We start from the raw sequence: 115,343 nt of genomic DNA on the forward strand, positions 1-115,343 counted from the left end.
GACCCTCTACAGCAGCCTGGAGCCGTGCTCGAAACGCGCCAGCCGCCCGGACGCCACCTGCACGAGCCTGATCCTCGCGGCCCGCATCCCCCGCGTCGTGATCGCCTGGCGCGAACCCGACCTGTTCGTCACCTGCGAGGGCGTCGCCCTGCTGACCGCCTCCGGCGTCGAAGTCGTCGAGCTGCCCGCCTTCGCCGACCAGGCCCGAGCAGCCAACGCCCACCTGGGCTGAGCGGCTTTGATTCTGGAACAGCGCTGCCCGGGTCCGCGTGGACCCGGGCAGCGATCGGAGCGGACTACTGGAAGAGCTTCGCCGCGGTGATCACGGTCTGGATGATGCCGTAGCCCAACAGGACGGCCACCAGCAGCCAGGAGAGGACTAGACGGGCGCTCATGCCGCGGCCTCCTTCTCGAGCGGCTTGGCCGGCTCGTGGTAGCGCTCCGGCACCGGCCGGATCAGCAGGTTGGCGATGAAGCCGATCACCAGGACGCCGACCATCGTGAACAGCGCCGGCTGGTAGGCCGAGCTGGTCAGCGTGCCGGGCTTGCCCTCGGCGTCCAGGAAGCCGTTGATGATCAGCGGGCCGGCCACGCCCGCGGCCGACCAGGCGGTCAGCAGGCGGCCGTGGATGGCGCCGACCTGGTACGTGCCGAACAGGTCGCGCAGGTAGGCCGGGACCGTGGCGAAGCCGCCGCCGTAGAACGACAGGATGACGCCCGCCAGGATCACGAACAGCCAGGTCGCGGCGTCGCCGACGGTGGCCAGCAGCAGGTACAGGATCACGCCGACGCCCAGGTAGACCATGTAGATGGGCTTGCGGCCGATCAGGTCGGACGTGGTCGACCAGGCGAACCGGCCGCCCATGTTGAACAGCGACAGCACACCGACGAAGCCACCCGCGGCGGCCACGCTGACCGACGAGACGCCATCCGTGCGGAAGAAGTCCTGGATCATCGGGCTGGCCTGCTCGAGGATGCCGATGCCGGCGGTCACGTTGCAGAACAGCACGACCCACAGCAGCCAGAACGAGCGGGTGCGGATGGCGTTGGCGGCCGACACGCTCGCCGTCGTGACCAGCGGCTTCTCTTTGACCGAGGCCGGGTCCCAGCCGTCGGGCTTCCAGTCGTCGGCCGGTACGCGCATGTTGGCCACGCCGAACATCATGATCACGAAGTAGGCGATGCCGAGCGTGAGGAACAGCGCCACCAGCGACCCGCCCGAGGCGACCGAGGTGGCCACGTTCGGGTCGTACTGGTCGTCGTAGAACGAGAGCAGCTGGCGCGAGAGCGGGCTGGCGATCAGCGCGCCGCCGCCGAAGCCCATGATGGCCAGGCCGGTGGCCAGCCCGGGCCGGTCGGGGAACCACTTGATCAGGGTCGACACCGGCGAGATGTAGCCGATGCCGAGGCCGATGCCGCCGACCACGCCGTAGCCGAGGTAGACCAGCCACAGCTGCTTGGTGCTGATGCCGAGTGCGCTGATCAGGAAGCCGGCCGCCCAGAAGCTGGCCGAGACGAACATGGCCTTGCGCGGGCCGTTGCGTTCGACCCAGGTGCCGCCGACCGCCGCCGACAGGCCCAGCATCACGATCGCGATGCTGAAGATGATGCCGATGGAGGTCTGGCTGGCCTCGAAGTGCGAGACGAAAGAGTTCTTGTAGACGCTGGTCGCGTAGACCTGGCCGATGCACAGGTGCACCGACAGGGCGGCGGGCGGGATCAGCCAGCGACTGAAGCCGGGCGGCGCCACGGAGCGATCGCGGTCGAGCCTGGTGAGCAGGGACAAGGTGCGCCTCCCAACCCCGGTGGAGGGTTATCGATCTTCATGATCGACCCTCCGGCCCGGGGCGGCAACCGGAGGCTACCGGCGGATATTCGCCACGATCGCATCGATGATCGGGGTCCACAGCGGCTCCGGCAGGTCATGCCCCATACCCGGGAAAGTGAGAAGTGAAGCCCCCGGGATCGCGTTCGCCGTGGCCCGGCCGCCGCTCACGTTGATCAGCGGGTCGTCCTCGCCGTGGATGACGACCGTGGGCACGGCCACCGAGGCGAGCCCGGCCGTGCGGTCGGGCGAGGCGACGATCGCCGCGTACTGCCGCTGGCCGCCGGCCGGGCGGTAGCTGCGCTCGTACTTGGCCGTGGCCCGGCGGCGGATCTCGGCTTCCTCGGTGGGGTAGCCGGGCGAGCCGATGACCCGCGACGAGGCGATGGCGCCGGCGATGATCTCGTCCGGGGTGGCGGCGGGCGGGCGCATGAGCGCGGCCGCGGCCTCGGTGGTCGGGTGCCCGACGGTTCGGTCGCCGGTCATCGACATGATCGAGCAGAGGCTGGCCACCAGGTCGGGGTGGTCGATGGTGAGCTGCTGGGCGATCATGCCGCCCATCGAGGCGCCGACCACGTGCACCGGCTCGATCCCGAGCTCTTTGATCAGCCCGGCCGTGTCGGCCGCCATGTCGCTGAGCTGGTACGGCGCGGTGGTCAGGTCGCCGCCGAAGATGGCGCCGAGGTCGGGCGGGGGCAGCTCGTCGAAGGCGGTCGACAGCCCGGCATCGCGGTTGTCGAACCGTACGACATGGAAACCGCGACCGGCCAGCTGCTCGACGAACCGGGCCGGCCAGTCGATCAGCTGCGCCCCCAGCCCCATGATGAGCAGCAGGTCCGGATCGTCAGGGTTCCCTGTCGTCTCGTACCTCAGATCGATACCGTTGGCCCGCACGTCCGGCACGTCATTCCCCTTCCCCGGCGCTTCCTCGATCAGCATGCCGCATGCGCCTGTGCCCGCCATCGGCGGAACCACCTATTTCAGCACTGGCTTATATAAGAGCCAACTGATAATGTACGGCTGTGCACGCGTTCGATGTTCTCGGTGATCCCGTCCGTCGGCGGATCCTGGAGCTGCTCGCCGAGGGTGAGCAGAGCTCCGGGGCCGTCACCGACGTGATCCGCGCCGAGTTCGGCATCTCGCAACCGGCCGTGTCGCAACACCTGCGGGTGCTGCGCGACAACGGCTTCGCGACCGTGCGCCCGCAGGGGGCCCGCCGCCTGTACGCGGTCGACGACACCGCGCTGCGCGAGGCCGACGCCTGGCTGGCCAAGTTTCGCCGGTTCTGGGCTCCTCGCCTGGCCGCCATGGAGACCGAGGTGGCCCGGGGCAAGCGGCAGCGACGTATCCAAGCAGATGAGGGGAAACGCCATGATTGACGTCGATCGCCAGATCAGCCAGGTGCGCCGGCAGCAGGGCCGCCGCACGCTCGAGGCCGGCGAGGCCCGCGTACAGACCATCAGCCAGGTCTACGACACCGACATCGAAGACCTGTGGGACGTGGTGACCAACCCCGAGCGGATCAGCCGCTGGTTCCTTCCGGTCGAGGGCGAGCTCAAAGAGGGCGGCAAATACCAGCTCACCGGCAACGCGGGCGGCACGGTCACCCGGTGCGACCGGCCCAGCGGTTACTCGGCCACGTGGGAGTTCGCCGGTCAGGTGAGCTGGATCGAGGTGCGGCTGACCCCCGAGGGCGACAGCACCCGGTTCGAGCTCGAGCACGTCGCCCACGTGGCCGACGAGTGGTGGGACCAGTTCGGCCCCGGCGCCACCGGCGTGGGCTGGGACGGCGGCCTGTACGGCCTGGCCAACTACCTGGCCGACCCGGCGGCCGCTCCCGACCCGGCCAAGATGCAGACCTGGCACGAGACCCCGGAGGGTCAGTCGTTCTATCGGCAGTCGAGCGACGCCTGGGTCGAGGCCTCGATCGCCGACGGCGCCGACCCGGCGGCCGCGAAGGCCGCCGGGGAGCGCACGTACGCGTTCTACACCGGCCAGGAAGTCTAGTTATTGAGCGACCTTGAACAGGTCGTTCAACTGATCGTTCAGGGTGCTCAGCGACGACACCGGGGCGTCGCCGATGTAGACCGCGTCCATGCGAGGCTGCATGAGCGCGAGAATGTCGGCGGCGTTGCTGGTGACCGGGAAGAGGAACGTCGTCTTGTCCTTGACCTGATCGGTGAACGGGGTGACATCGAGCTTGCGCTCGTCGCGGTTGAACGCGATCGCCTTCTCGGTGCCGGCCGGCCGGGCCGGGAAGACCACGCCGGACTCGCCGATGATGTTCTGGCACTCCTCGCCGCTCATGAACTTGACCCACTTGGCGGCGTTCTCGGGTTGCTTCGACAACGACGTGACCGAGTCGGCCAGGCCGTTGAACATCGAGGCTCGCTTGCCGGTGGGCCCGATCGGCGTCGGCGCGATGCCGATCTCGAGCTTGTTGCCCGCGGTGTCGGTCAGGCCGGTGAAGGTCGAGATCTTCCACGAGCCGTCGAAGGCCATGGCGGCCAGCCCGGACTGGATCTGCTTGTCCGGCCCGACCGGGTTGTTGCCGCCGATCTCGGCGAAGCTGGGCATGTAGCCCTTGCGGGCCAGCCCGAAGTACCAGGTGAGGGTGTCCTGGAAGGCCGGCTGATCGAGGTTGAAGCGGGTGCCCCACGGGTTGCGGTCGGTGACCTGCCACCCGGCGCTGCCGGTGAAGTTCGACCACTGGGTCTGCCCCCAGCCGCCTCCCCCGGCCCCGTCGGAGCCTATGCCGTACTGGCGTACGTTGTTCTTGTCGAAGCCCTGCTCGTCGCCCCGGATGCCGTTGGCGTCGACCGTCAGGTGGGCGACGGCCTTCTCGAAGGTGCCGCCGTCCTGCGGGTTCCACGTCAGGTCCTTCAGCGTGGCCGGATCGATGCCCGCGTCCTCGAGCGCCGCCGGGTCGTAGAACATGGCGATGGTGTCCCAGTCCTTCGGCGCCCCGTACCGCTTGCCGTCCTGGCCCTTCCACAGCTCGGCCAGGCCCTCCTGATAGTCGCCGTCGTTGATGTCGGCCGTGGGTGGCAGATCATCGAGCGGGCGCAACACGTTGAGGTCGACGAACTGCGCGAACTTGGCCAGGTGGTCGGTGAAGACGTCGGGCGCGGTGTCGGCGATGAAACCGGCCGTCAGCTTCGACCAGTACGTGTCCCAGCCGTACTGGGAGATGTGCACCCGCAGGCCCGGATTCTCTTTCGCGAAGGCGTCGGCGCATTTCTGGTAGCCCGGCTGCTGGCCCGAGTCCCACAGCCAGTATTCGATGGTTCCGCCGCCCGCCTCGGTGGGGGCGTCGGCGCCGCTCCAGCCGCATCCGGCGACGAGAACGGCGGACAGCAGTGCCGCGAGTCGGGTTCTCATTTGATCCCACTGAATCCGATCGAGTTGACGATCCGCTTGGCGAAGAACAGGAACAGGATGAGCATCGGCAGGGCCGCCACCAGCGTCGCCGCCATCAGGCCGGACCAGTCCGGCCCGGTCTGCGGGGTCTGCGACTTGAAGACGCCCAGCGCTACCGTCAGCACTCGGGAACGGTCGGTGTAGCTGACCATGAGCGGCCAGAAATAGTCGTTCCACGAGGTGATGTACGTGAGGATGGCCAGGGTGGCCAGCGGGGCCGACGACATCGGCAGGATCAGGCGGAAGAACACCCGCACCTTGGACGCGCCGTCCACATGGGCCGCCTCCTCGACCTCACGCGAGATGCCCAGGAAGAACTGCCGCAGGAAGAACACCGCGAACGGCGTCATCAGCATGGTCGGCAGCGAGATGCCGAGCAGGGTGTCGACCAGGCCGAGCTGCTTGATGAGCACGAAATTGGGCAGCAGCGTGAAGATGGCGGGAATCATCAGCCCGGCCAGGAAGAAGCCGAACACTTTCTCGCGGTGCCGCCATTGCAGACGGGCGAACGCGTACGCCGCCATCGCGCTGAAGAAGACCTGGCCGGCCGTGATCAGGGTGGAGACGAGCACCGAGTTGGCCAGGTAGTGCCAGAAGTTGATCGGCTGCCCGGCCCCGCCGGCGTCGATCGCCTCCTGCCCCGTCTGCAGCCCGAACACCCGCTGGAAGCCGCCCCACGACGCGTCGACCGGCAGCAGGCTGTCCGATCCCGCGTACAGGGCGTTGTTGCTACTCAGGGCCGTGCGCAGCATCCAGTAGAAGGGGAACAGCGACCCCAGGATGACCAGGATCATGAAGACCCAGGCCAGCGCCCGGCCGAAGTTGAAGCCGGGTTTGGGGGCCGGTTGATCCGCGGTGACGGTGGCCGGCACGGCGACCGGCGTGGTGGCAGTGGCCATCGTGCCCTCCTAGGCCAGGTCGGATTGCTCGGCGCGGGTCAGCCGGTACTGCAGGAACGTGATCACGATGAGGACCACCAGGAGCGCGACCGACATGGCCGAGGCGTAGCCGAACTGGAAGCGGCCGAACGCCATGTCGTAGATGTAGTACTGCAGCACGCGGGACGAGTCGACCGGCCCGCCGCGGGTGGTGACGGCGACCGTGTCGAACACCTGGAACGAGCCGACCACGGTGATGATGAGCACCAGGGCCAGGATGGGGCGCAGCAACGGCAGCGTGATCCGCCGGAACATGGTGATCTCCGAGGCGCCGTCGGTGCGACCGGCCTCGTACAGCGTCTCGGGAATGGTCTGCAGCCCGGCGAAGATCAGCAGGGCCGTGTAGCCGACGTGCCGCCACACGTTGATCAGCGCGATCGTCGGGATGACCCAGTTGCTGTCGGCCAGGAAGGCGATCCGGTCCATCCCGATCATCTCGAGCACCTTGTTCCCGATGCCCAGCTGGTAGTCGAGGATCCACAGGAAGACCAGGGCGGCGACCACGTTCGAGACCAGGTACGGGGTGAGGACGATGCCGCGCAGCCAGGTGCGCTTGGTCAGCCGCTGCATCATCACCGCGATGCCCAGGGCCAGCGCCGTCTGCAGGGCGATGTTGATGACCACGTAGTAGACGGTGACCTTGAGCGAGTTCCAGAAGACCGGGTCCTGCACCATGCGCACGTAGTTGTCGAACCCGTTGAACTCGGGCGGCGTGAGCAGGTTGAACTTGGTGAAGCTGAGGTAGATGCCGCGCAGCGTCGGCCAGATCATGAAGACCAGGAAGCCGACGAGCGCGGGCGCGATGAACAGGATCGCCAGTCTGGTGTCGTCCTTGGGTTTCCTTCTCAACTCCGGGGTTGCGGTGGCCATGTGGTCCCCTCACAGGGCGTCGGCGCGATACAGCACTACTTGATCGGGGTGGACCCGTGGAGCGGCCGCGCCCACATGCTCGAGCGCGAACCCGGTGAGTGCCAAGCCCGCCTCGCTCCACCACGGCGGTGGCTGCGCGGCGGGGCGAACAGGGCGCAGACGGTAGAGCCGCTGCGGGTCGAGACCGCGGAACCGCAGGCGGGCCGGCGGATCCGGATACGGGCTGTCCATCGTCACCATGGCGATGAGCGCTGATGAGCGATCGTGCGCGACGACGCCATGAACGAGCACGTCTTGTCCGTATCCGTCCATGCGCACCAGGTCGCCGCTGAGCAACAACCGGCGGTTCTGCTTGAAGAACGCAATCCACTCGGCCAGCTCGTGCCGCTCTTCCGGGGACGCGGCGGTCAGGTCCCACTCGATGCCGAGGTGGCCGAAGATCGCCGTGCCGGCCCGGAAGTCGAGGTCGTGCCGGCGGCCGGTGACGTGGCTGCGGTCCGAGGCGATGTGCGAGCCGAGGTATTCCGGCGGCACGAGCTGGCCGGTCCAGCGCAGCATGTGCTGCCGGTCGTGCGGGTCGATGTTGTCGCTGACCCAGATGCGGTCGGACCGGGTCAGCACCTCGAGGTCGACCCGTCCGCCGCCGGACGAGCACGACTCGATCTCGAGCATCGGGTGCGCGGCCCGGATCTCGTCGAGCAGCCGGTAGAACGCCAGGGTCTGCTCGTGGACGCCGGGTTCGCCTCCGGGCTGGGTGCCGGCGTCGATCAGGTCGCGGTTGTGGTCCCACTTGATGTAGTCGATGGCGTACTCGTCGAGAATGGCGAAGATCTGGGCCCGTACGTGGTCGTAGGCGGCGGGCAGGCCGAGGTTCAGCACCTGCTGGCGGCGCGACTCCACCGGCCAGTCCGAGCGCGCCGCCATGATCCATTCGGGGTGCTCGCGGGCGACGTCGGAGTCCGGATTGACCATCTCGGGCTCGAACCACAGCCCGAACTGCATGCCCAGTTGCTTGACCCGATCGACCAGCGGGTGCAGCCCGTCCGGCCAGACGTCGGGTGACACCACCCAGTCCCCCAGCCCCGAGGTGTCGTCGCGGCGCGAGCCGAACCAGCCGTCGTCGAGCACATAGCGTTCGGCGCCGGCCTCGGCCGCACGTTCGGCCAACTCGAGCAGCCTCGGCAGGTTGTGATCGAAGTAGACGGCTTCCCACACATTGAGCGAAACCGGCCGTTCACTGCTGACCGTTCGCTCACGATCGCGCAAGTGGCGATGGAAGCGGCGCGCAACTTCGTCCAGTCCGTCGCCGTGCGCGGCATAGACCCAGGGCGAGGTGTACGTCTCTCCGCGCACCAGCCGCACCTCGCCCGGCAGCAGCAACTCGCCGCCGCCGAGCCGCTGCTCGCCCGACCAGACCCGTTCGGCGTAGTGGGTGTGGTTGCCGCTCCAAGCTGTATGCACGGCCCACACCCGGCCGCGCGCGAAGCCGAAGCCGGGCTCGCCGGCATGCAACACGTACGCGCTGTCGGCGCCGGTGCGCCCGCGCCGGTTCTCGCGAACGTGCGCCCCGACGGTCAGGGGCAGCCGCTGCGGCACACGTTCGAGGTTGTGCCGTCCGGCGAAGTCGAGCAGTTCCGTGGCCCGGGCGGGGATCGGGAAGGACAGGACCAGATCCTCCAGCGCGTACGGGTCCACGTGCTGGTTGGTGACGGCGGCCCGGGCTCGTACCAGACCCGTCGCAAGCAGCTCGATCTCGATCAGAAGCTCGACCCGGGACGCCTCGTCGGCGGCCTCGACGGTCAGAACTCCGGCGCCCCCGGCCACGTAGCCGCGCGCCGGAACGCCGTACGCGCGAAGGCTTTTGATCTGGAACGAGGGTGACCACCCGACGCCCGACGCCGAACCGCGCAACCCCGGCCGACCCGGCCACCCCGAGCTGTGCTCGGGCAAAATCGCGACCCGGGGCGGCAGGTCGAGCGCGTTGCTTCCGGTGACGGCCTCACCCAGCAACAGAAGCGATCGGGCTTGATCCTCGTCGAGCCCCGGCAGCTCGGGCCCCCAGTACGCGACGACCGGCAAGCCCGGCCCGGTGACGTCGACCAGCAGCGTGATCCCGTCCGCGGTCATGGCGACAATGGCGGCGTCTTCCACGCAACCTCCCAGGGACGGGAGCGCTAAATCGATGTAACCGACATTGCTGCTATGTGTCCGGCATGTCAACCCTCATCGATCTTCCGGCCGGCCTACTCGGCGAGCAGTTTCTCGCTCAGCTCCCACAGCCGCCGGGCCGACTCCGGGTCGAGCGCGTGCGGTGCGGCATCGGAGAGGACGACCGGCTTCTCACCCACCGGCGTCGGCCCCCACGGCGTCGGGTCCAGGGGTGCGACGTCGCTGTTCTTGAGGTAGACGCCGCCGATGCCGTCGAGCAGCGGGCTCGCCGCGCCGAACACGATCGTCGCGGCGGCCTGCTGAGGTGTCTTCTTCTCGTTCTCGGGATCGATGATCGGCTGCTCGTTCTCGTCGACCAGCCCCATCGCCTGCAGCTGCCGCATGCTGAAGGTGCTCTGCTCCATGTGGGCCAGGCTCGACGCGACCGAGATGCCCGGGTGCACCGAGAAGGCCCGGATGCCCTCGCCGGCCCAGCGCCGGTCGAGCTCGACGGCGAACAGGACGCCGGCCGTCTTGGTCTGCCCGTAGGCCAGGTTGCCGTCGTAGCCCTGCTCGAAATGCAGGTCGTCCCAGCGGATGTCGCTGGTGCGGTGCGCGCCCGACGAGACGTTGACGACCCAGGCGCCGTGCGCGGCCCGCAGCGCCGGGTGCAGGGCCAGGGTGAGCTGGAAGTGGCCGAGGTGGAACGCGGCGAAACCGGCCTCGTAGCCGCGGGCGTCCAGGGTGCGCCGGCCGTACGCGTTGCCGGCGCTGTTGATGAGCATGTGCAGCGGGCGGCCGGAGGCGAGATAACGGGCGGCGAAGGCGTCGATCGAGGCCGGCCAGGGTGGCGGCGGCCCGTTCGGTGTCGCGGGCGGCAACCGTTATCGAGGCGCCGGACTTGCTCAGCGCGCGGGTGGCCTCCAGCCCGAGGCCGCCGGCCCCGCCGGTGATGACGACGTTCCGGCCGGTCAGGTCGAGGCCGGCCAGAACGTCGTCGGCCGTCGAAGCGGCGGTGAACGGGGTGCCGAGGGGGTGCTGCTGTTCCGTGGTCATGATTCAACGGTAGGGCGGTTATCCGTACGATGAATGCTTGATCGTGCGCGCTTTCTTTGCGATAGTCCGGGCGTGGATGAGCTCTCGGACCTGTTCGACGTGGTGGAGGCGCGCGGTCAGGTGACTGGCGCGTTCGCCGCGAGCGGGCGCTGGGTGGCCCGGTCGTTCAACCGCACCCCGCTCAAGCTCACGGTGATGGTGCGAGGGCGGGCCCGGCTGTCGGCCGACGGCCTCGACGCGCCCGTGCATCTCGAACCGGGTGACGTCGCCATCCTGAACAACCGGGCCTGGCTCGAGCTCGAAGGCGGCTCCGGCGACGGCCCGGTGCGCGAGATCGAGCCGGAGATCACCGACCTGACCACCGGGCCCCTCACGGCCGACCCCGACTGCGACCTGGTCGTGGGCGGCCGGGTGCTGCTGAACAGGGCCGGTGAGGAGCTGTTGCTGCAGGCGCTGCCACCGGTCGGTCACGTACGAGCGTCGGCGGCCGAGGCGGGCCGGCTGCGCGTCATCGTCGACCAGCTGGTGGACGAGGTGACCGGCGCGCGGATGGGGTCGGGCTTCGCCGTCCGGCAGTACGCGCAACTGCTGGTGCTCGAGGTGCTGCGGGCCTACGTCGGGCAGGCTTCGCTGCCGCCGGGGCGGCTTCGAGTGCTGACCGACGAGCGGCTGCGCCCGGCGGTGAGCCGCATGCACGCCGAACCCGGCCGGTCCTGGAAGCTGGAGGAGCTGGCCCAGGCCTCGGCCATGTCGCGCACTTCGTTCGCCGAGCGGTTCCGGCAGGTCGCGGGCGTGCCGCCGCTGGCGTACCTCAACGGCTGGCGGATGCTGCTCGCCCAGCGGGCGCTGCGCGACGGCGACGTACGGGTCGGGGCGCTAGCGGCCGACCTGGGGTACACGTCGGAGAGCGCCTTCAGCACGGCGTTCAAGCGCGAGGTCGGCGAGTCACCACTGCGGTACCGCACCAGGATCCGCCGCGACGAGGAGCGGTCGCCCAAGGACGATCGCACTCGCTCGGCGCCGCGGTCGTGATGCCGAGGTGCGGTCGTGCAAGACGATCGCACTCGCTCGGCGCCGCGGTCGTGACGCCGGGGTGCGGTCGTGCAAGACGATCGCGCTCGCTCGGCTTCGTGGGCGTGATGCCGTCGGCTGACCCGGCGGATGTCCGGATACTGATCTCATGAGCTTGCTTTCGGCGCGTGGCGGCCACTGGACGTCCGACGGGACCGGGGTCACCGTGATCATTCCGCCGCCGGGGACGGTCGCCTCCGGCGAGGTGCGGGGAGGTGCGCCGGCCACCCGCGAGTTCGCCCTGCTCGAACCGACGCGGCTGGTAGACCGGGTGGACGCGGTGGTGCTTTCCGGTGGGTCTGCGTTCGGGCTGGCCGCCGGCGACGGCGTGATGGGGCTGCTGCGGGAGCGAGGGATGGGCCTGCCCACGCCGGCCGGTCCGGTGCCGATCGTCGTAGGGTTGTCGGTCTTCGACGCCTCAGTGGCCGCGCTGGTCCGCCCGGACTTCGCCGAGGGCGGGCGCCGCGCCGCGCAGGCGGCCTTCGACGGCGTCCCCTTCGAGGCGGGCCGCGTGGGTGCGGGCACCGGCGCCACCACCGGCAAGTGGCGTGAACGCCTCGACCCCAGCGGCATCGGCATGGCCGAAGGCCGGGCCGGCGACGCGTCAGTGGTGGCCCTGGCCGTGGTCAACGCCTGGGGCGACGTCATCGGCCCCGACGGCCGGCCACTGAGCGCGCCGCCCTTCGACCCCGCCGCCGCGCCCGCGGCCGCCCCTTTCCCCACGGCCAACACGACCATTGCCGTCGTGCTGACCGACGCCAAGCTCGACAAGATCGGGTGCAACTGGCTGGCCCAGAGCGCCCACACCGGCTTCGCCCGCGCCCTGCACCCGGCCCACACCCGCTACGACGGCGACGCCGTGGTCGCCCTGGCCACCGGCGAGCTCGAGACCCCGGTCGACCTCGAACACCTACGCGCCGTCACGTCCGAGGTGATGGCCGCCGCGATCCGCTCGACGGCCTGAGACCTCGCCCGGCCGCTGTGCGCGGCGGCCGTCCGCCCGCCGGCCGGCCGCGGATCACGGCCGATCCCGAGCGGCGCGGTCGCTCGGCGGGCGGATTCGCGGGCTTTCGTTACCGTTGGCAAGGTGTTCCTCATCTTCGGTTTTCGCAGCAAGGACAAGATCGTCGGCTCCCGGATCGGGCGGTGCGAGGTCTGTGGCGCCACGGCGGCCCAGACCCTGGTGAAGCGGTCGACCAAGTTCAGCCTCTTCTTCATTCCGCTGTTCCCGGTTCGCCCGGCCCGGCACTTCGTCGTCTGCACCAACTGCGGCCGCTCGCGCGGGGCGATGCGTGAGGAGCTTGTCGCGGCGTGAACGCGCAGCCCAGTGGCGACGCGCCGACGACCGCGTGATCGACTGGCGGACGTGCGGATGAGGGCGGAACCATGAGCGGCGGGCAGGACGAGCGGTTGCAGGCGCGGGTGCGCGAGAGCCTGCCGGGCGGCGAGACTCTGGTCGCGGCCATCTGGGTCAGCCGGCCGGACGGGCAGGCGTCGGCCGGGATGTCGCGCAGCGAGATGTCGCCGTGGCGGTTGCGGCGGCCGCAGCGCGAGGTTCCGGGGGCTCGGCGCGGGGTGAACGGGCGGCCGCGCAGCCGGGCCGTCGAGCTGGACGGGCACATTCAGACCGTCAGCAATCCGAGGGTGCTGGCCCGCACCGATCGGCGGATCCTGCTGCTGGCGCCGGGTGTCGGTTCGTGGCGTGACCTGCTCCGGCCGTCCGAGGGGCCGCTGCGGTTGCGGTGGGAGTGCCCGCGTACGGACCTGTCCGCGGCCACCGAGCAGTCGGGGCGCCTGCGGCTCGACTGCACCGACGGCTCGTACGTGACCCTGTTGACGCCGGCCGCCCAGGTGCGTCCCTTCGTCGAACTTTGATGCTGGCGCAAATCGGTTTGCTGTGGAAACCTATTGGCATGACCGCTAACTCGCTGCCTGCTGCCGGTGATCCGCGCCGGCTCCTGTCGGACATGCGCACGCTCTCCCAGCGCGTGCGGGCCGACCAACGCATGACCTGGGTCGCCCTGCTCGTGCTGGCCGCCGCCACCTTCGCCGCGATCCCGTTCGACTGGTTCGGCATGGACGTGACCTGCCTGCCCGACGGTGGCTGCCAGTTCGCCCGCGACGGCATGCTCTACTACTGGATCCCGGCCATGCCGCTGATGTACGCGGCCATCGCCTTCCTCTACCTGCGGGCGGCCCGGGCGCGCGGGCTGGGCGGCCGGGTCCTGCCGTACGCGATCACCGGCGCCGTGACGACGCTGGTGTTCCCGGCCGCGTGGCTCGCCGTGACGACGTACTTCTCCAACCACCCGTACCCCGACCAGCCGCTCCCCTACTGGTGGTTCGTGCTCGACCGCCTGGTCATGCCGTGGGGCATGATCGGGGTGACGCTGCTGGTGCTGGCCTGGCTGGAACGCAACGTCGCGCTGCTCGCGTTCACCGTCGGCTACCTCGCTCTGGTTCTGCTGGTGCTGCCGATGAACTACGGCTTCAGTTCAGGGTTCTTCAGCATCCGGGCCGCCATGGCGGTGCCGCAGCTCATCGTCGGTGTGGTGCTGCTGCTGGCCGCGTTCGGCTTCCGGGCCGCCGGCCGGCGGCGGCGGTGACCGCCGTGACCGGCGCCGAGGAGCCGGAGCTGGCACACCCGGTCACCGGCCTCGACGAGGTCGTCCACCAACGCGTACGGCTGGGAATTCTGACCATCACGCACGAGGCCCGCCGCGTCGAGTTCGGCTATCTGCGCAGCCAGCTCGAGCTGACTGCCGGCAACCTCTCCAAGCATCTGAGCGTGCTCGAGGAGGCCGGCCTCATCGGGGTCGAGAAGGGCTACGAGGGCCGGCGCGGCCGCACCTGGATCACGCTCACGCCGGCCGGCGTCACCGCCCTGAACGAGGAGATCGGCCGCCTGAAGCAGCTGATCGCCCGGGTGGAGACGACGGACGGCTGAGCGTCAGGAAATTCGGCGCAGGGTGCGGCGGCCGGCCAGGACCGCCGCCCCGGCCAGCAGGACGACGGCGGCCACTGCGGTCAGCACCATGGTCGGCAGCCGGGGCCACTGGGCCAGCGGCAAGGCCGGCGGATCGAGCCCGGCCAGCGGCAACGCCCATCCGGTCAGCCACCACCCCAGCGCCGAGACGCCCATCCCGGCCACCACGGCGACGACCACCAGAACCGGGTAGGTGTACAGGGTGGCCTGCCGCAGCGCCGACCGGGACAGGCCCTGCCCGCGCAGGGCCGACATGTCCTCGACCCGGCGTTCCCGGTCGACCGCGGCGGCCAGCACGAGAGCCCCGGCCGACAGGGCGGTGGCCAGGGCGGCCACCATCACGTAGAACCACAGCGCGATCGCCGGCCCCTGCTTGTCCAGGCGTTCCTGCACCTGGGAGGCGCGGATGTCGGCGGTCACCGTGACACCGTGGGCGGTCAGGCGGTCGACGACGTCCTTGGGGGCCCGGTCGTTCAGCCAGACCATCGCCGTGCTGCTCACGGCGCCGTCGGTCGACAGGCGGTCGGCGTAATCGAGGTCGGTCAGCACCGCCGGCGAGCCCGCGCCCGGGACGGCCGGCAGCGACGCCCGCACGTCGACGGGTGTCGACCGGGCGTCCAGGTTCTCCACCGCCGGCAGCGCCGTCAGCCCCGAGACGGCCACCGGCAGCGGGTACGGCGCCGAGGCAGGATGCACGAACATGCCCTCGGGCAGGCCGTTCAGCGAGGTCACCTCGATCTCGAGGCCGCCCGACGAGGCCGCCCCTATCCGGCCGCCCTCGGAGGCGCGCCACGGCGCCGGGTCGTTGAGGACGTCGGACGGCACGCCGTTGATGCTGTGCACGGTCAGCACGCCGGTCACGTCGAGCGTGCCCTGGCCGCCCGCGATGCGCAGCACCTTCAGCGTGCAGCCCTTGGCGCAGGCGGGGACGCCCTGCTCGTACGTGTTGCGCCCGTTCCGCAGCACGCCGAGCTCGGCCAGCTCGTCGTTCCCGCCCTCGCGGGGCGACAGCACCGCGGTCAAAGCGACCGCCTTGCCCGACGGGAACTGGGCGCTGATGTCGAATGTGACCTTCGCTCCGTCCACGTTGACCGTCGGGGCCGCCGCCGGATGCAGCTGCCGCGCGATCTCGCCCGCGGCCGGCCCGGTGGAGGGCCAGGCGGCCACCGCGTCCAGCCGGGTGGTGTCCACGCCGATGGTCGTCGGCGCGCCCGGGTCCGACGGCAGCTTCACGGCCGCCATCGCGAACTTGCCCTCGGGGTCGGCCGCACGCACCGCGGCCAGCAGGTTCTGCCGCCCGGTCTGGCCCAGCTGCAGCACCCGCGTCGCGCCGGTGCCCAGCGTGGCCTCGGCCGTGCGCCCGGTCGAGGCGACGTCGACCGCCGCGGCCGCGTACCCGATGACCGCCACCGCCGCCGTGAGCAGGGCGAACAGCCGTACCGCACCCGGCCGCCGGGAGAGCTGCAGCCCGGCCAGGGCCACGCCGAGCCGCCCCCGCCGCAACGCCCGCCGGCCCAGCACGGTCACCAGCGGCACCAGCAGCCGCGCCGCGACCAGCGCCCCGGCCACCAGCACCAGCGCCGCCGCGGCCGTGCCGACCCCGCGCAGCGCCGACTTGAGCTGCACCACCGCGACCACGGCCAAAACGACCACAACGAGCTCGGCCGCGATGGCCCGCGCGCTGTTCGGCACGGCCGGCGCCCGGCGCAGCAGCTCGGCCACCGGCGTGGCGATCTGCCGCCGCTCGGCCATCAGCGCGGTCAGCAGGGCCGCCCCGGCCGCGACCGGCGCCCAGCGCAGCGAGCTGAGCCCGGCATCGGCCCCGACACCCGGGAAGCGCCAGGCCGCGAACGCGTTGACCAGCAACTGCCCGGCCAGGCAGCCGACGATCGAGCCGATCAGGATCGCCACCACGTTCTCGCCGGTGGCCAGCCACCAACGCTGGCCCCATCGGGCGCCGCGCAGCGCCACCACCGCCAGTTCGGGCCGGCGGCCCTCGGTGCCGTAGCCGACGGCCAGGAAGATGGTCAGGCAGGCCAGCAGCACCAGCGCCACGGCCAGCACCGGCACGATCCGGTGGCCGGCGGCGCGTCCCGATTCGATGCGTTCAAGCACTCCGGGCAGCTGGCTGTAGAGGTCGACGCCGCCGCCGAGGGCCGTCACCCCGGTCTGCACCTCGGACAAACCCGTGCGTACGGGAGGAAGTTTGTCGACGGCCAGGGCACCCGGCTCGGGGTAGGCGTCCAGACCGGTGTCGACCGCCCCGCGGTCCATCGCGTGGATGGAGGCGCTGGTGACGAACAGCGGCAGGCCCGCACCGGCCGGCAGGTCGACGCCCGGGTTGAAGAACCCGCGGCTTCCCCAGTAGACGTCGGCCGGGTCGGGCACCTGGTACAGGCCGGCCACCAGGAATCGTTTGGGCGTGCCGTTCTCGACGTAGAACGCCGGTCCACCGCGCGGGATGACGCGCAGCCCGAAGGTCAGCGTGATCGGGTCGCCGGTCTCGATCTTGAGACGCCGGCCGACCTGCTCGGGCAGCACGATGTCGGACTCGCCGATCAGGCAGCGCCCGGAGACCATCCGCAGGTGGTCGCAGACGTCCTGGCGGTAGGCGAACCGGCTCGCGTACGAGATGGACGGCTCGATGCCCATCGCCGCGTATTCCATCGAGTAGACGTAGTGGAAGCCGGGCAGCCCGGCCAGCGCCGTACCGCTGCGCTCCAGGTCGGGACCGCTCGGGGGCGCGCCCGGCTTGGCCTCACGCTGGTCTTTCTGGAAGGCCCGGATCGCGACGGCCAGCTCGTTCGGGGCGGCCGTCTCGACCTGCCCCGCCGCCACCGCGCGATCCGCCGCGCGCAGGTAGGCCGGCGCGGCCACCGCGGCGGCCACCCCGAACAGCGCGAGCAGCGCCACCGTCAGCGTCTGTCCCCGGCGGGCCCACACCATGGCCAGCACCAGGGCGATCATGAGAGTTCCCCGTTCAGCCGCCGCACCGACAGCCACGTCGTCAGGCCGAGCACGACCACGGCGACCACGGCCGCGATGCCGAGCGCGGCCGGGCTGAGCGCGCCCGGCGGCGGGATCACCCGCCAGCCGTCCGGGAAGGGCGGGGCGGTGACGTCGGCGATCGGGCGGGCGGCCAGGGCCGCGGCCAGCCCGCCGAGCAGCCCGGCCAGCGCCACCGAGCCTGCACCGGCGTACGCGGTGATCAGCGCCGTGCGGCGGGACAGGCCCTGATGGCGCAGCGAGCGCAGGTGCTCGAGCTGGGGCTCCCGGTCGACGGCGGCCGCCACCGCGAGCAGGCCGGCCGCGATCAGCCCGGCCAGGGCCGCCGCGAACAGGCCGAACGACGCGGTGACGACCGAGCTGTCGGCGGCCAGTTCGTCGACCCGGGCCGCCGCCGTCCGGTCGTCCAGAACCGGCAGCCCGATGGCGTCCACGACGGAGGCGGGCGCGTCGGCGGTCAGCCACACCTGCAGCGTGCCGCCCTGGTCGGCGTCGCCGGCCACGCGGCGGGCGGCGTCGAGGTCGGTCAGCACCCCGTCGGCCCCGATTACCGGCAGCACTCGCGCCGCGGCGGTGACGCGTACAGGCGTGGCCACGTCGCCGAAGCGGCCCAGCGCCGCGTCGTCGAAGAACCACTCGGCCGGCGGCCGCCCCGCCATCACAACCGGCAGGGGCAGCGGCGAGTCGACGACGGCCACCTTGGTTCCGCCGCCCGGGTTGGCGCTCAGCGTGAGGCCGGCCGGGCCGGTCGAGATGCGCACGGCCTCGGTGCTGAAGTCGCCGCGCCAGCGGGTCACGTCGCGCAACGCCGCGGTGCCGACGATGGTGCCCGACGGGTTCTGCTGGGTCAGCGAGCGGATGGTGAGCGCGCCCGGGCCGGACCCCTCGGGGGTGAACAGCTCCCAGCCGACCAGGCGGCAGCCGGGCGCGACGGCGCAGCCCGGCACCGCGGCCGACACCGACTGGGTGCCCGGCCGGATGCCGCGGAACTCCAGACGTACGCCGGCGCCGGTGCCCTCGTGCTGCAGGATCGCGCCGAGCAGGGTGATCGTGCGCCGCTGGCTGGTCACCGAGACGGTCAGCCGGTTGCCGGTGATCAGCGGCAGCAGGGCCGGCGGCTTGGCTCGCAGGGCGTCGCGGGGCCCGTACTCGGGTCGCCAGGTGGCCACGGCGGCGAGCCGGCTGCTGTCGACGGCCAGCACCGGCGGCGAGCCCCCGGGATCGACGACGGCAGCCATCGCGTACCGGCCCGCCGGGTCGGCCTGGCGCACGGCGTGCAGCAGCTGCGTGCGGGTGGGCGCCGAGACGGTCAGCACCCGGGCCGCGCCCAGCTCGACGTCGGCCCGCTCGACCCGCTCGGTGCGCCCGGCGGCGAAGGTGCCCACGGTCAGCGCCATCAGCGCCACGCTCACCACCACCAGGGCGAACACCCGGTCGGTGCCGGGTTGGCGCGAGACCCGTACGGCGGTCAGCCCCAGCCGCACCCGGCCCGCGCGCAGGGCCACCGCGCCCACCCGGTCCGCGATCCGCCGCAGCAGCCGGGCCAGCAGCAGGCCGACGGCCAGCGCGACCAGGGCCGGCGCCACCACGCCGAGCCCGGCGCCGCCGGACCGGGCCTGATAGACGGCCCCGCCGGCCAGCGCGATCAGGGCCAGGTCGACGACGCCGGACCGCCAGTCCCGCCGGGCCGACGGCACCCGCCGCAGCAGGGCCGCGACCGGCGCCCGCTGTTGCAGGGCGTCCACCGCCAGCAGCACGAGCAGCGCGATGCCGAGCACCACGATCACCAAACCCAGCGACAGCAGCAGCGCGACCCAGAGCTCCACGCGGACGGGCAGGCCGCGGGCCAGCGGCCAGGCGATCAGGAACCCGGCCACCCAGCCGGCCAGGCCGCCGCCGACCAGCGGCAGCAGGTGCTGGCTGAGCGCCAGCCGCAGGATGCCGCGGGCGGTGCTGCCCCGCAGCTTGAGCAGCCCGGCGTCGGCCCGCCGCTCGCGGCCGGTGAAGCGCCCGGCCAGCCCGATCGCGAACCAGGCGATGACCGCCACCTGGCCCAGCGCGACGGCGACGCCGGTGGCCACGGCGATGCGTTCCTCCCGCACCCGGTCGACCAGCGGGCCGGTGGGGGCGGACAGCTGCAACTGCTGCGCGGCGAAACGGGGCGCCGCGTGGTTGACCAGCCCGTTCAGGTCGTACGCGCCGTCGCCGCGCAGCAACGGCAGGGGAACCTCGACGTCCCACGCGTGGACCGGGCGGGTCAGCGTGGGATCGCGGAACGTCTCGAGCGAGGTGAACAGGGGGTCGAGCGAGCCCTGGGCCCGGAACAGCTTGTCGCTCCAGTACGGGCTGCCCGGCTCGACCGGCTGGTAGACGGCGGCGACCCGGAACGTGATCGGGGTGACCGAGGTGGCCGGCCGCACCCGGAACGTGTCGCCCGGCTTCAGCTTGAGCCGGGTGGCCGAGTCGGTGCTGATGGCGGCGTCGTTGGCGGCGGCCGGGCAGGCGCCGGTCAGCTTGGCGTGCTGGCAGAAGCCGTCGCGGTACGCGATGGGCAGGCCGGTCGAGGCGCCGGTCGCGCCCGGATAGATGTAGCTGGCGTCGGCGACCGCACCCAGCACGGGAGTGGCGTCGGGAACGGGCAGCAGGCCACGCGCGGTGGCGTCGAAGTCGTCGAGCGCGCCGCGCGGGTCGTCGGTGCCCTCGCCGGCCTGGCGCACCAGGATGACGCGTTCCTCGACCGGGGCCGAGGTGACCACGTTGCCGGCCGAGCGCGACGACACGGTCATCCCGTACCACGCGGCGCAGCCGGCCGCCGTCGCGAGCAGCGCCGCGAGCAGGCCGACCAGCAAGGCCGGGCCGGAGCGCCGCCGGACGGCGCCCAGGGCGATGTAGTACATCCGTTCCGTTCCCCCGTTGTTCGATCCACGGACACTCTCGTACCGCCGATCGCTTTTGCCAAGCGTCGATTAGGTTGAGGTCCATGAGCGTACGTTTCGGGGTGTTCGTGCCCCAGGGCTGGAAGATGGATCTGGTCGAGATCGCCGACCCGGTCGAGCAGTACGAGGCGATGACCCAGGTGGCCCGGGTGGCCGACGCCGGGCCGTGGGACGCGATCTGGCTCTACGACCACTTCCACACCGTGCCCGAGCCCACCCAGAACTCGGTCTTCGAGTGCTGGACGGCCACTTCGACGCTGGCCCGCGACACCAGCCGGGTGCGGATCGGCCAGATGGTCGGCTGCAACGGCTACCGCCAGCCCTCCCTCTACGCCAAGATCGCGTCGACCGTGGACGTGGCCTCGAAGGGCCGGCTCATCGCCGGGCTGGGCGCCGGCTGGTACGAGCACGAGTGGAAGGCGTACGGCTACGAGTGGAAAGACGTGCCGCAGCGGATGAGCGAGTTCCGCGAGGCCGTCGAGATCGTCCACAAGATGTGGACCGAGGACAACCCGGTCTTCCAGGGCAAGCACTACTCGATCGACGCCCCGATCAACCAGCCCCGCCGCAAGCCCCAGTTCTGGCTGGGCGGCGGCGGCGAGAAGATCACGCTGAAGCTGGTCGCCCAGTACGCCGACGGCTGCAACGTGGGCGGCGGCGACCCCGAGGTGGTGGCCCACAAGCTGAACGTGCTGCGCGCCCACTGCGACAAACTGGGCCGCGACTTCGGCGAGATCACCAAGTCGACCACGATCGAACTCGACCTCACCGAGTCCACGGCCGACACCATCGCCCGGGTCGAGAAGGTCGTCGAGGCCGGCGCCGACTACGTCATCTTCTACATCCCGCGCGTCGCCTACGACCACGCTCCCCTGCACCGCCTGGCCGAGGAGCTGGTCCCGCAGTTCCGCTGACCCTTACTGAGCCGGCGCCTCCTCGGTCACCAGACGGCGGTTGTCCTCGCCCGAGCTGACCGAGAGGGCCCAGCCCTTGACCGACTTGACCCGCTTCGACGCCGTCACGGTTTTGCCCTTGGTGGCGTCGGGGCAGGGCTGGCCCTTGTCGGGCGGCACCGAGGTGCCCGAGATGCCGAAGCTGGCGCCGGTGATCCAGAAGCCGACCAGCTTGCCGCTGTAGCCCTGGGCGGTGCCCCGGCCCTTGTCCAGCACTGCGGCGTTGCGCAGCTCGTAGCGGCCGAACTCGCGATAGTGCACCACCGGGAAGGGCGTCTTGCCGCACGAGACCGTGTACGTGTCGTTCGTCCAGAAGTCGTGGTTGAAGACCAGCCCGGACGTCTTGGCCGCCAGCGTCGCGTCGTTCCAGCCGAAAGCCTTCTGCAGGTCGCTCCGGGCCACGTAGCCCTTCATCGTCTTCGGGTCGTAGCTGACCGCGGCCGCGGCGGGCGTGGCGACGCCGGCGGTGGCGACCAGTGTCGCTCCGGCAACGGCGAGACGGCGAAGTGCGTTCATGGTGCTCCTCCAGCGGCGCGGATCTTCGGAACTAACGATCATGGTCAGTCGTGGGATGCGGGCAGGACGACGGTGAAGACGCTGCCCGCGGTGGCGGCCGGGGCCGCCGAGATGTGGCCCCCGTGCGCGTCCACGATGGCCTTGGTGATGGCCAGGCCCAGGCCGGTGCCCTTGGTTCCCTTCCGTACGGCGTTGCTGGCCCGGAAGAAGCGGTCGAACAGCCGGTGGTGCTCGCCGGGCGGCACGCCGATGCCCGTGTCGGCCACCTCGATCACGACGTCGCCGGTGAGCCGGGCCGTCACCGTGACCGCGCCGCCCTCAGGTGTGTACTTCACGGCGTTGCTCACCAGGTTGTCGAGCACCTGCCGCAGCCGTACGGGATCGGCCAGCACCGGCAGGTGGCGGGGCGCGTCCACGGTCACGGTGAGCTGCTTGGCCTCGGCCGCGGGCCGCTGGGCCTGCACGGTCTCGCGGATCAGCCGAGCCGCCGACAACGGCTGCGGATCGATGCTCATCTGCCCGGCCTCCAGACGGGCCAGGTCGAGCAGGTCGTCGACCAGGTGCTGCATGTGCGTGGACCGGCGGTCGATCACCTCGGCCAGGTGCCGCTGCTCGCCGGTCAGCGCCGGGTCGTCGAGCAGCGTCTCGCTGTAGCTGCGGATCGCGCTGAGCGGGTTGCGCAGCTCGTGGCTGACCATCCCGACCAGCTCGTCCTTGACCCGGGCCAGTTCCAGCGCCAGCTCCTCGGCCCGCCGCCGTTCCATGTGCCGGCCCAGGTGCGCGCACACGCCGTCGAGCAGGTCGAGCACGTCCGGGTCGGGTTCCAGCGGTACGGCGGTGAAGAACAGCAGTACGCCGAGAACCCGGTCGTCGGAGCGCACCGGCACCCCGATCGCGCTGTGCAGCCCGGCCGCCCGTACCTGGGCCGCGCGCAGCACCGTACGGGGATCGTCGAGCACCTCGGGCAGCCACAGCTCGCTGTCGCTGGCCCAGATGTGCCCGGCCAGCCCCTCGCCCCGCCGCACGTGCTGCGGCCGGTCGGGGATGCCGTGGCCGGGGGCCGCCCACGACCCGACCCGGGTGATGGCGTCCGTGCCGATCTGCCAGAACTCGCCGACCGCCCACTCCAGCCCGGCGCCGACCGCCGCCACCGTACGGTCGGCCGCCTCGCCGGCGCTGTGCGAGTCGGCCAGTCCGCGCGCCACGGCCAGGCGCACCTCGCGGAACGTCTCGGCCCGCCGCTGCTCGGTGATGTCGTGCATCGCCACCACCGCGCCCAGCCGCTGGCCGTCGGGCGTCTCCAGCGGGCGGGCGTTCACCGTGAACCGGCGCGGCGCCTCACCGGCCGGGGCGATCACCAGCTCGGCGTGGTCGACCCGCTTTCCCGCGTACGCCTGGGCCAGCGGCACCTCGTCGGGCCTCAGCAACGTCCGGCCGTCGGGGTGGTAGAGGTCGTAGGCGCGGGGCCAGTCCTCCGCCGGCAGGTCGGCCGCGCCGGTGCCGTGGATGTCGCGCAGCGCCTGGTTGAACAGGGTCAGGCGGCCGTCCTCGTCGCACGCGCCGACCCCGGTGTCCAGGCTGTCCAGCAGCGCCTGCAGGAAGGCTCGCTCATGCTCGTCGCCCTGCTCCAGCCGCTCGCGCAGCCGCTTCTCGGAAGCCGCATGCGCCATCTCGGACTCGGCCGCGGCGGCCAGATCCTCGATGAGCAGCAGTTCGCGCGGTTCCCAGTCGCGGGGCCGGTCGTCGAGCACGCCGAACGCGGCCAGCGGGTAGCCGTCGGGGCTGCGGATCGGAAATCCCGCGTACGCGATCACGCCCCCGGCCGTGGCCGGGTGCCCGGCCACGCGGTCGTCAGTGCGCGCGTCGCACACCAGCACCGGCGCGTCGGAGTCGACCACGAGCCGGCAGAACGTGTGCTCGGCGGGCGGCCCGGACTGCCCGGCCACCGTGCGACTGTCGGCGCCGACCAGGGAGACGACCGCTCTCGCCGTACGCAATTGATGGGCCGCGGCCCGGGCCAGCCGATCCAAGGAGGGATAACGGCCCTGGCCGAGCATCCCGGTCTCGCCCAGACGCCGCAGCCGGACGGCGTCGCTGAGCCGGCCGTCCGCACCGGTCGTGCCCGCTGTCGGCCCCACTCTCTCCGCTTCGGCCGGGCCGCCGCGAGCCTGAGCCGGAAAACGGAAGTCGTCGCTCGGGCCTCTTGTCAGCTACGGAATCAGTGGAATGATGTCGGCAAAACAATGGAGTTCCTGCGTCTGGAGATCGCGTGACCGCCAAGACCGTGCTGCACAACTTCATCGGCGGCGCCCCGGCCGCGCCGGCCGAGGGCCGATACGAAGACCTGATCGACCCGGCCACCGGCGAGGTGTTCGCGTCCGCCCCGGTTTCCGGCCAGCCGGACGTCGACAAGGCGATGGAGGCGGCCTCCACCGCGTTCGAGAGCTGGCGCAACACCACACCCAGCGAGCGCCAGCAGGCCCTGCTCAAGTTCGCCGACGCGGTCGAGGCCCGGGCCGACGAGCTGGTCAAGGCCGAGTCGCAGAACACCGGCAAGCCGCTCGGCCTGACCGCCAGCGAGGAGCTGCCGCCCGCGATCGACCAGCTCCGCTTCTTCGCCGGCGCCGCCCGGCTGCTCGAGGGCCGCTCGGCCGGTCAGTACATGCAGGGCTTCGAGAGCTACGTGCGGCGCGAGCCGATCGGCGTGTGCGCGCAGGTCACGCCCTGGAACTACCCGCTCATGATGGCGGTCTGGAAGATCGCGCCCGCCCTGGCCGCCGGCAACACGGTCGTGCTCAAGCCGTCCGACACCACCCCGGTCACCTCGGTCATGCTGGCCGAGATCGCGGCCGAGTTCCTGCCCGCCGGCGTGTTCAACGTGCTCGTCGGCGACCGCGACACCGGCCGCGAGCTGGTCACCCACAAGACCCCGCAGATGGTGTCGATCACCGGCTCGGTCCGCGCCGGCATGGAGGTGGCCTCGGCCGCCTCGGCCGACCTCAAGCGCACCCACCTCGAGCTGGGCGGCAAGGCCCCGGTCGTGGTGTTCGACGACGCCGACGTCGAGGCCGCGGCGGCCGCCATCGCCGAGGCGGGCTACTTCAACGCCGGCCAGGACTGCACGGCCGCCACCCGGGTGCTCGCCTCCCCGCGGGTCTACTCCGACTTCGTGGCCGCGCTCAGCGACGCCGCCAAGGGCACCAAGACCGGCGCCGCCGACGACGAGGACGTGCTCTACGGCCCGCTCAACAACGCGCGCCAGCTCGAGCGGGTGTCCGGCTTCGTCGACCGCCTGCCCGACCACGCCGTGCTGGGCGCCGGCGGCTCCCGCGTGGGCGACCGCGGCTACTTCTACTCCCCCACGGTCGTCTCCGGCCTCAAGCAGACCGACGAGGTGATCCAGGACGAGATCTTCGGCCCGGTCATCACCGTCCAGCAGTTCAGCGACGAGGACGAGGCGGTCGCCTGGGCCAACGGCGTCGAGTACGGCCTGGCCTCCTCGGTGTGGACGAAGGACCACGGCCGCGCGATGCGCATGACGCAGCGCCTCGACTTCGGCTGCGTCTGGGTCAACTGCCACATCCCGCTGGTGGCCGAGATGCCCCACGGCGGCTTCAAGCACTCCGGCCACGGCAAAGACCTGTCGGTCTACGGCCTCGAGGACTACACCCGCCTGAAGCACGTGATGCACAGTCTCGGGTGATTGAGTGTGGGGGCCGCTGGCGGGCGGCCCCCGCTTCTTACCGTTCTTGAAGTTCCCAGGGGCTTCCGTACGCCGTGAGCAGGTCGAGGAACGGCACGGGATCGAAGGCCTCGGGCCCCAGAACACCGGCGCCTTCCCAGGTGCCGGAAGCCAGCAGTTCGAGGGCGACGATCGGGTTCACCGCCGTCTGCCAGACCACGGCCTGGGCGCCGTACTCGCGCATCGACCACTCGTTGTCGACCAGGTGGTACAGGTACACCTCGCGCGGTTCACCGCTTTTGGCTGTGCCCTTCACCCACGTACCGGCGCAGGTCTTGCCCGTCATCTTGTCGCCCAGCGTGGCCGGATCGGGCAGCACCGCGGCCACCACGTCACGCGGCGAAACCTCCGCGCCCTTGACCCGTACCGGCGTCGTCTTGTCCAGGCCCAGCTTGCGCAGCGTCTTCAGCACGTCGATGAACTCCGTGCCCAGCCCGTACTTGAAGGTGACCTTGCCGGCGTCGACCCAGCGCGGGATCAGCAGCACCTCCTCGTGCTCGACGTGCACGCACTCCACCGGCCCGATGCCGCCCGGGAAGTCGAACACCTCGGGCTCGGCGAACGGCTCGGTCGTGTACCAGCCGCGGTCCTTCTCGTAGATGACCGGCGGGTTCAGGCACTCCTCGATGGTCGTCCACACCGAGAACGACGGCGCGAACTCGTAGCCCTCGACGACCAGGTTCGCCCCGTCGCGGACGCCGATCTCGTCGATCGAGTCGAACAGGTGCTCGGCCGCGTACTTGGCGAAGATGTCCGACAGGCCCGGCTCGACGCCGATGCCGACCAGGGCGAGCCGGTTCTCGCTCTTCCACGCCTCGTCGGCCGCGAACTGCTCATCGCCCAGCTTCACGCCGGTCCGCCGGTACGGGTCGGTCGGGTGCGGGTGGGACAGCGACATGGCCATGTCGAGGTAGTGGGCGCCGGCCGCGGCCGCGCCCTCGAAGACCGGCATCACGAAGCGCGGGTCGACGGCGTTGAAGACGTGGGTGATGCCGTGTTCCTGGCAGAGCTCCTTGATGGCGGCTGCTGACGACGCGTCGACCTTTGCCGCCACGAACCTTTCGTCCCGGCCGGCCGCCGCCTTCTCGGCCCGCGCGAGGTCGTAGTCGGCGATGACGAACAGGTCGAAGAAGCTGCGGCGGGCCGCGATGGCAGCGGCGGCGGATCCGACACCGCCCGCTCCGACGGCGAGGATGCGCATGATGACCGTACCTTTCGGACATTTAGGAAGCTGGATCACTGAAACCGTGCGTGCAGAGCCTCTGCGCCACGGAAAAGCTTGTCAAGAGCGATCAACTCTGCGATAAACGCTTCTACGCGGTTCACCCCGGGCCGCCGCCATCGGAACGGATTCCCTTGATCGACGCAGACCGGACGAGTGATTCCATTGCCGTCCATCAGCGTGAAAGGAAGAATCGCGGCGTGACGGCGGACCTGGCACTGGACGAGATCAACAAGCAGATCATCGAGCACCTGCAGCGCGACGGGCGGATGTCGTACGCGACGCTGGCCAAGACGATCGGGCTCTCCGAGGCGGCCGTGCGCCAGCGCGTGCAACGCCTGCTCGACGGCGGCCTCATGCAGATCGTGGCGGTGACCGACCCGCTCACCCTGGGCTTCGCCCGGCAGGCCATGGTCGGGCTCAAGGTGAACGGCGACCTGCGGGCCATCGCCGACGAGATCGCTCAGATCCCCGAGGTCGACTATGTGGTGATCTGCGCCGGCGGCTTCGACCTGCTGGTGGAGCTCGTCTGCACCGACGACGAGCACCTGCTCGACCTGCTCAACGAGAAGATCCGCACGATCAAGGGCGTCCTCGCCTGCGAGACGTTCATGTATCTGAAGCTGGCGAAACAGACGTACGCGTGGGGAACTCGATGATTCCGTCGTTCTGGCTGAGCACGCTCGACCCGGTGACGCCGCGGGCGCCGCTGCCGGGCGACCGGTCGTACGACGTGGCGATCGCCGGGGGCGGCTACACCGGACTGTGGACGGCCTACTACCTCTCGCAGCTCGCGCCTTCGCTCTCCATCGCTGTTCTCGAGGCTTCTTATTGCGGGTACGGTGCTTCCGGGCGCAACGGGGGCTGGGCCTCAGGGCTGTTCCCCGTCAGCGAGGCCAAGCTGGCTCGCAAGTACGGGGCGCCTCAGGCGGAGGCGATGCATGCCGAGCTGGCCGACGCGGTCGACGAAGTGGGCCGGGCGTCCGCGGCCGAGGGGATCGACTGCCACTACGCCAAGGGCGGCACGATCTCGCTGGCCCGCTCCCCCGCCCAGCTGCGGCGGGCCCGGTCGGCCCCGGGCTTCCTGGCCGCCGCCGAGGCGAAGGCCATCTGCAACGCGACCGACGTGCTCGGCGGCGTCTACAGCCCCGACTGCGCCGCCCTGCATCCCGCGCGGCTCGTGCGCGGCCTGGCTTCGGTGGTCGAGGCTCGGGGCGTCGACATCTTCGAAGGCACCCGCGTCCAGTCGCTCGAGCGCGGCCAGGTGGTCACCGACCACGGCACGGTCACGGCCGGCACGGTCGTTCGCGCCCTCGAGGGCTACACGGCCCAACTGGCCGGCCACCGCCGCGCCCTGGCCCCCGTCTACTCCCTGATGATCGCCACCGAGCCGCTGCCCGCCGCGGACTGGGAGCGCATCGGCCTGGCCCGGCGCGAGACGTTCACCGACGAGCGCCACATGATCATCTACGGCCAGCGCACGGCCGACGACCGCCTGGCCTTCGGCGGTCGCGGCGCCCCGTACCACTTCGGCTCGCGCATCGAGCCCTCGTACGACCAGGTGCCCGAGGTGTTCGACAGCCTGCGCCACACGCTGACCGACATGTTCGGCATCCGCCCCGAGATCGCGTACCGGTGGGGCGGTCCGCTCGGCATCCCCCGCGACTGGATGCCCAGCGTGGGCCTGCGCGACGGCGTGGCCTGGGCCGGCGGCTACGTGGGGGACGGGGTGGCCGCGGCCAACCTGGCCGGTCGCACCCTGGCCGACCTGATCACCGGCACCGAGTCCGTGCGGACCACCCTGCCCTGGGTCGGGCACCGCTCCCGCCGGTGGGAGCCGGAGCCGCTGCGCTGGCTCGGCATCAACGCGGCCCTGCGGGCGACCAACCTGCGCGACGCTCTGGAGAAGCACCCAGCGCCGGCCCGCTAACCGGCCACCCGCATCCGCTCGCAGAGGCCGCGCAACGCCGCCCCGCCCGCGCGGCGTTGCGCCCGGTCGAGCAGCCCACGCGCCGTCTCCTGCATCAGCGGCGACGAGTGCACGTGCTGCGGCGCGACCCGCTCCGCCACCAGCAGGTGCTTCACCGCTTCCGCTTCGCGACCCCACCCCGCGTACGCCCGGGCGAGATCGCCGTGGAAGAACACCAGCCGCGAGTTGACCCGGGCCGCACTAAGGTCGGCCGTGGTCGCGATCTCCACCGCCCGCCCCGGCTCCCCCGCGTCGGCCTCGAACCCGAGCCGCCACAGGTTCACGTTGGCCGGCCCGAAGAACAACGCCAGCGTGGTCGTCTCCCCGGTGCGCCGCGCGATCCGCCCCGCCTCGTCCATCCAGGACTGGTGCTCCTCGCCCCGGCCGGCCACCGCACACATCAGGCGAAGCACGCCGAGCATTTCCAGGCCGCCCGGAGCCGCCAGGCGTGACTCCAGCTCAGTGATCCCCCGCTGGGCCAGCGTGCTCTGCCGCGCGTACGAGCCGCAAGAATTCGCCGCACAAGCCCGAGCGAAGGCAGCCAGCGCCAGCAACACCGGGTCTTCGACCTCCTCCGCCACCTCCCGGCACCGCTCCGCGCCCAGCCAGGCGTCCGCCGCGAACCCGAGCGACCGCAACAGCGACGACGCCAGGAACGTCGCCTCACACAGCATCGCCAGCGCCGCACCCCGCTCCGGCCCGCGACAGGCCGCCTGCAGATCCCGCAGCAGCCCCGGCAGCAGCCCGACCGCCCGCGCGTAGTCACACTCGTGCCGCAACCGCCGCACCAGCGCCAACTCCTCGGCCAGCCCCTGGCGGGCGTCGCCGCCCGCCAGCTCGAACTCGACCAGGGCCCGCCGGACCGCATGCACCCCGAGCTGCGCCTCGGCCACCCGACGATCCCCCGTGGACAACGCCGTCCCCGTCAGATCAACCACCGAGCACTCCAACGCCTCAGCGATGCCCGCCAGCACGAACAGGTTGTCGGCCGCCTGCAGCCCCCGCTCGATCCGGCTCCACGAGGCGTGCGAGATGCCCGCCCGGTCCGCCGCCAGGCGCACACTCCATCCCCGCAGCAGCCGCCGCCCCCGGATCCGCTCCCCGATGCTCATCGCCATGCCGCCACCGTAGGACCGCCGCCTGCAGTCCTGTTACGCCCGCGTACCGGTCCGCCCGGCGGCGGTGTGCCTTGCGTCACATGTGAAACAAGGCAGTCCGCTCATCCCGTGGAGACACTGACACCGATGGCGACTTGAGGATGACCACCATGCGCGACGAATTCCAGAGGATCGAGTGGGCCGAGCCGCCGATGGGCGATCTCGTCGGCGAGGCAGTTGCCCAGGGGCGCCGGATGCGGACCGCGCGACGATTCCGTGCCGGCGGCGCCGGCTTGGCCGTGCTCGTCGCGATCGGCCTGGCCGCGATCCCGATCGTTCGCAGCACCGGCGCGCCGGCGCCCGCGGGGCAGGAAACTCTCGTCGCGGCGGCCCCGGCCCCGAGCAGTTCCGCTCCGGCGCCTGTCACGGCCCGGGTCAAGGGCACCCCGGCCGGCCTGCTGAAACTGCTGCTGGACGAGTTGCCGGAGGGCAAGACCAGCCATTACGCCGGTCTCGTCGAATCCGGCGATGTGTCGGTCCAGACCTTCCTCGACCGGGGCCAAGGACCGGGAATGATCCGGTTGCACGTCATGACGCGTCCGGCGTCCGCGTTCAGCGGCGCCTGGACCCCGCTCAGCGGCGGCGCCAAGTATCAGGTCAAGAGCAACACCGGCAACTGCGTCCAGCAGACCATCGTGTGGGTCCATCACGCCGACGACACCCTGCTGCAGTTCGACCTGTACGGCTGCCCCGAGCTGGACGGCCGGAAGATGCGGCCGGCCCTGACCGCTCGCGAGGCGGCCGAGGTGGGCGCGGACCCGCGATGGGGTGTGAAGATCGACCCGGCCCTCAACCGGCAGGGCGCGGCCGCCTTCCCGCACCTGCCGACCGAGTTCGACAAGTGAGCCAGGCCGACGACGACTTCGTCGAATACGCCCGCGCCTCGGCCGGTCAGCTGCGGCGCACCGCGTACCTGCTGTGCCGCGACTGGGACCTGGCGGCCGATCTGACCCAGACCACGCTGGCCCGGATGTTCCTGCACTGGCCGCGGATCAGCCGGCGCGAGAACCCGCACGCCTACGCCCGGCAGGTGCTCTCCCGCGCTTTCCTCGACCACCACCGGGCGAAACGCTCGCACGAGGTGGTGACGTCCGAGTTCAGCGACGTGCCGGCCGCCGGCGAAGACCCCGACCTGCGGCTGACGCTCGTCGACGCGCTCGGCCGGATACCGCCGCGCGACCGGGCCATCGTGGTGCTGCGCTACTGGGAAGACCTCAGCGTCGAGTCGGTGGCCGAGATCCTCGGCCTGCCGACCGGCACCGTGACCTCGCAGAGCGCCCGCTCGCTGGCGCGTCTACGCCACCTGCTCGGCCAACCGGCCGGACCGGCCGCCGGGAATTCGCTCTTCGCCTGAACGCCGGGAGCGATCAGGCTGTGGTCGGGGTGCGGACCGTCGCCCGCTGGGGCCAGACGCAGCAAACGACGATGGCGAGGATCGGGAGCAGCGACAGGATGGCGAGCGGCTCGGCGCCGAAGAAGACGAAACCGCCCCAGTACACCGAGGGGCCGTGGCCGTTGCGGTGGGTGTTGGCCAGCAGGGAGCCGGTCGAGGTGGGGATGTTGCCCAGGCAGGCCGGGGCGAGCAACAGCAGGGTGGCCACGCAGAGCCTCGAGTACGCCCGCTGACGGCCCGGGCCGTAGCGGCGTACGCGCTTGGCGGTGGAGAGCCCGAACAGGGCGCCGAGCAGAGCGCCGGCCAGCCCGCCGAGGATGGTGTCGCGCAGGTGGCCGGGCGGCTCGGCCCACATCACGTCGAGGTTCAGGGCGGACGGGTACTGCCCGGTGACCTGCACCGCGGCGAGATAGCCGGCGCGCGTGCCGGTCACCTCGGCGAACACGGTCTGCGGACCGTTGCGGTCAACCGTGGTTCGCACATCTCGCCAGCCGTGTGCGCGCATCTGCCGGGTGACGTCGGCGGCGACCTGCTCCACGCCGGTTTGCGGAGGCATCATGCCGGCCACACTGGTCCGGCCGGCCCGCACGCCGGTGCCGCCGTGCAACGTGTTCTTGCTGTACGGGTTCCAGAAGGTCTGCCGCCCGTACTGGTCGGCCGTCTCGTCGAATGGGACCGGCAGAACAGTGGGCGCGAGGCCGATCACCGTGGCCTTGTCCGGCGCCATCGAGTCCACATCCCGCCAGGCCAGCCACGAGCCGAGCGCAATTCCGCTCAGCCCACCGAGCACGGCCGCGAACGCCGCGATCACAAACGCCCGCCGCCCGAACTCGGCGAGACGCCGCCCGAGCCCGTGCCGCAGCAGCACAGCCGCTTCCCGCGCGGCCGGCCGCGACCGACCCGGCCCGGCGGCGTCGAGCAGCGTCGCGAGGATCTCCGGCCCACGCTCGCGCCGATACGTCCGCGGATAGGCCACCAGCAACCTCCGATACCGGCGGGCCAGACGCATGGTGCGGAGGTCGTCGGGCATGGCGATCCCTTTCAGGCGTGGCGGGGAGCGCCGGCGGGACGGGCCGCGCTCAACCGCTGAGTGACCATGCGAGCGTCGCGCCGCATCTGCTCAGCCTCGGCCCCCAGCGCCGCGATGCCCGCATCGGTCAGCCGGTAGTAGCGCCGGAGCCGGCCATCGACAGTCTCTTCCCGGTCAACCTCGACAAGCCCCTCATCACTGAGCCGGTCAAGCGCCGCATACAACGTCCCGGCCGCCAGACGCGTCCGATCACCCGACAGCCGAGCCACTTCCTTGATCACCGCATACCCGTGCAGCGGCACCGGAGCAAGCGCCGACAGAATCAAAAAACTGGGTCGCCGCATGCCCGCCAATATACAGTTGATCGTCCTATAGCTGAACCCGCAAACGTAGGGGTCGGAACGGCGTGCGTGCCGCTGAGGCTGGAAGATCCGCATGGCGCGTCGCACGGGAAGGAAGGCCGGCGGTGGTTCAGCGGGACTGGCAACCCGACGAGAGTGACAGGCAGTGGCTTCCGGCCATCGACGTGCGCGCTGTCGTTGCCGCCGCCGGACGGAGTTCCGTGAGCCTGGATGACTTTCCTCAGATCGGCTCGACCTTCAGCGCCGGATCGGCCGCCGAGCTCCGAAGTGCCGTCGAAGGACTGGGGTCGGACGACGCCGGCCGGATCGAGGAATCGTTGACCCGGCTTCGCTGGCTGGTGTGCAGCGACGGCAACACGGGTGTCGCCGGCCCCTTCATCGTGCCGGCCCTGCTTCGAGTGGCCGGCAGCCACCGAGCGGAGGCACTCCAGCTGGTCGGCGACATGGCGCGCGTGGACAGCTTACGGATGGAAGCACCTGCTGGGTCGAACTGGGCGCTCATTTCCAAGCCGCCCTCGACCTCGTCGAGATGCACGACTGGCTCCGCGCAGTACCCGACGACCTTGATCTAAGAGACAGGACCTGGTCGCGCCACAGCCCGGCTTGCGCGGCGCTGCCGGAAGAAGCGGACGACCTCACGTAGCACAACGGCGTTGAGCACAGCCGAGGCGGCGAACGCTCCATAGAGCACGGGCACGCCGGCCCAGCCCAGCTCGTCGCCGACAGCGGCCACGATGATCAAGCCTCCTGCGAACCACCCGATACCGATCGGCAGGGTTCCGAGGGCGGCGGCAGGGAACCACTCGCCAGTTACTTGGGACAGGCCGAGCATGCCGAGGATGACCAGCACGTATACGGCTGTCCCCCACCAGAACGCCCGGCTTGACGGGACTCGTCGGGATCGAGTCCGCGGCGTGGATCGTTGCATGGTCCCAGTACAGCGGTCCGCGCCCTCGAAAGTAACCACCTGAAGTCCAGGTCACGGGCCGCGTCGTTCACACACTGGGACGCAGCATGCTGAGGAAACCGGCGAAGTCGGGCGCCAGCGGCACAACCCCCCAGTCCACGCTCCAGAAGACAACCGCCGGATTCTTGTCGTCCGCGCGGTAGTCGAAACAGAAGAAGTCGCCGCCCACGTCGGCGGCGAACGGAATGATCCCCTCATCCAGCACATCAACCAGAGGAAAGATGGCGGCGACGATATTGCTGGTAAACGGCGAACCCGCAAAGTGCAGCAGATGATCGACCGCCGTGCCGAACCCGTTGGGCAGGTCAATCCCAGCCGGAACCGGAGCGGCACCCTGATGAACTTGCGCGACCGCCAGGAACTCCGAAGGCAGCTCCACCTCCAGCTCGTCCTGCGCCTCCCGCACGGCCGCGTCCGACGCCGGCCGCGGGTCGTCGAGCGCCCCGTCCACCCACTCCACCATGGTTGAGCTCTCCCCGTTCAAGTCCGGAAGCGATTTACACGATCATGTTCCCGGTCGAGGTCCGGCAACTCGACGCGCCCCGCGGCGGCCTCCGGCTTCTTTCCACCACCCGGGCATTCCTCAGGCGGCGCGTAAGCACGGATAGTGCCGTTATGCCGCGCTATGCTCCCGTCAGCTGTAAGAGCCACCACTCGCTTGCATACCGGACATATGCCACGCTGATGCTCCGCGCGCTGAGGCACCCTTCCTCCCCCACCAGGCCATCGCATGTGCCCCACTCTTCACTACTCGAGCGAACCAGCGATCAGCGAATCAGCGAATCAGCGAATCAGCGAATGCGAGACGGGACCACGGCCGGCGGCGGAGCGGATGGCCACGGCCGCGGCACACAAACAACCGGTCGATCTGGTCCGCCTTTGACGGCGTCAGCGGTATAGACGGCCCGCCCGTCCTTGTCGATGTGGCTGTCACCAACCGGCAGCATGGAACCGCTCGGACACGGCCATGGCCTGGACGGCCCGGGACCACTCGTATCGCCTTCGCCACCGACGTACGCAACCAGACCCACGACAAGGCAAACCACCGCCACGGCAGTGAACACCGACACGGGCCCGGTACGCACTCGCAGCTTCGGCATCTCGGCTCCTCGATCAGACCTCCCTCCACCATCGGCTGTGTCGCCTTCAAGCAAAGCGTCAGTCCGAACCTCAGTAGCCTCTCTGACCTCGACCACCTACAACAAAGCCGCAGGCAAAACCCTCGGCAAGGCTGGAGAGATGCGTTCCCGGCGTAACCGCTTCCGTTGCGGGGTAGTAGAGACGTAATGCGGCTAGGCAAGCATCCCGTCACCCGGTTCGAGTTCGCCACCCATGACGTCGACGTGGCCCACGACGTGCTGCGGCAGATCTACGCCGGCCACACCTTTCGGGTGCATCAGGCCGCCCGGCGGTTCTCGTACCACCAGGTTGCTGTGGACGCCGGGCCGGTCAAGGCGGTCCGGGTCGCGTACACGATGGACGTCACCGTCGGTTTTCAGCCGGTCGACCATCTGATTTTCGTGGCGCTGGCCGACGGCCGGGTCGACACGCACGACCGGCGGGAGGTGACGCGGTCCGGTCCGGGTGACGTCGTGCTGCACCGGCCCGGCCGGCCTTTGATCAATCAGTGCCGCGATTTTGACATGGTGAGCATCAATCTTGATCCCGCGCTCGTCGCCGCCGTGGCCGCTCTTCGCACCGGCATCGCGCCCGACGACTTCCGGTTCGACGGGTCCGATCCCTTGTCTCCGCCGCTCGCCGCCTATTTCCGGGAGACCATGGCGTACGTTTATGGCCTGCTCACCAGTCCGCCGGAGCCGCTGCCCAGCTTGGCCATCAGCGCCGCCGCCGACCTGGCCGCTTCGGCCGCCCTGGTCACCTTTCCCAGCACCGCGATGACCGCATCCGATCGGCCGGCCGTCGGACCGTTGACGCCGGCGTCGGTGCGGCGGGCCGTCTCGTACATCGAATCGCATGCCGCCGAACCGATCACGGCCACCTGGATCGCGGAGGCCGCCCGCGTCACCCCCCGGGCTCTGCAGGCGGCTTTCCGCCGTCACCTGGACTCCACGCCGATGGCTTATTTGCGCCGCGTACGCCTGTCCCGCGCGCACCGCGACCTGCTGCACGCCGATCCGACCACGGGCGACACCGTGTCCGCGATCGCCCACCGCTGGGGCTACCTGAGTCTGAGCCATTTCGCTGCCGACTATCGCGCCGCCTACGGCCGCTCCCCCAGCCAGACCCTGCGCTACTGAGGTTCGACGGGCAGCCACAGCTCGCTGGTGGCCGTGCTGAAGTCGTCCGCGCGTTCGAGCGTCGCCACGATCGACGGGCCCGGCCGCAGCCGCCACGGGTTCGACGGGAACCATTCGGTGGCGGTGGCCGCCCACGTCCGCTGCAGTTCTTCCGGATAGTTGCCGCTGCTGCGGAACACCGCCCACGTCCCGCCCGGCACTTCGATGCTGTCCAGGTCGTCCGGCACGTCCCGGCCGGCCGTGACCGCCACCCCGTGCAGGTACGTCAGTTCGGTGCCCTCGGCCGCGTCCGGTCCGATGTCGTCGCTGACCGCCAGCAGCCCGGCCGGCTCGGTGTCGCCCAGGTCCTTGAGCCGTTGGTGCTCCGAAGCTGGTAGCCGGGCCACGTGCTCCTGGATCTGCGAGTTCACCCCTTCGTAATTCAGCGGCACTCGCGCCGCGTGCCCCACCAGCCGGAACGCCGGCCTTTCGACGATGCGGGTTTCCATCGGTTCGCTCCCTTCGACGGTCAGGCGGAACCTGACCTGCGGTTGTGCCCGAAGGGGTCCGCCGTCCCGGCGCACGTCGCCCGGCCCGGCCCCGTGCACGGCCTTGAACGCCCGCCCGAAGGCCTCGGCCGACCCGTACCCGTACCGCACCGCGATCGCGAGCAGGTCGCCCTCACCCCGGACGACGTCCGCCGCCGCCACGGTCATCCGGCGCCGTCGGACGTACTCCGACAGCGGCATCCCGGCCAGCGACGAGAACATCCGCCGCAGGTGGTATTCGCTGCTGCCCACGGCCCGGGCCACCGCCGCGACGTCCACTTCCGCCCCGAGCCGTTCCTCGACCAGGTCGGCCAGCCGGTTGAGCGCCGAGATCATCGGACCCCCTTCGACTTCCGAGCTTGCCCGACCCGGACCGGCCGCCGCCCGACAGCTGTGGCCGGATCCGATCAGCCGCGCCCGGGCCACCGAGGACCCTCGTCGGTCCACGTGACGCCCTTGTTGCGGCAGAAGCAGAAGGGGTGACCGACGGGATCGGTGTAGACGCGCCAGCCGTAGCCCTCGGGGCCGATGGAGTCCTGCTGCAGCTTCGCGCCGAGGGCCAGCACGCGGGCCTGCTCGGCCTCGATGTCATCGACCTCGAAGTCGAGGTGGAACTGCTTGGGATGCTCGCTGCTGGGCCACTGCGGGGCGCGGTAGTCCTGCACCGGGTTGAAGGCCAGCTCGATCTCGCCGAACTGGACGCCGGCCCAGTTCTCGTCGCTGCCTTCCTTGACCGGACGGCCTGTCACCTCGGAGTAGAAGGCCGCCAGCGCCATGGCGTCCGGGCAGTCGATGATGAAATCCGTGAGTCGGAGCATCCGGCGATCCTGCCACAGCAGACTTCTAGGCCTTGGCCAACGCTGAGGCGGGCAGGCGTGCGGGTGGCGGCAGCGGGGACGTCGTAGGGGCGGCGCGGAACGAGTCGAGGATCAGGGCAGCGAACCGGCGGGCGGCGGCCAGGCGCAGGGACGGCGGGCCGGGCGGCAGCCCCCGGGCGGCCATGATCATGAGGATCAGGTCGTCCACCACGGCGTCGGGGCGCAGCGCGCCCGCGCGCTGGGCTCGGCGCCACAGGGCAGTCAGCGCGCGCAGCATGTCCGCGCGGTGGGCGGCGAAGTCGAAGGCGCCGGGGTACGACGAGACGAATGCGTCGACGAAGCCCTGGTTGGCCGCGTTCAATTCGGTGATCTCGCGGACGATCACCGTGAGGCCGCGCCACGGGTCGGGATCCGCGCAGTTGGCGTGCACGATGCTGCTGCAGGCTCGCAGCTCGTCGGCGAAGGCGGCGTCGATGAGCGCCTGCTTCGTCGGGAAGCGGCGGTAGAGGGTCGCCGGGCCCACCTCGGCCCGGCGCGCGATCTCGCGCATGGGCACGCCGAGCCCCTGCTCCGAGAAGAGCGAGCGGGCCGCCTCGAGTACGCGGTCACGGTTGTCGCGGGCGTCGGAGCGCAGCATGTGAGGCAATTGAGCGTCCATGACCTCTCACTTTAGCCAAGTGGACGGGGGCGTCCGTTAGCGTCGCGGCATGAAGGCGATCAGCATCCAGACGTACGGCGACCCCAGCGGCATGCAGGTGATCGAGGCGCCGGAGCCCGAGCCCGGGCCCGGCCAGCTGCTCATCGCGACCGAGGCGATCGGGGTCGGCGGCGTCGACGCGGTCATCCGGCGCGGCACCATCGGCAGCATCGGCTTCCCGGCGGGTCTCGTCCCGGGCAGCGAGGTGGCGGGAAAGGTGATCGCGGTCGGTGACCCGGCCGACGCCGCCTGGATCGGGCGCGGCGTGTGGGCCTTCACCGGGCTGGGCGGCGGCTACGCCGAGCGGGCGGTGGCCGGGCTCGACGACGTGACCGCGCTGCCCGACGGGCTCTCGCCGGTGGACGCGGTGACGATCGGCAGCTCCGGGCCGGTGGCGCATTTCGGGCTGGCCCACGTCCACTTCACCCGCGGCGAGTCGGTGCTGGTGCGGGGCGCGGCGGGCAGCATCGGGATCATGGCCGTGCAGATGACCGCGCTGGGCGGCGCGCGGGAGATCGCGGTGACGACCTCGTCGCCCGAGCGCGGCAAGCTGCTGCGCGAGCTGGGGGCCACGGTGGTGCTGGACCGAGCCGGCCAAGGGGACGTGACCAGTGGGTTCGACGTCATCGTGGACATAGTCGGCGGTGCGGACCTGCCGGTGTTCCTCGAGCGGCTGGCCGACAACGGGCGCATGGTGTCACTCGGCGTCGTCGGCGGCTACCCGCCCGCCGACTTCGGCTCGGCCCTGCTGCGATCGTTCCGGCGTTCCCTCTCGTACGCGACCATGAGTCTGGACACCGTGCCGGTCGTGGAGAGGAATCGCGTACGGGCAAGGAACTTGGCGTCAGCCGCGACCGGAGAACTCCGCGCGGTGGTGCACGACGTCCTGCCCCTCGACGAGGCAGCCGACGCACACCACCGGATGGACGCGGGCGAAGTGTTCGGCCGCATCGTGTTGACCGCTTAGGGCGATCAGGCTTCGGTCGTACGCAATCGGCCTTGTCGTTGGGCGCGCATGCCGGCCAGCACCGTGGCGATCAGGATGAGCGTCACCAGGATCACCGACACCATGGGAGCCAGGAACTCCGGGATGCCCAGCAGCGCGACCAGCGGAATCACCGCGACCGGCCACGGCCAGGCCGACCGCCAGCGGCCCGACGTGCCCATCATGACCATCGCGACGCCGGCCAGATAGAGGGCCGTCCCGCCGTGCAACGCCCAGCGGGCGGTGTCGCCCAGATCGCCCGACGGGTGCGCGACGAACTGCTCGATGCCGACCGCCGCGATGGCCAGGCCGACGACGAGCGGCAGGTGACCGTAGATGTAGGCGTCGGCGACACCGGTCTCCGGGTCGTCCCCGTCCTCGACCAGTTCGCGTTTGCCGGCCGCTCCGCCGAGGTCGAAGTAGATCCACCAGACGGCCGCGACGGCGACGAAGGCGAGGGCGGCCGACACCACCGAGGCGGCCACCCAGTGCTGCTCGTGCACGCCGACCGCGATCGAGCGCACCGACTCGCCCAGCACCAGGATCACGAACAGCGCGAACCGTTCCGGCAGGTGGTCGAGGTGCAGCGGGGTCTTGTCGCCGAGCCGGGTGGCCAGGATGGGGGCGGCCGCCTCGATCAGAATCCCGGCGCCCCACAGCACGTACCGGACCGTGCCGTCGACCGGCAGCGAAGCCGTCCACAGCAGGGCCGACGCGATCGCGCCGCCGATGTAGATGCCGATCGTGTGGCGCGCCTCGGGCACATGCCGCCACGCCCGTACGTAGAGAAGTAGCAGCAGAACGCGGGTGGCCAGGTAACACAGCGCGAACTCGGTGCCTTCACTGCCCGTGGCGCCCAAGGCCGCGGCCGCCATGCCGACCACGGCGCCCGTCGCGGCCAGCTTGGCCAGGCGGTAGAGCACGTCGTTGGTGTCGAACCGGTTCGCGTACAACGTGATCGTCACCCACGACCACCACGTCACGATGATCAGCCCGGCGAAGGTGAGGGTGCCGGTCAGGTTCAGATGATCGGCGAACCCGGTGGCGAGCTGGTCGATGACCAGGACGTAGGCCAGATCGAAGAAGAGCTCCAGCCGGGACGCGCCACGGTCTTCCTTCGTACGCAGTCGGGGTGGCCGGATGAGCGGTGCGGGCCGATCGTCTGTTGTCACCGCCCGGCATTTCCCCGATAAGCGACGGGCCACACCCCCGAGAGCGGAGTGTGGCCCGTCGTCGTGCCAACTAGCGGCGGAAGATCACGTTGCCGAAGTTGAAGCGGTGGCCGCCGTTGTACCAACCGAAGTCGCCACCCCGGTAGCCGTTGTACCAACCGCCGTACCAGTTGTGGTTGTCCCAGTTGTCGTTCCAGTCGTCGACGCGCAGGACGTAGCCGCGACGGCTGTGGCCGAAGCCGACCCGCTCGCAGTCGTAGTCGTCCCAGCGGTCACGCCACTCGCCGAGCCGGCCCACGCGCTCGCAGGCGCTGCGCGAGCGGAAGTAGCCGACAACCTCGTCGTCGTCGTAACCGTAGTAGCCACCCTGGGCGCTCTGGGTGGCACCCTGAGCGGCGGCGGGAGCGGCCTGAGCCGGACCCGCGCCGATCGCGACGGCGGTGCCGAGGCCGAGGCCGGCGACAGCGAGGAGCCGAGTGATGCGGTTCATTGCAAACCCCTTTCGTCATGACGTCTTGCGAAATGAGTTGATCATCCCGGTCCGGTGCAGGATGGGGGTTTCGCTTTTGGGTAACCCGTTAGTGTCACGGATAGTCGTCGAAAGGCAGGGACATGCAGCTGCACGTGGGCTGTGCGATGTGGACACACAAGGCCTGGCAGGGCACGGTGGTCGGCCCCGGGCAAGAGAAACTGCAGGCGTACGCGGGCTGGTGCAACGCCGTCGAAGGCAACACCACCTTTTACGCCACCCCGTCGCGTGAGACGGTGGCCGGCTGGGCCCGCCAGACGCCCGACGACTTCCGCTTCGTGCTGAAGCTGCCCCGCGTCGTCACCCACGACCAGCGCCTGACCGGCGGCGACGAGGCCCTGCGCGCCTTCCTCACCGCGATCGAGCCGCTGGGCCCGCGCGTGCACGCCCTGTGGATCCAGCTGCCGGCGTCGTTCGGCCCGGCCGACCTGCCCGCCCTGGCCGCCTTCCTGCGCCGCCGAGCGCAAGGCTTCCGCTACGCCGTCGAGGTCCGCCACCCTTCGTTCGCCACCGACCACACAGACCTGGACGCGATCCTGACCGAGGCCGCCGCCGAACTGGTCCCCTTCGACACCAGCGTCATGTTCGCCACCCCACCCACCAGCGACGCCGAACGCGACGCCTGGCAGAAGAAACCCCGATTGCCCGTACGCCCTAAAGCCCTCACCAACCACCCGGTGATCCGCTACCTGGGCCGCGACGACCCCGGCCGCACGGTCGAGGGCTGGCAACGCTGGCTCCCGGTGGTGGCCCGCTGGCTGCGCGAAGGCCGCTCCCCCACGGTCTTCATCCACACCCCGGACAACACCGGCGCCCCCGCCCTGGCCCGCCAGTTCCACGCCGAGGTGGCCGCCCTGGTGCCCGGCCTCGACCCCCTCCCCGAACCCGAGCCGGTCGGCCCGCTGACGCTGTTCTGAGGAACCGGCGCACGGATCGGTGTGGTTGGATTTGTGGATGCAGCTCCGCAGATCCCCGCGCGGGAGGCGCCGGTGAGCCGGGGTGGTAGGTGGCTGGCCGCCGGCCTGGTCGTGCTGGGGGTGGTCCTGCTCGTCGACCGCACGGTGCCCGCACTCGGCAGGCCGGTGACGTGGGACCCGGCCGAACATCCGCTCCTGCAGCTGAAGACGGTCATCGGCGGTTGCGAGCTGACCATTCTGCCGCCGCCGGCCCGCACCGACGACGACCCGGCGCCCCGGCTCGAGATCGTGGCTTTCCTGGCCGGCGTCGACGTCGTCGTCCCCCGCGGGATCAGGGTGCATGTCGACAGCCGCGGCTTCGGTGGGCGGGAGCAGGTGCTGGCGGACGAGTCGCGGCGACCGGCCGACACGGACCTCACCATCGTGGTGTTGTCGGCGTTCGCGTCGCTGCGGGTCAAGACGCCGGTTTAGGGCTGGTCGCGGCGCAGCGCCTGCAGGTAGACGGCGATGTCACTGTTGGCCGGGGCGTAGCGGACACCGGCTCGTTTCTCGCCGGCCCAGAGCAGACTGAGCTGGTCGTTGATCGTCCGCTCGCCCGCGGTGTCGGCCGGCATGTCGACGCGCATCTCCTGCAGCAGGCGGAGCCGGTAGACGTCGATGGCCGCGGTGACCGCGACACCGAAGTTGCCGGCGGCGGCCAATGCCGATCGGTAGGCCACCATCGCTCCGGCCAGCATGGCCAGCGGAACGAGCCACCACAGCGGATGGGTGGCCAGCAGGACGGCGGCGGCGGCCGCGCTGAGTATGAGGGTCAGGCACAGTCGGCTGGCGGTGTCGAGCTGGTTGCGGGTTCGGGCCACGTAGCTCAGGACGGCGTCGGGCAGCACGTAGTAGAGCCGTGGCCACAGCACGATCGCCTGCAGTCCATAAGCGCGACCGGCGCGCTCCTCGAAAGCGCGTAACCGGTTCCCGAGCGCGGTCGGCAACAGAGCACCGCTGCTAGGGAAGTTCAGCAGTTCCGCGTCGATGTCGGCGGAGGGGATGCTCCTCGCTTGGGCCACGTCGGTAAGGAGCTTCAGCCGTTCCAGCTTCCTCCGCTGCACCCAGCGGCCCAGGTCGGCTGCCCGCCGGAGCGGACCCCAGGCCGACCAGTAGCCCTCCAGCAACCGGATGGAGGCCAGCTCCAGCGGCTCCAGCAGGACGGCGCCAACCGCGACAAGTCCTACAGCAGCAGCAGCACCGGCCCAGCCGAAGCGCCGGGCACTTTCCAGGAGGTGATTGAAGGCGGGAGCTTCCTGCGGAGCGCCGCTCAGCAGAAGAACGCCGACCGTGCAGACGAACAGCGCCGCCGGCAGAGCGTTGACCAGCTTGAATCGGGCCGGCACTTCGTTGAGAGCATCGACCGGCGAGTCCACTACTGCTCCCTGCGGTGCGCCTCGCACTCGAGCGCCCGGGAAGCTGGCCTTCCGCGAACCACAGCGCGACAGCGCCCAGACCTAACAGAAGGGTGCGCATCGGCAGCTCCCTCCCACGTGGTGCCGGCGCCACGCTACGGCGCGCTTGGACAGCTCTCGCGGCTGTCTCAAAACCCACCGCAGCTGAAACACGGAAAGCCCGGCACCCACCAGGATGCCGGGCTTCTCGCGTCGTTGCTAGAGGCGGTTGGAGGCCTCGGTGAGGACCGAGCGCAGGATCTGCTCGATCTCGATGAACTGCTGCTCGCCCGCGATCAGGGGCGGGGCGAGCTGGATGACCGGGTCGCCGCGGTCGTCGGCTCGGCAGTAGAGGCCGGCCTCGAACAGGGCGCTGGAGAGGAAGCCGCGCAGCAGGCGCTCGGACTCCTCCTCGTTGAAGGTTTCCTTGGTGGCCTTGTCCTTAACGAGCTCGAGGCCGAAGAAGTAGCCGTCGCCGCGGACGTCGCCCACGATCGGGAGGTCTTCCAGCCGGGAGAGGTACGAGCGGAACAGGTCGCTGTTGTCCCGCACGTGCTTGTTGAGGTCTTCCCGTTCCATGATGTCGAGGTTGGCCAGGGCCACCGCGGAGCCGACCGGGTGGCCGCCGTAGGTGATGCCGTGGGCGAACCAGTTGGTGCCCTCGAGGAACGGCTCGGCCAGGCGCTCCGACGCGATCATCGCCCCCAGGGGAACGTACCCGCTGGTCAGGCCCTTGGCGACGGTGATGATGTCGGGGGTGTAGCCGTAGCGCTGGCCGCCGAAGTACTCGCCGAGGCGGCCGAAGCCGCTGATCACGTCGTCCGAGACCATCAGCACGTCGTAGCGGTCGCAGATCTCGCGTACGCGCTGGAAGTAGCCGGGCGGGGGCGGGAAGCAGCCGCCCGCGTTCTGCACCGGCTCGAGGAAGACCGCGGCCACCGTGTCGGGGCCCTCGAACTCGATGGCCTCGGCGATGCGGTCGGCCGCCCAGACACCGAACTCTTCGAGCGACTGCGACTCGTCGGGGCGCCGGTAGTAGTTGGTGTTGGGCACCCGGAACGTCGACGGGACCAGCGGCTCGAAGTCCTGCTTGAGGGCGGGGATGCCGGTGATCGACAGGGCGCCCATCGAGGTGCCGTGGTAGGCGATCGAGCGCGACAGCACCTTGGTCTTGGTCGGCTTGCCGGTGCGCTTGAAGTACGAGCGGGCCAGCTTCCAGGCCGACTCGACGGCCTCGGAGCCGCCGGTGGTGAAGAAGACCCGGTTGAGGTCGCCCGGGGTGAGGTCGGCCAGGCGGTCGGCCAGCTCGACGGCCTTGGGGTGGGCGTACGACCAGATCGGGAAGTATGCGAGCTCACCGGCCTGCTTGGCGGCGGCTTCGGCCAGCTCTTGCCGGCCGTGGCCGGTCTGCACCACGAACAGCGCGGACAGGCCGTCGAGGTAGCGCCGGCCGGTGGAGTCCCAGATGTAGCAGCCGTCGCCGCGGACGATCATCGGGATGTCGGCCTTCTTGTAGGACGACAGCCGGGTGAAGTGCATCCACAGGTGGTCGCGGGCGTCGCCGGACAGCTTTTCGTAGTCGGGTGACTGGAGGTCGCTCAAGGGGGGCTCCGAACTTCAGATGGAAGAGAAGGCTTGTTCGAGGAGGCTGAGGCCGCGATCCAGCTCGTCGTCCGAGATGATCAGCGGCGGCAGCAGACGGATCACGTTGCCGTAGGTTCCGCAGGTGAGCAGCAGCAGACCCAGCTCGTGCGCCGCCTTGGCCACCGCGCCGGTCAGCACGGGGTCGGGCGCCGGGCCGGCCGCGCTGTCTTCGCCGGGTATCACGACCTCGACGGCCAGCATCGCGCCGCGGCCCCGGACCTCGCCGATCGCCGGGTGCTTGGCCGCCAGCGCCTCGAGCCGGGGCCGGGCCACCGATTCGATGTGGCGGGCGGCCGCGGCCAGGTCGAGCTCCCGCATCGTCTCGATGGAGGCGAGCGCGGCGGCGCAGGCGATCGGATTTCCCCCGTACGTTCCCCCGAGCCCGCCGGGGTGGACGGAGTCCATGATCTCGGCGCGGCCGGTCACCGCGGCCAACGGCAGCCCGCCGGCGATGCCCTTGGCCGTGGTGATCAGATCCGGCTCGACACCCTCATGGGAAGAGGCGAACCACTCCCCCGTGCGGCAGAAGCCGGTCTGGATCTCGTCGGCGATGAACACCGCGCCGGCCGCCTTGCTCCAGGCCGCGAGGGCCGGCAGGAAGCCCTCGGCCGGCACGACGAAGCCGCCCTCACCCTGGATGGGCTCGATCAGCACGGCGGCGACGTTGGACGCGCCGACCGTCTTCTCGATCTGGCCGATGGCGTACGCGGCCGCGTCCGCCCCGCCGCGGCCGTCGCGCAGCGGGTACGACATCGGGACGCGGTAGATCTCGCCCGCGAACGGGCCGAAGCCCTGCTTGTACGGCATGACCTTGGCCGTGAGCGCCATCGTCAGGTTGGTGCGCCCGTGGTACGCGTGGTCGAACACGACGACGGCCGGGCGCCCGGTGGCGTGCCGGGCGATCTTGACCGCGTTCTCGACCGCCTCGGCGCCGGAGTTGAACAGCGCCGACCGCTTCTCGAAGTCGCCCGGGGTGAGCTCGGCCAGCTGCTCGCACACGGCCACGTACTGCTCGTACGGGGCGATCATGAAGCAGGTGTGGGTGAACCGCTCGACCTGCGCCTTCACCGCCTCGACGACCTTGGGGGCGGCGTTGCCGACGTTGGTGACGGCGATGCCGGCGGCGAAGTCGATCCACTCGCGGCCGTCCACATCGGTCATCGTGCCGCCGCCGGCGGTGCTCACGTAGGACGGGATCATGCTGCTGACCCCGCGCGCGACGGCCGCGGACCGACGCTGGTGCAACTCGGCCGACGAGGCCATCACTCAACTCCTTCAAGCTTCAGGACCCGATCATTTCACTGATTCCGTCGCGCGCAAGAGTGCGGACAACTATTTCCGTATTGCGTGCGCTTCAGGAGTCGAAGCCCAGGCCGACCTTGTCGAGCGTGCGCAGCCACACGTTGCGGCGGCCGTCGTTACGGTCCGCTTGCGCGATGGACCAGCGGGTCAGCTGGATGACGCCGGAGCGCACCGGCTCGGGCGGGAAAGGCACCGGCTTCGTACGCACCATCTTGAGCGCGGTGCGTTCGGTGCGTTCGCCGGAGAGCAGATCGAGCATCACGTTGGCCCCGAAGCGGGTCGCGCCGACGCCGAGTCCGGTGTAGCCGACCGCGTACGCCAGCCGGCCGCCGTGGGCCGTGCCGAAGAAGCTGCTGAACCGGCTGCAGGTGTCGATCACCCCGCCCCATTTGTGGGTGAAGCGCAGGCCTTCGAGCTGCGGGAACGTCTCGGCGAAGTGGTCGGCCAGCACGGCGAAGGTGGCCTCGCGCTGGTCGTGCGAGGGATCGATCCGCCCGCCGTTGTAGTAGACGGCGTCGTAGCCGCCCCACAGGATGCGATTGTCCGAAGTGAGCCGGTAGTAGTGGAATTGGTTGCCGGCGTCGCCGATGCCTTGGCGGTTCCCCCAGCCGATCGAGGCCAGCTGGTCCGTGGACAACGGCTCGGTCATGAGGACGTAGTCGTACACGGGAACCACGAAGTGACCCAGCCGCCGTAGCAATTTGCCGTGCGCGCCGGTGGCCAGCGCGACCTGGGCCGCGTCGATCCGCCCGCGCCACGTGTGCAGGCGCAGGCCGGCGCCGTGCGGCTTGATCCGCTCGACCGGGGACTGCTCGTAGAAGCGCACGCCCAGCGACAGGCACGCCTCGCGCAGGCCCCAGACCAGGCGGGCCGGGTCGACCATGGCACAGCCGTCGCGGTCCCAGACGCCGCCCAGGTACGTGGGTGAGTCGACCTCGGCCCGGATCTGATCACGATCGAGGAACCCGGGGCTCTCCTTCAACGAGCGGAGCTGCCACTCGGCCGTCGCGACCGACAACTCGCCCGTACGGGAAAAATCGCAATCGATGCCGTAGCGCGCGACAGTCGCCTCGATCTGGTCCAGGTTGTCCAGACCCATCTTGACCAGGCGCGGCATCTCGGCCGGGAAGCGGCTCAGGCCGTTCTCGTAGCCGTGGGTGAGTGAGGCGGCGCAGAAGCCGCCGTTGCGACCGGAAGCGGCCCAGCCCGCCGTGCCTGCCTCGATCACCACCACGTCGCGGGCGGGGTCGCGCTCCTTGGCCATCAGAGCTGTCCACAGTCCGCTGTAGCCGGCGCCGATCACCGCAAGATCCGCGGAGTCGACGCCGTCGAGCGGGGCGGCGGGAGCCGGAGCCCCCGCCTGGGTCAGCCAGTAGGGTTCAGAAACAGCATCCTTCAGCGAAGAACGCACGAGTTATCAATCCCGCTTACCCTGTCGTGACGAACGGATGTTGGCGATCACGGCGCCGAGGACGCCGATCGCGAAGATGAGCGTGCCCATGACGTTGACCTGCGGCGGAATGCCGACGCGGGTCGCGCCCCAGATCCACAGCGGGAACGTCTTGGTGGTGCCCGCCGTGAAGGCGGTGACGATGAAGTCGTCGATCGACAGCGCGAAGGCCAGCAGCACGCCGGAGAAGATGGCGGGCAGGATGATCGGGAAGGTGACCTTCCAGAACGTGGTCCAGCCGTTCGCGCCCAGGTCGGCCGCGGCCTCCTCGATCGAGCGGTCCAGGGTCATCACCCGGGCCCGCACGACGACGGCGACGAACGAGATCGAGAACATGACGTGCGCGATCGTGATCGTCACCGGGCCCAGACCGGCGCCGGCCGAGACGAACAGGCTCAGCAGCGACGCACCCATGATCAGTTCGGGCGAGGAGATCGTCGCGAACATGATCAGGTTGAGCGAGCCGGAGCCGCGGAAGCGGTAGCGGCCCAGCGCGTAGCCGATGCCCGTGCCCAGCGCGCCCGAGAGCAGGCTGGCCACGACCGCGATGACCAGCGACGTGACCAGGGCGCTGGTCAGGTCGGAGTACTCGAACAGCCGCCCGTACCACTTGAAGGTGAAGCCGTCCCAGGTCTGGTTGTAGCGGCCCGGGGTGTCGTTGAAGCCGAACGCGATCATGACGGCGATGGGCACGATGAGCCAGGCGATGATGAGCCAGGTGTACGTGTGGAGCATCCCGCGGCCGGTGATGCGGCGCTTGGGCTTGAGCTGCGCCGCATCGTCCGTGCCGGAGGACTGCGGCCGCTGCAGGGTCGACGCCGTCATCGCGCGGCCACCTTCATGACGTCCTCGGTGCCGAGGATCCGGGCGTACGTGAAGACGCCGATCAACAGCACGAGCATCAGCACGAAGGAGAGCGCCGAGGCCGTCGGATAGTCGGAGTTGTCGAGGAACTGGGCCTGGATGACCTGGCCGATCATCGTCGTGTCGGAGCTGCCCAGCACCTCGGAGTTGACGAAGTCGGAGCTGGCCGGCACGAAGGTCATCAGCACGCCGGCGAAGACGCCCGGCAGGGCCAGCGGGAAGATGACCCGCCGGAACGTGGTGGCCGGGTTGGCGTACAGGTCCCGGGCCGCCTCGACCACGCGGGGGTCGATGCGTTCCAGCGCCACGTAGATCGGCAGCACCATGAACGGCAGGAAGTTGTACACCAGCCCGCCGATCACCGCGAACGGTGTGCCGAGGATGTGGAACGACTGCCCGATCACCCCGGCGTCCCGCAGCGGCGAGAGCAGCGGGCCCTCGTCGGTCAGGATCTGCCGCCACGAGATCGTCCGCAGCACGAACGAGACGAAGAACGGCAGCAGAACGAGGAAGAGGTAGCTCCCCTTCTTGCGCCCGCCGTAGAACGCGATGAAGTAGGCCACCGGGAAGGCCAGGGCGATCAGCACGACGGTCGTGATGGCGCCGTAGATGAGCGACCGGTAGATCTGGGTCTGGTAGGCCGAGATGGCTTCCGTGTAGGTCTGCCAGTGCCCGGTGAAGCGGTAGCCGTGGACGATGTCGCCCTCCTGGAGGGAGAGCGACAACATCGCGATCATCGGCACCGCGAAGAAGATCAGCAACCAGATCCCGCCGGGCAGAACCAGCAGGTAGGGCGCGATCTTTTGTTTGGCGCGGTTCATATCATCCCAGCACGATCGGTTCGAAGGTCTTCTGGAACTTCTGCTGCTCGCTCGTGGCCTCGAACGCGACGTAGTAGTGCAGCTTGTCGTACTCGGCCTGGGTCGGGTAGACGAGCTTGCTGTCGGCCACGTCGAGCAGCGCTTCCTTGTCGTCGCCGCTGAGCTTGGCCGCCCGCGCGCGCATGTCGGCCTGGGCCGCCGGCACCGGGCAGACGTAGTTGATGTACTCGGCGAGCGTCGACGCGTTGGCGACCTCGTAGAAGAAGTCCATCGCCATGATCGCGTCGACCGGGTTCTTGGCCGTGATCGGGATAGTGAAGTTGTCGGTCCAGATCGTGCCGCCCTCTTCCGGGATGATGAACTTGAAGTCCCGGTTGTCGGACAGGTTCTTCTGGAAGATGTCGCCCGACCAGGCCTGGGTCGCCCAGACCTCGCCGTTGCCGAGGGCGTCGATGTAGCCCTGGTCGTAGTAGTTGCGGACGTAGCCGTCGGCCTTCTGCTTCTTGAGCTCCTCGGCCGCCTTCTCCCAGTCGTCCTCGGTGGACTCGGCCGGGTTAACGCCGGCCTTCAGCAGGCCGAAGTTGCCCAGCTCCTGGATGTCGGAGAACATGCCGACCTTGCCCTTGAGCTTCGGGTTGTTCCACAGGTCGGCCAGGCCCTTGATCGGGCCGGTCTTGCTCTCGTCGTAGGCGATGCCGGTCATGCCCGAGGCGTACGGGATGCTGTAGGCATTGCCCGGGTCGAAGGCCTCTTTCTTGTACGCGGCCCCGGCGTTCTTCGCGTAGTTGGGCAGCTTGGCGTGGTCGAGCGGCGCCAGGAAGCCCGAGTCGCGGAACTGGGTGAACTGGAAGCTGTTGGTGATCACCATGAGGTCGAACCCGATGGACTGGCCGGCCGACAGCTGCGGCTGCACCTTGGCGAACCAGGGGCCCATCTCCTGGATGACTTCCTGGTAGTTCACCTTGATGCCGGTCTTGGCGGTGAACTTCTTGAGCTCGGGGCGCTTGGGGTCCATGTACAGCGGCCAGCCGGCGAAGTTCAGCGTGCCGTTCTTGACCTTGCCGTTCCAGAACTTGGCCACGGCGTCGGGCTCGGCGCTGGCCGGAGCCTGCGTGCCCTGCCCCTGGACGCCACAGGCGGCCAGTGCGGCGCCCATGCCGGCCAGGCCGGAGAGCCGAAGCGCGTCCCGACGGCCGAAGCGGCGCTGGGTCAGGCCGCGAAGGAAGGTGGGGTCGGACATATTCGACGCAGACATCTCAGTCTCCGATCATGTATGAGTGCTGGGGGGCCCAGGTCAGGTACACCCGGTCACCGCGATCCGCAAGATCGTCGGCATTCGAAGCATTTTGATCGAAGACTGTGAAATCCGCGCCTGCCGCGGTGGCCACGGTGTAATTCGTTGAGGTTCCGTGATAAACGACCTCCGTCACTGTCCCGGAGAGAACGCTGCCACCGGTCGCCTGCACGGGCGGAACCCCGCGGTGCAGATCGATCTTTTCCGGACGGATCGACACCTCGAGCTTGTCGCCCTGGCGCACCGACTGCGCGGCGGGCACGACGACCCTGTCCTGCGCGGTGTAGCTGAGCAGGGCCAGCCCGCCCTCGACCCGGTCGACGTGACCGTCCACGATGTTCGACGTGCCGATGAAGCCGGCCACGAACCGCGACGCCGGCCGCTCGTAGATCTCGCGCGGGGTGCCCAGCTGCTCGATCACGCCGGCGTTCATCACGGCGATCCGGTCGGACATCGTCAGCGCCTCGCCCTGGTCGTGGGTGACGTAGACGAAGGTGATGCCGACCTCGCGCTGGATGCGCTTGAGCTCGATCTGCATCTGCTGGCGCAGCTTGAGGTCGAGCGCGCCCAGCGGCTCGTCCAGCAGCAGGGCCCGGGGCCGGTTGACCAGGGCCCGGGCCAGCGCGACGCGCTGCTGCTGACCGCCCGACATCTCTTTCGGCGAGCGCTTCTCCATGCCGGTCAGGGACACGATCTCGAGGATCTCGCCGACCCGGCGGCCGATCTCGCTCTTGGCGACCTTCTTGCGCTCCAGGCCGAAGGCGACGTTCTGGTACGTGTTCAGGTGGGGGAACAGCGCGTAGGACTGGAACACCATGTTCACGTCGCGCTTGTTGGCCGAGACGCCGGTGACGTCCTGACCGTCCAGGAACACCTTGCCCGCGGTGGGCTCCTCGAAGCCGGCGATCATCCGCATCGTGGTCGTCTTGCCGCAGCCGGACGGACCCAGCAGCGAGAAGAACTCACCCTGCCCGATCGCCAGGTCGGTCCGCTTGACGGCGGGCACCGTCTCGCCGTGCGACAGATAGTTCTTGTTGACGCCGACGAACTCGATCGCCGGGGCGCCGGCGGCCGGCGCGGCCGACCGGGCGCGTACCGCGCTGTGCTGGGGGGTGGTCATCGGGGCGTTCCTCTTCGCGGTGGGGAGGTTGACTGGTCAGCCGAGGTAGCTCATGACGTGCTTGATCCGGGTGTACTCCTCGAACCCGTACATCGAAAGGTCCTTGCCGTACCCGGAGTGCCCGAAGCCGCCATGCGGCATTTCCGACACGAAAGGCAGATGAGTATTGATCCAGACGGCTCCGAAGTCGAGCCGCCGCGACACCCGCATGGCGCGGCCGTGGTTCTGCGTCCAGACGCTCGCGCTCAGCCCGAACCGGACGTCGTTGGCCCAGCGGACCGCCTCGGCCTCGTCGTCGAACTGCTGCACGGTGATGACCGGGCCGAACACCTCGTCCTGAACCATCTCGTCGCGCTGCCGGAGGCCGGCCACGACGGTCGGCTCGAGGAAGTAGCCGCGCTCGCCGATGCGCTTGCCGCCGGCCACGATGCTCGCGTGATCGGGCGTACGGTCGAGGAAGCCCTGCACCCGGGCCAGCTGACCGGCGTTGTTGACCGGACCGAAGAACGCGTCGGGGTCGGCCGGGGCGCCCACCTTGGTGGTGCGGGCCGCCTCGGCCAGAGCGTCGGTGAAGTCGGCGGCGACCCGCCCGTGCACCAGCACCCGGGTGGCTGCAGTGCAGTCCTGCCCGGCGTTGAAGTAGCCGGCCCCGGCGATCGCCTGGGCGGTGGGCTCGATGTCGGCGTCGTCGAACACGATGACCGGCGCCTTGCCGCCCAGCTCGAGGTGGGCCCGCTTGAGGTCGGCGGCGGCCGAGACGGCCACCTCCATGCCGGCCCGGGTCGAGCCGGTGATCGAGACGAGCTGCGGGGCCGGGTGGGCCACCACGGCCCGGCCGGTGTCCCGGTCGCCGCACACGACGTTGAGCACGCCCGGCGGCAGGAACTCGGCGGCGATCTCGGCCAGCAGCAGCGTCGACACCGGCGTGGTGTCGGACGGCTTCAGTACGACCGAGTTGCCCGCGGCGATGGCCGGCGCGAACTTCCACACCGCCATGACCATCGGGTAGTTCCACGGGGTGATCTGCGCGCACACGCCGATCGGCTCGCGCCGCACGTAGGACGTGTAGTCGCGCAGATACTCCCCCGCGGACTTGCCTTCCAGGATCCGAGCCGCCCCCGCGAAGAAACGCAGCTCGTCCAGCAGCGGTCCCATCTCTTCGGCCCGGGTGGCCTCGACCGGCTTGCCGGTGTTGCGGCACTCGGCCTCGATGATCTCGCCGGCCCGGGCCTCGATCGCGTCGGCGATCCGCAGCATCGCGCGCTGCCGCTCGGCCGGGGTGGCGTCCCGCCAGGCCTCGAAGCCGGCGTCGGCCGCGGTCATCGCCGCGTCGACGTCCTGCTCGGACGAGACCGGGGCCAGCGCGTACGCCTCCCCGGTGCTGGGGTCGATCACCTCGGAGGTGACCCCGTCCACCGTCGCGGTGTAGTCACCACCGACGAAATTGCGCAGAACGGGCAGCGCGGCGCTCACGAAATAAGACCTCCCGTAGCGGGCCTGTGACAGCTCCCACACGAACGACTGCGAGACCTTGACACAAACGAAGGACAGAAGACAAGGGAATCCGAAACTATTTTTCAATCCTGAAACGGAATCGGCGCTCAGCGGCCGTCGGATCTACGCAATCCCGCGTTCGCCCGTGTAATACCTGTCGGCCACGTCCAGCGCGCGGTCCAGGACGGCGAGCCCCTCGCGCACCTCGTCGGCGGTGACCGTGCAGGGCGGCGCCACATGCACCCGGTTGAAGTGGGTGAAGGGCCAGAGCCCCTGCTCCTTGCAGGCCGCGGCCAGCTCGGTCATGGGCCCGGCGGCAGCGCCGGAGGCGTTGAACGGTACCAGCGGCTCGCGGGTGGCCCGGTCCCGTACGAGCTCGATCGCCCAGAACACGCCGAGGCCGCGCACCTCGCCGACACTCGGGTGTTTCCCGGCCAATGCGGCCAGGCCGGGCGCGATCACGTCGTCGCCGATCATGCGGGCGTGCTCGACGATCCCCTCCTCCTTGAAGATCTCGATGGAGGCGACGGCCGAGGCGCACGCGAGCGGGTGGCCCGAGTACGTGAGACCGCCCGGGAACGGCCGCTCCCGGAACGTCTCGGCGATCGCGTCCGAGATGATCACGCCGCCGAGCGGCAGATAGCCGGAGTTGACGCCCTTGGCGAAGGTGATCAGGTCGGGCGCGACACCCCAGCGATCGACGGCGAACCACTCGCCGCACCGGCCGAAGCCGGCCATCACCTCGTCGGCGATGAAGACGATCCCGAACTCGTCGCAGATGTCCCGTACGCCCTGCAGGTAGCCCGGCGGCGGCACGAGGATGCCGTTGGTGCCGACCACCGTCTCGATCAGCACGGCGGCGACGGTGGCGGCGCCCTCGAAGACGATCGTGTCGCGCAGGTGCCGCAGGGCGCGCTCGGACTCCTGCTCCGCGGTCTCCGAGTAGAAGGGCGAGCGGTACGCGTACGGGCCCCAGAAGTGCACGACACCAACCGCGGTCGGCTCGTTGGCCCAGCGGCGCGGGTCGCCGGTCGCGGTGATCGCGGTCGACGTGGAGCCGTGGTAGCTGCGGTAGGTGGAGAGCACCTTGTGCCGGCCGGTGTGGCCGCGGGCCATCCGGATGGCGTTCTCATTGGCCTCGGCGCCGCCGTTGGTGAAGAACACCTTGTTCAGGTTCGGGGGCGCGAGTTCGCTGATCAGGCGGGCCGCTTCGCCGCGTTTGTCGTTGGCGAAGGCGGGCTGGATCGTGCAGAGTTTGGCCGCCTGCTCCTGGATGGCGGCGACCAGCCTCGGGTGCTGGTGTCCGATGTTGACGTTGACCAGCTGGCTCGCGAAATCCAGATATTTCCTGCCTTCGTAGTCCCAGAAGTAGGAGCCCTGGGCTTTCTCGACGGCGAGCGGGTTGATCGAGCCCTGAGCTGACCAGCTGTGGAAGACGTGGGCGCGGTCGTTCGCGCTGACTTCGGCGGCCGTCATCGGTTGGTGGGGAAGCCGAGGTCGACGCTGGACGTGCCCGGGTCGGGCCAGCGCGAGGTGACGACCTTGGAGCGGGTGAAAAAGTGGATGCCGTCCGGCCCGTACATGTGGGTGTCGCCGAACAGCGAGGCCTTCCATCCGCCGAACGAGTAGTAGGCCACGGGCACCGGAATCGGCACGTTGACGCCGACCATGCCCGCGTTCACGTCGAACTGGAACTGCCGGGCCGCGCCGCCGTCGCGGGTGAAGATGGCGGTGCCGTTGCCGTACTCGTTGTCGTTGATGAGCTCCAGAGCTTCCGCGTACGTCTCGGTGCGCACCACGCAGAGCACGGGCCCGAAGATCTCGTCGGTGTAGACGTCCATGCCGGGCTTCACGTTGTCGAGCAGCGTCACGCCGAGGAAGTAACCGTCGCCGGGCACGTCGGCCTCGCGACCGTCGGCGACCACCGTGGCGCCCTCCTCGGTGCCCTTGGCGATGTAGCCGCTGACCTTCTCGCGGTGCTGGGCGGTGATCAGCGGGCCCATCTGCGACTCGGGGTCGGTGCCGGCGCCGATCTTCAGCTTGGGCAGCCGGGCCGCGATCGCGTCGACCAGCGGGTCGGCCACATCACCGACGGCCACGACGACCGAGACGGCCATGCAGCGCTCGCCGGCCGAGCCGTAGGCGGCGCTGACCGCGGCGTCGGCGGCCGCGTCGAGCTCGGCGTCGGGCAGCACCACCATGTGGTTCTTGGCGCCGCCGAGGGCCTGGACGCGCTTGCCGTGCGCGGTGCCGGTCTCGTAGATGTACTTGGCGATCGGGGTCGAGCCGACGAAGCTGACGGCCGCGATGTCCGGGTTGGTCAGGATGGCGTCGACGGCCTCCTTGTCGCCGTTCACCACGGTGAAGACGCCGTCGGGCAGGCCGGCCTCACGCCACAGCTTGGCCAGGAAGAGCGCCGACGACGGGTCCTTCTCGCTGGGCTTGAGGACGAAGGCGTTGCCGGCCGCGATGGCCGTGGTGCACATCCACAGCGGCACCATGGCCGGGAAGTTGAACGGGGTGATGCCGGCGACCACGCCGAGCGGCTGCTTGATCGAGTAGACGTCGACGCCGGTGGCCGCCTGCTCCGAGAAGCCGCCCTTCATCAGGTGCGGGATGCCGGTGGCGAACTCGGCGTTCTCGAGGCCGCGGGCCACCTCGCCGGCCGCGTCCGAGAGAACCTTGCCGTGCTCGCTGGTGATGATCGCAGCCAGCTCGCCGCTCTTGGCCGCCAGCAGCTCACGGAACTTGAACAGGACCGCGGCCCGCTTCGACAGCGAGGCGGAACGCCACGACTGTGCGGCTTCCTTCGCGACGGCGACAGCCTGGGCGACCTCCTCGGCCGAGGCCAGGTCGACCTCGGCGGTCTGCTCGCCGGTGGCCGGGTTGAAGACGGGGCCGACGCGGCCCGAGGCGCCGGCGCGCTCAGAGCCGCCGATCCAGTGCGCGATTCGATTCATGGCCAGAGATTACGTACCAGCTATGGACCGAACAATGCTGGAAACGTACTGTCACAAAGTGCTCGATGAGGTTAGACAGAGGCTGATCGATCCCTCCGCTCGGGGCCTGGCCGAGGCCGTCGGGCGTGCGGTGGGTGACGGCGTCCTGCTTCCGGGCAGCAAACTTCCGCCCGTACGGCGGGTGGCGGCCGAACTGCGGATGTCGCCGACCACCGTGAGCGCCGCCTGGCAGCTGCTGCGCCGATCGGGAACCATCCAGACCGACGGCCGCCGCGGCACGGTGGTCGCCACCTCCCGGGCGGACGGGCCCGGCCGCTACCGGGCAGCGCTGCGTGGGCGCTCCGGTTTCGCACTCGACCTTTCCACCGGCGTACCGGACCCGCAGTTGCTTCCCGGCCTGCCGGCGCTGGCCGGCCTCTCCCCCGCGCCGACCAGCTACCTGGACGAGCCCGTGCTGCCGGCACTGGGTGCCCTGCTGCGCGAGAGGTGGCCCTACCCGCCCGAACGCCTGGCCATCTTCGACGGCGCGATGGACGCCATCGACCACGTGGCCTCGTCTCTGCTTCGGATCGGCGACCGGGCCGTGGTCGAGAACCCGTGCTTCCCGCCCCTACTGGATCTGCTCGAGTTCCTGGGCGTGCAACCGATCGCGGCCGACACTGACGCCCAGGGCATGCTGCCCGCCTGCCTGGCCGCCGCGCTGACCCACCGTCCCGCCGCGGTCTTCCTGCAACCGCGCGCCCTCAACCCGACCGGCGCTTCGTGGTCGTCCGCCCGGGCCGCCGAGCTGGCCGCCGTACTGGCCGAACACCCCACCGTCTACGCCGTGGAGGACGACTCAGCGGGCGACGTCTCCTCGTCCCCCATGCATTCGCTGGGCGCTCACTTGCCGAGGCAGACAATCCACGTCCAGAGCTTCGCCAAGTCGCACGGCCCCGACCTGCGCCTGGCCGCCGTGGCCGCCCCCGCCGCCGTGCTCGACCCCATCCTCGAGCGCCGCCTGCTCGGCCAGGGCTGGACGAGCCGCCTGCTGCAACACCTGCTGCTGACCCTGCTGACCGACGCCACCTCGATCGCCGCCGTGCGTACGGCAAGAGACGAGTACGCCCGCCGCCGCCACCTGGTTGTCACTACCCTGCACCGGCTGGGGCTCCCCCTACCGGCGGGCGACGGCTTGAATCTGTGGCTCCCCGTCCAGGACGAGCAGGCCGCCCTGATCTCCCTGGCCAGCAACGGCATCGCGGCGGCGGCCGGCACCGCCTTCGCGGTCACTCCCACCCGCCCGCACCTACGCGTAACAGCCGGCCTGATCACCAGCGACCACGAGGCAGTAGCCACCCATCTGGCTGAAGCCGCTCACTCCCCCGCCTTATCGGTGGCCCGCTGAGTCACCTTGACGAGTGACAACTAGTCATGCGACGATCCGGCCCATGAGCGCATGCGACACTTTGCCGATGACGGAGGCAAGGCTCGACCGCTCCGACCCCTGGACGGAGTCGGAGTACCTGGCGCTCGGCGAGACCAGGAGCCGGATCGAGCTTGTCAACGGGGGGCTGCTGGTGAGCCCAGCGCCGGACAGAGCACACCAGGACATCAACTTCCAGATCATGCGCAGCTTGTACGAGCCGGCCAAAGCCGCCGGCTTGCGCGCCTTCCACGAGTCGAACCTTCGACTGGGCCCGGATCAGATGCTCATCCCCGACCTGATCGTCGGGCGCATGAGCCGTCGCGGCGGCACCTGCGAGGCGTCCGAAGTGGCGCTGGTCGGCGAGATCCTTTCGCCCAGCACGGCACCCGTCGACCGGGGCTTGAAGCGGCAACTCTACGCAGCCGCGAAGATCGACTGGTATCTGCTGATCGAGCCCGACATGAGCACCTACGAGTCCGTCACCCTGCGCCTCCTCCGCCGGCGGGGCACCGACTACGAAGAGGCCGCGGTGGCCAAACAGGGCGAGACGCTGCAGCATGGCGAGCCCTTCCCCTTCGCGTTGAGCACGACCGACCTCATCACCTGACCTACCCATCCCCTTTCGCGTCGCTCACCGGCGCTGACGCACGCCCCGGCTTTCGCGTCGCTCACCCGCGCTGACGCACGCCCTCGCTTTCGCGTCGCTCAACGGCACGGACGCACGCCCCCGCTTTCGCGTCGCTCAACGGCATTGACGCACGCTCCCGCGGCACAGATACGGGTCCGCCGGCGAACTCCCGATGGCCCCGGGTGTGCGGGCCGCGTCGCCCCGCACACCCGGCTCACCGTTCGCCGACTGTCGGCGGGGAGCCGATACCTTGCCCGCCAACACCTCCTCCGCCGCGGCGTTCACGGGAATGAGCGTTGACATGAGTCACCTAGTCGCCCGACAATGGACGGGTGACGGAGGGCAGGCTGCAGCGGCGCGGTGAGGTCCGGGAGAGTTCGGTCGCCGACGAGGTGGGCTACCGGCTCGAGATGGTCGAGGGGCGGGTGCTGCCGATTCTCACGCCGACCGTGCCGCATCAGAGCGTGGCCCACTTGGTGGTGCAGGCGCTTCGAACGTCCGCTCGGCGGGCCCGGCTCAGCGCGCACGGCGCGGTGCTGCTGCGGCTCGGCCCGGATCGGCTGCTCGTGCCCGACCTGGTGGTCGCCCGGGTCGACCGGCTGGCCGACTACGTCGAGGCCGCCGACACGGTGATGGTCGGCGAGGTCACCCGCCCCGGGGCTGACTACGCCGGCACCCCGACTCGCATCGAGCTCTGCGCCGCCGCGGGGATCCCTTGGTTCCTCCTCACTCAGCCCGAGTCGCCGGAGCACAAGGCGGTCAGCGTCCGGCTGTTCAAGCTCCGGGAAGGCCGCTACCTCGAACACGCGTCGGCCGGGCCCGGCCAGCTCTTCGTCACCAAAGACCCGTTCCCGTTCCGCCTCCGCACCGCCGACCTCGTCGTCTTCTGATCCTTTCGACCGCATCGCGCCGCGCTGGGCGCCAGCCGACTCGACCACCTCACGCCGCGCTCGGCACCAGCCGACTCGACCGCGTCCCGCCACCCTCGGGCGCCGGCCGACTCGACCGCAACGCGCCGCGCTCGGCACCAGCCGACTCGACCGCAACGCGCCGTCTCAGGCACCGGCCGACTCGACCGCAACGCGCCGCGTTGGGCGCCGGCCCATCGCGGGTCGTGCCCCGCCCGATCGGCCCCCGCAGGCGTCGGCGTTGGCTGAACCACACGTGAATCGCGGTGGTGTCCAGCCGCCTCGGTTACCCGCGCTGAGCCAGCCTGGACGCCACCACGGATACGGCAGCGGGAACGGCTGCGTTGAGAAGCAGGACCGCCAACTCCTCGCCGAGCGGATAGTCCTGCGACAGCACCGCTGCCAAGAGGTTGACGGTCATCAGGACCAGCCAGATCGGGAGGAAGACGACTGCGGCCGTGCGCAGCGCGGTTTCTCTGGTGGCGTGCGGGATCAGCAGGCCGGCCAGTAGCGCGATCGATGCCCACAGGGCCAAGCCGGCCGCCCAGAACCAGAGGAAGCGACCGCCAGCTAGCGGTGGGCCGTTCGGCCAGACCCACCATGCGATGCCGGCGACGGCGGTCGGCACGCCGAAGACCGGCACCAGGACCAACGCCTCCTCGGATGGCTTGTAGCCGGCGGCGAAGACGCCCATGCCCGCGTTGAGCACCGCCAGGGTCAGCCACACCGTGGCGAAGACAGCGAACGCGGTCGCGCCGGACGCCTCACGGGCGAGCAGTTCCGTCAGCAGCAGGACCGAGCCGGCCAGCAGCAGACCGGCCAAGAGGAACCTGGGTAACCGCATCGCCACCACCTCGCAGCGCAACCGATGAGGGGCCGAAGTCTGCCACTCGGGAAAGCCGCGTGGAGGCGCCTGTGGATAACTCCGGGGCCGGCCGGCGGTGCCCTGTGGACAACCGAATTCGGGGACGCAGAAGGCGGTAACGTCTCGATCGGTCGGCCGGGTAGTGCGCGATAGGGGGTGGACTAATCGGCGGGGCGGAAGCTGTCGAAGACGAGCTGCAGGTCGTCTCGGTAGCGGGCCCAGCTCGAGTCCGGCGTCTGCCAATAGAAACCGTAGGCCTGAGTGTCGGAGGTGATGACGCCACGGTTGTTGACGTGCTGACGGGTGCCGTTGCGGGTGAAGGTGAACTCCCAGTCGGCGGCCTTGCGGAAGTAGTCGACCTCGCGGATGTGGATCTCGCGGTAGGCCGGGAAGTCGCCGCGGGAGACGCGGTAGTCGGCCTTGCCTCGCCAGTCGGCCACGGGGTTGGCCACGGGCTTCTTGGTCTGGTCGATGCCGAGGACGCGGCCGGTGGAGCTGTCGCGGAAGTAGACGATGGACCCCTCCTTGGACCGGGCCCAGCCCTCGGGCACGTAGACGGCGAAGCCGGTGCGGTCGCGGTAGTCGCGCCAGCCGTCGGGCAGCTGCGGGAGGCCGGATCCTGAGCCGGCGCCGCTGTCGTCACCATCTCCACCGTCGCCGTCGTTGTTGCCGGTCGGGGACGGCGTCGCCTTCGAGGTGGCGGCTGCGGATGGGTCGGCGGCGGTAGCGGAGGTGCCAGGCGTCGACGACGGCGTGGCCGGAGCGGGGGCGGACACGGCCGGGCCGCCGGCGTCCGTCTTCGGGTCGTCGCCGGAGTTGGATCTCGAGACGGTCCAGAAGACGACGCCCGCGATGACGGCGAGCACGGCCGCGGCGGCCACCAACCACCGGCGCATGGGCGAGACCGTCGGACGAGCCTCGGCATCAGGCGGAACCGGGGTCGCCTGCCCGCGGTGCTTGACGTCGGCCGGGATGCTTTCGACCGACGACGGTGGACGCTGCCTGGGCACAGCCGACGCGGAGGCGGCCGCCGTACTCGCCTCGGGCTGGCTGGTGATGTCAGCGCGCGCGGGTGGGGTGGCGGCAGTCGATCCGCGCGCCGTGGACGAGCCAACGGCCTCCGCGGTCAAGGAGGGGTTGGCCGCGTCGGCGGCGGCCGGCTCGCGGCCTTCGGACGGGCCGACAGCCTCCGCGGTCACGGGCTGGCCAGCCGCATCGGCGGCTGTCGGGGGCGGGGCGGCGGCTGCAGGCGGGCTCGAGACGTCGGCGGGTGGCGCTGAGCGTTGAGTGGGCACGGACGGGACTGACGGCCCCTCGGCGGGCGAGACCGAATCGTCCGCTTCAAGAGCCGAGCCGCCGGGTGCGCGGCCCGGCACAGCGCCGTCAGCCGCGGGCGAACTGACGGGAGCACTGCCCGGCGAAGCGTCGTCAGCTGCGGAAGGCGAGCCGGCAGGAGCGCTGCCCGGTGCAGCGTCGGCGGGAGCGATCGGCGGCGCGGCGTTGTCGGCTGGGGCAGGTGAGTCCGCGGGAGCGGCGGGCGGGGCCGCGGGCGAAGGGGCCGGCGTCGGTGGGGGTAGGGCGGGAAGGTCTTCCGTGGTGGGAGATTCGGTGCGTACGGGGACCAGGGCGTGGCCGTAGGCGCCGGACGTGGCCTCTCGTAGGAGGTGTTCGGCTTCGGAGGCGGAGATGCGCTGGGCGGGATCCTTGCGGAGCAGGCCGCGCAGAACCGGTTCCAGCAGTCCGGCCTGGTGGGGTGGGTCGGGCTCGTCGGCGGCCAGCGCGGTCAAAGTGGCCAGGGCGGAACGGCGGCGGAAGGGGGAATGGCCCTCGACCGCGGCGTAGAGGGTTGCTCCCAGGGACCACAGGTCTGAGGCCATGCCGGCCGTTCCGTACTTGGCCCGTTCGGGGCTCATGTACTCGGGCGAGCCGATCAGCATGTCGGAGCTGCTGATCTGGGCGTCGCCCTCGATGGTGGCTATGCCGAAATCTGTCAGCAGGACGCGGCCGTCGTCTGTCAGCAGGACGTTGGCCGGTTTGACGTCTCTGTGGTCGACACCGGCGCTGTGGGCGGCTCGCAGGGCGGCCAGCAGGTCCAAGCCGATGCGGGCGACGCGGCGCGGGTCGAGCGGGCCGGATGTCTTCAGCACCTCGTGCAGGGACTGGGACGGGACGTAGGCCATGACTATCCAGACCCGGCCGTCCACATCGAAGACGTCGAACACCTGCACCACGTTGGGGTGGCTGAGCCGGGCCGCCGCGCGGGCCTCGCGCAGCGTACGGCGCTGGACCGCCTCTTTGTCCTTGGCCTGCAGGTCGTCGGGGATCAGCACCTCTTTGATCGCGACGTCGCGCTGCAGCACCTCGTCGCGGGCCTGCCACACCTTGCCCATGCCGCCCACGCCGAGGGTCTCACCCAAGCGGTAACGGCCGGCGATCAAAGGCATGTGAGGGGCCTTACCCGGGTGCGGCCGAGATCAGACGTGTGCACGTGCCCTTATCGGCCGCGAGATGTGCAATACTTCCGGAACTCCGAAACGAAAGTTTCGCCGGAGCTCGTGGGGCACATGAGGAGAGACCAATGGCCGTGACCGGACGACGCGTCACCATCGCGACCATTGCCGAGGCGGCCGGGGTGAGTGTGCCCACGGTGTCGCGAGTGCTCAACGGGCGTACGGACGTCTCCCCCGAGACGCGTGACCGGATCGAGCACCTTCTGCGAGAGCACGACTACCGCCCTCGTAACTCTCGGCAGCCGCTGCGAGCCGGCCTCATCGACCTGGTTTTTCACGATCTTGACAGTCCGTGGGCGGTCGAGCTGATCCGCGGCGTCGAAGAGGTCACCCACGCCGCCGGCGTCGGCACCGTGGTGTCGGCCGTGCACCGGCGCACCGCGTCGACCCGGCAGTGGCTGCAGAATCTGCGCTCCCGCCAGTCCGACGGTGTCGTGCTGGTGATATCGGACGGGGCCGGCCCGGTCTACACCGAGCTGCACCGGCTCAACGTGCCGATGGTGATCATCGACCCGGCCGGCGGGGCCGCGGCGGACGTGCCGACGATAGGCGCCACCAACTGGTCGGGTGGCCGCAGCGCCACCGAGCATCTGATCTCGCTCGGTCACCGCCGCATCGGCCTGGTCGAGGGTCCGCGCAACCTGCTGTGCAGCCGGGCCCGCCTGGACGGCTACCGCGCCGCGCTCGAGTCGGCCGGCCTGCGGGTCGACCGGAAGCTGATCGAGCCGGGCGACTTCAGCCACGAGGGCGGCTTCGCGGCGGCTCAGCGGCTGCTCGACCGGGACGACCCGCCGACGGCGATCTTCGCCTCCAGCGACCAGATGGCGCTGGGTGTGTACGAGGCGGCCCGCCTCAAGGGTTTCCGGGTGCCCGACGATCTTAGCGTGGTCGGCTTCGACGACCTGCCCGAGGCGCGCTGGTCCTCGCCGCCGTTGACGACCGTCCGCCAGCCCCTGGCCGACATGGGCGGATTGGCCGCGCGGACGGTCCTTCGGCTGTCCCGGGGCGAGCCGATCGAGACGCCCCGAGTCGAACTTGCCACTGAATTGGTCGTACGGGAATCGACCAAGCCCCTGGCGGCGTCCGAGTAGGACGGCGCGCGGAAAGGCGCCTGAGCAAGCGAACGCCCCGGGACGCGGTAAGCGCGTCCCGGGGCGAAAGCGACTGTGTCTACTTGCCGAAGCCGGCGGTCAGACCGCTGAGCAGCTGCCGGCGGCCGATCGCGTACAGCAGCACGATCGGCAGCGTCGTCAGCGTGACCGACGCCGCGATGGCCGGGATGTTGACGCCGAACTGCCCCTGGAAGGCGGTCAGCGCGAGCGGGATCGTCCGCTGCTCCGGGCTCTGGGTGAGCACCAGCGGCAGGAGGAACCCGTTCCAGATGCCCAGCGCGTTGTAGATGAGCACGGTGACCAGTGCCGGGCGGGTCAGCGGGAACGCCAGCCGCCACATGGTTCCCCACTCGCTGGCGCCGTCCATCCGCATCGACTCGAAGAGCTCCTTCGGGACGTCACGGATGAAGTTCGACAGCACCAGCACCGACAGCGGGATGGCGAACGCGATCGACGGCAGGATGATCGCGGCCAGCGTGTCGTACATCTTGAGCCGGATGATGATCAGGTAGACCGGGATGATCACCGCCTGCAGCGGGATCGCCAGGCCCATGAGGAAGATCCAGTTCATGCCCCTGAGCAGCCGGCTGGCGGAACCCCGGACGATCGCGTAAGCGGCCATGAAACTGATCAGCACGGCCGGGAGCACCGCCCCGAGCGTGACCACGACGCTGTTGAAGAAGTACCGGACGAAATCGTTCTCGATGACCGTCTTGTAGTTCTCGAACGTCAGGTCGGACGACGGCACCAGGGGGTTGGTGAAGAAGTAGTTGTCCTGCGTCTTGAAGCTCGTGATGACGATCCAGTAGATCGGCAGCATCACGATGAACAGCCAGACCCAGCTCAGGCCGCCGCCGAGCCAGTTGTACGACATGGCCCGGTGGCGCCGGCGCGAGTCGGGAGTGCCCGAGACGGTCGGCGACGGGGAATGCCTGGTCATGGTCGCCAACTCTAGGCTCCTTCCAGCTGGCTGTCGTCGGAGCGCCCGCCCAGCCGCCGCAGCAGCAGGGAGAGGCCGAGTCCGACGAGGACCAGGATGACGGCGATGGCGCTGGCCGGGCCCATCAGGTTGGCCTGGAAGCCCTGCTGGTACATGAGCAGGGCCAGGGCGCGGGTGGCGTCGCCGGGGCCGCCGGCGGTGAGCACGTAGATCAGGTCGAAGAAGGTCAGCGACCCGACCACCATCAGCGTGGACGACGTGATGATCGTGTACTTCAGCTGGGGCAGCGTGATGCTCCAGAACTGTTTCCACCGACCGGCCCCGTCGATCTGCGCGGCCTCGTACATGGAAGTCGGAATCTGTCGTACGGCGCCCTGGTAGATCAGCGAGTGGAACGGGATGAACTGCCAGGACACGATGAAGATGAGCGTCGCCATGGCGAGCGTCGAGTTACCCAGCCAGTCCTGGTTGAGTGCCTCGATGCCGAGGCCGCTGCCCAGTCCGAAGCTGGGGTCGAGCAGCGACTTGTACGTGATGGCGATGGCGGCCGAGCTCAGCAGCAGGGGGATGAAGAACAGGACGGCCAGGAACTCGCGGTAGCGCTTGCGGGCGGCGATGAAGACCCCGATGAGGATCGACATCGGCGTCTGCACGGCCCACGAGAGCGCCATGATCACGAAGGTGACCCAGATGGCGTGCGGCAGCTTGGGGTCCTGAAGTGTGGCCTTCCAGCTGTCCAGACCGGACGGCACGATCTCGCCGATGCCGTTCCAGGTGGTGAAGCTGAGCCAGAGAACACCGAGCAGCGGCACGATGCCGAACGCGATGAACCAGAGGAATGCCGGGAGCGCCATCCAGACGACGGAACCGCTCCGCCCGCCGCTGGACCTGGTGGGCTCCTTCGTCCGTACGACGGGCGGAGCGATCGTGGTCACTTGCCGATGACCCCGTTCATGCTGTCGACCCACTGCTGGGGGCTGACCTGCAGCTGGAACAGCTTGGCGATGTTGTCCAGCAGCGTCTCGGCCGCGGTCGGGCTCAGCGCCTGGTCCCACGACTGCGCGAACACCTTCGCGCCGTTGGCGATGCCGGCCATGTCCTTCAGGAACTGCGCGTCGCCACCGGTGAAGAGGCTTTCGCTGTTCTTCAGGACGGGCACGCCGCCGGACTTGACCCAGCCTTCCTTCTCCTGGTCGTCGACCAGCGTGGTGGAGAAGAACTTCTTGGCCGTCTCCTTCGCGGCGTCGGTCGCCTTGGAGGAGATCGAGAGGTACTGGCCGGGGTTGCCGACGGTGTTGCTGGGGTCGCCCTTGCCGCCCTCGACCGGCGGGAAGTTCATCCAGCCCAGGCCGCCGTCCTTGACGAAGTTGCCGCCGTTGGCGGTCTGGATGCCGTACGACCAGGAGCCGTGCAGCATCATCGCGGCCTTGCCGGTGTAGAGCAGGGCCTGGTCGGCGTTCGAGTCGGCCGTGGTCGACGAGAAGCCCTTCTGGAAGCCGTTGGCCTTCACCAGATCCTGGATCTTGGTGAGCATGTCCAGCACGGCCGGGTCGCTCCAGGCGTCCTTCTCACCGGCGAAGACGCGGTCGAAGACCTCGGAGCCGGCGGTGCGGTCGAGCAGGAACTCGAGCCACATCATGTTGGTCCAGCGGGACTGGCCGGCCAGCGAGAACGGGGCGATCTTCTGGTCGTTGAACTTGGGCACCAGGGCCATGATCTCGCCCCACGACTTCGGGGGCTGCACGCCGACCTTGTCGAAGACCTTCTTGTTGTAGAACAGCACGATCGGCTGCACGGTCTCGATCGGCATCGCGTAGATCTTGCCGTTGACCGTGGCCGCGCCGAACGACGACGGGAGGATCTTGTCCTTCACCGCGGCGTTCTGGCCGAACCAGTCGGTCAGGTCCTCGACCAGGTTGGAGTTCACGTACTCCTTGAGGCCGCCGCCGCCCCAGCCCCAGATCATGGTCGGGCCCTGGTTGGCGCCGAGCGAGGTCTTGATCTTCTGCTTGTACGCGTCGTTCTGGAAGTACGTCTCCGTGATCTTCGCGTCCGGGTTGGCGTCGTTGAACCGCTTGATCGCGGCCTTGCGGACGGGCTCACCGGGCGGGCCGCTGAGCGACCAGTAGCTGGCGCCGCCACCGCTGCCGCCGCCGTTGCTGGTGCCGCCGCCGGTGGTGTCGCTCGGGCCGTCGCTGCCACAGGCTGCGAGCGCCGCGGCGCCGGCCGCACCCGCGGCGAGGCCCATGAAGTTCCGCCGGGACATCGGGTTATTGGTCACGCTGATCTCCGAACTCGAATGCCGCCTCGGTGGCGGCGAGAGGATCGCCGTGGTGCTGAGCCGCCCCTGAGGGGCGCGTCGTCCGCGTCACAGAGGCTGCAACTTTCGCTCGACAACCGCAAATTAACACGAGGTTTCGTTAACGTAGGGTTTCGCTGTGATCATGTCAAGGGTCTTGCTGTGGTCGCGCTCCCACCGCAAGAGTGGACGCCATCGCGACCTGCGCGCAAGCCCCTGCTTAAGATCGTTCGACGCCGAGAAATCGACCTGTGCAAACACTGAAAGTTTCGGAAGAACCCGAGGAACCAGGAGTCGCGCCGTGACCACAGAACCGGCACACAAGCCATGGCAGGACCCGGCGCTGACCGTCGCCGCGCGCGTGGACGCACTTCTCGCCGAGCTGACCCTAGAAGAGAAGATAGGCCAGTTGGGCAGCCGCTGGGTCGGTAACGACATGCAGGACGAGCAACAAATTGACAACGAGGAAACCCTCAACGTGGCCCCCATGGCGGACGTTTTCGCCAAATCCGGGACAATCTCCCTTGAGGAGGCCAGCCGGCACGGCCTCGGTCATCTGACGCGTGTGTACGGGAGCAAGCCGCTCACCCCCTCCCAGGGCGCCGCCGAGGTGATCCGTCAACAGCACATCGTCCTCGCCAACTCGCGCTTGAGCATTCCCGCGATCGTCCACGAGGAGTGCCTGACCGGGTTCACCACCTTCGGCGCCACGGTCTACCCGGCCGCGATCGCCTGGGGCGCCACCTTCGACCCCGAGCTGGTCGAGCGGATGGCCGCCGCGATCGGCCGGGACATGGCCGCCGTCGGCGTCCACCAGGGGCTGTCGCCGGTGCTCGACGTCGTGCGCGACTACCGCTGGGGCCGGGTCGAGGAGACGATCGGCGAGGACCCGTACCTGGTGGCCCTGCTCGGCGCGGGTTATGTGCGCGGCCTGCAGAGCGCCGGGGTCATCGCCACCCTCAAGCACTTCGCGGGCTACTCGGCCTCGCGCGGCGCCCGCAACCACGGGCCGGTGCCGATGGGCCGCCGCGAGCTGCTCGACGTCATCCTGCCGACCTTCGAGACGGCGATCCGCGAGGCGGACGCGGGCTCGGTGATGAACTCCTACTCGGACATCGACGGCCTGCCCGCGGTGGCCGACCCGTGGCTGTTCACCGAGGTGCTGCGCGACCGCTGGGGCTTCACCGGCACGGTCGTCTCGGACTACTGGGCGGTGCCGTTCCTGGCCAGTACGCATCACGTGGCCACCGACATGGTCGATGCCGGCGCCCAGTCGCTGACCGCCGGCATCGACGTCGAGCTGCCGGACACGCTTGGCTTCAGCACCGACCTGATCGGCCGGGTGCCCGAGGAGCTGATCGACCGGGCGGTCCGCCGGCTGCTCACCCACAAGGTCGAGCTCGGCCTGCTGGACGCGGACTGGACGCCGGAGAAGTCGGTCGCCCCGGCCGAGGCGGTCAACCTGGACTCGGACGAGAACCGGGCGCTGGCCCGCGAGCTGGCCGAACGGTCGATCGTGCTGCTCGACGCCGGTTCGGCGCTCCCCCTGGCTCCGGACGTCCGGAAGGTCGCGGTCGTCGGTCCGGCCGCGGCCGATCCGCGTACGTTCATGGGTTGTTACGCCTTTCCCAACCACGTGCTGCCGCGCTATCCCGAGGCCGGGCTGGGCATCGAGGTGCCAACCGCCGTCGAAGCGCTCGGTTCTGCACTTAAGGGCAGCGAAATTGTGTACGAACAGGGCTGCGCGGTCATCGGCGGTGATCAGTCCGGTTTCGCGGCCGCGGTCGAGGCGGCCCGCGGCGCGGACGTCACCATCGCGATGGTCGGCGACCTGGCCGGCCTGTTCGGGCACGGCACCTCGGGTGAGGGCTGCGACGCCGAAGACCTGACGCTGCCGGGCGTGCAGGCCGAGCTGATCGAGGCGCTGCTCGCCACGGGCCGGCCGGTCGTGGTGGTGGTGGTTTCCGGTCGCCCGTACGCTCTTGGGGCCTTCGCGGATCGGGCGGCCGGCCTGGTGCAGGCGTTCATGCCGGGCGAAGAGGGCGGCGCGGCCATCGCCGGCGTCCTCACCGGGCGGGTCAACCCCGGGGCGAAGCTGCCGGTGCAGATCCCGCGGCACGCCGGTGGGCAGCCCGGCACGTACCTGCAGCCCGCGCTGGGCGCCGAGAACACCGGCGTCAGCAACCTCGACCCGGCTCCCCTGTTCCCGTTCGGGCACGGACGCTCGTACACGTCGTTCGAGCTGGACGACCTGCGGATCAGCAACGAGTCGGTGCCGGTCGACGGCGAGTTCACGGTGACCGTACGAGTGCGGAACACCGGATCGCGGGCGGGCGACGAGGTCGTGCAGCTTTACCTGAAGGACCTGGTGGCGCAGGTGACCCGGCCGGTCAAGCAGCTGACCGGGTTCGCCCGGGTGCCGCTCGAGCCGGGCGAGGCCAAGGACGTGACGTTCACGGTCCACGCCGACCGCACCGCCTTCACCGGCCGCGACTACTCGCGGGTGGTCGAGCCGGGCGATCTGGACGTGCTGGTCGGCACCTCCGCGACCGATCTGCCGTGCACGGGCCGGGTGACGCTGACCGGCGACCTGCGCGTGGTGGCCGATCGCGACCGCCGGCTGGTCACCCCGGTGACGATCGAGAAGATCTAGCCGGCGAGGAGCCGGGCCAGCTCGGTCCGGCTCCGGACGCCGAGGCGCGCGAAGACGTTGCGCAGGTGATGGTCGATCGTGCGGGGGCTCAGGTGCAGTTGCTGGGCCACCTCACGGTTGGTCGCGCCCTCGGCGACCAGGCCGGCGATGCGTTCCTGCTGGGCGGTGAGCGGGGCGCGGCCGACCGGGCCGATCCGCTCCCCCGCCGCCCGCAGTTCCCGGGCGGCCTGCTCGGCCCACGGCTGCGCGTCGAAGCGGTGGAAGTGCTCGACGGCCCGGCGCAGGTGGTCGCGGGCCTCCGCCGGCCGGCGACGGCGCCGCAGATGCCGCCCGTACAGAAGCTCGGTGTGGGCCAGGGCGAAGCCGGCGTCCTCGTCGCGATCGTGCCAGCCCAGCGCCTCGCGGAAGTAGTCGTCGGCCGCCTCGGCCTCGGTCAGCGCCCGGCACCGGCTGCGCAGGGCGAGCCAACCGGGTTGCCTGGTGCGGGCGGCCCACTCGTCGAAGACGTCGCTCCCCGATCCCCCGGCCTCGACCAGATGCGGCGCGATCGCCACCCGCAACGTCATCGAGCCGGTGCGGGCGATGCGGGCGAGACGTTCGGCGGCGGACTCGGGCCGCCCGGCCACCAGATCGAGCAGCGCCTCGGCCCAGTCACCCAGGGCGCCACGCCGCTCGCGACTCGTTTCCACGTCCCCCCGGAAGGCAGCCAGCAGACCGAGCAGATCGTCGTGCGCGTCGGCCAGATCGGGACGTCCGGCGGCCCTGGCGACGGCGGCTCCGTCCAGCGCGGCCTCGGTCGCCGCGTCATGGCGACCGGCGGCCAGCTCGGCGAAGGCGGTCACTTCCAAGGCTTCGGGCACGAGCGGCGCGTTGCCGGTCTCGCGGGCCAGAATGACAGCGCGCCGGGCCAGCCGAGCCGCGCGGCGGTCCTGGCCGAGCAGAATCCCGGTGCTCGCGGCCCGGGTGAGCGCGGCCGGGTCGGAGGTGTGGTCGGCCAGCCGCAGGACCTCGCGTAGATGCCCGAACGCGGTGTCGTGGTCGCCGGTCATCAGGTCGGCCAGACCCACCACCTGATGCAGGGCCATGTCGGTGGCCGGGCGCCCGTCACGGCACCGGGCGGCGGCCTGGCGGGCCAGGCGGGGATAGCGGCCCGGTTCCCCCGTACGACCGCAAGCCTCACCGGCCACCAGCAGGGCCTCAACCGCGCCGGCAGGGTCGGCCGTCATCAGCTCGCCGGCCACGTCGAGCAGAGCCTCGCGCGACTCGGCGGGCGCCCGGCGCAGGCGCATCTCGGCGATCAGCGCCTGGGCCCGGCCCCGTACGGCGGCGCTCCCCCGCAGTTGGGCGGCGCGGCGCAGTAGTGGCCGGGCGTCCTGGGGACGGCCCGCAGCCATCGCCGAACGGGCCGCTTGCAGAAGCGCTCGAGCTTCGCCGGCCGGGGTGCCGCTGAGGTCCGCGGCGTAGCGCTGAGCGGCGAACGCTTCCGGGGGCGGCGCGGCCTCAGCAGCAATCAGAAGATCACGAGCCAGGTCGTCATCCGGCGCGGCAGCGACGGCCGCACGGTGCAGCAACGCCTGCAGGGTGCGGCCGCGGCTGCCCAGAACCTCGGCGAGGGCCAGGTGGGCGGCTTGCCGGCGGCCGATAGGTTCCTCGTCGTACGCGACCAGCCGCAGCACACCCGGCTGGAAGCGCACCCCGTCGGCGTCGGCCACGATCAGCCCTGCCCGCTCTGCCGGTTCCAGATCGCCAATACCAATGCCGACGCCGTCCGCGGACGCGAGGACAGCACGGCCCGTCTCGCCCGCCGCCTCGGTAACGAAACCAACCGTCTGGTTGGCAAGAGCGGACGCGGCACGGCCTGGCATGTTGCCCCGCTCGGCGTCGAAACCAACCGGCTGGTTGGCAAGCGCGGAGGGCGCGCGGCCCGGCTCGTTGCCCCGCTCGGCATCCAAACCAACCGGCTGGTTGGCAAGCGCGGAGGCGGTGCGGTCCGGCTCGCTGCCCGGCTCAGCGCCTGAACCAACCGGCTGGTTGGCAGGCAAGGGCGCTGATTCCTCCGGCTCGGCGTTGAAACCAACCGGCTGGTTGGCAGAAGCGCGAGCGTCGGGCCGTCTCGTTTCGGTGCCGGTTGTGGCTACTCGGCCCGCTGCGGCGATCAGGTCGGACGGGCGGGCGGCCGGGTCGGCGGCGGCCAGCAGGAGTAGGCGGCGGGTCGCTTCCGGCAGCGCGTCCAGGGCCGTACGGAATCGGAGCCTTAAGGGGCTTCGGGCGGGCAGCGAGACAGGCGGCGGCGCCAGGCCTCGCCGCTGTTGCGGTGTCAGCGAGGCGGCCAGTTCGGCGAGAGCGGCGGGATGCCCCTCGGCCAGCGCGGTCAGGGCAGATGCGACCTCGGCGGTGACGTCCGGGGCGTGCTGGCGGATCAACGCGTGGCTTGCCTCGGCGTCGAGTGGGGTCAGGCGGCGCGTCGGGAGACCACCGGCGGCCGCGTCCGATGTGACCGAGGCCAGGATCGCCACCGGAAGGTCGTGGATACGGCGGGCGAGCATCCGCATCTGCTGCCACGACAAGGGATCGAGCAGGTCGGCGTCGTCGAGCAGGCAGAGCACCGGTCCGCTCGCGGTCACCTTCCGGAGCAGCGCCTGCAGGCTCAGAGCGAGCACAAGCGGCTCGGGAAGTTCGCGCCCGGCGACCAGCGAAGCGAGCGGCCCGGCACTCAGCAGAGCGATCGACCCGGCACCAAACGAAGCGAGCGGCCCGGCACCTAACGAAGCGAGCGGTCCAGCCTCCAGCGACGCGAACGGACCGGCACCCGGCGAAGCGAGCGGACCGCCATCCACCGAGGCGAGCGGTTCAGCCTCCGGCGAAGCGAGCGGACCGGCATCCAGCGAAGTGAGCGGCGAGGCGAGCGGGGCGAGCAGGCGCTGCAGGCCGGCGCCCGACAGGGTGGACTCGTCGGCGTAGCCGGGGGCGGCGAGCACCGTCCATCCGTCCAGCCCGGCTGCGGCGGCCCGCAGCGTCGTCGTACGGCCCTCGCCTATTGCGCCGGCCAGCACCAGCGCGCCGCCACGGCCTGCGGCGGCGGCTGTCAGAAGTTCATGCACTGTGGGTGCATTTTCCATGTCGCGAGTCTGTCGGGGCTGGGTGCGGGCCGGAAGACATCGACGCCGACTTTTCGGCTGATGAAATTTCGGAGGTGTTAACGGGCCATGACGGATGGCTGGTGATTTCGCCGATGCGCACCGGCGGCGAGCGCGCAAACACTGACCGCCATCAATTCCCTTAGCCCCCGGGAGCGTGTCAGGTGCAGCAGGTTCGCAAACTCCGCCGGATCGTTCTGGCCATGGCCACCGCGTCGGCTCTGGCCGTCGGTCTCGCCTCGGCGCCGGCCCAGGCCGCCGACAACCCGTACGAGAGAGGCCCCGACCCCACCGCCGCCGTGCTCGACGCCAGCCGCGGCCCCTTCTCCGTAGCCACCGAGAACGTCTCTTCCCTGGTCTCCGGCTTCGGCGGCGGCGTCATCTACTACCCGACCTCCACCACGCAGGGCACCTTCGGCGCGGTCGCCATCTCGCCCGGCTTCACCGCCACCTGGTCGAGCCTGGCCTGGCTGGGCCCGCGCATCGCCTCGCACGGCTTCGTGGTGATCGGCATCGAGACCAACACGCTTCTCGACCAGCCCTCCTCGCGCGGGTCGCAGCTGCTGGCGGCGCTCGACTACCTGACCCGTACGAGTTCGGTGCGTTCGCGCATCGACACGTCCCGCCTGGCCGTGGCCGGGCACTCGATGGGTGGCGGCGGCACGCTCGAGGCCGCCCGCACCCGGCCCTCGTTGCAGGCCGCCGTGCCGCTGGCACCCTGGAACACCGTCAAGAGCTTCTCGACCGTACGCGTCCCGACCCTGATCATCGGCGGTGAGAGCGACACGATCGCCCCGGTCAGCTCGCACTCGATCCCGTTCTACAACAGCATCCCGTCGGCCAGCGAGAAGGCCTACCTCGAGCTGAACAACGCCAGCCACTTCTTCCCGCAGTCGGCCAACACGTTCACCGGCCGGCTCATGGTCTCGTGGCTCAAGCGCTTCGTCGACAACGACACCCGGTACGACCAGTTCATCTGCCCGGGACCGTCGAGCGTCTCCATCTCCGACTACCGCAACACCTGCCCGCTCGTATAAGCGACGCGCATGAAGAGGGGCTGACGAGAGTCAGCCCCTCGGCGCGTACATGATCACGCCCACCCCGACCAGGCAGACGACGGCGCCGATCACGTCGTAGCGGTCGGGGCGGAACTTGTCGACGACCATGCCCCAGGCCAGCGAACCGGCCACGAACACCCCGCCGTACGCGGCCAGGATGCGCCCGAAGTTGGCGTCGGGCTGCAGCGTGGCCACGAACCCATAGGCGCCGAGGGCCACGATGCCGGCGCCGATCCACAGAAGCCCCTTGTGCTCCCGGACGCCCTGCCAGACCAGCCAGGCCCCGCCGATCTCGGCGACGGCGGCGAGCACGAACAGCAGGACGGACCGGAAGATCAGCACTATCCGAGTTTGACAGCGTGGATCCGTTCGATGCTTCCGGCCTTGACCCGCTCACTTTCGACGATGTCGAATCCGGCCGCCACGACCAAGGGCCGCTGGCGACGGGTGAAGTGTTCGCCGGCCGTCGCGATGGTCACCCGCTCCAGCAGCCACTGGGCGGCCCGCACCGGCGGCCACGAGCTGCCGATGTGGTCGACCAGCAGCAGCCGCCCGCCCGGCACGAGCACCCGGCGCATCTCGGCGATCGCGGCGCGCGGCTCGAGGATGGTGCACAGCGAAAGCGCGCAGACGACCGTGTCGAAACTGCTTTCCCCGTACGGAAGGTGCTCGGCATCCCCTTCGCGCAGGTCGACCGTACGGCCAAGTTCTGTTGCCTTTCGACGGGCCTGAGCGAGCATGACCGGGCTCAGTTCGATGCCGCTGACCGTCGCCTCGGACGAGTAGAACGGCAGGTTGCGCCCGGTGCCGACGGCCACCTCGAGCACCCGGCCGCGGGCCCGCTCGCCGATCCACTCGCGGGCGCCGGTGAACCAGACGCGTTCGAGGAACACGATCTGCCGGTCGTAGGCGGGCGCGGCCTTGTCCCACACTTCGCGCGCCTTGTCGGTCGCACTCATGCGCCCGAGGGTAGCGAGCTAGCGCACCGGGATGGTCGTCGTCACCGTGGCCTGATCGATCTCGGTCGTCCGCAGGGTCATGGAGAGCTGCCACTCGCCGGGGAACGGGAACGTCAGGTTGCCCAGGCCCTGGTTCTCCAGGATGGAGGCGACCGGGTTCTCGATCGCCTCGATGCCCTTCTCCGGCAGCGACAGCGTGACCTGCCATTCGAGCACCTTCAGCGGCTTGCCTTCGGGCGTGTAGACGAAGGCGTGGATCGTGTTGTACTCGCCCACGCCGGCCGGGAAGACCTCGAACTGCACCGAGTACAGCTTGCTGTTCAGCGTGGTCACGAAACCCCGGGCCTTGGCCGCGGCCACCGCCTCGACGTCGACCGCACGGCCGGGGTTGGTCTGCACGAGTACGGCGGTGGCCGCCAGCACCAGCGCGGTGATCCCGACCTCGACCCCCGTCGCGCGCCGTAGCTGTCCGGGGCTGGCGGCGGCGGTGCCGCGTTGCACGAGCCGGCGCGACCAGGCGGCCACGCCCAGCACCACGATCAGCAGCCCGGTCTTGATCAGCAGAAGCCGTCCATAATCGGACTTGAAGAGCGCGTCGACGCTGCCGACCTGCACCACGGCCTGCAGCACGCCGGCCGCGACCAGCCAGTAGACGGCCAGGGCGGCCCACCGCGACCACGACGGCAGGATCACCCGCAGCTGCCGGGTGTCGGCGCGGCGCAGCACGATCGCGGTCAGCGCGACCAGACCGCCGAGCCACACCGCCATGCCGGCCAGATGGGCCGTGTCGGCCACTACCAGCAGCCAGGCCAGCGGCGAGGCGGCCGGGTGCCCGGTCAGCGGCCAGGTCACCAGGATGGCGACGGTCAGTCCCACCAGCACGGCGGTGGGGCCGCGCCCGGCATGCCGGTGCACCCGCGGCACCAGGTACGCGGCCACGGCCAGCAGTGCCAGCCGGACGACCAGGATCACCCCGAACGACGTGGTCAGCACCTGGCCCAGTTCCCCCGCCGAGACGTCGAACGGGCCGGCCCCGGACGACGCGGGCGCCTGCAGCCAGATCGCGGCCAGCGTGCTCAGCGCCGTGACGCCCAGCCCGGCGCGAGCCAGCGTGACCAGGGAGCGGCGCTGGAACCACAGGGCGAGGAAGAGCACCGGCCCGACCGCGAGCGTCAGACCCCCGTACCCAAGGAACTTGGAAGTTGCCGTCGCTGTCTGCACCGCCGGGTGGACGCCCTCGTCGATCGCGGACGGCGCGCTGGCCGAGGGGGCGCCGACCGAGAACGTGAAGGCGCCCGAGATGGGGTGACTGTCGGCCGAGACGATGCGATAGCTGACCAGGTACGTGCCCAGCGGGCGATCGGCCGGGCGCAGCTTGATCGTCATGCCGTTCTGCTGCGGCTCCGGGTCGCCGACGTTGACCCGCTTGCCGTCGGGGCCGATCACCTGGGTGCGGCCGGGGATCACCTGGACGGCCTCGTTGAAGCGCAGCACCACCTGGCCGGGGGCGGCCTTGACGATCGAACCCTGCTGCGGGGCGGCCTGCGTGAGGATGGCGTGGGCGCTCGCGGGCTGAGCCGGCCATCCCAACAAGGCGACGACAATGCCCAGACCAGTCGCGAGCAGCCAGGACACGAGCCGGCGGTGCCAAACGTTCCCCACGGGTGGCCGTACGGAAATGTCGGTCTGCCGGTTCATTCGCGCCATAGTGCCTTGCCGCTCGCCGGGGCCGCGCGCTGGCCTACCCTGGTCGCCATGCCGGGCCACCATCACCACTCCTGGGCGGGCACTCCGGGCGCTCGCCGGCTGACGTTGATGTTCCTGATCCCGGCCGCGCTGCTGACCGTGCTGGGCCTGCTGCTTCTGTGGCCGAGCCAGTCACTGCCGGGCGCTCGGGACGCCGAGGGCCTGACCCGGGTGACCGGCGAGGTGCAGGCGGTCACGCCCGTGCCGTGCGCAGAGGTGCCGGAAGGCGATCCGGCCCCTCCGGAAAAATGCGGAACTGTCACCGTACGGTTGTCGGACGGCACTGAGGTGAAGGCCGAGATCCCCAACGGCCCCGGGGCGGTCGAGGTGGAGCCCGGCGATGACGTGGTGCTGCTGCGCCTGCTGGACGGCGAAGGCGGGGAGAGCGAAAGTTACTCGATCGCCGACCACCAGCGGGGCACCGAACTGTGGATGCTCGGGGCGGCGTTCGCGCTGGCGGTGATCGCGTTCGGGCGCTGGCGAGGTTTGACCGCGCTGGCCGGGCTGGCCCTCACGTTCGTCGTGCTGTTGCTGTTCGTGGTGCCGGCCATCCTCGACGGCAAGTCACCGGTGCTGGTGGCCGTGGTCGGTGCGGCCGCGATCATGCTGAGCGTGCTGTATCTGACGCACGGGTTCTCGATAACGACATCGATCGCGGTGGCGGGGACGCTGGCCAGCCTGACCATCACGGCGCTGCTGTCGGCCGTGGCCACGGCGGGCACGCATCTCAACGGCGTGGCCGACGAGACGGCCAACTTTCTCAGCATCACCGAGGGTGAGATCAACATGCGGGGCCTGTTACTGGCCGGCATCGTGATCGGGTCACTGGGCGTGCTGGACGACGTGACCGTGACCCAGTCGGCCACAGTGTCCGAGCTGGCCGAGGCCAATCCCTCGTACGGTTTCCGGCAGCTGTACGGGGCGGCGACCCGCATCGGGCGGGCGCACATCGCCTCGGTCATCAACACGATCGTGCTGGCCTACGCCGGGGCCTCGCTGCCGTTGATGCTGCTGTTCGCGGCCGGGGAGACGCCGGTCAGCGAGCTGCTGACCGGGCAGCTGGTGGCTCAGGAGCTGGTGCGGAGCGCGGTCGGCACGATCGGCCTGATCACCGCTGTACCGATTACAACTGCGCTTGCGGCGTACGCGGCCTCGCGGCGCGCGTCGGAATCGGAGCGCCCTGCTCGCTCGTCACCGCCGCCTTCGGATGATCACTGGGCGGCCTTCGCCGACCGGCAGGACCGCCCGTAGAGCGTCGCCGGTTTATGCTGCCGCGGATGAGTGTGAAGCGTGGGCGGCCGCCCGGAATGATGGACGTCGCCCGGCTGGCCGGCGTGTCCCACCAGACCGTGTCGCGGGTGCTCAACGAGCACCCCAACGTCAGCGAGCCGACCCGGCTCAAGGTGCGCGCGGCCATCGCCGAACTGGGCTACCGGCCCGACCGGGCGGCCCGGGCGCTGGTCACCGGCACGTCCAAGGTGATCGGGGTCGTCGCCCAGAATTCCTCGCTGTACGGGCCGGCCTCCATGCTGACCGCGTTCGAGGAGGCGGCCCAGGCCACCGGCTTCGCGGTCAACGTGGGCAGCGTGCGCAGCCTCGACGAACACTCCATCGCCGAGGCGGTGGAACGCCACCTCGACCAGCGGGTGGCCGGCCTGGTCGTGATCGCCCCGGTCGCCTCGGCCGCGCCCGCCCTGGCCAAGCTGCCCGGCGACGTGCCGCTGGTCACCATCGACGGCGACCCGGAACGCTCGTCGTCCCTGGTCACGGTCGACCAGACGGCCGGCGCCCGGGCGGCCACCGAACACCTGCTGGCGCACGGACACCGGACGGTCTGGCATATCTCGGGCCCGGCCGACTGGTTCGACGCCGCCGGCCGCGTACGAGGTTGGGAAACTGCCCTTCGCGAAGCCGGCCGCGAGGTCCCGCCGCTGCTCACCGGCGACTGGAGCGCCGCCTCGGGCTACCGCAACGGCCAGTTGCTGGCCCGCCTGCCCGACGCGACCGCAGTCTTCGCCGCCAACGACCACATCGCGCTGGGCCTGCTGCGAGCCCTCAACGAACACGGCCGCCGCGTACCGGCCGACGTCAGCGTGGTCGGCTTCGACGACGTGCCCGAGGCCGCCTTTTACACCCCACCCCTGACCACCATCCGCCCCGACTTCGACGCTGCTGCCACGGCTGCCCTCGAACTGCTGCTGGCCCAGATCGAGTCGGGCACAACCGAAAACGCGCGCCGCATCATCGCCCCCACGCTGGTGGAGCGGGAAAGCGTCGCCCCGCCGGCCTAGCCGTCCGCCGAACCCGCGATCTCGCCGAGCCCGGCGCTCTCACCGGACCCGGCGCTCTCACCGGACCTGTACGCCGGGCACAGCCCTCCGCCGGCCCCGGCCACCCCGCCGCACCTGCGCACTCGGCACAGCCCCCGCGGCCCAACCCGGCCACCCCGCCGCACCCGCGCCCGGGCGAATGCGTCTCACCCCGGCGGAAGCCTGGAGGGCGCCACGCCCCACGCTGGGGAAACGGAAAGCGTCGGTCCCCCGGCGTAGTCTCTGTCGCGTGCCACGCCCGGACCCCCTTCTGCTCGTTCTCGACGGCAACAGCCTGCTGCACCGCGCCTACCACGCCGGCGCGGGCGACGGCTGGGTCGACGACGACGGCAACCCGATCTGGGCGTTGCGCGGCCTGTTCGGCTACATGGCCCGGGCTGCGGCCCACCTACGCCCCGATGCGATCGTCGTCGGCTTCGACTGTCCCGTGGATTCGGCCCGCCGCGTCGACTACCCGCCCTACAAGGCCCACCGCCCCGACAAAGCTGAGGATCTGACGGCCCAGCTGCTGGCCGCGCCCGACCTGCTGCGTGACGCCGGCGTGTGCGTCGTGGTCCCGCCTGCCTACGAGGCCGACGACGTCCTGGCCAGCGCGGCCGCCACCGCCCGGGCCGACGGCTGGCGCTCGGTGCTCATGACCAGCGACCGTGACGCGTTCGCCCTGATCGACGACGCCACGACGGTGCTGCGGGTGCGAAACGGCGGCTTCGACGAAGCCGTGCTGATCGACGCCGCCGCGCTGCCCGCCCTGTACGGCGTCCACCCTTGGCAGTACCGCGACTTCGCCGCCCTGCGCGGCGACCCCTCCGACAACCTGCACGGCGTACGCCGCTTCGGCGCCACGACAGCGGCCAAGCTCCTGACCGCCTTCGGCACCGTCGAGGCCGCCTGGGAAGCCGGCGTCGACCTGATCCGCGACGCCGTCGGCGCTCACGCCGCCACCACCTTCACCGCCGACGGCGCCCGCGACATCGTCGACCGCAACCGCCGCCTCATGGCCATGCGCCACGACCTGCCGATCCCCGACCTCTCCGGCGCCCGCCTCCCCCTGAGCATGGCCGTCATGCGCCGCGCCCTGCGAGCCCGCGGCATCAACCTCGGCCCGTCTCTCTGGGCCCTCACCGGCGGCGACCCGCCCACCGCCCCCGACGCCGACCCGACCCCGGAGTTCCGCCCCTGGGTCTTCCGCGGCAGCCTGACCGCCCGCCGCGAACCCACGCCGGGCCAGCTCTCGCTGTTCTGACGCGCGCTTGACTTCGAGTGCGCTCGAAGACCTAGCGTCGCCGGCATGCAGACGATCGAACTGGGACGGACCGGGCAGCACGTCAGCGCGATGGCGCTCGGGGCCATGCAGATGGGCGGCGCCACCGACGAGCGCGACTCCGTGTACATGCTCAACCGGTACTTCGAGGCCGGCGGGTCGTTCGTCGACACCGCCAACTGCTACGAGTGGTGGCGGCGCCCGGGCAGCCTGGGCGGCCAGAGCGAGGAGCTGCTGGGCCGCTGGATGCGCGAGGGCAACCGGCGTGAGCAGGTCTTTCTGGCCACGAAGGGCAGCGCGGTGCCGATCTTCTCGCCGGACCTGTGGGACGACCAGGGCCAGCCGAATTGGGAGCTCGCCCGCCGTACGTTCGAGGGCGCCGGCGCCGACACGCTGAGGCACGCGCTCGACGGCAGCCTGCGCCGCCTCGGCACCGACCACGTCGACCTGTACTACGTGCACGTCGACGACCGGAGCACGCCGCTGGAGGAGACGCTCGAGGCACTGCACGGTCTTGTGCAAGCGGGCAAGGTGCGCCATCTCGGATGGTCGAATGTGCGCACTTGGCGGCTCGAGCGCATCCGGCAACTGTGCGAGCGCAACGGCTGGACCCTGCCGGTGGCGGTCCAGCAGCAACACTCGTATCTGCGGCCGGGAGCGTCGGCCGACACACCCTCGATCGTCGACTTCGAGCAGCTGGACTATCTACGCGAGCACCCGGACCAGACGCTCGTGGCGTACTCCCCCATCCTCAAGGGCGTGTACGACAGCGCGGCCAAGCGCGACGGCCACTGGATGATGGAGAACTACACCGGCCCGGACGCCGACGCCCGCTTGGCGGTGCTGGCCGACGTGGCCGCCGAGGCCGGCGTGAAGCCCAACCAACTCGTCCTGGCCTGGCTCCTGCATCAGGAGTCGCCCCGCGTGCTCCCGCTGATCGGCCCACGCACCCGCGACCAGTTCGACGACGCGCTGCCCGCCCTGGACGTCAAGCTCACCGACGACCAACTGCACCGCCTCAACAACGCCGGCACTTGACAGCGCATACGGGCCGGCGGCCAGGCTGTCGAGCGTTCGTGGCACGAATTCGTTCGAAGCCGCGCAGCCGAGACCACCCGCTCAGGGCCGCGCGGCCGACACGCCAGCTCGTTCAATGCCGCGCCCAAAACGCCACGTCGCTCACGGACGCGCACCCCAAACAACAACTCGCTCGACACCGCGCAGTCTGAACGCAACTCGCTCCACATCGCGCAACCGAGACGCCACCTCGATCACGGTCGCGCAGCCTGAACGCCGACTCGCTCAACATTGCGCATCCGGAACGCCAACTCGCTCACGGTCGCGCAACTCGAACGGCCACTTCGCTCAACACCGCGCGACCGGACGCCAACTCGCTTACGGTCGCGCAACTGAGACGCCAACTCACTTAACGTTGCGCAACTCAAACGGCCGGCTCGCTCACGGTCGCGCAACTGAGACGCCAACTCGCTCAACGTTGCGCAACTCGAACGGCCGGCTCGCTCACGGTCGCGCAACTGAGACGCCAACTCGCTCAACGTTGCGTAACTCGAACGGCCGGCTCGCTCACGGTCGCGCATCCCAGATTGCAGACTCGCTCAATCGCTGTCACTCGCTTCCGGCGGCCACGGGGGACGCCGGAAGCGAGTCTCAACCTCAAGCTCAACTTGACGTTCAGGTTGAGCTTGAGGGTTGAAGGTTGGCGCGTTTGTGCAGGTCAGAAGCGTTGGGCAATCCAGTTGGCTACCCGCTCGGCGGAGACGGTCACCGCCGTGTCGTGGTCCTGGCCGGGGAGCGTGTCGTAGCGGACGACGGCGTTCTGATCGCGCAGCCGTTGCACCAAAGCGTCAGTCAGCGTCGCCGGGACGGTGGCGTCGTCGGCGCCCTGCACGATGTAGACCGGTGCGGCCGGCCGGGTCTGCGCGGGTTCCACGTACTTGTAAAGCTCGTCGACCCACCGCTCGGGCAAGGCGCCGTTGTTGAGCAGCTGAGCGGGCATCAGGTTGGCGTACGCGCCGAGGATCTCGTACAGGCAACCGGTCTTCAGGACGTCCAGACGGCGCTCGGCCGGAGAGGCAAGCACGTCGGCCGGCCGGAACGAGGGCTCGACGGCGTTGAGGCCGAACAGCGCCATCACCAGATAGCCCTTGCCCTCGGTCTGCGGGATCAGCTCGGCCAGAGTGCGCACACCGCTGGTCGGCGCGATGCTCACCGAGCCGCGCAGCTGCAGCTCACCGTCGTACGAGCCGGACAGCTGGTTGGCGAAGAGCGCGGCCTGCCCACCCTGCGAGTGACCGTCCACCACGTACTGCGGCGAGAGGTCGTCATCGAGGTTCCGGGCGGCCCGGACGCTGTCGATGATCGAGCGGCCCTCGCTGTTGCCGATCAGGTACGGGTGCGGCTGGTCGGTGCCGATGCCCGGGTAGTCGGGGGCGGCAACCGTCCAGCCACGCTTGAGCAGTTCGCCGACGGCGGTGCGCGCTTCCGGATAGAACGCCTGCTGGTTGGTCGAAGGTGCGCACTGGTCAGCGAGCCCCGTCGTTCCGTGCGCCCACGCCACTGTGCGGTTCTTGCGGCGCTCCTTGGGCGTGATCACCAGCCCGGTCGCCTTGATCGACTTCCCGCGTACGTCGGTGGTCAGGTACACGATGCGGACGGCGTCGCCCAATCGGCGCAGCTCATCCGGCAGGGTCGCGGGCGCTTTGCTGATCACCGCGCCCGGACGGGCGGGATCCCACTTGAAGACGGGGCTCGGGGCGAGCGCGGCGGCGCCGGGCGAGGCCAGGGCGAGAGCCGGCGCCGGGGAGACGGCTGTGGCACCAACCAGCGTGGCGGCGAGGAGGCGAACGATCATCTGTCTGCGCACAGACGCTATGGTCAACCGATCAAAAGCCGCTTTCCGTACGCCGCACCGAGCCCGATCGGGTGATCATCAGCCCGCATCATGCATCCTGAGCAGCCAAAACGCTCAAGCGCGAGACACCGTCAGGGCGTCGGTGGTGTTCGCCTCGATGAACGGCAGGTCGGGATCGCGACCCAGTCCTGGCGCGGCAGAGACCTCGACCAGGCCGTTCGTGGAGACGATCGGCTCGGTGGTGACGTCGCGGGCGTAGTACTTGTCGGAGCCGGAAACGTCGGACGGCAGCGTGAAGCCGGGCAACGCGCTCAGCGCCACATTCGCCGCGCGCCCGACGCCGAACTCGTGCATGCCGCCGCACCACACCGGCACACCGTGGTCAACGGCCAGGTCATGGGCCCGTACGGCCCAGGTCAGCCCGCCCATCCGGGACACCTTGATGTTGAGGATCCGGCCCGAGCCCAGCCGCAACGCCGTCACCAGGTCGTCCAGCTCCTCGACCGACTCGTCGAGGCAGATCGGCGTCTCGAGCTGCTTCTGCAGGTCGGCCAGGTCGGCCAGCGCCCGGGGCCCGTACGGCTGCTCGATCATCAACAGCCCCAGCCCGTCGAGCTCCTTCATCACCGCCACATCCGCCGGCGCGTAGGCCCCGTTCGCATCGACATGCAACGGCATTGAGGGGTACGCCGAACGGACGGCCCGCACCGGCTCGACATCCCACCCCGGCGCGATCTTGAGCTTGATCCGCCGGTAGCCCTCCCCCACCCGCAACGCCACCTGGCCGAGCAGGTCGTCGATGGTCGGCTCGATCCCGAGTGACACCCCCGCTTCAACTTCATTCCGTACGCCACCCAGTGCGGCCGCCAGCGGAACCCCACGCTCGGCCGTCCACAGCGACCAGGCCGCCATGTCGAACCCGGCCCGCGCGAACTGGTTACCGCGCACCTTGCCCAACGCCTCAGCCAGCTCACCGGGGTGATTCCACTCAGCCGCCAGCGCGATCGGCGCCAGGTGGTCACGGGCGATCGCCCAGCACGTCTCAACCGTCTCAGCCGAGTAGAACGGCCCACTGGGCGACGCGATCTCACCCCACCCGACACCGCCGTCACGGTCGGCGGACGTGAAGGTGACGAGGATGTGTTCGAGTGAGCGTTTGGCGTGCGAACTGGTCTGGAATTCGTGCACGAGCGGCAGGCGTACCCGGCGCAGCTCGACGGTGCTGATTCGCGTCATGTCCGATCCACGTAGAGGTCGAGTTCGGCGGCGAGGGCGTCGCGTTCATGCAGGCGGCGCCCGGCCCCCTTGGAGCTGGCGATGGTCAGAGTGGCCAGCAGGTGCAGCACCAGCACGACAGACGTGGGCGAACTGGCGTACGACGCAGTGTCCGTCCCGATGACTATCCGGGTGCTCGCCAACTCCGTCAGCGGAGCGTCGTCGGCGTCAGTGATCAGCACAAGCTCACCCCCGTGAGCGACGTAGGCCTCCGCCGTCGACACGGTGTCCCGCCGATAGCGCGACATAGCGACTGCTACCAGCAGGTCCCCTTGCCGAATGTCCCCGAGCACGTCGAGCGGCCGCACAGTCGCCCCGTCCACCAGATGCACACCGGACAAGCCCGCGCTTAGATCGGCCGCCAGCAGCGACGCATAACTGAGCGACTTGCCGTTCCCGAGCAGAAAACGCCGCCGCGCCGACACGATGCGCGCAGCCGCCTGCTCGATAGCGTCGTGCTCGGCCGCCCACGACAGCGCCTTGCCAAACGCCGTGCGCTGCTGCTCCAACACCCGATGCTTGAGCACCTGCGCCGACCGCCGCTGCACGTTCCGCTCAAACCGCTCAGCCGGCGACGGATGCGCAGTCATAGCGTGCTCACTCCCACCGTCATCTCCCCCACTGGATGGCCGTTCGTGTGCGCTCATTGCACGCTGTTGCACGTTTCGACGACAACGCGTTGCGCGCTCGCACAATCCGCCGCGGCCGACTGCAGGAAGATGCGCAACGGCGTGCGCCCTGATCAACGCGGCACCGCCGACTGTACGAAGGTGAGCGATGGTGCGCGTTGGCGGATGACGCGGCGGGATGGGCGTCATCGGGTGGTCCGTTCGAAGGTGTACGTGGCCTGGTTGTGGTGGCGTTCCACCCGTACCAGGTGGGCGGTCTTGAATTGCTCGATCAGGTCACGGCGTAGGGCTGCGCGGTCGGTGGGGTCGGGTGCGGCCGTCGTGTCGTTGGCTGGGGTCGTCACCGTCGTGCACTCGTGTTTGGGGACGTGGGGTGCGGCCAAGTCCCATGAGACGAGCAGGCGGTCGGAGGCGCCGTCGTCGTAATAGTCGGGGAGGAAGCGGATCGCCGTCGCGCCGAGGACGGTGAAGTTGAAGTGGGCGTTTCGTAAGGCGTACGGGTCGAACGTCCATCGCATCGTGCGGGCGCCCGTAGCCCGCGCTGTTTCGGCTTGGGCCTGCTTGAGGCGGCGGCCGACGCCCGTGCCTTGCGCGCTCGGCGCGACCACCGCGGCCTGCGAATAGTGGTAGAGCTCGCCGGCCTCGACCGCGCTGAACCCGTAGCAGAAACCGACCAGCTCACCACCGTCGAACGCGCCCAGCACCGATCCCGCGTTCTCGCGCAGCGCCGCCAGCAGGCGGGGGCTGATGCCGAACTCGGCCTGGTCGTAGCCGAACACGCTCCGGTAGAGCGCCGACGCGGCCGACCACTCGCCGAGCCCGGTCAGGTCGCGCACCACGATGCTCATCGCGCCCTCCCTGCGGTGCGAAGATACGAAACGTATAACCGTCATCGTGCACCGTGTTGCGCGCGTTGACAACGCACCGGGGAAAACTTAGCGTTCGCATATGTTGGACGCCCTGCGTACGTACACGTTGCTCGAATCGCCGACCGGTGACGCCCGCGCGCTCGCCGCGCTCGCGGAAGTGCTGGAGGCGGACGCGGCCCGGTCCGGTTTTGCGACGGCGCGAGAGGGCGACCACCTGCTGTGGACCCTCCCGGCCCGCGACACCCGCGGCGGCGAGTTGCTGCTGCTCAGCCACTACGACACGGTGTGGCCGGTCGGCGCTCTCGACGAGATGCCGTGGTCCGTCGAGGACGACACCGTCCGAGGCCCTGGCGTCTACGACACGAAGGCCGGGCTGGTGGCGCTGCTCGCGGCTGTCGAGCGGGTGATCGCTTCGGGCCGGCCACATCCCGAGGTACGGGTGATCGTGGTGGCCGACGAGGAGATCGGCTCCCCCACCGCCGGCGACCTGGTCCGCGCCGAGGCGAAGCGGGCCACCGCCGTGCTGGGGATGGAACCGCCTCATCCGGGCGGGGATCTCAAGACCGGCCGCCGGGGCAGCACCCGAGCCCGCATCGAGGTGACGGGTATCGAGTCCCATGCGGCACTGGATCCCGAAGCCGGTGTCAACGCGATCGACGAATTGATCGACCAGCTGACCGCTTTCCGCGAGGTCGTGGCGAATCGGCCGGTCCTGCTCAACACCGGCACGATCAGCGGCGGCGGCCGCACGAACGTCGTTGCCGGGCACGCGCAGGCCGACCTCGGGCTGCGCTTCCTCGATCCGGACAACGAGGAGACGGTGCTCGGCGCGCTCGGCACGCTTACGCCGTACCGGGAAAGAGCAGTTATCACCAGCCGGCTGCTCGCTCATCGACCCACATGGCGTCCGAACGACGCCACGAACAAGTTGCTCGCACGAGTTGAGCGAATAGCGTCGGATATTAGCCAAACGCTCACCGGCCGCCCGGCCGACGGCGCCGCCGACACCAACACCACGGGAGCACTTGGAGTCCCCACGCTCGACGGTCTGGCACCGAGAGGCGGCGGCGCGCACGCCCGTCACGAGTGGGTCTCCCATCAGGGCATTCATGAACGCGCAGATCTGCTCGAGGCGCTATTGCATCAAACCAGTTTGATGTAATCTGCGGGCGTGACGACAGAGCCGCCGGCGTTCGTGACCGCCGCCGGGCATCCCGTGCGTTGGCGTTTATTGAGCGAACTTGCGCGCGGCGACCACGCGGTGCGCGAGTTGACCGTGCTGCTCGATCAGCCGCAGAACCTCGTCTCCTACCACCTGGGCAAGCTGCGCAAGGCGGCGCTGGTGACGACTCGCCGTAGCAATGCCGACGGTCGCGACACCTACTACGCGCTCAACATCGCGCACTGCGAGAGCCTGATCTCCGACGCCGGCGCGGCCCTCCATCCCGCGCTACGGCTCACGGCGCCCACCCCGGCGACACCCGTGACCGGGCGGGTGCTGTTCCTCTGCACCGGCAACAGCGCACGCTCCCAGATGGCTGAGGCGCTGCTGAGGCAGCGCACCGCCGGCGCCGTTGAGGCATTCAGCGCCGGCAGCCGTCCCAAACCGATCAACCCGTACGCCGTAAGCGTCATGGCCACCCGCGGCGTCGACCTCTCCGCCGCCCGGCCCAAACACCTCGACGAGTTCCGCACAGAGCGCTTCGACCGCGTGATCACGCTGTGCGACCGCGTCAAGGAGGTCTGCCCCGAGTTCCCCGGCGACGCCGTACGCGCGCATTGGAGCATGCCCGACCCGGCCGCCGACGCCGACGGGTTGCGCGCTTTTGAGCGAATCGCCGACGAACTCGCTCAACGCATCGACTTTCTGCTGCACACCCTCGCTCACCCGTCGCCGGAGGAGGCGTCATGACCAACCCCACCGAGGACACCGTCAACGTGCGCTACCTGGTCGACGATGTCGCCGCCGCGATCGACTTCTACACCGGCCGCCTCGGCTTCACGTCGATGACCACTTTCCTGCCGGCGTTCGCCGACGTCCGGCGGGGCAACCTGCGCCTGCTGCTGTCCGGCCCGGACAGTTCGGCCGGCCGCACCCTGCCTGACGGCAGCCGGCCGCGGCCCGGCGGCTGGAACCGCATTCACTTGATCGTCGCCGACATCGACACCGAAGTGGCCCGGCTGCGCGCGGACGGGGTGCCGTTCCGCAGCGAGGTCGTCACCGGCCCGGGCGGCCGGCAGATCGTCCTGGACGATCCGGCCGGCAACCCCGTCGAATTGTTCGAACCCGCGCATGCCTGAGCAGCATCGCGCAACGCTGGCCACCGTCCTCAAGGAGTGGGGACGGATCGGCTGCGTCGGCTTCGGCGGGCCGCCCGCGCACATCGCCCTATTGCGCAAACTGTGCGTTGACGATCGAAGATGGCTGGACGCGCAGGAGTTCGAGGACGCGATCGCCGCGTGCAATCTGCTGCCCGGGCCGGCCTCCACGCAGCTGGCGATCTTCTGCGCCTGGCGCGTACGCGGCCGGGCCGGCGCCCTGGTCGGTGGGGCGGCGTTCATCGTGCCCGGGCTGATCGCCATCCTCGTGCTGGCCGCACTCTTCCTCGGCGACCCGCCCACCTGGGTCAAGGCGGCCGGGGCGGGAGCGGGCGCGGCGGTGGCCGCGATCGCCCTGCAGGCCGGCTGGAGCCTGATCCCGCCCGGATGGAAACGCGCGCCCCAGCAGAGCAGCCGTCGCCGCTGGGCGGTGTATCTGCTGCTCGGGGCGGTGGCCGCGGCAACCGTCGGCCCGTGGCTGGTGCTCTTGCTCATCGCCTGCGGCATCGCCGAGATCCTGGCCCAGCGGGTGCCCGCGTCCGAGCGCCGGCCGTCCGCCGCCCTGCCGTTCCTGGCCGTGGCCGGGCTAGGCGGCGGCGGAGTCCTGCTGCCGCTGGCCTGGACCGCCTTGAAGGTCGGCGCCTTGTCGTACGGCGGCGGTTTCGTCATCATCCCGCTGATGCAGGCCGACGCCGTCGACCAGCACCGGTGGATGTCCGCGGCCGAGTTCCTCAACGCCGTCGCGCTCGGCCAGATCACCCCCGGCCCGGTCGTGCACACCGTGGCCGTGGTCGGTTACGCAGCGGCGGGCGTCGGTGGCGGCCTGCTCGCCGCCGCCGTCGCATTCAGCCCCTCGTTCACGTTCATCCTGCTCGGCGCCGACCGCTTCGACCGCCTGCGCGACAACCGCCGCGTGCGCGCGTTCCTCGACGGCGCCGGCCCGGCCGCGATCGGGGCCATCCTCGGCTCGGCGGTCCCGCTGGTGCGGGCATTGACCGAACCTTGGCAGTACGCCGTACTGGCCGTCGCCTGCGTCCTGACCCTGGCCGCCCGCCGCGGCCCGGTCCTGACGCTGTCCAGCGCCGCCCTGGCCGGCATCATCATCGTCCTGGCCGGCGGCGCCCTTCCGCACTGACCGCCGCCCGGGCCACCGTGACCGCAACAAATCGCTGGGGTGAAAACCGTTGCCGCTGGAACCTCCGAACTGGGTGAAGGCCGGTCACGGCTGTCGAATGGCACCCCGTCCACCGGCGACAGCGACTTACTCAGGCGGGAGGAGGCAATGCTGGACGACGATGCCCCGGTAGCACCTCAGAAACGACCTCGGCCGGCGAGACGGGGAGTGAAAAGGCGGGCCGAGCCAAGCCACTGTTCGGACCAGACCTCTCCAACCGGCCCGTCAGGCGCGGCAGGTGGCGGCGTAAGCGGCAGCCCGGGCAAGGACCAGGCGCGCATGAGAGACGCAGGGTGGCGGCGTAAGCGGCGGCCCAGGTAAGGACCAGGCGCGCATGAGAGACGCAGGGTGGCGGCGTAAGCGGCGGCCCAGGTAAGGACCAGGCGCGCATGAGAGACGCAGGGTGGCGACGTAAGCGGCGGCCCAGGTAAGGACCAGGCGCGCATGAGAGACGCAGAGTGGCCGTAGCGGCGGACCGGCGACGCATGCACCAATCCGCCGCCGCTCGACTGTGTTCGTCGGACTCGGCTGGATTCATCGATGTAGGCGGAACTCGGTCAGCCACACTCGGCCGACCGGAACCTGCGGTGGCAGACGCAATGCCCGGCAGGCCGCGGTGGCCCAGCTCTTCGTCGATGATCGGCTCTCCCTATCGAAAGAAGGTGAACAAAGGTCGGTCACCGTTCGAGCCAGACCGGGACGTCCGGTATCAGGCGCAGTGCCCGGCAGCCCGCGGCGGCCCGGCGACACCTGCACCGAACCGCCGCCGCCGCTCGACGCTGTTCATCGGAGCAGGCGGAACAAGGTCAGCCACTGTTCGGGCCACACTTCGCCGACCGCGACGTCCGGTGTCAGACGCACTGCCCGGCAGGCTGCGGCGGCCTGCCGGTGCCCGTAACGCCGGGACAGCGACGCCTGCACCGAACCGCCCACCCCGGTGAAGCCGCACTCGACCAGCGCCCGATAGCGGGGCATCAGCTCCGCGCGTACCAGCGGAATCGCGCGGCGCCGCAAGCACAGGATCCCGCCGTCCACCCGCGGCACGGGCCGGAACGCCGTACGGGGAACTCGCCCCGCCAAATGCCAGGCGACCTCGGGCCAAGTGAGCACGGTCAGCCGTGACCAACGTCCGTAGTCACCTGTGCGTTTGCGCGCGTACTCCCACTGCGTGAGCAACGTCGCCTGTCGCATGGTGCGCGCTTGCAGACACCAGTCGACAACCGCCGACGTCAACGCGTACGGAATGTTGCCCACGACCGCGAACGGCTCGCGCGGTGGCACGGCGGTCAGGAAATCGTCGGTTCGCACGCTCAGACCGCCGGCTGCCGGCAGGGCGGCGGCCAGGTCCGGGTCGATTTCGTACGCGATGACGCGCGCCCGCCGCCGCAGGAGTTCAGCCGTGAGGCGGCCACGCCCCGCCCCCACCTCGAGGATCAACTCTCCTTCGGCGGGCGCGGCCACGTCCGCCAGTTCGCGCACCGCCGACTGATCGGCGAGCAGGTTCTGACCAAGGATCCGCCGGGCGCGCGCATGCTCGCGCCGGCGGTAGGAAGATGACGCCACAACCGGGTTCCCGTCTGCCACCCACCACAGCGGTGGGCGGCGAAACGCGGACAGCCTCGATCGTCCGGGCCGTCCGCTGAGAAGACAGAGGACTCAGCGGGCCCCGGCGGCGAACCGCGGAAAGAGTTCAGGCGGCGCTGCGCGGGACCGGACGCCCGGCGCGGTGACGGATCGCGTACTGCGGTCCTCGCGCGGGCATCCCGGCCGCGACGAGGAGAGCGTGCGTCGTGTGCATCCGGCGACGGTAGCCACCGCTCGGCGTACGCGCACCCGATTTACGAGTGGCCGTCCAGCAGGGCGGCCAGGTGCAGCAGTGGACCCAGGTCGCCGACCGGGTGGGACGGGGGCAGCCGGCCCTCGGTCCAGGTCATCAGTTCGGGGCCGGTCACGCTCCACGGCACCGGCACGTGCCGGGCGAGGTGGGCCGCGATCAGGGCGGGCGTGCACCACGGGCCCACCGTGCCGCTGATGCGGAACGCCTTGTCGAAGCCGGGGTCGCCGGTGGCATTGTCCCGCCGGCTGAGGCGGCCCCGGGTCGTGACGGTGGCGGGCGCCCACGCGCGGTTCAGGATGGCCACGCTCACCACCCAGTGCCGGGTGTGCGGGGTGGAGGTCGCGCTGCCGTCGGCCCCCGTGGCCACCTGCACGTCGGTGACCTCGTACTCGCCGACCAGCACGTGACGCCCACCCACGGTGCCCGAGAGCAGCATCCGTACGCCGTGCTGGTTGCCGCCGGGAAGGCGCTGACCCCAGTCGACGGCCGGATTCTCGATGATCTGCCAGCCGGAACGCCCCGCCCATTCGGCTATCCGGGCCGCGCGGCGCCGTCGCTGCCGGGCCGCCAGCAACGCCACGACGACGATCAGCGCCAGCGACGCCACGCAGAAGAACGCCAGCGTCCCCGTCAGCGGATCCAAGCCGATCACGGGCCCCAGCCCCAAGAGCCGGCCGCGCCGCCAGAGCCAGCCGCGCCGCCAAAGCCGGCCCCGCCGCCGAAGCCAGCCCCGCCCTCAAAGCTGGAGCCGGCCTCAACCAGCCCCGCCGAAAAGCTCACCGGCCGCGCCGGACGAAACCGGCCAGCACCACCCCGAGCAGCGAATCGAACAGCGCCAGCAAAGCCGCCGCCGCCGGACTCAACTCCCCCACCGCCACCAGCACCGCCCCGGCCACGAACACCCCCAGCAACCGCAGCCAGGCCAGCGCCGAGCCCAGCGACCCTTTCCGCCGCAGCAGCAGGACCAACATCAGCACGACCCCGGCCGCGCCCGACGCTCCCATGAGCACAAGCGCCGCTATCCCGCCCTCCTCGTGCAGCGTCGACCAGGCCAGCCCGCCGATCACGGCCAGCCCGCCCTCGCACAGCAGCAGCAGGACCAGCAGCGCGGAGATCACGGCGCCTCAGCCCGTGACGACCGGCGGCCAGGCGCCGTCCCGGTAGCCGATGTTGTCGTTCAGCTTCTGCCGCAGCGTGCTGTTGGCCGCGGCCGCCGTCGACTTCAGGTTGATGCCGCCCGCGGCGAAAGCGGCCGCCGCCGCCACCGCCGCCCCGGCCGCGATGAACGGCGCCGCCGGCAGCCCGGCGATCGTGGCCGACGACGAGGCCGCCCCGACGATGCCGACGATCAGCGCGCCGATCGCCACCAACAGTGCGCCCCAGAAGATCCAGATGCCCTTGACCATGTCGCCCAGCGCGCTCGCCATCCCGTCGCTGAACACGGTCTTCACCTTTTCGAGGGCGGTCTTCTGCAGGGGCAGCGACTGCCGGTAGGCCTCGGCCGCGTCGCCGTCCCAGTTGGTGTCGACCTCGAGACTGCCCGCCTCGGCCGCCTGCACCCGGCCGCTGACGGGGCCGCCTATTCGATCGCTCCAGGCGTTGGCCGCTTCCGCGAGCGCGGTCGGCGACCCCATGTTGGTGACGAATTCGCGCACCGCGTCCCACACCTTGCGCATGAACCCGCAGAACTTGTTCCAGCCCGCGACGACCTTGTCCTGCAGGAAGCCCGGCAGGAACCCGATCTTGGAGTTGATCGCGTTCTGCAGGTCGTTCGTCTTCTGCTCGATCTTGTCCAGCAGCGACATGATCTTGCTGACGAGGTCGTTCTCGTGCGCGGCCGAGCTAGTCACGGACTTCCCACACTCCCCCGAGCCGCGTCGCGGCCTCCTCGTCGTCGCGCTCGTAGGCCGCCGCGACCTCGTCCAGCGTCCGGGCCAGGTCGGCGTGCACCTGCGAGCCCTGCCGCAGCAGCGCCTCCGCCTTGGCCTGCATTTCCGCGTACGTGGTCAGCAGCCCGGTCGGCACACTGGCCCACGACAATTGCGCCTCGGTCAGTGTGAGCGCGCTCGCCTCCTCGGACGCGCGGCTCAGCACGCCGGAGGTCTCGTCCCACATCGCCGCGTCGGTGTGCAACGCCTCGAGGGCCGCCTTGAGCGTCATCGTCGCCTCTCAGTCGGTCAGGCGCAGCCGCCGGGCCAGCCCGAGCGGGTCCTGCGCCAGTTGCTGCGCTTCACCGAGCCGGCTGTCGGCGATTATTTCCCGTACGCCATGACGTCCGGCCTCGAGATAAGCGGCGCGAAAGGCGGCCGCAGTCTGCCGGGCGATGTTTACCTCGTGGGCCTGCAGCAGCCACTGCCGGTCGTACCCGACGGCCGTGACGTCCCCGCCGCCGGTCACCGTCACCTGGACTTTGCGGTCAGAACTGCGTCCCGTGTACGTGGCTCGGAGCGCACCGTCGAGCGCGCCCGACACCTCGTCGAGCCCTTCATCGATCGACTCCACGAGGGCCAGCAGCTCCCGCAGAGCTGCCTCACTGTCCTCCACCGACATCGGACCACCGCCGCCGGCCGCCTCCTGCAGCCGCCGCGCGAAGTCCTCCCGATCAACCGACCCCGCCGCAACGGGCGCCTGCTCGGCGTACGCGTCGCCCCAGGCCTCGAAACGGCGCCGGGTGGCCGCCCCGACCGCCTCGATCACCGCCTCGTCGAGGGCGAGCGACCCGAGCAGCCGCCGCCAGCCGTTGGCGACCGCGACGCCGCTGACCCGGCCCTGATCGTCGAGCGTGACGGTGACCGCGCCCGACCGGTCGGTGGCGGTGGCGCCGGACGCACGCTGCTCGGCGGCACGCGCCTGAGCCGCGAGGGCCGCACCCTCGTCGGCCAGCGCTCGCATGTGGTCCAGTCGATCGTCCGACACAGTGCTCCCCCCGGCGCAACTCCGTGGACTTTCCCAAAGCGGGCACGACCGTCGCAACCCCGCCCGGAGGAAAGCCGCATTACGCCTCGAGCGGCGCCACCGACAGCGAGCCGATGCCGGCCACCGCCTCGATCCGCAGGCCGCCCGACTTCTCGTCCGACCCCCGCGAGCGCAGCGTGCTGCCCTTGTCGACCCCGCGGTCGCGTTCCCCGTTCAGCTCGACCGAGCCCGCGCCCTTGCGGATCTTGACCTTGACCGGGAACTCGCCCTCCGTGCCGATGGTCCAGCGGTGCACGCCGCCGGCCATCCGGATCTCGATCTGGCGTTCCTGGCGGGGCAGGGTGAGGTCGAGGCGATCGGCGCCACCCTCGAAGTAGAAGTCGCGCACCTTGCCGCCGGCCATGGCGAACGAGCCGCGTTTGACACCGCCGTCCATCCGCACGGTCCAGGTGATCCGCTCGTCGAGCACCACGTCGACCTCCCCCGAGCCTTCGTCCCGGATCTGCTCGGCGGTGAGCTTGAGCGAGGTGCCGTCGAGACTGGCATCCGGTTTGACGCCGCTGCCGCCGGGCGAGCCCACCCAGGCCACACCGTTGCCGGTCGGGCGGCCGAGCTTCACGTTGAGCTCGGTGACGTCGGAAGCCAGCACGAACGTGCCGGCCGCGAACGCGGGCCCGGGCGGGGCTGCGGGCGATGCCGGGGCCGAGGGCGGAGCGGTCGTGGCGGCGGCCGAGCTCGGGGCCGGCGCGATCGAGACCGGCGGGTTGGGCGTGCCGCCGACGATGATGCCGGGGTCGGCGGCCGCGGTCGGCGCCGGCGCGGGCTCGTCGTCGCCGGCGAACCGGGCCAGCGCCACGCCGCCGATCCCGAGCACCAGCACCGCACCGGCCGCCCCGGCGATCACTCGCAAGCGGCGGCGGGGCGGCCCGTCCAGCGGCTCCAGGGGCGACCCGGTCACGGACGGGGGCGGCGCGAAAGGGGGCAACGAGGACCGCGACGCGGAGCGACGCGACGATGGCGACGACCCAAGCGGCGCAGAAGGCGGTGACAAGGCCGGCGACCCGGAAGGCGCGGAAGACGTCGGCGAGGCGGGTGACCCGGAAAGCGCAGAAGACGGCGATGAGACCGGCGACCCGGTCGGTGTAGAAGACGTCGACGGGGACAGCGTGGAGGGGGGTGGTGCGGAGCGAGACGACGACGGCGGCGTAGCAGGCAGCGGCGGGGACGGCGACTCCGACGACGAGGGCGGCGACGAAGGCGAGTCGGGCCAGTAGTCGGAGATCCGGGGGAACGTCACGGTGGCGGGCCGGGCGGTCCCGTCGGCCGATCCCGCGTACGTGCCGGTGTCGTACGCCCCCGTCGGCTGGTCGTCACTGGGCGGTGGGAGGGCGGAGCCTTCCATCGCGCGCCTCCTCGGTGCGGCCGCGGCAGCCCGTGGACCCGGGCGCCGTCACCGGGGAGTACGAGGGAGATCACGCAAGGGTTCGACGCCGATGCATCCACTGTGGGTCTGCCCGAACGGGAAACGACCCTTGCCCCTAGCCGATTTCACCGTAAGAATGCCTTTCCGTCAGCTTAAAAGAGTCTTAGCCGATGGCAGGGATCCGCACAGATGCCCAACAAGGACCCCCACGACCGTCTCCGCATCGGCGGCTGGGTCCCGCCCTACCGCGACGCCAACGGACCGCTGCGCCCACCGGCTCCCCCCAACCGCCTCGGCACCGCCGCCCGCCGCGCCCTGCCCGCCGGCCTGTGGCCCACCGCGGCCCAGCCCCGCCCGTCCGGCGGCGGCTTCGCCGTCGGCCGCCGCGCGCTGGTCGCCCTGTCCACCGGCGCCGTGATCGTGGTGGCCGGTCTGGCCGCGCTCTCGCTGCGTGACGACCCCGGCGCCACCGCCCTGGCCCAGCGCGAGGTCCTGCTGCCGGCGCCCCCGACCGACCCGGTGTCCGTGCTGCCCTCCCCCACCACCAGCAGCCCCGGCTCGGTGGTCCGCACGCCGACCCACCACCGCACCACAACCCGCCCCACCGAGCGCGCCACCACAACAAGGCCGCCCAGCCCCCGCCCACCGGCGAAGACCACCACTCCCCCGCCGAGCCTCGTGCCCGGCGCGACGATCGGCCTCGAACTCGCCGACCACCCCGGCTACCGCCTGCGCCACCGCAACTTCGTCGCCCGCCTCGACGAGGTCGGCGACGCCCAGAGCCGCGCCGACGCCCGCTTCGCCGTCCGCCGGGGCCTGGCCTCAGCCGAGTGCTTCTCGCTCGAGGCCGGCAACTTCCCCGGCTACTTCCTACGGCACCGCGACTACGTCCTCCACCTGGACCGCCGCGACGGCTCCCGCCTCTTCGACCAGGACGCCACCTTCTGCCCCCGCCCCACCGGCACCGGCAACGCCCTCCTTCTGGAGTCCCTGAACTACCCGGGCCGGTTCCTGTCCGCCCGCGACGACGGCATCCGCATCTCCCGCCGCGACGCCACCGCCTTCGTCGTCAGAAAGCCCCTCTGAAACGCCTGATCGTCCACTTGCGATCTTCACACGGACCGTGGTCGCCTGAGATCTCCCCGCACCCCGCGCCCGGTGAGGTCCTCCTTGTTCGACGCCGCCCGCTACGACCGGGAGGTTCTGCGCCCTCTGCGCGGCACGCACGGCCGCCTGCCCGCGGGTGATCTGCTCGCGCGCTACGCGATCGACCCCGGCATGAACGCGGTCGAGCTGGCCGCCCACCTGACCGAGATCCGGGCCTGGTGGCGGTCGCGGGCCCAGGCGCCCGACTTCCGGGCCCAGGTGTGCCGGCTGCTGCTCGACGCCGACGTGGAGCTCGCCGCCTCGGCCGGGCCCGCCATGGAGGATCCAGCCTGGTGGCTCGAGCAGGGCAACCGCTCGCCGGCCGGGCCGGTGGTGGCCGCCCCGCCCGCTGTGGCCGAGCGGGGCGACCGGCCGGTCCCGTCGCGCGACTGGCGGGTCGACGCCCGGCGGGTCTTCTGGTCCACGCTGGCCACCCTCGAGCGCGCGCCCGCGGTCGTGCTCGCCGAGCAGCCCGCGCCTTCGTCCGCTCCGGCGCCCGGCGCCGAGCCGCCCTCCCTCGTGCCCGACCTGGCCGTCCGGCCCGTCGCGGCCGAGGGCGACCGCTGCCGCATCGAGCTGTCCTGGCCCGACGCCGGGTCCGACGTCCGGGTGCGGCACGCGCCGCAGTCGCCGCCGTTCGGGGCCGGCGCCGAGGTCGACTGGCCGGGTGGGTGGGGTGCCGAGGTGACGGGGCCGGCGCAGCGGCGCGGCGGCGACCGGGTGCTCACCCTGACCGTGCCCACCGGCTACCGGGTCTACCTGCCGTTCCTGGTCGACGGGGAGCGGGCCCACGCGGGCCGGCTGACCGGGCTCGACCCCGCGCCTCAGGTGCGTGAGCTGCGGGTGGAGCGGGACGGGGACGGCGCGTTCGCCACCTGGGTGTGGCCGCCCGAGGCGGACCTGGCCGAGGTCTCGTGGGCTGGCCGGCGGCACCGGGTCACGGTCGCCGAGTACGCCGAGGCCGCGGGTTTCGCCATCGCCGAGGCTCGGGCGGGCGGCGTGGTCGCGGTGCGGGCGCTGCTACCGGTGGGCAGCGGCCTGGCCTACTCACCCGCGGTCACGGCCACGATCGACCGGGCGCCCGTCCGGGTGCGCTACGACCTGACCCGCCGGCGCCGCCTGACCGGCGGGGCCGAGCTGATCGTCACCGTCACCACCGACGGCGACTGCTCCGGCGTCGACCTCGACCTGGTGCTGCACAAGGGCGACTACCTTCCGCTCGACGCCGGCCAGGGTGACCTGCTGGCCCGCTTCACCGGCCTCGACCTGCACGTCGAGGAGCCGCTGCGCCTCACCTGGCCCTGGCCCGACGTCCCCCGGCGCGACCGGCCGTACTGGATCGTGGGTTTCTTCCACGCGCCGCAGCGGATCGCCGTCGAGGCCCCACCGATCGACCACCTGAGGTACTCATGACCAAGCTGAGCTGCCCGTTCTGCTACAACGCGATCAAGCGCCGGTCGGAGCTGTTCTTCCTGTGCCGCGGCAAGCCGACCGCGACCCGGCCCGCCTGCCGCCCCGAGCCGGACGAGGCCCGCCGCAACCTGACCGGCTTCGCCGAGCCGACGCTGCCCGCGTTCGAGGCGGTCACCGAGAACCTCATGCTGCCTCGCAACCGGGCCCAATGCCCGCACTGCCTGGGCGAGACCACCACCCGGGCCTGCCCGCACTGCCACACCGCGCTGCCGATGGAGTTCGGGACGGACGCCAGCCCGATGGTCGCCATGGTCGGCGCCCGGGGAACCGGCAAGACCGTGTACCTGACCGTACTGGCCGAGGAGCTGCAGAAGCCGAAGATCCGCAAGGAGTTCCGGGCCAGTGTGCGGACGATCGGCGACGGCCAGGACGGTTTCGGCGCGCAGACGCAGTGGGTGCGGCAGAACATCCGCCAGGTCTACCGCGACCGGAAACTGTTCGAGGCGACGGCGCAGGCCATCGGCGGCCGCAAGGAGCCGGTCGTCCTGGAGTGGCGAGGTGAGCACACCGGGCTGCTCGGGCGCCGGAAATTCCGTACGAACTATCTGTCGTTCTACGACACCGCGGGCGAGGATCTGTCGACCGACGGCCAGACCTACAACCTGCACTACCTGAGCGCGGCCGACTATCTGATCCTGCTGCTCGACCCGTTCCAGCTGCCCGAGGTGCAGCGCCTGCTGCGGCTGCCGCCCGCGGCGACCCGGCACAGCATCGACGGCGAGCCCCCGATCGGCGTGCTGCACCGCATCACCGACGCGCTCAAGCGGGGCGACCACTGGAACGGCCGGCAGATCACCGTGCCGATCGCGGTCGCCTTCGCCAAGATGGACGCCTACTACCGGCACGTCGACGAGACCCACCCGCTGCGCCGTACGCGGCGGCGCCCCGGCGGTTACGACAGCACGGCCGGCCGCACCATCCACGAGCAGATGGCTGCGCTGCTCAACCAGTGGGGCGGCGCCGAGATCGACGACCACCTACGGGGCCATTACCGGTCGTACCAGTACTTCGCGGTCTCGGCTCTGGGCGCCGAACCCGACTACGAGAACAACATGGTCGACCCGCGCGGCGTGCGGCCCGACCGGGTCGAGGAGCCCCTGCTCTGGCTGATGCACCAGGGCGGGCTGGTGCCCAGGGCGAGCACGTGACCGGGCGCTTCGACACCTTCATCTACACCAACTGCCGGGCCGGCGAGGGGCTGCAGCAGCGCGACGGCTTCCAGTTCCAGGCGCTCTCGCCGGGAGCCGACCGCCAGGTCATGCCGTTGGTGCAGCGCCGCCTGCTCTACGAGCCGTCGCCGGTGTGGATGCGGGAACGCCGTCCCGCGGCCGAGTATCCGCCCTCATTCGCCCACGTCCACGACGGCCGGCACTACGCCACGGCGGCCGGGGTCTATCTGGGCCGGGAGTCCGGCGGCGGGCGCGAGGGCAACCAGCTGACCCACGCCATCGCGACCGACGACCCCACCGCGTACGGGCTGGTCCGCCCTTCCCAGCTCTTCGGCGCGCCGTTCTGGACGGCGGTGCCGGCGCCTGCGCAGGAGTGCCCGCCGCTCGACCCCGGCTGGCGGCCCGGCCCGTTCGGCGTGCCCGAGGCCCAGCGCTTCGTGCTCGCCCAGCACAAAGGCACGCAGCTCCTCACCGCCCTGCTCTCTCATCTGCGCCGCGGGGAGAGCGATCCGCGGCGGGTGCTGTTCCTGGCCCGTGAGCCCGAGCTGGTGCTGCGCTGGGTCACCGCGGCCACCCTGCTCGTGCCGCACCAGCAGGCCCTGGGCATCGACTTCAAGATCTTCACGCTGAACCCGGCCTACACTGACCACCGCATCCTGGCCGTCCACCCGGACTGGTCGACCGGCTCGGCCAGCCTCGACAACCAGCTCGGCTATCTCGTGTTCGACCTGGTCCGCCAGGACTGGACGCCGGTCGAGCCCGACCCGCAGAGCACCCGCTGGGTCGAGTTGTTCCTGGGCGAGGACCCGTACGACATCGTCGACGCCGTCGAGATCGCGGCCGCCGCCTCGGCCGGGCACCCGGGGCTGGCGCCCGTCGAGACGTCCTTCGGCCTGGCCGTCGTCCTGGGCCGGCCGCCCGAGGCGCATGCGGTCGGGCCGATCGTGACCTGGCTCGCCGGCGCGTCCGCCGCGCTGGTCGAACGGTACGGGCCCGACCTGGTCGACCGCCTGCTGGAGGATCCCGGCCGGCTGCCCATCGAGGAGCTCGACGCCCTCGACGCCGCGGTCAGCGCTCGTCTGCCCGGCCGGGCCGCCCGGGTGCGGCTGGTACTGCTGCGGGCCGAGCTGGACGAGCTGCGGAGCACGGCCGAGGTCGAGCCGGGCCGCCTGACCCCGATCGAACCGCCGGCCTGGAGCCGCGACGACGAGAACGCCGCCGTCGACCTGCTGGCCACCGAGATGTCCCGGGCCGACCCGGCGCACTTCGAGGCGCTGCTGCGGCTGGCCGCACGCTTCGGCGTCGCGCCCTCGCACAGCCTGCTCGACCCCGGGCTGCAGCGGTTCCTCGAGTTCTGGGCAGAGAGCCCCCGGCCCGAGTTCGATCCCGCGACCTGGGCCGACGGCGACGAGGTGGAGCGGAAGCTGCGCCGCCTGCTCGAACGGACGATCGTGAACGGCCGGGCGACCAGCGAGGCGGTCGGCAGCCTGTGGTGGCGCAGCCTCACCCCGCCCGCCCAGTTGGAGAACGAGCTCGACCGGGCGATCGTGAGCGCGGCCATGATGCAGCTGGACGAGCGCAGCCGCGGCAACCTGGCCGACCGGATGATGCGCTCGACCGCCCCGGACGCGCTGCCCGACCTGGCCGGCGTGCTGTGGCAGCGGGCGGTGCCCACCCTGACCGAGGCCCGCAAGCTCATCCGGCAGCTGCCCCCGACCGTCACGCTGTTCGACGTCCACCTGCCGGCGCTGGCCGAGGCGCTGCTCGGCCCCGAGGTCTCGGACGAGCAGTTCAAGGTCGCGTACGCGCTGGCCGTCGAACGCCGCGTCTGGCAGCCCACCCCCGCGGTGCAGGCCCGGATCTCCGACGAGGGCAACATCCGGTACGTGCTCGTGCAGCTCACCAAGGCGTCGGTGGACACCTGGCGGCTGACCGAGGCGATGCGCGACGTCCCGGCCCACACGGTGAGCAACAACTACGAGCGCCTGCTGCGCGCGATGGTGCGGGCCCCGATGGCCGCGGCCGCCCTGGCCGTCCTGGCCGTGCTGAGCGACCATCCCGACCTGCCGGCCGACTTCACCACCGAGGTCACCCGCGGCATCATCTCGGACGACTGGCGGCCGGCCCAGATGGCCGCGGCGTTCGTCCTGCACAACCAGCCGTACGCGAATCCGGCCCTGCTGCCGCTGGGCGAGCGGCAGGTTCTGGAGCGGTTGAGCCGTACGGTCATCGACTTCGCCGTCCGCGCCTCGGCCTCCCGCCTCGAGGTCGTCAACGACCAGATCGAGCTGCTCGACGATCCCTGGCCCGCCCAGTGGGCCGAGTTCCTGCGCCGCAACCGCAGCGGCGGGATCCTGCGCCGCATCGTCCGCTCCGACCCCTGAGCCTCAGCCCTCGTCGCCCAGCAGCAGGCGGGCGCGCAGGGCAGCCCGATAGGCGGCCTCGCCGTCACCCCGGCGTTCGTACAGCCGGGACAGGTTTTGGTAGCCCGCCGCCAGGTCGGCCCGCAGGGCGGCGTCGAGCGGGTCGGCGGCGTGCAGGCGGTCGCCGAGCTCGCAGGCCTCGGTGAGCAGCGCCACGGCCGCCGCCAGGTCGCCGCCCTCGGCGGTCACCTGGGCCTGCGTGGCCAGGGCGCCCGCCAGCGCCGTCGCCCGGTCCGGCAGCTGGCGGTACACCTCGACGGCAGCGCCCAGCGCCTGCGTGGCGGCGTCCCAGCGTTCCAGTTCGGCCAGCAGCAGGCCGCGGCCGAGCCGGGCCGCCGCCAGGCCGGGGAGCACGGGCGGGTCGAGGCTGCGGTAGAGGGCTTCGGCCCGTTCCAGCTGAGCCAGGCCGGCCTCGTGCGAGCGGAAGTCACCCAGGTCCATGCCGTACGCGCAGCAGGCGTAGGCGAGCCGGGCCCGATGCCGGGCGGGGTCGGCCGCGGCCAGCCGTTCGTACTGCTCGACCGCCTCGGCGCCGGCCGCCACGGCCAGGTCGTGCTGGTCGCGCGCCCGGGCCTGGGCGGCCTCGATGAGCAGCGCGTCGGCCAGGCCAGCGCCGTGAGCGGCCCGATCGGTCGCGGCCAGTTCCCGATAGCGGGTGGTGGCCTCGCGGGCAGCCTCGGCCGCCTCGGCGACGCGGCCCAGGCGGCCCAGGATGCGGGCCTGCTGCGCCCTCGTGTATGCCACGTCGGCCGTCCACCCGGCCGCACCCGGTTCGGCGGTGGCCGGCAGCTGCTCGTGAAGGCGGACGGCCTCGGCCACCGCTGAATGGGCATGCCGCGGCTGGCCCGCGCGGTCCTGGCGTACGGCCAGAATCGTCAGCGCCCGGGCCAGCGCGGCCACCTCCGGGCCGGATGCGGGGGCGGCCTCCTGCAGACTGCGGCGCTGATTGACCTCGTACTCGGCGGTCTGCAGGGCCATGTCGTCGCGGCCCTCCCGCTCCCAGATCAGCCCGCGCTCGTGCACCGCGTCGGCCAGGGCCGCCCGGTGCGGGGCGCTGGCGCCGGCCAGGCGGACGTAGCCGTCGGCCAGCTCCCGGGCCTCGGCCACGCTGCGGCCGGCGAAGACCACGGAGGCGGCCGGCACGCCGTCGACGACCGCGTGCAGCACGGCGACCGAGGTGGCCGGGTCGGACAGCGTACGCCGGACCAGGGCGAGCAGCTCGGGCGTGAGCCCGCCGGTGCGGACGGCCACCTCGAGCACCCTCGCGCACAGGCCGGGGCGCTGCGTCGCCGCCGCCCACAGCGGCTCGGTGAGGTCGGGCCACTCCCGGCAGGCCGGCACCAGGGCCTCCAGCGCCCGCGCGGCCTGGCTGTCCGAGACCGACGGCAGCAGCGCCAGCAGCCGGGAGTCGCGGCGCACCGCGGGCAGGGACAGCCGGTTGCGCACCGCCGCCGGCAGCAGCGCCCAGAAGCCGTCGCCGAGATCGGGATAGAGCTGGTGCAGCCAGGCCGCGATGCGCCGGGTCGCCTCGTACTCGTAGCCGCCGCCGGTCAGCCGCGCGACCTCGCGGGCCTCCCCGACCGAGCCGGCCCCGTAGAGTTGGGCCACAGCCAGGTAGGCGTCGAGCCGGCCGGGCTCGGCGAACGAGATCTCGGCCTGGACCGCGGTCCGTTCGGCCTGGGCCCGCTCCCGGGCCGAGAAGTGCCTGCAACGCGGTCAGCGTGATCTCGAGCGGAGTGAGAGCGGCGTCGTCCGGCCATGCGGGCACGGCACGGCCGGCCCGGAACATCGCGGGGTCGCCGGACGGGAAGATCCGCCGGCCGAGGTCGGCGACGGCCCGGCGATAGAGGGTGACTGCCTCGCCGAACCCCGTCAGGGCCACCACGGGCTCCAGGTCGCGCGCCCACTCGCCCGCGGCCCGCGCAAGGTACAGCGTCGGGACGTCGGCGCCGGCGTCGGCCGTGCGGGCCTCCTCCACGATCCGCAGGGCCAGCCCGTCCGGGCGCAGCCGCGCCTGAAGCTCGGCGGCGAGACGGCTCTTGCCCGACCCGGCCGGGCCGGTGATCAGGGCGGCCCGGCCGGCCGACGAGCCACGGGCCCAGTTCTCCAAGGTCGCCAGTTCGGCCTCGCGGCCGGTGAAAGCGACCGCGGCGGTACGGGCGTCGAGCAGCCCGGCCAGGTCGACGTGCCGCCCCGGAACGGGCGCGACCGGCGGGGGTGCGGCCTCGAGGGGAACGCGTCGCACCCGTGCCTCGGCCCGGGCCAGGCGGCTGCGGGCGGCTTCGGTGAACGCGAACGGCCGGCTTTCCCCGGTCAGCAACGAGTCGCCGTGCCCCGGGGTCAGGGCGGTGAACCAGCCGTGGCGGCCGGTCTGGTGGCTCATGGCGGCCGAGACGCGGTCGCGCACCGCCCGGGCCTGGATCATCTCGCTCACCGAGAGCGTGGTGATCAACAGGTCGGTCACGCCCTCGACGAACCGGTAGCGGCCCCGGCGGCTGTCCTCGACCCGCAGCAGACCGCTGAGCAGCACCTCGGCCAGGTGGGCCGGCTCGGCCCGCTGGAACATCGCGTGGTGCACGTAACGGACCACGTCGAGCACCGGATCGCCGGCCAGGGCAACGTAGCGGGCCAGGTCGTACGCCTGATCGGAGGCGGCCGCGCGGAACTGCCGGACGCGCTGGGCGGCCGAGGGCGCCGGACGTGGGATCGCGGCGACCGGCTCGGGCGGGTGCCCGCTCACCCGGGTCACGGCCGCGGTCACCGACGGGCCGCCGGCGACCATGGTCGTCCACCGTCGCAGCCAGCCGGGATTGATCTCGAGCACCGGAACCGGCGTGCCCGTCCGCTCGCCGCGCCCGCCGAACGGGACGAACGTGAGGTCGCTGTTCGGGGCGCAGGCACGCGGAGCGGTGAGCGTGCCGGCCACCGTACGGGCCCAGGTGCGCTGCCACAGCCGTTCGGGCAGCGGCTGCAGGATCGCCACCGGCCCGTGCCGGCCCCAGTCGTGCAGCATCCGCCCGGCCACCCCCGAGCGCCAGACCGGGCCCACGCAGTCGCTGACCACCAGCACGACCCGCCGGTTGGCCGGGTCGACCAGCCGGCCCGGCGGCAGCGGCCGGCCCCGCCAGTCGGTCAGCCCGTCGCCGCCCAGCCGGTGCTGGGCGACCTGACGGAAGACGCCCGACTCGCGCAGCGCCGAGATGATGCCGGCCGCCAGGTCGTGCCAGATGGCCATGGAGTCGCCCTGGTCGACGACCACGGCGGCGTCGAGCCAGAGCCGGGTCGGCGGACGCATGACCACCGGCCAGGGCTCGCCGACCGGGTGGTCGGCGGCCAGATGGGCGGTCGCCTCCTCGTCGAGTTCGCCCAGACCGGGCGCGGGCACGCGGCGCAGCAACGGCCGCAGCGCCCGCTGGAAGTCCAGGCGCCCGTCGAGCGCGATCGGCTTGGGCACGTCCTCGACGCGGGCCTCACGCACCGCCGGCGGTTCCGGTTGACTCACGCGCGGCACCGGCACGTTCACGTGCAGCGGGACGTCAGAGTTGGGCGAGAGGACCGGCGGCGCCGGTGGCTCCTCCGGCGGCGCTGCCTTTTCCCCGGGCTCGCTCGCGGACGCCGGGCGGGGCGACGCGGCCGGAGTGATCTGCGCGGCCAGCCAGAGGGTCTCGGCCAGCTCGCGCGGAGTCGGCTCGACACCTCCCCGTACCAGCGCCTCGCGCAGATCCTCCAGGTTCATCGCGGGGTCAGCGACTTCATCAGCGCCTTCTCCAGCGCCTCGCGCGTGCGGTCCTCGTCGAGCCCGGCCGTGTGCACCAGATAGATCGCGTTGAGCAGCTGGTCGGTGGCCAGCGAGGCCGGCTCCTGGTCCTGTAGGAACTGCTCGATCAGCCGTGCGCTGTCGGGCGCCATGCCGGGCAGGTGGGCGGCCACGATCTGCTCCAGTTTGGCCTTGTCGGGCCGCTTGATCTCGACCTGGACGCAGCGCCGCAGGAACGCGGGCGGGAACTCGCGCTCGCCGTTGCTGGTCATCACCACCACCGGGAAGCGGCTGCAGCGCACGTGGCCGTGGTGGACCGTCACCCGCTCGGCGCCGTCGGCCGTGCCCACCTGCGCCTCGGCGTACCGCTCGGGCTGGCGCAGCAGTTCGCCGATCTCGAACTCGCCGTCCTCGAACGCGGTCAGCAGGTCGTTCGGCAGATCCAGGTCGGCCTTGTCGATCTCGTCGATCAGCAGCGCCCGGGGCCGGCTGCGGGGCAGCAGCGCCGTGCCGAGCGGGCCGAGCCGGATGTAGCGGCCCAGGTCCTGGTCCCAGTCCGGGTCGCCGCCCTCGTGCCGGCTCGAGGCGTAGAGCCGGGCCAGCGGGTCGTAGGTGTAGAGGCCGTCGCGCAGTCCGGTGCGGCTCGTGACCGTCCAGCGCAGCAGACGGCCCAGGTTGAGCTCGTGCGCGATCGCGGTGGCCAAAGTGGACTTGCCGGTGCCGGGCGGCCCGGTGACCAGCAGCGGGCGGCGCAGGTAGAGGGCGGCGTTGACCAGCCGTACGGTCTCGGCGTCGGGCCGATAGCGGCCGGCCGCCCGGATCTCTTTCTGCCGGGTCTCGGGCACGAACGGCGGGTCCTGCGCCGGGTCGGGGTCGAACCCGCGCCACGGCGGCGGCGCGGGCAGGCTGTCGATCCGGTCGTGCGGAACGCCCGTCCCCCGGTAGATGAACCATGCGTCGTCGGCCACTGCCACCTCACTCGCTCACGCGAAGCCCAGCGGCACGGTTCGCCGCCGGGCGTCGTCGCGCAGCAGCACCAGATCACTGCCGCAATGGGTCGGTTGCCGGGCGTACGCCGCCTCGGCCCGCAGGTCGCGCACGGCGTGGGCCACCTGGTCGAAAGTCACACCGCCGAGCCGGGCGGTCAATTCCCGGGCGAAGCGGCGGCCGTCGCAGTCGTCCTCGTGTTCGTCGTGCAGGCACGGCGCACGCCGCCAGATCAACACCGGCGGCCCGGCCGCGACCGCCAGACCGACCTGCTCGGGCGTCGTCCACTCGCAGGTCAGGCCGATGGCCAGCGGGTCGTCGCGCCGCCGCCGGAGCCAGCCGCGGAACTCGTCCGGGGTGGTCGGCGGCTCGCTGTGGTCGCGCCAGCGCAGCTCCCGGCCCAGGTCGGCGCCGTTCTCGCGGAGCAGTTCGGCACGGTGGCCGAGCCGGGCCGGGTTGTCGTGGTCGAACCAGTCGAGGTCGCGCACGACCAAAGGGCTCGAGACGCCGAGGCGGGTCGTGTCGTCGGTGTGGTCGCGCCACCGCTCGACCGGCTCGGCCAGCAGGTCGCGGGGCAGCACGAACTCGACGGTGAAGACCCGCAGCGGCATCCGCGTCACCGCCTCCGCCAGGGCCCGCTCGACCGAGCCCTGCCAGCTGCCCGGCAGCAGGCCGGTGGCCTGGGCGACCGGCTCCCCCAGCTCGCCGTCGGGGTCGGTGACCGTCCACACTGTCAGGTCGTACGTCTCGGCGCCCTGGCCCGCGACCGGCTCGAGCTTGACCACGATCGCGCCCTCGTGCGCCGCCTCGACCGGCGAGCTGGGCAACGGCCCCGCGTACAGATGCACCCCGGCCCAGCGCCGGGCCTCGTCGGTGCCGATCTTGACTAGCAACCCGGCCAGGTAGAAGCGCATCTCGTCGTCGTCCACGGTGGCCGCGTCGACCACCAGCGCCTCGACCACGCCGGCCAGCGACGTCAGGTGGCCCGGCATGCTGGGCACCTTGCTCCGCAGCTTGGCCAGCAGCTGGCGCACCTGGCCGCGCGAGTAGACCGTCGCGGCGAGCACCCCGCGCAGTTCCCGGTAGGCCGTGGGGCTCAGCGAGCCGAGCGGGATCAGCTCGTCGAGCGCGGGACAGACCTCGGCCAGCCGGGCCACGGGGACGATGACCCCGATCCTCTCGCGGCCCCGCCCCGCCTTGCGCACCATGCCCAGCACCTGCTCGGTGCCCTGGTGGCGAGCGGCGGCGCCGCTGAAGCCCTCCTGCAGCCACACGCCCAGGTCGTCCTCGGCCCGCACCTGCACGTCCGCCCCGATGAACTGCTGCGCACCGGCCCGGAACTCGCTGTATACACCGGTCTCGGCATAGCTCAGCGGAAACCCGTAGGCGTCGAGAGTGCCCAGCCCGTAGACCTCCAGCCCGGCGTGCGGCGCCAGCGGGGCCGGCTCGACGTCGACCGGCACGCTCAGCTCGAGCACGGCCACGTCCGCCGCCTCTGCCCCGGGCGACCACCACGGACCGTCCCGCAGCACGGTGGCCTTGCGCGACTCGTCGCCCTCGCCCAGCGTCACCTGCGCCGTGGCCTGGCCGCGCACCACGTGCGCGCAGGTCAGCACGTGGCGGTCGTCGACCAGGAATCCGCTGCCGCGCACGTGGGAATCCGGGATGTCGATCCGGGCCTGCCAGCGTGGCTCGTTCATGCCCCCGGCTGGTCCTCGTCGTCGTCACCGTCGAGGGACGGGCGGCCGACCGGGTGGCCGCTCCCGCCCGACCAGGACATCCGCACCACGATGTGGCCCTCGGCGGCGGTGCGGGCGAACACCGCGGAACCGGCCTCGGCCTTGAACTTCACTCCGAACTCGAGCTCGATCGACTCGGGCGCGGACTCCGCGGCCCGGAAGGTGTCCAGGGCCTTGAGCGCGATGGTGCGCACCCCGCCGAGGGCCTGCTCGAGCGACTCGCGGGCCCGGAAGATCCGGCCGTCGAAGGAGACCTCCCCGAACCCTGCGTCCGGGGTGTCGACCTCGATCAGCACGGCGCTGCCGTCGTCGGCCTGGATCTGCATGAGCTCGCTCGGCACGTCTGTCCCTCCCGGGGATTTGTCGGGTCAGCTGAGCATCCTCTGTCGACTGACTCGGCACTATCGGCTGACCGTCCGATCACGCAGCGGGCCCGGGGCGGCCCAGGTGATACCCCTGGCCGTGGTCGCAGCCGAGATCGCGCAGCAGGCTTTCCTGGTCGGCGGTTTCGATGCCTTCGGCGGTGACGGTCATTCCCAGCGCGTGGCACGCGTCGATGATGTGCCCGAGCACGTCGCGGCGCTGGGTGTCGTGGAGGAATTCGGCGGCCAGTTTGGCCTCGGTGAACGGCAGCGTGGTGAGCACGGCCAGGCTGGAGTAGCCCGTGCCGAAGTCGTCGAGGGCCAGCCGCACCCCCAGCGCCGCCAGTTCCTGCAGCACCGGGCGGTATTGCAGGGCCTCGGCGGTCTCGGTGACCTCGAGTTGCAGCCGGGCCGCGGGCAGGCCGGTGCGGTGCAGGATGTCGGCCACGGAGGCGACCAGGGCGGGGTCGCGCAGCTGGACCGGCGACAGGTTGACGCTCATCAGGCGTCCGGGCCGGGCGACGCCTTGCCGGCAGGCCTTTTCGAGCAGGTAGCGGCCCAGCGGGCGGATCAGGCCGGTGCGCTCGGCGACCTGGATGAACTGGTGCGGCATGACCAGGCCGTCGCCGGGGCGTTGCCAGCGGGCCAGGGCTTCGGCGCCGATCACCGCGCGGTCGGCCAGGCGCAGCAGGGGCTGGTAGTGCAGGGTGAACTCGCCGCGGTCGAGGGCGGCCGGCATCTCGGCGGCCAGGCGGTGGCGGTTGCGTTCGTCGTCGGCCCGGGCGGGGTCGAACAGGGCCGGGCCGCGCTGGTCGTGGCGGGCCCAGCGCAGGGCCAGCCGGGCGTCGTGCAGCCAGCCGTCGGGGTCGGTGCCGGCCGTGGGGCGTTCGACCAGTCCGGCGTACGCGGTCACGTGCAGGTCGTGGCCGTCGATCGGGAACGGCCCGGCCAGCAGGTGGAGCGCCTGGTCGGCCACCTTGATCAGGTCGTCGGGGCCGGTGGTGCCGGGCACCAGCACGGCGAACAGGTCGGTGGCGGGCTGGGCCAGGATGCCCAGCGGGCGCAGCCGCCGCGCGATCGAGGCGAGCAGGCGGACGCCCCGGTCGTCGCCGAGGGTGTCGGTGAGCTCTTCGAGGTGGTCGAGGCCGAGCAGCAGCAGGCCGGCCCGGCCGCCGCCCAGGTCGGCCAGGGTCTTGTGCAAGTGCTGCTCGTTGGGCAGGCCGGTGTCGGGGCGGTGCAGCAGGGCCTGTTGCAGGCGGCGCTGCAGGTCGAGCTGGACGGCCCGCCAGTGGATCTTCTCGGAGCGGTTCATCTCTTCGGCGGCGCGCACGGCGAGGTCGCGCTGGGCGGCCACGAAGCCGACGACCAGGCTCTCGAGCAGGGCCAGCACGCGTTCGCGCGACTCCTCGCCCAGGATCGCGGGCAGCCGGCCGGCCAGCAGGTGGACTGTCGTGCCCAGCACCGGCGGGGAGGACATGCGCAAGTCGACCAGTTCGGAACCGATGCGCCGGCCCGGCGCGGGGTCGAAGGGTTCGGCCCGGACGGCGGCCACGAACTCCTCGAGCAGGTCTTCCAGGGCCGAGCGCGCCCTCGCCCGTACGCCGGGAACGAAGCCCGCCGCCACCACCCCGCGCAACCAGTCCTCGGTCAGTGCGGCGTACGAAGTCATGACCGCTTCCGCGCGATCGCCACCAGCGCGGTGGGCTGCGGCGGGTCGCCCGCCTCGTCGGGGTCGGGATGCCACTCGGACGAGCCGACCACGCCCGGCGGGACCAGCTCGAACTCGTCGCCGATGAGGGCGGCGATCTGCTCCCGGGTGCGGATCACGACCGGGGTCGGCGTGCGCTCGTAGAGCCGGCGGGCCGCCTCCTGCGCGGCGCGGCCCTCGGGCGTCGGCTCCGGACCCAGGTGCGAGATCACCAGGTGGCTGCCGGAGACCAGGGGCTCGCCGAGGCGGCGCAGGATGCCGGCCGGGTCGGCCTCGTCGGGCACGAAGTGCAGCACGGCCACGGTGAGCACGGCGACCGGCTCGCTGAAGTCGAACAGGTCGAGCACATCGGGGTGGTACAGAATGCTGTCGGGCTTGCGCAGGTCGCCCTCGATCACCCGGGCGTACGGGTTGCCGGTGAGCAGGCTGCGGCTCTGCTGAACGGCGATCGGGTCGATGTCGACGTACATGACGCGGGCCTCGGGGTCGGCCTCCTGCGCCACCTCGTGCACGTTGCCCAGCGTGGGGATGCCCGAGCCGATGTCGAGGAACTGGCGTACGCCGGATTCGCTCAGCCGCCGCACGGCCCGCCCGAGGAAGGCGCGGTTGGCCCGGGCCACCAGCCGCGCGTCGGGGAACATCTTCTCGGCCCGATGCCAGAATTCGCGGTCGACAGCGAAGTTGTGCACGCCGCCGAGCGCGTAGTCGTAGACGCGCGACGCGTCCGGCACCGTGATGTCGACGCCCTCCGGCACCCATCCATACGATTCGGTCATTGCGGTCCCCTCCCACGCGGGCAGATGCAGCCTACTGCCCAAAGTGGAGGAACGCGCTAGGAGCCGAATTCGGCCGCGTCCACGACATGCTCGGCGATGGCCAGGCTGGAGGTCGCCGCCGGTGAGGGGGCGTTGCGCACGGCCGTGATCGGGCCGAGGCGGTGGATGCGGAAGTCGTCGACCAGCGCGCCGTCGCGGTCGAGAGCTTGCGCGCGTACGCCGGAACCCGCCCGCACCACGTCGGCCGCCAGGATCTCGGGCACGTAGCGGCGGGCCGCCTTCATGTAGGCGCGCTTGGACACCGACCCGTACATCTCGCGCACGCCCGTCCGCCAGTGCCGGGCGGCCATCCGCCACATGCCGGGCCAGCCCGCGATGCCGGCGAGGTCGCGCGCCGACACGTCACCCCAGCCGTAGCCCTCGCGCGCGGTGGCCAGCACGGCGTTCGGCCCCACCTCGAGCTCGCCGCTGACCCGCCGGGTGAAGTGCACGCCCAGGAACGGGTAGCGCGGGTCGGGCACCGGATAGATCATGCCCCGCACCAGCCCCGCCTTCTCGGGCCGGACCTTCATGTACTCGCCGCGGAACGGCACGATCCTCGGAGCCGCCGCGTCCCCGGCCAGCCGGGCCACGGAGTCACTGTGGATGCCCGCGCAGATGATCAGGCGGTCGACCGCGACCTGCTCGGACGCCGACGAGACGGTCAGCCGGCGGCCCTCGCTGATGCCGGTGACCCGGAAGCCGAACCGGACCTCGCCGCCGCCGGCCACCACGTCGTCCGCGAACGCCCGCGTCACGCCCGGGAAGTCGGTGATCGCGGTGTGCGGCGAGTGCAGCGCGGCCAGCCCGGAGGCGTGCGGCTCGATCTCGCGGATCCCCTCGGGGCCGACGCGGCGCAGGCCCGGCACCTGGTTGGCCTCGGCCCGGGCGGCCAGCGCGTCCAGCCGGGCCACGTCCTCGGTGGTCACCGCGACGACGAGCTTGCCGCATTCCTCGTACGCGATCCCCCGCTCGGCGCAGTATTCACGCAGCTGCGCGCCGCCACGCGTACACAATCGCGCTTTGAGACTGCCCGGTGTGTAGTAGATGCCGGCGTGCACGACGCCCGAGTTGTGCCCGGTCTGGTGGGCCGCGACGCGATCCTCCTTCTCGAACACCACGACCCGCGTGCCGGGCCGCCGCCGCGTCACCTCACGCGCGATGGCCAGCCCGACAATGCCCGCCCCGACGACCCCGACGACCTCATCCGCCATGCCTGACGGTCTACACCAACCGCCGCTCAGACCGCCGACCGGGTGCGCCCGGCGAGCGCGTCGTGCACGCCGTGCAGCAGATCGTCGCCGGTGAAGGGCTTCTCGACGAACGGCGCCCGCGCGTCGAGCACCCCGGTGACGTCGAGCATCCCGTTGCTGTAGCCGGACATGTAGACCACCGGCAGCCCGGGCCGGCGCTCGCGCAGCAGCTCGACCAGCCGCGGACCGGTCATGTCGGGCATCACCACGTCGGTCAGCACCGCGTCGACGTCCCGGTCGCCCACCACGACCAGCGCCTCGGGCGCGGTGGCGGCCGCGATGACCTGGTAGCCGGCGACCGTCAGGATCCGGGTGGCCGCCCGCAGCAGCGGCGGCTCGTGCTCGACGACCAGGACCGTGCGGCCGTCGCCGCCGGGCGGGCGCTCGCGGCGCTCCGGCCGGGCGGGCGCGGCCACCAGCGGCAGATAGATGCGGAAGGTGGTGCCCACGCCGGGTTCGGAGTAGACGGCGATCGAACCCCCGGCCTCGCTGATGATCCCGTACGCGGTGGACAGCCCCAACCCGGCCCCCTGGCCCGGCCGGGTGGTGAAGAAGGGCTCGAACACCCGCTCGGCGACCTCGGGCGGCATGCCCACGCCGGTGTCGCTGACCAGCAGCCGCGCGTACGGGCCGGGCGGCAGCGCGGGCTGCGGGCCCCGCGCGGCGGCCGAGATCTCCGCCGTGTTGGCCTCCAGCACCAGCGTGCCGCCGTCCGGCATGGCCTCGCGGGCGTTGTCGGTCAGGCTTTTCAGCACTTGCTGCAGCTGGGCCGGGTCGGCGCGCACGGTCAGTGGCTCCGGTGCGGGCCGGCCGACGATGGTGATCCCGGGCGACTCACCCAGGGCCTCGCGAGCGTCGGCCAGAGCCGCGTTGAGGTCCAGATCCTGCGGGCGGGCGCCGTCGCCGCGGGTGAAGGTGAGCAGCTGCCGGGTCAGGTTCTGGGCCCGGCCGGCCGCCGACCGCACGTGATCCAGATCCTCGCGTACGCCGGGCTTGTCGCTGTCCTCGATGGCGAACTCGGTGTAGTTGGTGATGATGGCCAGGATGTTGTTGAAGTCGTGGGCCATGCCGCCGGCCAGCTTGCCCAGGCTCTCCATGCGCTGCTTCTGGTGGGCCTGTTCCTCCTCGGTGCGGCGCTGATCGGCCGCCTCCTTGAGCGCGCTGATCTCGCGGGCGGTGATCGACGCGCCGGTGACCGCGCCCGAGGCGTCCTTGATCGGCGTGACGTTGATCGACAGTTCGAGCGGCGAGCCGTTGCGGTGCACCCGCCGGGCCTCGTAGTGGATGCGGCGCTCGCCGTGCCGGATGCGGGCGATCACGGCCATCTGGTCGGCGGCGGCGCCCGCGTCGCCCGAGAAGATGGACATCGGCTGGCCGATCGCCGCCCCCGCGTTGAAGCCGAACAGCCGCTCGGCGCCGCGGTTCCATGCGGTGACCCGGCCGTCCAGGTTGACCCCGATGATGGCGTCGTCGGTGTGCTCGACCACCGCGGCCAGGAAGCCCCGGTGCTTCTCGGCCGCGTTGCGGGCTTCGAGCTCGCGGGCGTCGGCCTCGGCCAGGCGGTTCTGCTCGCCCGGGGAGCTGTAGATGGTGCCGCCCTCGAGCAGCACCTTGTAGCTGCGGCGCAGCGTCCAGTAGTAGACGCCGATCACGCCGGTGAAGGCGTCCCAGACCGCCGACGGCCAGATCCAGCCGCCGCCGAGATGCCCGCCGGGATGGTCGAGGCCGCGGATGGCCATGAAGGCGTGCAACCCGTGCCCGACCGAGCACGTGAAGAAGATCATCGCAGTCGCCACGCCCAGCTTGTTGGTCCACAGCTGGCGGGCGCGGGCAACCGGCACGATGATCGCCACCATGATCGCGGCGTAGGCGACCATGATCACCAGGTTGCCGAGAAGATAGACCTGTTCCGGCACGATCGTCCTATCGGCCGCTCCCGGCGTCAGCTGAGCGCAGAACGATCGCGGCGACCACCAAATTGCTTTCGGCCCGCCACCGGCCCTCGAATCCGCTCACCGGGCCGTCGACCAGCAGCCGCACCGTGAAGGTGCCGTCCGGGCGCAGGACGGCGTCGGCCTCGGTGAAGTCGAGCCAGCGCTGGGCGAGCGGGAACCACGCCTTGTAGACGGCCTCTTTCACGCAGAAGAGCAGCCTGTCCCAGGAAACCCCGCCCGGCTTCAGCTCGGCGATCCGGTCGCGCTCGCCGGGCAGAGAAATGGCGTCCAGTACGCCTTCGGGCAGCGCCTCATCGGGTTCGGCGTCCACACCGATGGTCTTGATGAGTGCGCTGCGGCCGACCACGGCCGCCGCGTAGCCCGGGCAGTGGGTGATCGATCCGACGAATCCGGCCGGCCACCGCGGCGATCCGCGCTCGCCCTGCAGGACGGGCGCCGGCGGCACACCGAGCTGAGCGAGGGCCTTCCGCGCGCACCAGCGCCCGGTGGCGAACTCCCGGCGGCGCTTCTCGACGGCCCGCGCGACCAGGGCCGCCTCCTCCGGGTAGAGCTCGACCGGGGCGTCGTCGCGCCGCTCGGCCCAGGCCGTGAGCCCGGCCGGAAGGATCTGATCGATCATGCCGGCAGCTCGCGGACGTGCAGAGCGGCGCGCTTGTGCCCGAGGTCGCTGACGTTCAGCAGGCGGAAGCCGGCGCCGACGAACATGCGGCGGGCCATCTCGTGCCGCTCGTCGGGGTCGGCCAGCAGGCGGCGGCAGCGGGGATCGGCGGCGTGCAGGCCGTCGGCGATCGCACTCACCATCGCGCGGCCCAGGCCCCGGCCGGTGCGCTCGCGGTCGCCGATGGCCAGGTGCACGCCCAGGTCGTGCGGGTCGGTGTCGTAGTGCAGGCCCACCACGTCGAGCGGCGTCCGGTAGACCTCGACGTAGGCGAAGGGCCTTCCCTCGTACGAAATAAGCAGAGGCCTCGAATAATCGCCGCTCAGCTGCTCGGCGAGCGCCTCGGCCCACCGCGCGGGCGGCCAGGCCTGCTCCCAGAACCGCTCGACGTGGGGCTCGCCCATCCACCGGCTGACCAGCCCGGCGTCGTCGTCGCCGGCGGTCAGCTCACGAACGCTCCAGGGCGCGGCCAGGACAGGGATCGGCGGCGGCCCCGCCGCGACGGGGCCGGCCGTCACCTCACGCGCGGACACCGCTCAGCCGGCCTTAGCCGCTTCCGAGATCGTCGGCAGGACGTTCTCGATGATGTAGCGCACCGACAGCGGCGTCGGGGTGCGCAGCGCCGAGAACTGAGCGTCGCTCAACGCCTTATACGACCCGCGCTTGACCGAGCCCAGGTTCTTGAACAGCGTGTTGCCCTCCAGCGTGGGCTGCAGCGACTTCTCGGCGTAGTAGACGAGCGTGGTGCCGGCGTCGAGCACGCCGACCTTCTCGAGGCTGAGCTGCACGGCGAAGTCGTCGCCCTCGAGCGCGGCCACGCCCGGGGCCAGCTTCATGCCGAAGTCGTTGAGCATCTTCACACCAGCATCCTTGTCGGAGCGCAGAACGCCGATCGAACCGGCCTCCCACATCTGGCTG

General features: G+C 71.0%; 102 protein-coding genes and 2 pseudogenes (2 of these 104 cut by a window edge). 38 read left to right on the forward strand and 66 right to left on the reverse strand.

Going from position 1 to position 115,343, the window contains the following annotated elements:
• Positions 1-232: the 3' portion of a cytidine/deoxycytidylate deaminase family protein gene (locus OWR29_RS24080; RefSeq protein WP_267565458.1), read on the forward strand. 200 nt of this gene lie to the left of the window's left edge; the window shows 232 of its 432 coding nt (coding positions 201-432); its start codon lies off the left edge, out of view; it ends in the stop codon at positions 230-232.
• Positions 233-296: 64 nt separating this feature from the next.
• Here OWR29_RS24080 and OWR29_RS48310 read toward each other — a convergent pair whose 3' ends face one another.
• From OWR29_RS48310 to OWR29_RS24090, 3 genes are all read right to left on the reverse strand, one after another.
• Positions 297-395: an MFS transporter small subunit gene (locus tag OWR29_RS48310; protein WP_438872644.1), complete on the reverse strand. Its 99-nt coding sequence runs from the start codon at positions 393-395 to the stop codon at positions 297-299.
• Positions 392-1,780, reverse strand: coding sequence for an OFA family MFS transporter (locus OWR29_RS24085; protein ID WP_324291270.1), 1,389 nt, complete (start codon positions 1,778-1,780; stop codon positions 392-394). The genes OWR29_RS48310 and OWR29_RS24085 overlap by 4 nt, the downstream gene beginning before the upstream one ends.
• Positions 1,781-1,861: 81 nt before the next feature.
• A complete protein-coding gene (locus OWR29_RS24090; protein ID WP_267565460.1) occupies positions 1,862-2,728 on the reverse strand; it encodes an alpha/beta fold hydrolase in 867 nt (288 codons plus the stop codon).
• A 119-nt stretch (positions 2,729-2,847) separates the two neighbouring features.
• On the opposite strand from OWR29_RS24090, the gene OWR29_RS24095 reads away from it, so the two are divergent.
• A complete protein-coding gene (locus OWR29_RS24095) occupies positions 2,848-3,204 on the forward strand; it encodes an ArsR/SmtB family transcription factor (protein ID WP_267565461.1) in 357 nt (118 codons plus the stop codon).
• Positions 3,197-3,832, forward strand: a complete 636-nt coding sequence (locus OWR29_RS24100) for an SRPBCC family protein (RefSeq protein WP_267565462.1) — start codon at positions 3,197-3,199, stop codon at positions 3,830-3,832. The genes OWR29_RS24095 and OWR29_RS24100 overlap by 8 nt, the downstream gene beginning before the upstream one ends.
• Here the strand turns inward: OWR29_RS24100 and OWR29_RS24105 are convergent, their stop codons facing one another.
• The 5 genes and pseudogenes from OWR29_RS24105 to OWR29_RS24125 form a co-directional block, all read right to left on the reverse strand.
• Complete coding sequence (locus OWR29_RS24105; protein ID WP_267565463.1) at positions 3,833-5,206, reverse strand: ABC transporter substrate-binding protein; 1,374 nt, start codon at positions 5,204-5,206, stop codon at positions 3,833-3,835. It lies immediately after the preceding gene.
• The gene (locus tag OWR29_RS24110; protein ID WP_267565464.1) at positions 5,203-6,144 is read right to left on the reverse strand and encodes a carbohydrate ABC transporter permease; all 942 of its coding nucleotides are present in this window, start codon (positions 6,142-6,144) and stop codon (positions 5,203-5,205) included. The genes OWR29_RS24105 and OWR29_RS24110 overlap by 4 nt, the downstream gene beginning before the upstream one ends.
• A gap of 9 nt (positions 6,145-6,153) precedes the next feature.
• Positions 6,154-7,053, reverse strand: coding sequence for a carbohydrate ABC transporter permease (locus OWR29_RS24115; protein WP_267565465.1), 900 nt, complete (start codon positions 7,051-7,053; stop codon positions 6,154-6,156).
• Between the two features lie 9 nt (positions 7,054-7,062).
• On the reverse strand, positions 7,063-9,204 hold the full coding sequence (locus OWR29_RS24120) for an alpha-galactosidase (protein WP_267565466.1): 2,142 nt from the start codon (positions 9,202-9,204) through the stop codon (positions 7,063-7,065).
• Positions 9,205-9,296: 92 nt separating this feature from the next.
• Positions 9,297-10,257, reverse strand: a pseudogene (locus tag OWR29_RS24125) (SDR family NAD(P)-dependent oxidoreductase).
• Positions 10,258-10,329: 72 nt separating this feature from the next.
• On the opposite strand from OWR29_RS24125, the gene OWR29_RS24130 reads away from it, so the two are divergent.
• The 6 genes from OWR29_RS24130 (at position 10,330) to OWR29_RS24155 (ending at position 14,275) form a co-directional block, all read left to right on the forward strand.
• Positions 10,330-11,289 carry an AraC family transcriptional regulator gene (locus tag OWR29_RS24130; protein ID WP_267565467.1) on the forward strand — a complete coding sequence of 320 codons (960 nt, stop codon included), beginning with the start codon at positions 10,330-10,332 and terminating at the stop codon, positions 11,287-11,289.
• A 148-nt stretch (positions 11,290-11,437) separates the two neighbouring features.
• A complete protein-coding gene (locus tag OWR29_RS24135; protein ID WP_267565468.1) occupies positions 11,438-12,292 on the forward strand; it encodes a P1 family peptidase in 855 nt (284 codons plus the stop codon).
• Positions 12,293-12,415: 123 nt separating this feature from the next.
• Positions 12,416-12,643, forward strand: coding sequence for a zinc-ribbon domain-containing protein (locus OWR29_RS24140; protein ID WP_267565469.1), 228 nt, complete (start codon positions 12,416-12,418; stop codon positions 12,641-12,643).
• 71 nt (positions 12,644-12,714) lie between these two features.
• Positions 12,715-13,203 (forward strand): hypothetical protein, encoded by a 489-nt coding sequence (locus tag OWR29_RS24145; protein WP_267565470.1) that lies wholly within the window; start codon positions 12,715-12,717, stop codon positions 13,201-13,203.
• 38 nt (positions 13,204-13,241) lie between these two features.
• Positions 13,242-13,934 (forward strand): hypothetical protein, encoded by a 693-nt coding sequence (locus tag OWR29_RS24150; RefSeq protein WP_267565471.1) that lies wholly within the window; start codon positions 13,242-13,244, stop codon positions 13,932-13,934.
• On the forward strand, positions 13,931-14,275 hold the full coding sequence (locus OWR29_RS24155) for a transcriptional regulator (protein ID WP_438872645.1): 345 nt from the start codon (positions 13,931-13,933) through the stop codon (positions 14,273-14,275). Before OWR29_RS24150 ends, OWR29_RS24155 begins: the two co-directional genes overlap by 4 nt.
• 3 nt (positions 14,276-14,278) lie before the next feature.
• Here OWR29_RS24155 and OWR29_RS24160 read toward each other — a convergent pair whose 3' ends face one another.
• Together OWR29_RS24160 and OWR29_RS24165 are read right to left on the reverse strand one after the other, a co-directional pair.
• A complete protein-coding gene (locus OWR29_RS24160; protein ID WP_267565473.1) occupies positions 14,279-17,281 on the reverse strand; it encodes an FtsX-like permease family protein in 3,003 nt (1,000 codons plus the stop codon).
• The gene (locus tag OWR29_RS24165; protein ID WP_267565474.1) at positions 17,278-20,217 is read right to left on the reverse strand and encodes an FtsX-like permease family protein; all 2,940 of its coding nucleotides are present in this window, start codon (positions 20,215-20,217) and stop codon (positions 17,278-17,280) included. Before OWR29_RS24165 ends, OWR29_RS24160 begins: the two co-directional genes overlap by 4 nt.
• A gap of 83 nt (positions 20,218-20,300) precedes the next feature.
• Here OWR29_RS24165 and OWR29_RS24170 point away from each other — a divergent pair, with 83 nt between their 5' ends.
• A complete protein-coding gene (locus tag OWR29_RS24170) occupies positions 20,301-21,170 on the forward strand; it encodes an LLM class F420-dependent oxidoreductase (protein ID WP_267565475.1) in 870 nt (289 codons plus the stop codon).
• Between the two features lie 3 nt (positions 21,171-21,173).
• On the opposite strand, the gene OWR29_RS24175 is transcribed toward OWR29_RS24170, so the two are convergent.
• Both OWR29_RS24175 and OWR29_RS24180 read right to left on the reverse strand, forming a co-directional pair.
• The gene (locus OWR29_RS24175; protein WP_267565476.1) at positions 21,174-21,725 is read right to left on the reverse strand and encodes a hypothetical protein; all 552 of its coding nucleotides are present in this window, start codon (positions 21,723-21,725) and stop codon (positions 21,174-21,176) included.
• 44 nt (positions 21,726-21,769) lie between these two features.
• Positions 21,770-23,863 (reverse strand): sensor histidine kinase, encoded by a 2,094-nt coding sequence (locus OWR29_RS24180; RefSeq protein WP_267565477.1) that lies wholly within the window; start codon positions 23,861-23,863, stop codon positions 21,770-21,772.
• A 131-nt stretch (positions 23,864-23,994) separates the two neighbouring features.
• Between OWR29_RS24180 and OWR29_RS24185 the strand changes: the two genes are divergently transcribed.
• A complete protein-coding gene (locus OWR29_RS24185; protein ID WP_267565478.1) occupies positions 23,995-25,428 on the forward strand; it encodes a gamma-aminobutyraldehyde dehydrogenase in 1,434 nt (477 codons plus the stop codon).
• A gap of 37 nt (positions 25,429-25,465) precedes the next feature.
• On the opposite strand, the gene OWR29_RS24190 is transcribed toward OWR29_RS24185, so the two are convergent.
• Positions 25,466-26,668, reverse strand: coding sequence for a saccharopine dehydrogenase family protein (locus OWR29_RS24190; RefSeq protein ID WP_267565479.1), 1,203 nt, complete (start codon positions 26,666-26,668; stop codon positions 25,466-25,468).
• 221 nt (positions 26,669-26,889) lie between these two features.
• On the opposite strand from OWR29_RS24190, the gene OWR29_RS24195 reads away from it, so the two are divergent.
• Both OWR29_RS24195 and OWR29_RS24200 read left to right on the forward strand, forming a co-directional pair.
• Complete coding sequence (locus tag OWR29_RS24195; protein WP_267565480.1) at positions 26,890-27,348, forward strand: Lrp/AsnC family transcriptional regulator; 459 nt, start codon at positions 26,890-26,892, stop codon at positions 27,346-27,348.
• A complete protein-coding gene (locus OWR29_RS24200; protein WP_267565636.1) occupies positions 27,345-28,619 on the forward strand; it encodes an NAD(P)/FAD-dependent oxidoreductase in 1,275 nt (424 codons plus the stop codon). Before OWR29_RS24195 ends, OWR29_RS24200 begins: the two co-directional genes overlap by 4 nt.
• Here OWR29_RS24200 and OWR29_RS24205 read toward each other — a convergent pair.
• Positions 28,616-29,776: a helix-turn-helix domain-containing protein gene (locus tag OWR29_RS24205; RefSeq protein ID WP_267565481.1), complete on the reverse strand. Its 1,161-nt coding sequence runs from the start codon at positions 29,774-29,776 to the stop codon at positions 28,616-28,618. The two genes, OWR29_RS24200 and OWR29_RS24205, sit on opposite strands and share 4 nt — an antisense overlap.
• A gap of 149 nt (positions 29,777-29,925) precedes the next feature.
• Between OWR29_RS24205 and OWR29_RS24210 the strand changes: the two genes are divergently transcribed.
• Entirely contained in the window at positions 29,926-30,660 is a 735-nt protein-coding gene (locus OWR29_RS24210) for a hypothetical protein (RefSeq protein ID WP_267565482.1), read from the forward strand.
• Entirely contained in the window at positions 30,657-31,169 is a 513-nt protein-coding gene (locus tag OWR29_RS24215) for a SigE family RNA polymerase sigma factor (protein ID WP_267565483.1), read from the forward strand. Before OWR29_RS24210 ends, OWR29_RS24215 begins: the two co-directional genes overlap by 4 nt.
• A 13-nt stretch (positions 31,170-31,182) precedes the next feature.
• Here the strand turns inward: OWR29_RS24215 and OWR29_RS24220 are convergent, their stop codons facing one another.
• Entirely contained in the window at positions 31,183-32,238 is a 1,056-nt protein-coding gene (locus OWR29_RS24220; protein ID WP_267565484.1) for a hypothetical protein, read from the reverse strand.
• 11 nt (positions 32,239-32,249) lie between these two features.
• On the reverse strand, positions 32,250-32,582 hold the full coding sequence (locus OWR29_RS24225) for a PadR family transcriptional regulator (RefSeq protein ID WP_438872646.1): 333 nt from the start codon (positions 32,580-32,582) through the stop codon (positions 32,250-32,252).
• A 122-nt stretch (positions 32,583-32,704) separates the two neighbouring features.
• Between OWR29_RS24225 and OWR29_RS24230 the strand changes: the two genes are divergently transcribed.
• The gene (locus tag OWR29_RS24230) at positions 32,705-33,172 is read left to right on the forward strand and encodes a hypothetical protein (RefSeq protein WP_267565485.1); all 468 of its coding nucleotides are present in this window, start codon (positions 32,705-32,707) and stop codon (positions 33,170-33,172) included.
• Here the strand turns inward: OWR29_RS24230 and OWR29_RS24235 are convergent.
• Positions 33,169-33,450 (reverse strand): hypothetical protein, encoded by a 282-nt coding sequence (locus OWR29_RS24235; protein WP_267565486.1) that lies wholly within the window; start codon positions 33,448-33,450, stop codon positions 33,169-33,171. The genes OWR29_RS24230 and OWR29_RS24235 overlap by 4 nt on opposite strands.
• A 145-nt stretch (positions 33,451-33,595) precedes the next feature.
• Positions 33,596-34,030, reverse strand: a complete 435-nt coding sequence (locus OWR29_RS24240; RefSeq protein ID WP_267565487.1) for an SMI1/KNR4 family protein — start codon at positions 34,028-34,030, stop codon at positions 33,596-33,598.
• An 823-nt stretch (positions 34,031-34,853) separates the two neighbouring features.
• On the opposite strand from OWR29_RS24240, the gene OWR29_RS24245 reads away from it, so the two are divergent.
• The gene (locus OWR29_RS24245) at positions 34,854-35,825 is read left to right on the forward strand and encodes a helix-turn-helix transcriptional regulator (protein WP_267565488.1); all 972 of its coding nucleotides are present in this window, start codon (positions 34,854-34,856) and stop codon (positions 35,823-35,825) included.
• Here the strand turns inward: OWR29_RS24245 and OWR29_RS24250 are convergent.
• The 3 genes from OWR29_RS24250 to OWR29_RS24260 all read right to left on the reverse strand — a co-directional run bounded on the left by OWR29_RS24250 (position 35,819) and on the right by OWR29_RS24260 (position 37,828).
• Entirely contained in the window at positions 35,819-36,688 is an 870-nt protein-coding gene (locus tag OWR29_RS24250) for an AraC family transcriptional regulator (RefSeq protein ID WP_267565489.1), read from the reverse strand. The two genes, OWR29_RS24245 and OWR29_RS24250, sit on opposite strands and share 7 nt — an antisense overlap.
• A 71-nt stretch (positions 36,689-36,759) precedes the next feature.
• Complete coding sequence (locus OWR29_RS24255; protein ID WP_267565490.1) at positions 36,760-37,170, reverse strand: VOC family protein; 411 nt, start codon at positions 37,168-37,170, stop codon at positions 36,760-36,762.
• Between the two features lie 25 nt (positions 37,171-37,195).
• Entirely contained in the window at positions 37,196-37,828 is a 633-nt protein-coding gene (locus OWR29_RS24260; protein WP_267565491.1) for a TetR/AcrR family transcriptional regulator, read from the reverse strand.
• Between the two features lie 49 nt (positions 37,829-37,877).
• Here OWR29_RS24260 and OWR29_RS24265 point away from each other — a divergent pair, with 49 nt between their 5' ends.
• Entirely contained in the window at positions 37,878-38,834 is a 957-nt protein-coding gene (locus OWR29_RS24265) for a zinc-binding dehydrogenase (RefSeq protein ID WP_267565492.1), read from the forward strand.
• 5 nt (positions 38,835-38,839) lie between these two features.
• Here OWR29_RS24265 and OWR29_RS24270 read toward each other — a convergent pair whose 3' ends face one another.
• Positions 38,840-40,024 carry a low temperature requirement protein A gene (locus OWR29_RS24270; RefSeq protein ID WP_267565493.1) on the reverse strand — a complete coding sequence of 395 codons (1,185 nt, stop codon included), beginning with the start codon at positions 40,022-40,024 and terminating at the stop codon, positions 38,840-38,842.
• Between the two features lie 70 nt (positions 40,025-40,094).
• A complete protein-coding gene (locus tag OWR29_RS24275; protein ID WP_267565494.1) occupies positions 40,095-40,514 on the reverse strand; it encodes a hypothetical protein in 420 nt (139 codons plus the stop codon).
• A gap of 122 nt (positions 40,515-40,636) precedes the next feature.
• Between OWR29_RS24275 and OWR29_RS24280 the strand changes: the two genes are divergently transcribed.
• Together OWR29_RS24280 and OWR29_RS24285 are read left to right on the forward strand one after the other, a co-directional pair.
• Positions 40,637-41,470, forward strand: a complete 834-nt coding sequence (locus OWR29_RS24280; RefSeq protein ID WP_498371634.1) for a DUF72 domain-containing protein — start codon at positions 40,637-40,639, stop codon at positions 41,468-41,470.
• A gap of 33 nt (positions 41,471-41,503) precedes the next feature.
• The gene (locus OWR29_RS24285) at positions 41,504-41,941 is read left to right on the forward strand and encodes a hypothetical protein (protein WP_267565495.1); all 438 of its coding nucleotides are present in this window, start codon (positions 41,504-41,506) and stop codon (positions 41,939-41,941) included.
• On the opposite strand, the gene OWR29_RS24290 is transcribed toward OWR29_RS24285, so the two are convergent.
• The 11 genes from OWR29_RS24290 to OWR29_RS24340 form a co-directional block, all read right to left on the reverse strand.
• Positions 41,938-42,885 (reverse strand): hypothetical protein, encoded by a 948-nt coding sequence (locus OWR29_RS24290; protein WP_267565496.1) that lies wholly within the window; start codon positions 42,883-42,885, stop codon positions 41,938-41,940. The genes OWR29_RS24285 and OWR29_RS24290 overlap by 4 nt on opposite strands.
• 237 nt (positions 42,886-43,122) lie before the next feature.
• On the reverse strand, positions 43,123-44,505 hold the full coding sequence (locus tag OWR29_RS24295; protein WP_267565497.1) for an aspartate aminotransferase family protein: 1,383 nt from the start codon (positions 44,503-44,505) through the stop codon (positions 43,123-43,125).
• 15 nt (positions 44,506-44,520) lie between these two features.
• A complete protein-coding gene (gene gabT / locus OWR29_RS24300; protein WP_267565498.1) occupies positions 44,521-45,810 on the reverse strand; it encodes a 4-aminobutyrate--2-oxoglutarate transaminase in 1,290 nt (429 codons plus the stop codon).
• Positions 45,811-45,901: 91 nt separating this feature from the next.
• Complete coding sequence (locus tag OWR29_RS24305; RefSeq protein ID WP_267565499.1) at positions 45,902-47,260, reverse strand: NAD(P)/FAD-dependent oxidoreductase; 1,359 nt, start codon at positions 47,258-47,260, stop codon at positions 45,902-45,904.
• A gap of 6 nt (positions 47,261-47,266) precedes the next feature.
• The gene (locus tag OWR29_RS24310; RefSeq protein WP_267565500.1) at positions 47,267-48,124 is read right to left on the reverse strand and encodes an ABC transporter permease; all 858 of its coding nucleotides are present in this window, start codon (positions 48,122-48,124) and stop codon (positions 47,267-47,269) included.
• Positions 48,121-48,984, reverse strand: a complete 864-nt coding sequence (locus tag OWR29_RS24315; protein WP_267565501.1) for an ABC transporter permease — start codon at positions 48,982-48,984, stop codon at positions 48,121-48,123. Before OWR29_RS24315 ends, OWR29_RS24310 begins: the two co-directional genes overlap by 4 nt.
• Before the next feature lies 1 nt (position 48,985).
• Positions 48,986-50,239 (reverse strand): polyamine ABC transporter substrate-binding protein, encoded by a 1,254-nt coding sequence (locus OWR29_RS24320; RefSeq protein WP_267565502.1) that lies wholly within the window; start codon positions 50,237-50,239, stop codon positions 48,986-48,988.
• Between the two features lies 1 nt (position 50,240).
• The gene (locus OWR29_RS24325; protein WP_267565503.1) at positions 50,241-51,398 is read right to left on the reverse strand and encodes an ABC transporter ATP-binding protein; all 1,158 of its coding nucleotides are present in this window, start codon (positions 51,396-51,398) and stop codon (positions 50,241-50,243) included.
• A 36-nt stretch (positions 51,399-51,434) separates the two neighbouring features.
• Complete coding sequence (locus OWR29_RS24330) at positions 51,435-52,871, reverse strand: gamma-aminobutyraldehyde dehydrogenase (RefSeq protein WP_267565504.1); 1,437 nt, start codon at positions 52,869-52,871, stop codon at positions 51,435-51,437.
• A 144-nt stretch (positions 52,872-53,015) separates the two neighbouring features.
• A complete protein-coding gene (locus OWR29_RS24335) occupies positions 53,016-54,368 on the reverse strand; it encodes an aspartate aminotransferase family protein (RefSeq protein ID WP_267565505.1) in 1,353 nt (450 codons plus the stop codon).
• Positions 54,365-55,852, reverse strand: a complete 1,488-nt coding sequence (locus OWR29_RS24340) for a CoA-acylating methylmalonate-semialdehyde dehydrogenase (RefSeq protein WP_267565506.1) — start codon at positions 55,850-55,852, stop codon at positions 54,365-54,367. The genes OWR29_RS24335 and OWR29_RS24340 overlap by 4 nt, the downstream gene beginning before the upstream one ends.
• A 58-nt stretch (positions 55,853-55,910) precedes the next feature.
• Here OWR29_RS24340 and OWR29_RS24345 point away from each other — a divergent pair, with 58 nt between their 5' ends.
• The 3 genes from OWR29_RS24345 to OWR29_RS24355 all read left to right on the forward strand — a co-directional run bounded on the left by OWR29_RS24345 (position 55,911) and on the right by OWR29_RS24355 (position 58,778).
• Entirely contained in the window at positions 55,911-57,239 is a 1,329-nt protein-coding gene (locus tag OWR29_RS24345) for an aminotransferase class I/II-fold pyridoxal phosphate-dependent enzyme (RefSeq protein ID WP_267565507.1), read from the forward strand.
• Positions 57,240-57,282: 43 nt separating this feature from the next.
• Positions 57,283-57,867: a Uma2 family endonuclease gene (locus tag OWR29_RS24350; protein ID WP_267565508.1), complete on the forward strand. Its 585-nt coding sequence runs from the start codon at positions 57,283-57,285 to the stop codon at positions 57,865-57,867.
• Positions 57,868-58,220: 353 nt separating this feature from the next.
• Positions 58,221-58,778, forward strand: a complete 558-nt coding sequence (locus OWR29_RS24355; protein WP_267565509.1) for a Uma2 family endonuclease — start codon at positions 58,221-58,223, stop codon at positions 58,776-58,778.
• A 304-nt stretch (positions 58,779-59,082) separates the two neighbouring features.
• Here the strand turns inward: OWR29_RS24355 and OWR29_RS24360 are convergent, their stop codons facing one another.
• Together OWR29_RS24360 and OWR29_RS24365 are read right to left on the reverse strand one after the other, a co-directional pair.
• Complete coding sequence (locus OWR29_RS24360; RefSeq protein ID WP_267565510.1) at positions 59,083-59,640, reverse strand: hypothetical protein; 558 nt, start codon at positions 59,638-59,640, stop codon at positions 59,083-59,085.
• Positions 59,641-59,822: 182 nt separating this feature from the next.
• The gene (locus OWR29_RS24365) at positions 59,823-62,105 is read right to left on the reverse strand and encodes a serine/threonine-protein kinase (RefSeq protein WP_267565511.1); all 2,283 of its coding nucleotides are present in this window, start codon (positions 62,103-62,105) and stop codon (positions 59,823-59,825) included.
• A gap of 140 nt (positions 62,106-62,245) precedes the next feature.
• Between OWR29_RS24365 and OWR29_RS24370 the strand changes: the two genes are divergently transcribed.
• A complete protein-coding gene (locus OWR29_RS24370) occupies positions 62,246-63,262 on the forward strand; it encodes a LacI family DNA-binding transcriptional regulator (RefSeq protein WP_438872647.1) in 1,017 nt (338 codons plus the stop codon).
• A gap of 79 nt (positions 63,263-63,341) precedes the next feature.
• Here the strand turns inward: OWR29_RS24370 and OWR29_RS24375 are convergent, their stop codons facing one another.
• The 3 genes from OWR29_RS24375 to OWR29_RS24385 all read right to left on the reverse strand — a co-directional run bounded on the left by OWR29_RS24375 (position 63,342) and on the right by OWR29_RS24385 (position 66,504).
• On the reverse strand, positions 63,342-64,223 hold the full coding sequence (locus OWR29_RS24375; protein WP_267565513.1) for a carbohydrate ABC transporter permease: 882 nt from the start codon (positions 64,221-64,223) through the stop codon (positions 63,342-63,344).
• 11 nt (positions 64,224-64,234) lie between these two features.
• Entirely contained in the window at positions 64,235-65,077 is an 843-nt protein-coding gene (locus OWR29_RS24380) for a carbohydrate ABC transporter permease (RefSeq protein ID WP_267565514.1), read from the reverse strand.
• Positions 65,078-65,154: 77 nt separating this feature from the next.
• Positions 65,155-66,504, reverse strand: a complete 1,350-nt coding sequence (locus OWR29_RS24385) for an extracellular solute-binding protein (protein ID WP_267565515.1) — start codon at positions 66,502-66,504, stop codon at positions 65,155-65,157.
• A 319-nt stretch (positions 66,505-66,823) separates the two neighbouring features.
• On the opposite strand from OWR29_RS24385, the gene OWR29_RS24390 reads away from it, so the two are divergent.
• Positions 66,824-69,175, forward strand: coding sequence for a glycoside hydrolase family 3 N-terminal domain-containing protein (locus tag OWR29_RS24390; protein ID WP_267565516.1), 2,352 nt, complete (start codon positions 66,824-66,826; stop codon positions 69,173-69,175).
• Here the strand turns inward: OWR29_RS24390 and OWR29_RS24395 are convergent.
• On the reverse strand, positions 69,172-72,294 hold the full coding sequence (locus OWR29_RS24395; RefSeq protein WP_267565517.1) for a LuxR family transcriptional regulator: 3,123 nt from the start codon (positions 72,292-72,294) through the stop codon (positions 69,172-69,174). The genes OWR29_RS24390 and OWR29_RS24395 overlap by 4 nt on opposite strands.
• 221 nt (positions 72,295-72,515) lie before the next feature.
• On the opposite strand from OWR29_RS24395, the gene OWR29_RS24400 reads away from it, so the two are divergent.
• On the forward strand, positions 72,516-73,349 hold the full coding sequence (locus OWR29_RS24400) for an alpha/beta hydrolase family protein (RefSeq protein ID WP_267565641.1): 834 nt from the start codon (positions 72,516-72,518) through the stop codon (positions 73,347-73,349).
• A 30-nt stretch (positions 73,350-73,379) separates the two neighbouring features.
• On the opposite strand, the gene OWR29_RS24405 is transcribed toward OWR29_RS24400, so the two are convergent.
• The 3 genes from OWR29_RS24405 to OWR29_RS24415 are packed head-to-tail and all read right to left on the reverse strand — an operon-like array spanning position 73,380 to position 76,027.
• Positions 73,380-73,712, reverse strand: coding sequence for a YnfA family protein (locus tag OWR29_RS24405; RefSeq protein WP_267565518.1), 333 nt, complete (start codon positions 73,710-73,712; stop codon positions 73,380-73,382).
• Positions 73,712-74,329 (reverse strand): class I SAM-dependent methyltransferase, encoded by a 618-nt coding sequence (locus OWR29_RS24410; protein WP_267565519.1) that lies wholly within the window; start codon positions 74,327-74,329, stop codon positions 73,712-73,714. The genes OWR29_RS24405 and OWR29_RS24410 overlap by 1 nt, the downstream gene beginning before the upstream one ends.
• An 18-nt stretch (positions 74,330-74,347) precedes the next feature.
• Positions 74,348-76,027 (reverse strand): copper resistance CopC/CopD family protein, encoded by a 1,680-nt coding sequence (locus tag OWR29_RS24415; protein WP_267565520.1) that lies wholly within the window; start codon positions 76,025-76,027, stop codon positions 74,348-74,350.
• Positions 76,028-76,084: 57 nt separating this feature from the next.
• Between OWR29_RS24415 and OWR29_RS24420 the strand changes: the two genes are divergently transcribed.
• The 4 genes from OWR29_RS24420 (at position 76,085) to OWR29_RS24435 (ending at position 80,704) form a co-directional block, all read left to right on the forward strand.
• Positions 76,085-77,326, forward strand: a complete 1,242-nt coding sequence (locus tag OWR29_RS24420; protein WP_267565521.1) for a YibE/F family protein — start codon at positions 76,085-76,087, stop codon at positions 77,324-77,326.
• Positions 77,327-77,352: 26 nt separating this feature from the next.
• On the forward strand, positions 77,353-78,366 hold the full coding sequence (locus OWR29_RS24425) for a LacI family DNA-binding transcriptional regulator (protein WP_438872648.1): 1,014 nt from the start codon (positions 77,353-77,355) through the stop codon (positions 78,364-78,366).
• A 268-nt stretch (positions 78,367-78,634) separates the two neighbouring features.
• Positions 78,635-79,648: a 5'-3' exonuclease gene (locus tag OWR29_RS24430; protein WP_267565522.1), complete on the forward strand. Its 1,014-nt coding sequence runs from the start codon at positions 78,635-78,637 to the stop codon at positions 79,646-79,648.
• 45 nt (positions 79,649-79,693) lie between these two features.
• Positions 79,694-80,704, forward strand: coding sequence for an aldo/keto reductase (locus OWR29_RS24435; protein ID WP_267565523.1), 1,011 nt, complete (start codon positions 79,694-79,696; stop codon positions 80,702-80,704).
• Between the two features lie 697 nt (positions 80,705-81,401).
• Here OWR29_RS24435 and OWR29_RS24440 read toward each other — a convergent pair.
• The 4 genes from OWR29_RS24440 to OWR29_RS24455 form a co-directional block, all read right to left on the reverse strand.
• Positions 81,402-82,550 (reverse strand): alpha/beta fold hydrolase, encoded by a 1,149-nt coding sequence (locus tag OWR29_RS24440; RefSeq protein WP_267565524.1) that lies wholly within the window; start codon positions 82,548-82,550, stop codon positions 81,402-81,404.
• A gap of 102 nt (positions 82,551-82,652) precedes the next feature.
• Positions 82,653-83,774: an o-succinylbenzoate synthase gene (gene menC, locus OWR29_RS24445; protein WP_267565525.1), complete on the reverse strand. Its 1,122-nt coding sequence runs from the start codon at positions 83,772-83,774 to the stop codon at positions 82,653-82,655.
• Complete coding sequence (locus OWR29_RS24450; RefSeq protein WP_267565526.1) at positions 83,771-84,403, reverse strand: MurR/RpiR family transcriptional regulator; 633 nt, start codon at positions 84,401-84,403, stop codon at positions 83,771-83,773. The genes menC and OWR29_RS24450 overlap by 4 nt, the downstream gene beginning before the upstream one ends.
• Before the next feature lie 224 nt (positions 84,404-84,627).
• A complete protein-coding gene (locus tag OWR29_RS24455; RefSeq protein WP_267565527.1) occupies positions 84,628-85,290 on the reverse strand; it encodes a GNAT family N-acetyltransferase in 663 nt (220 codons plus the stop codon).
• Between the two features lie 100 nt (positions 85,291-85,390).
• On the opposite strand from OWR29_RS24455, the gene OWR29_RS24460 reads away from it, so the two are divergent.
• Genes OWR29_RS24460 through chrA form a run of 4 tightly spaced genes read left to right on the forward strand, consistent with a single transcriptional unit; the run spans position 85,391 to position 88,765 of the window.
• Positions 85,391-86,473, forward strand: a complete 1,083-nt coding sequence (locus OWR29_RS24460; protein WP_267565528.1) for a M20/M25/M40 family metallo-hydrolase — start codon at positions 85,391-85,393, stop codon at positions 86,471-86,473.
• Between the two features lie 9 nt (positions 86,474-86,482).
• On the forward strand, positions 86,483-87,223 hold the full coding sequence (locus OWR29_RS24465; protein ID WP_267565529.1) for an arsenate reductase/protein-tyrosine-phosphatase family protein: 741 nt from the start codon (positions 86,483-86,485) through the stop codon (positions 87,221-87,223).
• Positions 87,220-87,612, forward strand: coding sequence for a VOC family protein (locus OWR29_RS24470; protein ID WP_267565530.1), 393 nt, complete (start codon positions 87,220-87,222; stop codon positions 87,610-87,612). The genes OWR29_RS24465 and OWR29_RS24470 overlap by 4 nt, the downstream gene beginning before the upstream one ends.
• Positions 87,605-88,765 carry a chromate efflux transporter gene (gene chrA / locus OWR29_RS24475; RefSeq protein WP_267565531.1) on the forward strand — a complete coding sequence of 387 codons (1,161 nt, stop codon included), beginning with the start codon at positions 87,605-87,607 and terminating at the stop codon, positions 88,763-88,765. The genes OWR29_RS24470 and chrA overlap by 8 nt, the downstream gene beginning before the upstream one ends.
• An 822-nt stretch (positions 88,766-89,587) precedes the next feature.
• Here the strand turns inward: chrA and erm are convergent.
• The 7 genes from erm to OWR29_RS24510 all read right to left on the reverse strand — a co-directional run bounded on the left by erm (position 89,588) and on the right by OWR29_RS24510 (position 94,515).
• Positions 89,588-90,367, reverse strand: a complete 780-nt coding sequence (gene erm, locus OWR29_RS24480; RefSeq protein ID WP_267565532.1) for an ErmE/ErmH/ErmO/ErmR family 23S rRNA (adenine(2058)-N(6))-methyltransferase — start codon at positions 90,365-90,367, stop codon at positions 89,588-89,590.
• Positions 90,368-90,642: 275 nt separating this feature from the next.
• A complete protein-coding gene (locus tag OWR29_RS24485; RefSeq protein ID WP_267565533.1) occupies positions 90,643-91,293 on the reverse strand; it encodes a hypothetical protein in 651 nt (216 codons plus the stop codon).
• Between the two features lie 124 nt (positions 91,294-91,417).
• Entirely contained in the window at positions 91,418-91,759 is a 342-nt protein-coding gene (locus OWR29_RS24490; protein ID WP_267565535.1) for a hypothetical protein, read from the reverse strand.
• Positions 91,760-91,765: 6 nt separating this feature from the next.
• Complete coding sequence (locus tag OWR29_RS24495) at positions 91,766-92,491, reverse strand: hypothetical protein (RefSeq protein WP_267565536.1); 726 nt, start codon at positions 92,489-92,491, stop codon at positions 91,766-91,768.
• Positions 92,484-92,801, reverse strand: a complete 318-nt coding sequence (locus OWR29_RS24500; protein ID WP_267565537.1) for a type VII secretion target — start codon at positions 92,799-92,801, stop codon at positions 92,484-92,486. The genes OWR29_RS24495 and OWR29_RS24500 overlap by 8 nt, the downstream gene beginning before the upstream one ends.
• A gap of 9 nt (positions 92,802-92,810) precedes the next feature.
• The gene (locus OWR29_RS24505; RefSeq protein ID WP_267565538.1) at positions 92,811-93,557 is read right to left on the reverse strand and encodes a hypothetical protein; all 747 of its coding nucleotides are present in this window, start codon (positions 93,555-93,557) and stop codon (positions 92,811-92,813) included.
• Positions 93,558-93,636: 79 nt separating this feature from the next.
• Positions 93,637-94,515: a hypothetical protein gene (locus OWR29_RS24510; protein ID WP_267565539.1), complete on the reverse strand. Its 879-nt coding sequence runs from the start codon at positions 94,513-94,515 to the stop codon at positions 93,637-93,639.
• A gap of 654 nt (positions 94,516-95,169) precedes the next feature.
• Between OWR29_RS24510 and OWR29_RS24515 the strand changes: the two genes are divergently transcribed.
• The 4 genes from OWR29_RS24515 to OWR29_RS24530 all read left to right on the forward strand — a co-directional run bounded on the left by OWR29_RS24515 (position 95,170) and on the right by OWR29_RS24530 (position 101,152).
• On the forward strand, positions 95,170-96,066 hold the full coding sequence (locus OWR29_RS24515) for an AbfB domain-containing protein (protein WP_267565540.1): 897 nt from the start codon (positions 95,170-95,172) through the stop codon (positions 96,064-96,066).
• A 72-nt stretch (positions 96,067-96,138) separates the two neighbouring features.
• Entirely contained in the window at positions 96,139-97,539 is a 1,401-nt protein-coding gene (locus tag OWR29_RS24520) for a hypothetical protein (protein WP_267565542.1), read from the forward strand.
• Complete coding sequence (locus OWR29_RS24525; protein ID WP_267565543.1) at positions 97,536-98,747, forward strand: hypothetical protein; 1,212 nt, start codon at positions 97,536-97,538, stop codon at positions 98,745-98,747. The genes OWR29_RS24520 and OWR29_RS24525 overlap by 4 nt, the downstream gene beginning before the upstream one ends.
• A complete protein-coding gene (locus OWR29_RS24530) occupies positions 98,744-101,152 on the forward strand; it encodes a GTPase-associated protein 1-related protein (RefSeq protein WP_267565544.1) in 2,409 nt (802 codons plus the stop codon). The genes OWR29_RS24525 and OWR29_RS24530 overlap by 4 nt, the downstream gene beginning before the upstream one ends.
• A 3-nt stretch (positions 101,153-101,155) precedes the next feature.
• Here OWR29_RS24530 and OWR29_RS24535 read toward each other — a convergent pair whose 3' ends face one another.
• The 12 genes and pseudogenes from OWR29_RS24535 to OWR29_RS24595 all read right to left on the reverse strand — a co-directional run.
• On the reverse strand, positions 101,156-102,799 hold the full coding sequence (locus OWR29_RS24535) for a hypothetical protein (RefSeq protein WP_267565545.1): 1,644 nt from the start codon (positions 102,797-102,799) through the stop codon (positions 101,156-101,158).
• A gap of 334 nt (positions 102,800-103,133) precedes the next feature.
• A pseudogene (locus OWR29_RS48140) lies at positions 103,134-104,927 on the reverse strand (SAV_2336 N-terminal domain-related protein); the annotation flags it as partial.
• On the reverse strand, positions 104,924-105,916 hold the full coding sequence (locus OWR29_RS24550; protein ID WP_267565548.1) for an AAA family ATPase: 993 nt from the start codon (positions 105,914-105,916) through the stop codon (positions 104,924-104,926). The pseudogene OWR29_RS48140 and the gene OWR29_RS24550, both read right to left, overlap by 4 nt.
• Positions 105,917-105,931: 15 nt before the next feature.
• Entirely contained in the window at positions 105,932-107,635 is a 1,704-nt protein-coding gene (locus OWR29_RS24555; protein ID WP_267565549.1) for a VMAP-C domain-containing protein, read from the reverse strand.
• Entirely contained in the window at positions 107,632-108,015 is a 384-nt protein-coding gene (locus tag OWR29_RS24560) for a CU044_2847 family protein (protein WP_267565550.1), read from the reverse strand. The genes OWR29_RS24555 and OWR29_RS24560 overlap by 4 nt, the downstream gene beginning before the upstream one ends.
• A gap of 79 nt (positions 108,016-108,094) precedes the next feature.
• The gene (locus OWR29_RS24565; protein WP_267565552.1) at positions 108,095-109,705 is read right to left on the reverse strand and encodes a putative bifunctional diguanylate cyclase/phosphodiesterase; all 1,611 of its coding nucleotides are present in this window, start codon (positions 109,703-109,705) and stop codon (positions 108,095-108,097) included.
• Complete coding sequence (locus OWR29_RS24570) at positions 109,702-110,520, reverse strand: SAM-dependent methyltransferase (protein ID WP_267565553.1); 819 nt, start codon at positions 110,518-110,520, stop codon at positions 109,702-109,704. Before OWR29_RS24570 ends, OWR29_RS24565 begins: the two co-directional genes overlap by 4 nt.
• A 56-nt stretch (positions 110,521-110,576) precedes the next feature.
• Complete coding sequence (gene lhgD / locus OWR29_RS24575) at positions 110,577-111,773, reverse strand: L-2-hydroxyglutarate dehydrogenase (RefSeq protein ID WP_267565554.1); 1,197 nt, start codon at positions 111,771-111,773, stop codon at positions 110,577-110,579.
• 26 nt (positions 111,774-111,799) lie between these two features.
• Positions 111,800-113,728: an ATP-binding protein gene (locus OWR29_RS24580; protein ID WP_267565555.1), complete on the reverse strand. Its 1,929-nt coding sequence runs from the start codon at positions 113,726-113,728 to the stop codon at positions 111,800-111,802.
• A gap of 7 nt (positions 113,729-113,735) precedes the next feature.
• Positions 113,736-114,386, reverse strand: a complete 651-nt coding sequence (locus tag OWR29_RS24585) for a 4'-phosphopantetheinyl transferase family protein (protein ID WP_267565556.1) — start codon at positions 114,384-114,386, stop codon at positions 113,736-113,738.
• Positions 114,383-114,958, reverse strand: a complete 576-nt coding sequence (locus tag OWR29_RS24590) for a GNAT family N-acetyltransferase (protein ID WP_267565557.1) — start codon at positions 114,956-114,958, stop codon at positions 114,383-114,385. Before OWR29_RS24590 ends, OWR29_RS24585 begins: the two co-directional genes overlap by 4 nt.
• Before the next feature lie 3 nt (positions 114,959-114,961).
• On the reverse strand, positions 114,962-115,343 hold the 3' end of the coding sequence (locus OWR29_RS24595) for an ABC transporter substrate-binding protein (protein ID WP_267565558.1). The gene runs 596 nt beyond the window's last position; the window shows 382 of its 978 coding nt (coding positions 597-978); its start codon lies beyond the right edge, outside the window — the gene reads right to left on this strand; its stop codon occupies positions 114,962-114,964.

Origin of the sequence: Paractinoplanes pyxinae, from assembly GCF_026626335.1 — a bacterium.
GTDB classification, from domain to species: Bacteria; Actinomycetota; Actinomycetes; order Mycobacteriales; family Micromonosporaceae; genus Actinoplanes; species Actinoplanes pyxinae.

Coding starts and splice junctions, on each gene's coding strand:
- OWR29_RS48310 (WP_438872644.1), bottom strand. CDS start 395: ATGAGCGCCCGTCTAGTCCTCTCCTGGCTGCTGGTGGCCGTCCTGTTG.
- OWR29_RS24100 (WP_267565462.1), top strand. CDS start 3,197: ATGATTGACGTCGATCGCCAGATCAGCCAGGTGCGCCGGCAGCAGGGC.
- OWR29_RS24105 (WP_267565463.1), bottom strand. CDS start 5,206: ATGAGAACCCGACTCGCGGCACTGCTGTCCGCCGTTCTCGTCGCCGGA.
- OWR29_RS24110 (WP_267565464.1), bottom strand. CDS start 6,144: ATGGCCACTGCCACCACGCCGGTCGCCGTGCCGGCCACCGTCACCGCG.
- OWR29_RS24115 (WP_267565465.1), bottom strand. CDS start 7,053: ATGGCCACCGCAACCCCGGAGTTGAGAAGGAAACCCAAGGACGACACC.
- OWR29_RS24135 (WP_267565468.1), top strand. CDS start 11,438: ATGAGCTTGCTTTCGGCGCGTGGCGGCCACTGGACGTCCGACGGGACC.
- OWR29_RS24145 (WP_267565470.1), top strand. CDS start 12,715: ATGAGCGGCGGGCAGGACGAGCGGTTGCAGGCGCGGGTGCGCGAGAGC.
- OWR29_RS24150 (WP_267565471.1), top strand. CDS start 13,242: ATGACCGCTAACTCGCTGCCTGCTGCCGGTGATCCGCGCCGGCTCCTG.
- OWR29_RS24160 (WP_267565473.1), bottom strand. CDS start 17,281: ATGATCGCCCTGGTGCTGGCCATGGTGTGGGCCCGCCGGGGACAGACG.
- OWR29_RS24165 (WP_267565474.1), bottom strand. CDS start 20,217: ATGTACTACATCGCCCTGGGCGCCGTCCGGCGGCGCTCCGGCCCGGCC.
- OWR29_RS24170 (WP_267565475.1), top strand. CDS start 20,301: ATGAGCGTACGTTTCGGGGTGTTCGTGCCCCAGGGCTGGAAGATGGAT.
- OWR29_RS24175 (WP_267565476.1), bottom strand. CDS start 21,725: ATGAACGCACTTCGCCGTCTCGCCGTTGCCGGAGCGACACTGGTCGCC.
- OWR29_RS24190 (WP_267565479.1), bottom strand. CDS start 26,668: ATGCGCATCCTCGCCGTCGGAGCGGGCGGTGTCGGATCCGCCGCCGCT.
- OWR29_RS24200 (WP_267565636.1), top strand. CDS start 27,345: ATGATTCCGTCGTTCTGGCTGAGCACGCTCGACCCGGTGACGCCGCGG.
- OWR29_RS24205 (WP_267565481.1), bottom strand. CDS start 29,776: ATGGCGATGAGCATCGGGGAGCGGATCCGGGGGCGGCGGCTGCTGCGG.
- OWR29_RS24210 (WP_267565482.1), top strand. CDS start 29,926: ATGCGCGACGAATTCCAGAGGATCGAGTGGGCCGAGCCGCCGATGGGC.
- OWR29_RS24220 (WP_267565484.1), bottom strand. CDS start 32,238: ATGCCCGACGACCTCCGCACCATGCGTCTGGCCCGCCGGTATCGGAGG.
- OWR29_RS24225 (WP_438872646.1), bottom strand. CDS start 32,582: ATGCGGCGACCCAGTTTTTTGATTCTGTCGGCGCTTGCTCCGGTGCCG.
- OWR29_RS24240 (WP_267565487.1), bottom strand. CDS start 34,030: ATGGTGGAGTGGGTGGACGGGGCGCTCGACGACCCGCGGCCGGCGTCG.
- OWR29_RS24245 (WP_267565488.1), top strand. CDS start 34,854: ATGCGGCTAGGCAAGCATCCCGTCACCCGGTTCGAGTTCGCCACCCAT.
- OWR29_RS24250 (WP_267565489.1), bottom strand. CDS start 36,688: ATGATCTCGGCGCTCAACCGGCTGGCCGACCTGGTCGAGGAACGGCTC.
- OWR29_RS24255 (WP_267565490.1), bottom strand. CDS start 37,170: ATGCTCCGACTCACGGATTTCATCATCGACTGCCCGGACGCCATGGCG.
- OWR29_RS24260 (WP_267565491.1), bottom strand. CDS start 37,828: ATGGACGCTCAATTGCCTCACATGCTGCGCTCCGACGCCCGCGACAAC.
- OWR29_RS24265 (WP_267565492.1), top strand. CDS start 37,878: ATGAAGGCGATCAGCATCCAGACGTACGGCGACCCCAGCGGCATGCAG.
- OWR29_RS24275 (WP_267565494.1), bottom strand. CDS start 40,514: ATGAACCGCATCACTCGGCTCCTCGCTGTCGCCGGCCTCGGCCTCGGC.
- OWR29_RS24280 (WP_498371634.1), top strand. CDS start 40,637: ATGCAGCTGCACGTGGGCTGTGCGATGTGGACACACAAGGCCTGGCAG.
- gabT (WP_267565498.1), bottom strand. CDS start 45,810: ATGGCCTCGTCGGCCGAGTTGCACCAGCGTCGGTCCGCGGCCGTCGCG.
- OWR29_RS24310 (WP_267565500.1), bottom strand. CDS start 48,124: ATGACGGCGTCGACCCTGCAGCGGCCGCAGTCCTCCGGCACGGACGAT.
- OWR29_RS24315 (WP_267565501.1), bottom strand. CDS start 48,984: ATGAACCGCGCCAAACAAAAGATCGCGCCCTACCTGCTGGTTCTGCCC.
- OWR29_RS24320 (WP_267565502.1), bottom strand. CDS start 50,239: ATGTCTGCGTCGAATATGTCCGACCCCACCTTCCTTCGCGGCCTGACC.
- OWR29_RS24325 (WP_267565503.1), bottom strand. CDS start 51,398: ATGACCACCCCCCAGCACAGCGCGGTACGCGCCCGGTCGGCCGCGCCG.
- OWR29_RS24335 (WP_267565505.1), bottom strand. CDS start 54,368: ATGACGGCCGCCGAAGTCAGCGCGAACGACCGCGCCCACGTCTTCCAC.
- OWR29_RS24340 (WP_267565506.1), bottom strand. CDS start 55,852: ATGAATCGAATCGCGCACTGGATCGGCGGCTCTGAGCGCGCCGGCGCC.
- OWR29_RS24350 (WP_267565508.1), top strand. CDS start 57,283: ATGAGCGCATGCGACACTTTGCCGATGACGGAGGCAAGGCTCGACCGC.
- OWR29_RS24360 (WP_267565510.1), bottom strand. CDS start 59,640: ATGCGGTTACCCAGGTTCCTCTTGGCCGGTCTGCTGCTGGCCGGCTCG.
- OWR29_RS24365 (WP_267565511.1), bottom strand. CDS start 62,105: ATGCCTTTGATCGCCGGCCGTTACCGCTTGGGTGAGACCCTCGGCGTG.
- OWR29_RS24375 (WP_267565513.1), bottom strand. CDS start 64,223: ATGACCAGGCATTCCCCGTCGCCGACCGTCTCGGGCACTCCCGACTCG.
- OWR29_RS24380 (WP_267565514.1), bottom strand. CDS start 65,077: ATGGCGCTCCCGGCATTCCTCTGGTTCATCGCGTTCGGCATCGTGCCG.
- OWR29_RS24395 (WP_267565517.1), bottom strand. CDS start 72,294: ATGGAAAATGCACCCACAGTGCATGAACTTCTGACAGCCGCCGCCGCA.
- OWR29_RS24400 (WP_267565641.1), top strand. CDS start 72,516: ATGGCCACCGCGTCGGCTCTGGCCGTCGGTCTCGCCTCGGCGCCGGCC.
- OWR29_RS24410 (WP_267565519.1), bottom strand. CDS start 74,329: ATGAGTGCGACCGACAAGGCGCGCGAAGTGTGGGACAAGGCCGCGCCC.
- OWR29_RS24415 (WP_267565520.1), bottom strand. CDS start 76,027: ATGAACCGGCAGACCGACATTTCCGTACGGCCACCCGTGGGGAACGTT.
- OWR29_RS24420 (WP_267565521.1), top strand. CDS start 76,085: ATGCCGGGCCACCATCACCACTCCTGGGCGGGCACTCCGGGCGCTCGC.
- OWR29_RS24425 (WP_438872648.1), top strand. CDS start 77,353: ATGAGTGTGAAGCGTGGGCGGCCGCCCGGAATGATGGACGTCGCCCGG.
- OWR29_RS24435 (WP_267565523.1), top strand. CDS start 79,694: ATGCAGACGATCGAACTGGGACGGACCGGGCAGCACGTCAGCGCGATG.
- menC (WP_267565525.1), bottom strand. CDS start 83,774: ATGACGCGAATCAGCACCGTCGAGCTGCGCCGGGTACGCCTGCCGCTC.
- OWR29_RS24450 (WP_267565526.1), bottom strand. CDS start 84,403: ATGACTGCGCATCCGTCGCCGGCTGAGCGGTTTGAGCGGAACGTGCAG.
- OWR29_RS24455 (WP_267565527.1), bottom strand. CDS start 85,290: ATGAGCATCGTGGTGCGCGACCTGACCGGGCTCGGCGAGTGGTCGGCC.
- OWR29_RS24460 (WP_267565528.1), top strand. CDS start 85,391: ATGTTGGACGCCCTGCGTACGTACACGTTGCTCGAATCGCCGACCGGT.
- OWR29_RS24470 (WP_267565530.1), top strand. CDS start 87,220: ATGACCAACCCCACCGAGGACACCGTCAACGTGCGCTACCTGGTCGAC.
- chrA (WP_267565531.1), top strand. CDS start 87,605: ATGCCTGAGCAGCATCGCGCAACGCTGGCCACCGTCCTCAAGGAGTGG.
- OWR29_RS24500 (WP_267565537.1), bottom strand. CDS start 92,801: ATGACGCTCAAGGCGGCCCTCGAGGCGTTGCACACCGACGCGGCGATG.
- OWR29_RS24515 (WP_267565540.1), top strand. CDS start 95,170: ATGCCCAACAAGGACCCCCACGACCGTCTCCGCATCGGCGGCTGGGTC.
- OWR29_RS24525 (WP_267565543.1), top strand. CDS start 97,536: ATGACCAAGCTGAGCTGCCCGTTCTGCTACAACGCGATCAAGCGCCGG.
- OWR29_RS24555 (WP_267565549.1), bottom strand. CDS start 107,635: ATGAACGAGCCACGCTGGCAGGCCCGGATCGACATCCCGGATTCCCAC.
- OWR29_RS24565 (WP_267565552.1), bottom strand. CDS start 109,705: ATGACTTCGTACGCCGCACTGACCGAGGACTGGTTGCGCGGGGTGGTG.
- OWR29_RS24570 (WP_267565553.1), bottom strand. CDS start 110,520: ATGACCGAATCGTATGGATGGGTGCCGGAGGGCGTCGACATCACGGTG.
- lhgD (WP_267565554.1), bottom strand. CDS start 111,773: ATGGCGGATGAGGTCGTCGGGGTCGTCGGGGCGGGCATTGTCGGGCTG.
- OWR29_RS24585 (WP_267565556.1), bottom strand. CDS start 114,386: ATGATCGATCAGATCCTTCCGGCCGGGCTCACGGCCTGGGCCGAGCGG.